Source organism: Helicobacter valdiviensis, from assembly GCF_003245365.1.
Taxonomy (GTDB): Bacteria; Campylobacterota; Campylobacteria; order Campylobacterales; family Helicobacteraceae; genus Helicobacter_D; species Helicobacter_D valdiviensis.
The window spans coordinates 1-115,343 of sequence record NZ_NBIU01000003.1 but is presented as its reverse complement, the minus strand read 5'-3'; the positions used below and the strand labels follow the sequence as shown (position 1 = coordinate 115,343).

Below are 115,343 nucleotides of genomic sequence, written 5' to 3'. Positions count from 1 at the left end.
TCTGTTCCTGCATTTATGGCGACAAGAACACTTAAAAACAAAAAAGATAGACTGCTTACGCTATTTATTGTAAATTTTATGAGTTGTGGTGCAAGACTTCCTGTTTATGTGCTTTTTATTGGTGCTTTTTTTCCAAAAGAGCAAGCAGGAAATTGGCTTTTTGGTATTTATATTCTAGGTGCTTTTATTGGTTTAATTATGGCAAAAATCTTGCGTTTAACAGCTTTTAAGGGAGATGATGAGCCTTTTGTTATGGAAATGCCAAAATATAGAATCCCAAATTGGCGTCTTGTATGGTTTAGTGTTTATAATAAGGCTAAAATGTATTTAAAAAAGGCAGGGAGTTTTATTTTAGCAGCTTCTGTGCTTGTATGGTTTGCAACAACTTTCCCAAAACAAACAGAGCTTGAAGAATCTTATGCGTTAAAAATAGAACAAGTTCAAGAAGAAGAGCAAAAAGAAATTTTAGGATTTGAAATGCAAGAGAGAATGATAGAAAATAGCTATATGGGACAAATTGGTAAAGCCATAGAGCCATTTTTTGCACCTCTTGGATTTGATTGGAAGCTTGGGGTATCTCTTGTAAGCGGACTTGCTGCAAAGGAAGTAAGTATCTCTACTATGGGGGTTCTTTATTCTTTAGGTGGGGAAGTAGATGAGAACAATGAAAATCTTATGGAAAAAATTAGAGCAAGCATTCCTCTTAGTGTAGGAATAAGCTTTATATTGTTTGTAATGATTTATAACCCATGCCTTGCTGCAACGATTGTATTTGGAAAAGAAGCAGGAGGCTATCGCTATATTCTTTATCTATTTTTGCTTACCACCACAACTGCCTATATTGTGGCTTGGATAGGTTATACAATCACAAAGCTATTGATAGCCTAAGAGGAGCTTGATTTTTTCCTCCTCTTTTTTGATAACCTCCCCTCTTTTAGCAATTTCATCAAAAATCTTTTCCTTTTCTAAAAAATCTTCTTCTAGACAAATTTCTAATATATCTTTTTGCTTCATATTCTCTTGTTTGTAAAGCTCTTCTAGCTTGTTTAGTCCAATTTTAGAGTTAAAATACACATAAAGTGCCCTAGCAATTTTTTGGCTTTTTGGTCTAAGAACCAAAATGCCCGCATTAGGAATGATTTTTTTACCACTAGCCTCCTTACCAATAATGGCAATTTTTGGATACACACCCCTAAGGGGAAGTAAAATATCATTGGGCTTTAGGCAAAGTTCATCAATTTTTTTAGAATTGGGCTTTAGTGTGCTCTTTCCAAAAGAATTTGTATAGCCATAGTTTTGAAACTCTCTTATTCCAAAATCATAGCAGTTAATAAGCTCCAAATCCCCACTAATACGATGTCCCCTAAAAGAACTTTCAAGATAATTTTTAAGCAAAATTTTCGCTTTTTGTTTAGAATTTATAAAATTACTTGGGAGAAGGTTATCCAGCTCTATTTGTGTGTAATCTAATAATTTTGAAAAAGAAGAATTTTGCTTAGAAGAATAAATATCTAAAATCTCATCTATCCTCACTAAACGATTATATTTCCCCTCTTTGATATAAAAATCACTCGCATCTATAAAAAATACTTTAGAGTTATTATGCGAGATGATAAGCAAAGAAAAATCCTCTTGCTGGCGAAAAAAAAGATTTTTAGGAATGGTAATAATTGCTTCTAACAAATGATTTTTAAAAAGAAAGTTTTTAAGCTCAAATCCTATAGGTTTATACAAAAGTTTAGAAGAGATAACAAATACACATTTTTGTTTAAAAATCTCCACACAACTAGCAACAAACAAAGCTTCTAATGTGCTTTTTTGACTAATATTGTATTTTTCCAAAAGAGGATTATTTTGGTATTTTTTAACAAGAAGATTTTGCAAACTTGGAGGATAGCAAAAAATTTTATCAAAACTTTGTAGATTTGTCATCTGTAAAAAATCGCTATTGCTTAAATTTGTAGGCTCAACTTTCAAAACAGAGGCAATTATTTTTGCAATTTGTATGAGTTTTGGGTGGATTTCACTGCCATAAAAATTTTTAAAAGCCTTTTTTTGATTAATAAATAAAAAAAAGCTTCCCAAACCACAACAAGGACTATAAATGCTCTCTTCCTTTTTTAATTCCATAAGCCCAAAAACAAGTTCATTGATCTCCAAAGGAGTAGCATAATCATAAAGCTTTAAAATACTTTTTTGCACGCAAAGCGTTTGGATAAACTCTTCTAAAGAAGCAAGTTCTGTGGAAGCTTGCAAAACTTCTCTAGCAATTTTTTTGTGGTTTAGCTTTTGTGTAAATTCTAAAGGTTGTATGCCATTATTTTTCAAAAACTCATAAGCATTTTGTGGAAAATATTTATCTTTCCTCTTAAGAAAATCTACTAAAATTTCGCTTTGTTCTTTTAGCAAAACAAGTTGCAATAAAACTTGCAAACTCTCTAAACTATCTCCATAAAAACGATGGATATAATTAAAAAGACTTAGAAGATTTTTCATAGAAACCTATTGATACATGGGTAGCTTTTCAAAAACAAGCAAGATATGGCACACAGCAACAATCACACCAAAGATTAAAAGCATATAAATAGTAAGCATTCCCCCTTTTACCCTATAAGTATTTGGAGAGCCTTTTTCCCTTGAAGCTTTTAATAAAAGTGCAGGGATAATAACAGACCAAATAGTAGCAGCAAGCCCAGCCCAACCAATAGCATATAAAAATCCATCAGGATAGATACTAGCAAAAATCAAAGGGGGTAAAAAAGTAACAAGTAAGGTTTTGGTTCTTCCTAGTCTGCTATCATCAAAACCACACAAATCTGCCATATAATCAAACAATCCTAATCCAGCACCCAAAAAAGAAGTGGCTACTGCTAAAAAAGAAAAAATCTCTAAAGCTTTTATAAGTAGGCTACTATTTAATCCTGCTCCAGCAGCCCTTAGTAAATCATCTACATTGCCACCCTCGGCAATAACTTGCTTAAAACCCTCTCTAGCAATGTTTCCATCACTTGCAATTATCCAAACAACATATGCAAAAAATGCAATGAATGTTCCATATAAAAGGCATTTATTAATAGATATAGGATCTTTGCCAAAATATTTTACAAGGCTAGGCACAGAAGCATGGAAACAAAAAGAAGTTAGATAGGTAGAGAGTGCTGCAAAGATATAAATAGTATAGTTGTTTTCTGTGCTTGTGCTATTTAAAAGAAAATCAATTTTAATTTCTCCTAGCATTCCACTCATTGCAAAGATAAAGGTAAGCACCATTCCACCAATCATAATTACAGAAATTCTATCTACTGCATAGGTGCTCCACCAAACACAACCGCTTAAAAAAAGAGCAAAAAAGATACCGCTAAGCAACCGAGTATAGTTTGAAGAATCTATACCAAAAAAAGATTTAAAAATAGGCTCAACCACGGAGCCTCCGCCACTAATATAAGCATAAATCAAAATATAAAGCACAAACGCAACGCTTAATCCATTGATAAGATTCCAAAATTTACCCAAATTATCTTGCACAAGTGTATGAAAACTTGCACCAGGCTTGTAGTTTAGATTTACCTCCAAGAGTGCTTGTGAAGAAAAAAGCATCATCATCCAACTTATAAACAATAAAGCAATGGAATACCACAGCCACATACCTGCTGAAATTGTAGGCAAAGCAAGCATACCAGCACCAATAGCTGTCCCTGCTACTATCATTGTCCCACCTAATACACTTGGCTTTTCATTTAATCCTAGCATCTATCAAACCTTTTAAGCTTTTTAATAAGCCAAGATTATAACAAAAATCTATAAAATTTACCTCTATTTACAAAAATTGGCTGGGTATTTTCTTTTAAAAATCTTTTAAAGCATATAAAAAGTCTCTAATATCGCTTACTTGATCTCTTACCCATTCATCTACACTCATTTTTTCATCATCTTCATAAAAGTGAGGATTATCAAAAGCTCTATTTCTAAATCACTTAACTCACATTCTACATCATCAATGAAATTTTTAAGAGTTGCACCTTTAAACTCTTTTTCATTGCATTCTAAATTTGTAAATCTTCATTAAATAATTTTTCATCTTTCATTTACAATTTTCTAATATATAAACCTTTTGAAATTCTTTGATATGAAAATTGACATCAGTAAAGTGAATTTCTATTCCCTCATTCACTTTCTTTAGCCTTTTTTATAGCGTCGTTTAAAAGTTTGGAATATTCATCATGATATTTACCCAATAAGTCAAAATCTTCTTCTCCATCAATTTCACAATGAGAAGAATCATATGCTGGTAAATTAAATTTCTTTCTGATTTGCTCTGAAGTCATTGCTCCTGCATCTTTTAAAAGTTTTTTATTTCTAGATCCTTTTGCAATATCTAAAGGGGTGCTTGGGGTAGCAAAATTTACATTGGCTCCAAGTTCGATTAAAAGCTGTGTAACCCTATAAGTTTCTGCTTCTTTTACAGCTTCAAATAAAAGGGTTTTGTTGTTGCATTTTCTTAATTTACTAAAAGTTTGCATATTTACATTAGCTCCTCCTTTAATGGCTAGTTCTAATAATTCATAATTATTTCGTCTAGCCCAAAAATGCATAGGAGTGTCCCCATGTTCATCATGCACTTCAAATTTAGCCCCACGATTGACTAGATACTTAATGATTTGAGAGTTTGGATTATCAGCGCTTAGTATATAATAATAAATTAAAGCGTTTTGATAAATACAAGGATCATCTTCTACTTTTTTCATTAAAATATATTTATCATTAGCTTCTTTGATATGTTTCATATCAATAAGAACAAAATTATATTTAGGATCTTTTAAACTTAAACCATACTCATCAAATAAATAATCTAAAATAGAAAAATCATTATTGTTTTCTTCGCAAGCAAATGCGGCTCTTGTTATTAAGTTAAAAGGATCAAATAAAGGAAAGTCTCCATCTTTATCTTTGATATTAAGCTCGTAACAAGATATTTTTACAGGATAATTTTTTAAAATCTCTTTTACCTTAGCTAAATCATTATCATCTATAGCTTCAAGAACTAAATCTTCTAACTCATCTTTTTGTTTGTAATTCATAGCTTTGATATCTTCTAGTTTTTTCATTTGTTTTTCCTTTCTTTGTAAATTTGGGTTTTAATTTAAGAAAATTGCTTTTATCTGCTCTTAAACCTTTACTATCTATGATAATTTGCATTTAACCTCTTTTGAAATCTTGCATTCTATTGGAATAAATAAAAAATCGGGCTATCTTTTTTAGCCACCTCCTTTAATTCTTTAAAGCTAAAATCTAGCTCAATAGCTCCGCTTGCATAAGGTGCTATTTCATAAACATTATAAATAAAAGTTATACCTTTTGGGCTTATTTGAAAACCTGATGGAAACTCGCTTAAAGGATTATTAGATTTAAAAATCTTATCTTTATTGACTTCTTTTTTGATTTTGGCTTCTAAAAGCACTAAAAGTTCATTATTAAATACATCTTCAGGATTTAGTTCTAGCTCCTTTTTGTCTTTTATAATATAAATTTTATTGTTGTAAAAAGGCATTCCATGTGCTCCTCCTGTAAATGTATAAGAAAAATAATCAAAAGCAATAATATTTTCATCAACATAGCTTATACTTAAATCTTGATCAAAATTTGAGCTAAAATCCATCTCATAGTGATAAGAATAAATCTCTTCATCGCCTTGCCATTCTTCTATCTGATAGCTTTTGTTCTTTAGTTTATCAAACTCTAGGGCAAAAACTTTATCCAAAGAATGCCACACCTCACTTTTATCATCCATATCTAATAAAAAAGGAAAATACAAAGTGTTAAACTCTCTTGCTTCTTGGCTTTTATCATCTAAATAAGGCAGAGTAAAACTATAAGCAAAAGAGGTAGTATAAAGTTCATCTTTTTGCATTCTTTTGTTTTTTAGCGGAAACTCTTTTTTAACTTTATCCACTTCTTTTTTACTTAAATCTATGATGTCGCTCCCTATAAATTTGCCAAAACGCCTCTCTTCTATGGAAAAATTTGCAAAATTGATATTGCTAAATGCACTATTTCTCTCGCACAAATAAAATCTTTTACCATTTAAAGAAGAAGTCATATTAGAAAACTCCCCATATTTTGTCATCCCATTACTCTGCCAAATCCCCTCTATTTCAAAGCCTTGACAGCTTTTAGAGCCTTCTTGGTTAATTTTTAGCTCCTTTATTTCTTTTAATTTTTTAATTTGTGCTTTTTTATCTAGTGTGCTTCTTGGATTAATTTGGTTATTTGCAAAAGCAAAAGGCAAAGTTAGCTTTAAAACTTTCATTCTTTTTAGGCTTTCATCTCTTAAATTCTCTAGGCTTTCAATGGTGTTAAAATATTCTAAATCTTTAAAGGAATAATACGCCCATACACGCACTTCCCTAGCTTCTCCTTTGTCATCTTCTATAAAGCCATCTAGCTGATAAAAGCGAGAATTGTATAAAAGCCCTCTAGAATCTAAATAGGTTTTAGCTTCTGTGCCATCTTTATTGGTGCGTATGATAAATTCCTCATTGATTTTTGTATCTTCTTTAACAAACAAAATATCCCTATCTTGTAAATCCAAAAATATAGAATAGCTTTGCTCTTGTAAATTTTCTTTTTGAAGATTGCTTTGTGCTAGAATAAAACCGCTAAAAATAAATGCCAAAATTAACTTTTTCATTTTTGCTCCTTTTTCTTAGCTTTATTGATATGTTTTATAAACACAAAGGCGTTAAAATCATCAATTTCTTTGATATTGTCGCTATAATCGTATTTTAGATTAATATAAGTAGGCTTTATGCTAATTAGCATTTCTTTGGTTTTATAAGTCTTTGTCTCCTCTCTCAAAAGATCCTTTAGCGGAATTTTAACTACAAGTGTATTTTCATAGCCCATTAAAAGCGATTTTTCTTGCAATTTAAAAGTATAAGCTCCATAGCTTTGTCTTTGATGAACATCAAGATCTATCATCTCATAATCATCAAATTTCACAATCTCGCTCCTTTTATGCAAAAAATGGCTTTTAAAATAGGTTTTAAATTCTTTGGTTTCACTCTTATTTATACCCACTTTACAATGCACACGATCTCTAATACCCCTATAAGAATTAAGAAAATCTGCAACATCTTCACAACGCCTAAGAGCTGTGTTAAAACTTTCTTTTTCAAGTTTTCCATAGGCTTTTATGAAATTTTCTTCATTGGATAGATTAAAAGAAAGCTCTTTAAAAATCTTGCTTTGCACCCTAAGGCTAAGAGGCAATGAGATATTAGAAGAAAGAAGTGCTAAAATGGAAGCCAAAATAAGACTAAAAAATAACCCACGCTTTGTAAAATACAATAAAGAGGCACAAAAAATATAAAAACTAAGAGTTAGCACAAAGATTCTACTAGGCGTGAAAGAATACTCGCTAAGTCTTAAAAATATCGCCCAAAGTGCGATAATACTTAAAAGCAAAGCCACAATCGCATAAAAACTAAAGATTTTATTTTGCCCTCTAATTCCTCTATTTACAAAGGCTAAATTTAAGACAAAAAATCCAAACCACATCACAATATGCACTATGCTATCAAAACTTCTAATAGGTGCGATAAAATACAAAAGGAGTAAAATAATGTAAGAAAATGCAAAAATATCAAAGATTAAAAGCACAATTTTAAGTGCTTTAGAATAGCTAATACGCTCTTGCATTCCCAAAAATGCAACCCCTGCAATAAAGCCAAAAATGATTGCTAAATAATTAAACCCTCTCCATGAGTCTATGGATAACAAAAAATGTGATCCTGCTAGTAAAATGCCGAGCAAAATAAGACACAGTAAATATAAAGATAAAACAAATAAAAAACGCATTACAAGCGTGCTAAAAATCTCATAAGACTCTTTTATGCTTACTGCTAAAAATGCAAAAATTAAGGTAAAAATCAATCCATTAGCGATAAAAAAATTATCATATAATGCAATTTTGTATTCTCTAAAATTCATACCTTTTTCTGTATAAATTCCATCAAAAAGTAAAAAATAAACAACTATACTTATTAATATTGTTATAAAAATTTCTATTTTTTTATTCTTTTGTGGGTAATATTTTGACACAAAGGTTTCTAAAAAAAGAGTAAAAGCCATCATAAAAGTAAAAAAATGCACCAGAGTGATTGTAGTAAAACGGCTAGAAAGAAAAAATGTTTTCTCATCTACAAAACTCAACAAAAAAAGACAAAAAAGTGCATAGACAAACAAACTTAGCGGATATTTCATAAAAGCATTTTTAAATAGAACTTTCAAAATTCAATCTCCTTGGGTTAAGTTTTTAATTATAACACAAATATGAATTTGATTTATCAAAGTAAATTTTTGCTTCCATAGATTTTAATAGAGTTTGCTTTGTTTAAAGTAAAAAAGTGGGGGGTTCATAAACTTTCCAAAAGTTTTACCTCCCAAAAAATTTTATTGTTCTGCTAAGATTTGCATTTTATGATCTTTTAATTCTACATATAATTCTTTTTCGCCACTAAAACTATAAGTAGGTGCTTTATAATCTTCATAAAAGCTAATTTTAAAAAGGTTGCGATTTGCATCATTAGGATAAGGAGAAATATTTATTTTGCTAAAAAGAATGCTTTTTTGCTCATTTTTTGCAAAAATTCTGCGTTTTGTTTTTGAAAAATCATCAAATTTTGTGCCATCAAATCTAATAAATTCCGCACTGCTATAAAAACCAAGATAGGTTTCTACATCATTTTGCTTCCAAGCTTCTTTCCATTCAAATAAATTTGCTAGAAGTTGTGCTAAATCCTCTGCTTTTGCTTCTGTAACTTTATTTTCAAAAGTAATTAGTAAAGACTTTTTATAATCTATTGTTTTATCCACCATTGTTAAAAGATTGTTTTCAATAGCAATACAGCCTTTTGTGTTTAACTCTTCACGATTTCCATTTAAAGGCATACCATGAATCCATATCCCATAACCTGTGCGTTTATGAAGCTTATCAAAAAGATTTGGATAAGAAGTGCTAAAAGCTAAAGGACCATAATACTGATCTAAATTACTAAGTCTTGCATTAAGTTTATACACACCAATAGGAGTTGCCAAATCCCCCTCTTTTTGCTTGTGTCCCAACTTTGAACCTACAAGTGCATTTGTATTTAATTTCTCTTCCCATTTATTATTTTGCAATTCATAAAGTCTCAAAGTAGGAATGTTCTTAGTTGCCACAAAAAGATATTTCAAATCCTCATAATAACCATAGCGAGTATCTTTCTCTTTTAAAGCTTCTTGCCAAAAAGCTTTAGTTTGCAACACTTTATCAATTTTTTTCTCTATGGCTTGCACTCCACCTTCTCTATAGAGTTTCACCCATTCAAAGTCCGTTGCATTCGCACATACTGCTAATAGTAAAATTAAAAATATTCTCATTTATACTCCTTAAAGATTAATCTTCAAAATTATAACCGATTTTTTTAAGACTTTCTTTCTCTTTGCTCCAACCTGCAACAACTTTAACAAAAAGCTCTAAAAAAACCTTTCTTCCTACTAATTGTTCTATTTTTTCTCTTGCATCTTTTCCAATGCGTTTTAGCGTAGCACCACCCTTGCCAATGACGACAGATTTTTGACTCTCTTTATGCACAATAATAGTCGCTTTAATATAATCTAGCTTTGGTTTTTCTTGGTAGAGATTTAAAACAACATCACTTTCATAGGGTATCTCATCACTTAGATTTTCAAAACAAGATTCCCTTATGAACTCTTTTGCAATCTCTTTGGTGCTATTAGGAGTTAAAAGCTCTAAATCATAATAATAAGGGTGGTTTGGCATTTCTTGTGCAATAATCTTTAAAGCATGTTCTAAACTACCTTTATCTTTGCAAGATACTGGCAAAAGTGCTAAATACTTGTCTTGATATTTTTCATATTCTTTGATTTTTTCAAATAATTTTTGCTTATCTACACTATCTGTTTTTGTGAGAAGCAAAAAATGTTTTCTATCTCCATAAAGCTCTAAAAACTCTTCATAAAAACTTACTTTATCACTAATAGGGGCTAAAAAAATTGCTAAATCACAATCTTGCATTGCTTGCATAGCCTCTTTTAGCATATATTGGTTGAGTAATTTTTCTTGCTTATGTATGCCTGGAGTATCTACAAAAATAACTTGCACTTCCTTATACATGACAATCATATTCATACGCTTTCTTGTCGCATTAGCCTTATGCGAAACTAATGCTAACTTTTCTCCCATTAAAGCATTTAAGAATGTGCTTTTACCTGCATTAGGACGCCCCAAAACTGCCACAAATCCCGATTTTGTCTCCAAAACAATCCCTTATAAAATATAACGCGCTACATCACTATCAGACACTATTGCTTCTAGCCTTTCTTGCACAAGCTCTTTGGTGATTGTAACGGTTTGATTTTTATAATTTTCTGCTTCAAAACTAATTTCTTCAATCACTTGCTCTACAACTGTATGCAAGCGTCTTGCACCTATATCTTCAGTTTTTTCATTTGCCATTTGAGAATAATGTGCTAAAGCTCTAATGGCTTCATCGCTAAATTCTAGCGTTACTTCTTCTACTTTTAAAAGGGCTTCATATTGTCTTAAAATAGAATTTTTAGTCATCGTTAAAATTTTATAAAGCACTTCTTCATCAAGACTATCTAGCTCCACTCTTAATGGAAATCTTCCTTGCAATTCTGCAATCAAATCACTAGGCTTACTAAGAGAAAAAGCACCCGCTGCAATAAATAAAATATGATCAGTTTTAATACTTCCATATTTGGTATTTACCACACTTCCTTCAACAATAGGCAATAAATCTCGTTGCACACCCTCTTTGCTAGGATCTTGACGCCCACTAGAATTAGAACTTACTGCAACTTTATCAATCTCATCAATAAAAATAATTCCGCTACTTTCTGCTCTTTTTAACCCCTCTTGTTTAATAGCTTCTAAATCTAGCAAAGCTTCACTTGCTTCAATCTTTAAAAGCTCTTTAGCTTCTTTAATGGTTACTTCTTTTTTAGCATTGTCTTTTGGAGTGGCAATAAATACTCTAGCAATTGTTTCTTGCACTTTGGCAAATTCTGCTGGCATATTTCCATCATCAATTTCTAAAGTGCGTTTTGGAACTTCAATTTCTATTTTTAGATGATCCATTTGCCCTTCTTCTACTTTTTGACGCATTTTAGAAGCAGTATTTTCATATTCTTCTTGTTTTTGCTCGCTTGCACCTTGTGGAAGCGGTGGGATTAACTTTTGCACGATTTTATCTAGGACATATTTTTCAATATTTTGCGCATTTTTAATTCTATGTTCTTCTTTTACAAGATTGATAGAGGCGATTACTAAATCTCTTACCATAGATTCTACATCACGCCCCACAAATCCAACTTCAGTGTATTTACTTGCTTCTACTTTAACAAAAGGAAGTCCCATCATTTTTGCCATTCTTCGTGCAATTTCTGTTTTTCCAACTCCAGTTGAGCCAATCATTAAAATATTTTTTGGCATCACTTCTTCTTGAATTTCTTTAGGTAACTGCAAGCGTCTATAACGATTTCTAAGTGCGATTGCTACAACTTTTTTAGCCTCTTTTTGTCCTATAATATATTCATCTAAATAAGCTACAATTTCTTTTGGACTCATTGCTGCAAAATTTTCCACGATTATTTTCCTAATTCTAAAATTTTAATATTTTGGTTAGTATAGATACAAAGCTCTCCTGCAATTTTAAGCGATTCTTCTACAAGCCCTCTTGGGCTTAGATTATTAGAAAATCTATCCAAGGCTCTAGCAGCTGAAAGTGCGTAATTTCCTCCACTTCCAATTGCAGCGATTTTTCCATCTTCTGGTTCTACTACATCACCTGTTCCGCTTAAAATAAACAAATGCTCACAAGTTAGCACTATCATCATAGCTTCTAATCTTCTTAAATATTTATCTTTTCTCCATTCTTTTGAAAACTCAATAACAGATTTTAGCAAATCTCCTTTTTTATTCTCCAAAATACCTTCAAACATATCAAAAAGAGTAAAAGCATCTGCAGTGCTTCCTGCAAATCCACTTAAAACTTTGCCATTATAGAGAGTGCGTATTTTTGTTGCATTACCCTTTAAAACACAATTTCCAAAAGTAACCTGCCCATCTCCGCCAATTACTGCCCCTTCTTTGCCCTTATAGGCAAGTATCGTTGTTGCTTCAAACATCAAAGTGCCTCAATATCAATTTTTAATTTTGCATTAATTCCATGCCCTAATTTTACATCTACTTCATAAATTCCTGTAGATTTAATAGGGCTTTTTAATTCTATTGTTTTTTTATCAATTTCCAATCGGTGTTCTTTGGCTAAATGCTGTGCAATCTCTTCTTTTGTAATTGCACCATATAAAGAACCATTTGCACCTACTTTTTGTTGTATTTTCAAAGTAATTTCACCAATTTTTTTAGCAGTAAGCTCCATTAAAGATTTTTCCTCTGCTGCCATCTCTTCTGCTTTCTTTTTTGCTGCTTTATATTTATTAATCACTTCATTAGTGGCAAAATCAGCCATTCCTTTTGCGATTAAGAAATTTTTACCATAACCATCTTTTACTTCGCAAACTTCGCCTTTCTTGCCTAATCCTTTTACATCTTGTAATAACAATACTTTCATTTTTGCTCCTTTAAGACTTTTTAATTTTATCCAATTCACTCTTAAAAGCACGATTGCAAGCTATATTATATCTTTTTATCATAAACAAAAAGTCAATTCCTACAGTTGCAACCAAAGTGCTAAATCCTCACCTACCATTTGTGTGTGTAAAATTTTGCAATTTGCTTCTATTTGCATTATTTTTTGAAACTCCGCACTAAATCTAGGAGAAATCAAAAGTAGCAACAAATCACAATAAGGCTTTAAGGTTTTTAAAAACTCACTCCCCCCCTCACAAAAAACAAATCCTTTCAATTTTGGTATCTTAGAAACAATCTCTATTTTTCGCAAAGGCACATCAAAAAGAGGTGCTGTTTTTGGAAAATTTTGCATTTTAGTTAAAATCACAACATTAGGATTCTTTTTGTCTTTAAAAGTAGCAAAGCGTGTATCTAGCGTTGGATTATCTTCTCTAATAGTTTTTCCTGAAATCAAAAGAGTTTGAGAAATTGCTCTTATATTATGCATAAATTCTTGCATTTTAGGAGAGCTAATCTGCCCTCCCTCTATACTTCCATTTAACCTACTTGCATATTTAAAAAGCACAAAACTCCCTTTATTTTGTAAGCATACAAAAGGAAACAAAAGCTCCTCTGCTTTTTTATGGATTGTTTGTAGCTCTTCTAACTCCCATGCTTTTATCACGCTAATCCCTAAACTTTCTAAAAACTCTGCACCCCCACTTGCTAAAGCATTCACATCTTTAGTTGCTATGCAAACTTCTTTTATTTTAAGCTCTGCTAGAAGCTTTGCACATGAGGGCGTTTTACCCTCATTTAAACAAGGCTCTAAACTCACATATAAGGTGCAATCTTCAAAAATATTTTTAGCATTTTCTTTTAAAAACTGATGGATTTCCCTAGATTCTTCTAACTCAAAAATCCGCTTATCACTTGTAAGCTCACAATAAGCCTCTTGCAAAGCCAAAACTTCTGCATGGGGCTTTCCTGCTTGTTTGTGTGCTTGTAAGCTTAAAATTTTTCCATATTTATCTAAAACCAAAGCCCCTACTGCAGGATTTGGAAGCGTGAGTGCTTGAAACTTCCAAGCCTCCTTTAATATTAAATCAAAGTAAAATTCCATTACCATACAAAATAAGTTTGTGCTTTTTTAATTTCGCTCTTAGGTATAGTAATGCCACCCTCTAAGATTAGTGAGTCTTGTGTAACCTCTTCTAATTTGCCTTTATGTTCTGCTTTTGAAAGAAGCTTGATTTTAACAAGCTCTCCTATGGCACTTTTATAATGCTTGTCGTTTTTTAAAACTCTCTCAATCCCTGGAGAGCTTACCTCTAAAAAATATTCCTCAAACTCTGGCATTTCTACATCTAAAAGTGGCGAGAGCATAAGACTTACCTCTTTGCAATCTTCTAAACTCAAATTAGGTTTTTTTGTAATAGATATGCGTAAGATTTGATGATCATTTTCTTTTAAAAGTGCAATATCATAAAGCTCACACCCAAAACTTTGCACTAAATTTTCAATTTTTTGTTCTAGCTCTTGTGAAATTGCCATATTTATTCCTTATCTTTTTCTTCTCTTTGCTTTTTGATGGTTTCAAAAATTGCTTCAAGTTTATTTTCTTGCTCCAAGCTCTCATCAATAATAAATTCAAAATCTGGACATCTAAACCAACCACTCTCTTCTAAGCAATATTCTTTGATGAGATTTTTTGCCTTTTTTAGCTGTGTCAAAATCTCTTTTTTTTCTTGTGGGGTAGCAAAAGGAGCATCTAAAAATACTTGCGCAAAATACTTCCCTTTAGAACATTTTACACTCACAACTCCAAGGGAGTTAAGGCGTGTATCATTAAGATTTGCTAACACACTAGGGATAAGCTCTCTTAGGAGGGATTGTGTGCGTTCTAGCTTAATATTTTTCATTAAAGCGTCCTTTGTTTTGCCACTTCCTTATAAGTTTCAAAAACATCACCAATTTGTATATCATTATAATCTTCTAGCATAATCCCACATTCAAAACCTTTTGCAACTTCTTTAACATCATCTTTAAAGCGTTTTAAAGAAGCAATATTTCCTGAATGTATTACCACACCATTTCTAATAAGACGCACTTTAATGCCTCTTTGTATTGTCCCATCACTCACAAAACAACCTGCAATCGTTCCTACTTTTGCAATATTAAAGGTTTCTCTAACCTCTGCTTGCCCTGTGTTTTCTTCTTCCATAACTGGAGAGAGCAACCCGCCAAGTAATGCTTTAATATCATCTAATAATGAATAAATAATAGAATAAGTTTTAATTTGGATTCCTAACTCTTTTGCCTTATTCTTCACACTTCCTGTAGGACGCACATTAAAGCCTAAAATTACGCAGTTTGTAGAGGCTGCTGCAAGTGTTACATCACTTTCACTAATGCCCCCTACTCCTTTATGGATAATATTTACTTTCACTTCCTCATTTTGAAGTTTTTCTAAGCTTCCTCTAATGGCTTCTAAACTTCCTTGTGTATCAGTTTTGATAATTACTGGCAATGTTTTTAGTTGTCCTAATGAAACCATTGTGCTAAGCTCATCTAAAGAAACTTTAGTAGAGTGTGAAAGCTCTTTTTGTCTTAGATGTGCAGCTCTTTTTTGTGCATAATCTCTTGCGATATTATCATTCTCAACTGCTAAAAGCACAGAACCTGCTGGTGGAACTTCATTTAAGCCCGTGATAACACCTACACATGATGGAGGAATGCTACTAATACTTTTACCAAGATCATCGCTAATTGCCCTTACTCGTCCATAAGCAGTATCTGCAATAATGCTATCGCCCACTTTTAGCGTTCCATTTTGCACAATTAAAGTAGCAACTGGCCCTTTACCTTTTTCTAAACTACTTTCAATCACAACCGCTCTAGCTGGACGATTTGGATTTGCTCTTAATTCTAAAATTTCCGCTTGTAAAAGAATGGTTTCTAATAAATCATCAATTCCCTCACCTGTTTTTGCTGAAATATGCACAAATTCATATTCCCCACCCCATTCTAATGGAGTAAAGCCAAGCTCTGCAGCCTCTGCTTTTAGCTTATCAGGATTTGCATCGGGTTTATCAATTTTATTGACTGCAATGATAATAGGAGCATTGGCAGCTTTTGCATGGTTTAATGCTTCAATCGTTTGAGGTTTTACGCCATCATCTGCTGCAATTACAATAATCGCCACATCTGTAACTTGTGCTCCTCTAGCTCTCATCTCCGAAAATGCTTCATGCCCTGGTGTATCAATAAAAGTAATATCTCTACCGCCTTTAGTAATCGTATAAGCACCAATATGCTGTGTAATCCCTCCTGCCTCACCTGATGCAATTTTAGTATTTCTAATATAATCCAAAAGGGAAGTTTTACCATGATCTACATGCCCCATAATTGTAACTACAGGTGCTCTAACCACTAAATTTTCCTCTGTATCGTCCTTTTCATGAAGCTGTGTGTAATCTAGCTCATCTGCTGTATTTAAAAGCTCAACTTGCACCCCAAATTCTTCAGCTAAAATCTCAATAGCATCTTTTTCTAAAAAGTCGTTTTTAGTAATCATCATTCCAAGACTAAAGAGAACTTTAATTACCTCTCCTGTGCTTCTTCCAACTTTTTCTGCAAACTCATAAGCTCTAATTTCTTCTGGTATTTTTACAATCCCACTTACTACTTCTTGCACTTTTTGGACTTTTGGAGCTTTTTTGCGTCCTCCTCTTCTTGTGCTACCCTGTTCCATAAATGGATTATGTCTTTGTATTTTTATTCTTTCTGTGGTAGTCTTTTTTTCTTCTTCATCTTCAATATTGCGTTCATCTTGCACACTTAAATCAAATAAAATAACTCCCTCTTCTTCATCCTCATCTTCATGAGAGCTTTGGAATTCCCTATTATCTAAAATATCAATTTTTTGTTGGTTGTGTTTTTTAACTTGCAAAGGGGCTTTGTCTTTTTTCTTTTTTTTATCTTTTTTGACAAGATCTTCATCAAGATTTCCAAGCAAATCTTGTAAAGTTTTTGGTGCTGGAGGTGTAGGAGCAACTTTTGGCTCTTCTTTTACTTCCTTTGCCTCATCACGCTTTTTAATAATTCTTAAACCCGTGCGTTTAATAGTTGCTTTATTTGCTTCAAGCACTGGTTCTTTAGGTTCTTCTTTTTTAATAGGCTCTTTTACTGTCTCTTTTGCCTCTTGAGCAGGTTTAATTTCCTTTGTTTCTATTTTGGTTTCTTCTTTAGGCTCTATAGAAATGCTTGCTACTGGCTTTTTAACTTCTTTTTCTTTGATAGTTTTAGCTTCTTTGCTTTCTTTTTTAGCCTCGCTTTTAACAGATACTTTTTTACTCTTTGTTTCTTGTTTTTCTGACTTTTCTGGAGCTGCTTTAGGATTCACTCCTGAAATAATATAGTTATAAAGCTCTTCTGCCTCTGTTGCACTTACAGTGCTAGATGCCGCCTTTACTTCAAAGCCTAATTCTTGCGCCTTTTGTAAAATTTCTTTACTTGTTTTTCCAATCTCTTTGGCAATCTGACTAATACGGACTTTATCCATATATTAAAATCTCCTTTAAAGCTTCTTTAAAATTTTCTTTTTGTTTCTTATCACTTTTACAAACTCTAAGCAAACAATCTAATGCACGAGCTTCCAACCTACAACTAATACAGAGGTAAAAACTCCTCCCACTTCCGCTAAAACGCTGCAATGTGGAATCTTTGTATTGCAAACGCAAAAGCTCTTTTTGTTCAAATCTCCCTCTACACACTACACACATTCTTATTGGATTTAAAGTTTTCATTATAACAAACTAGAACTTAAATTCATCCTCAAAAAGCACCCCAAAATTATCAAAATCAAGTTTTAATACCTTTAATTTTTGAAATTTATTCTGCAGTGCTTCTTGAATCCTTGTGCTATCATCACTGTAACAAAGACTAAAAAATGTAGAACCCGAACCTGAAAGTGTGCTCATAAGTGCTCCATTTCTTAAAGCTGTTTTTTGCACTTCAAACAAAAGTGGAATTTGCTTCATTCTAAAAAATTGATGAAACCTATCCATACTCGCTTCCCTTAGTAAATCCCAACGCTCTTCAAAAAACGCAGCGGATAAAAATGAAGAATGAGACAGATTAAACACAGCATCTTTTTGGCTATATTTTTTAGGCAGGGTCTTACGGGAAAGATGTGTAGAGATGGATTGGTTAGGAATTACCACTACTGCTTTTAGATGCTTAGGGATTCTTTTATTTAAAAACTTTACTTTATTATCATGCAACATACATACATTAAATCCCCCATTACAAGCTGGTGTAATATTATCTGGATGACTCTCATATTCTAAAGCTAAATCTAAAATTCTTTGTTTATCAATAGGAGTATTACTAGCTTTAAAAGCTGCACTAATTGCACCAATAATCACAGCTGAACTACTTCCTAAACCCCTAGAAATAGGGATAGAATTTTCAAAAGTAAATTTAAAACAACGCTTCTCGCCACTCAATTTAAAAAGCTGTTCGCTAAAAATTCTTACAAACACATTATCTACACGCAATTTTGGATTTCTAGATCCCTCCCCTATCACATGAATAGAATTAATTTTAGAGGGTTTTATTAAAAAATAATTATATAAGCCCAAAGCCAATCCCAAAGTATCAAAACCTGGTCCTAAGTTTGCACTCGTAGCAGGAACACGAAACCGCATAATCTCCCTTTAATTTAAATTTGCAAATTTTAGGGTAAATTCTACTTCACCCTTTCCAATTCTTAATTCCTTGGCAATAGAATCCACACTCCAACCATCTTTAAACATAGAAATTATTCTATTCTCATCTATATTTGTAGGATTGCTTGGCGTATAAACAAATTCTTTCAATCTTTCTTCTAATCCCAACATCTTATTTTCCAAGCCCTCGCTTGTTTTTTGGATTTGTGATTGTAAAGTTTCCATTTTGTTTTTAATGGGGGTAATTTGAGCAAAGAGATTAGTATCAATAGTATTTTTTATCTCCAAATGCATATCTTTATAAATTTGCCCTTTAAAGTCTTGTTTAAAGTTTTCTAGCTCGTTTTGCGTCTCTTTAAAACGCTTTTGGAGACGATAAACTTCTTTGTTTAATTCTTCTATAGACTTTTCAAAACGCTTTAATTTTTTTGTGTTTTCACCATCTCTTAAATAGATATATCCCACCAACAGCAAACAAAATGCAATAACCCCAATTCCTGCATACAATAATAATGACTGCTCTTCCAAACTACCCCTCCTTATTTTCTTCTTTTTGACTTTGTCTAATAGAGCGGATTAATGCTCTCTCTTTAGAAGCCACATAACTATCCCACTCTACCTCATCACGACTATGGATATTACCAACCCATGCCAAATTAGAATGGTATGTAAAATACAATGGAATAATCCGCTTTGGAAATGTTGGCAACTCTATTCTACCATAATATAATGTATTTTCTTCTAGCTTATGCTTATCCAGTGCAAAACAACTATGTCCTAAGGTTTTCACCAAACCTTTATTAGCAAGAGAAATATATTCTTTTTGCACAGATTTTATTGTTTGCTCTAAAGTTTCAATCTTGCGATAAATCTCTACTAATAACTCTAAAATCACTACATTATCGCTTTCTAAATTTCCTTTTTTAGCCTTTGTTAGCCTTAACCACTCACCTATTGGATCTTCATCACTTTGAGTTAAGGCATTAAATTCTCTTGCAAATTCCTCTGAATTTTTGTTTGCTTCTTCATATTCTATATTTAAATAAGTTTCTACTAAACGGCTTTTTACAAAATTTTCCATATCTTCTCTTTAAAATATTACATCTAAAATACAAAATCCAAAAAATACAATTCCCAAATATCCATTAACATTAAAAAATGCTCTAGGAATATTTAAAAAGTTTTTAGACACTAAATACTGCTCATAAGCTAGCGCTACACTAGAAACCACAAGCCCTATCCACATAAATAAGCCTAAATTTGCTTCTTTAATAAAAAGTCCCCAAAATATAATTGTCAAAATATGAAAAATCCTAGAAATCCATAAAGTTTTTTGCACTCCAAAAACACTTGGAATAGAATAAAGCTTTTCAGATCTATCATGCTCTATATCTTGAAGCGAATAAAGCAAATCAAATCCTGCTACCCAAAAAAGCACTCCTATGCACAAATAAACCGCCCATAAAGGCACTTCCCCTAAAACTGCAGCCACTCCTGCAATAGGTGCTAATCCCAAAGATAATCCAAGCACTAAATGAGCTAAATAAGAAAATCTCTTCATTAAAGAATAAAGTGCCAAGATACATAAAATAGGAAAGGATAAATAAAAACACAAAGGGTTAATCAAATATCCCATAAACACAAATATTACTGCATTCACTGCCACAAAAACCAATATTGCAAAGGGGGAAATACGCCCATCTACACTAGGACGATTTTTAGTTCTTGCATTAGTGCTATCTATTTTTCTATCAGCATAGCGGTTAAACGCCATAGCAAAATTTCTCGCACTCATAGTAGCAATTACCCCAAAGGCTAAAAGTTTCCAACCAAACCAGCCCCCTGCCGCACTCACCATTGCTATAAAAATAAAAGGCATAGAAAAAATACTATGACTAAAAACTACTAATTCACTAAAATCTTTAATTTTTTTTAGCATTATTTCACCCCAAGTGAGATAATTTTCTTAAACCCATCTGATACAGATAAATCCGAAAAAACCACATTTTCTTTTCTCATTCTCACAATAAAGCCTGAAGTTGGATTAGGAGTTGTAGGAATAAAAACAGAATAATGCTCTTCTTCTTCTTTTGTAATAAAGCCTATTAACTCCATTTCTCCAACTTTTACATAAGCAACCCCCAAATACCCTTCTTTATTTTTGCCTGAAAAGATTTTTAACACCTCTTTGATACCTGAATAAATGCTTTTTACTACGGGAATTTTTGCAATCACAAATTCAGTAAAACGGATAAGCAAAAATTCTTTATTTTTATCCACTAAATGCCCTATATAATACAATAGCCAAAGTGATAGAGCCAAAATTAAAAGTGTTACAAACAAATTAGAATTTGTAATGCCAAAAATGGAATAAAAAATTGTCTCAAAAAAGCGATAGACAAAAGAAAAAATCCAAAACAACAACAAAAAGGGTAAAATCGCAAAAATGCCTTTGCTAATTTTAGATATAAAATTATTCACAGCGTATCCTCTATTTTTATGCTTTAAATGTGGCATTTTAACGCATTTTCACTAAAAAACAAAATAACAATACATTCCATAACAATAATAGGCAAAATTAAGTCCTATTAGCCCATAAAAACAAATCCTAAAAAAGATTGCCAATAAACTTAAAAGATTACATAAAACAAATAGCCAAAAACTAGGTTCTAAAAGAATAATTTTAGTGGGAAAAGACAGCCAATAAAGCAATAAAGAATCCAAAATATCTCCAAAACCTATAAAATGCAACAATAAACTTAAAGGGTAATACAAACTAAATACTAAAGTAATCCAGACTCCATGTAAAGAAAGCGGAGAGAAATAAGGGAAAAAATAATACACTACAATCCCCATAAGAAAAAAGATACTTAAATTTAAAAAAATGCCATATTTTATTTTACCCATACGATTTTTTGGAACTTTATGGAATTTTATAAAAATATAAATATAAAGAACTCCTAAGCTTGAAAAATAAAATCCAACCGAAAAAATAAGTTGTGGAAAAAATGCTAAAAGCACCAAAACACACCAAAAAAGCATTTCTATTTTTAAAAGTTCCACTCCTCTAAAAAACAAGAAAAAAACTACCATTGCCATAGCAAGTGCCCTAAGATATGAGGGAGAAACCCCAAGCACAAAATAATAACCCAAAAGCACTAAAACCACTAAAAATCCAATATCATAATGGCGATTCCTAAAAGGAAAAAATCTTTTTTGTAAAGGAGTATAGAAAAATCCTAACACAAAAAACAAAACTCCGCTTAAGATACCTATATGAAACCCTGAAATAGCAAAGAGATGTGAAATACCATAACTTTGTGCTAAATCTCTCCATGGTTTTGGCAAAGAATCAGCTAAAAAAAGCGTGGCATAAAACTCCCCCATTATCTTTTCTTTGTGTGCTTTTAAAATAAATTCTCTTAAAAAATTTTTAGAATATGGAAGCAAAATTATGTTAAAACTAGGCGCATAAAAACCTTTTAGATATTCATAAAAACTGACTTTTTTAAAAATTACATTAAGCTTTATCTCTCTATTTTGGAGATTTTTCAAATCTTCTTTAGAAGTGGTATAAAATACCCCAAAATCACTTTTTAATTTTAAAACACTATAACTTTGTCCCTTTGCATTATTCTTATAATAATGCAACAAAACTTGTGCGTTTATTTGTGGGTTATTTTGAGTTTTTAAAAGATTGTATGAATAATATTTAAAGCCTAAAGTGCCACTGCCTATAAAAAGTAGTAGCACTAAAAAATAAAATCTCTGCTTAAGATTAGAAAACAAGAAAAGAGAAGACAAGATTAAGTGTTAAATCTCCATACCAAAACATCTAAAGAAGAATTTTCTACAATATCTAACGCAAAAAAGCTTACTTTTCCTGTGGTTGGCAAAGCAATTAAAGAAGCATTTTGATTGTTTGCTACACTAAGAGTGCGTGTATAAGAAAGTATCCCGCTATCTAAAACCATTTCAGCCTTAGAAGTTTTATTACTAAAAGCATTCAAGAACTTTTTAGATTGTGCTTTAGCCTTTTCTTCTAAAGAACGATTATATTTAGAAATCTCCTCATCATTTGCTCCATAATGCCCTAATCTAATTTCAAAAGGACGCGCTATTAAATGATAAAAAATAAATTTAGCACCCACAAATATTTTTCTACTCATCTTAGCAAGTGCCAAAGAATTATCACTAAAATCTGTTGGAGAAAAGATATTAGCATAATCTGATAAAGATTCATTTTTTACAACAAGCACAGGAATACTAGATTTTCTAATAATCTTTCTAGCCACAGAACCCAAAAGAATATCACTTAAATTTTGATTTTCACCCCTTGCACCTATACAAAGAAGTTTTGCATCACTTTCTTCTATATGCTTTGAGAGTTCTTTTTGAATAGTGCCAACATAGCAAAATTGATTAATTTCTATCTCGGGATTAGGATAATTTTTAGATACAAATCGCATCAATGCTTCTTTGCCTGCTTTTTTGTCTTTTTTACTATCTCTAAAAAGAGAATATTCCACAACATGCACTATATCAAGAGTGCATTTTAATTTTTTACTAAGGTAAATCGCCTTACCCAAAGCCACCATACTTGCTTCAGAAAAATCCGTAGCTACTACAATTTTATCTTTCACATTCTCCTCCTTCTTAATACTGTATATGGTTTAGATTATACAATCAAGAGGCTAATAAAACTTAAAATTTCTAAATACTTAACTCTTTTAAGTTTTATTTTATTAAAAATTACCCATACTTTTGCTTAAATTTTTTAAACCCATCTTATTTGTTATATTTCTTTCAAATTAGCATTATGACAATTATTCTATTTTAACCCCCAAATACCCTTTTCCTAAAGGACTTTAAAAACTTCTAGTAATAAACCCTCCTCCTAAAACCTTATCCCCCTCATACACTACAAGTGCTTGTCCTAGTGCTACCCCATAGGCAGGTTCTTTAAGTTTTGCTTGTAAAATCTCCCCTTCTAATTTAATGGTTGCTTTTGTTTTGTGGCTTTTGTAGCGGATTTTAACCTCGCATTCTATCTCTTTTCCCTCGCAATCTTGTGGCAAAGAAAAATTTTTAGCCCATACATTCCATACCGCTAGATCCTCCTTATCTCCTACAACTATTGTATTTTCTTTAGGATTAATTCTAACAACATAATGCGGACTTAACGCACCACTTACACTAAAACCTTTTCTTTTACCTATGGTGTATTGCATATAGCCTTTATGCTTCCCTACTACTTTGCCTTCAAGATCTAAAACCTCCCCCTCTTTTTCTATGGCATAATGCTTTTTAAGCACATCTAAATAACTATTTTCCACAAAACAAATCTCTTGAGAGTCTTTATAAGTTTCTAAATTTCCAAGCCATGGAAGCTCTTTTAATGCGATAGGTTTGATTTCTTGTTTAATTTTATCTCCTAGTGGAAAAATAATGCGTTTTACCCATTCGCTTTTCACCCCAAATAAAAAATAGCTTTGATCTTTACTGCTATCTGCTCCTTGTGCGATTTTCCCATCTTTTACTTGTGCATAATGCCCTGTTGCTACATATTCTGCACCTATCTTATCTGCCAATCTAAATGCAATACCAAATTTCACATAAGGATTACACATAGCACATGGATTTGGTGTCAAGCCATTTTTATAAGATTCCACAAAATAATCATATACAGCCGTTTTAAAAAGCTCCCTTTCATCTACAATTTCATAAGGGATATTTAAATGTTTGGCACATTGTTCAATATTTTTAATATAATAATTATGTTTTTCTTCTTTATCATGCAGTTTCAAATACACTCCATGCACACTATATCCTTGCTTTTGCAAAAGATAAGCACAATAACTAGAATCCACACCACCACTCATTAATAACAAAACTTTTTTCATTTGATTTTCCTTAAAAATTTATCTGTCTTTTATAAAGATCATTTTATTTTTAGATACAAGCTTGTTGCTCGTATATTTTGCCCATAGAATATGAAGTGCATACACATCTCCCTTGATTGCTTTAGCAAAAGGAAAACTAGAATAATAAGCCTTTTTTTCATCTTCGGAGGCTTTTTGGAATAAAGCTTTGATTTGCAACCCCTCAATCTTTAAGAGATTTTTAGAATCTTGTGCGATAATCACCCCTGCATTTGGATTTTGCCCTAAAAGAGCAATATGCTTTGTGCTACTATCACTTTTAAATACAAGGCTTAAATTCTCTTCATAAAAGGCATAATATGCACTCACGCAATACACTTCCAAGCTAGATTCAACCATACTTAAAGAAAGAAGATGATTTCTTGCAATAAAATCCAACATTACTTTATCCATAAAGCAAATTTTATCCAAAAAATAAAAACCAAACAATAATAAAAGCCAATATTTGCCAATATAGTTGCTTTATGCCAAAAAATTATTCTCTTAGCTTTGGCAAACTCTTTTTAGTGATTAAACCCAATAAGACATATTTAAATTTTAGCAATTTATTAAATTACTTTATGCTACAATTAAATCCACACTTAAATCAAAGTCTTTTTGGTTTTAGTCCCTTGTTAAATTACTTTATGCTACAATAGAACAAAAAGAGATAGATGATAGCATTGCGTTTTAGTCCCTTATTAAATTACTTTATGCTACGATAAATTTTAAACAATTAACAACATTTGAATTGTTTTAGTCCCTTATTAAATTACTTTATGCTACGATTTTCTCGCAACCTAAAATTTATTCCTTAGCGTTTTAGTCCCTTATTAAATTACTTTATGCTACGATTTTTTAGCAGAAGAGGCAAAACGAAGAAACGTTTTAGTCCCTTATTAAATTACTTTATGCTACGATAAAAAGCTTAAAAACAATCTTACAGGTATTGTTTTAGTCCCTTATTAAATTACTTTATGCTACGATTGGGCGTGTATCGTTATTGGCAGAGAGGCGGTTTTAGTCCCTTGTTAAATTACTTTATGCTACAATAATTAAAGAGGCTGAGAATGAGGCTGCTTTGTTTTAGTCCCTTGTTAAATTACTTTATGCTACAATAGATTCTTAAAAAAACAAGTATTTAAGAGGGTTTGTGAGGGTATTTAAGTAAAAAATACCAAAAAATATGCTAATATCTTTTAAAGTAATTCAACAAGGGACTAAAATAAGGAGTTTGCGGGACTCCGCGGGATTACAATTCCCTAAAACCGCAATATAAATCCTTAGAAGACTTTCATTAAAATTCAAATAATTTTGGTTGCTTAAATTTATCTTTTCTATTTTGTGTTTCTTTTGGTTTATCTTTACCATATTTATCTTGTTTGTATTGATAATCCCCTTTATTATCAATACAAAATAAAGCCAAATTTTTATCCTGATTTATATCCTCATTAAAACTTGTATTGCCCAAAAGTAATTGCATATTATCAAATTGCTTTTCTGTAACAATTAATGCTCTAATATTTCCAAAAGGAGGCAATTCTCTTTTTACCGCCTCAATAGAATTTTTAGCAGATTCAATACCTTTTGTAATCCGCATATACACACTAAATTGAAGCATAAAATACCCAAGTTTAATCAGATTCTTTCTAAATTTGTTAGCATATTTTTGTTCTTGTTTTGTTACAGTTGGCATATCAAACATTAAAAGAACGCGCATAAACTTGTCTTCAATCATTAAATTCTACCACTCGTAATTCTTCTTTATTAAATAAAGCATTCTTGAAATTCTGCACATATTGATTAATTGCACGATTAAGTGGATAATCCTTACCATTAATCCTAACTTCCCTTTGCAAATTATTAATAAGGTTTCTTTTGAAATCTTTATTTAATATCACACAAATCTCTTTTGTTTTTTCAAACTCCATTCTTCTTAAAACACTCAAATCAACGATGGGTCTAAAAGGCTCTATTAAATCATCACATAAACTAAAGGCATTATAAACATTATCATGTTTTATACCACTCCAAGGAAGCAAACCACTTATACAAACCGCTCTTATAATGCAAGCTCTAACAATTGCATATCCATAATTAAGAGCAGAATTCTCCAAACACAAACTATCCCTAGAAAAACCTATACCAAATAAGGTTTTAAAATATAAAGCCGCTGCAGTTGCCTCTATATTACTTTTATCATTCAATAAAACTTCTTTAGCAAGCTTTCTTAATTGCTTAGCTTCTCTAATCTTATTAGCATTTTCTAAAACATAAGCTTGATTATTGATTTTGTTTTTAATGATTTTTTGCCATAAAATAGCCTTAGTCTGCTCCCTCACAGCAATTTGCATTTTAGTAATTTTGGCACTTTGAAAATGCCCAAGATAAGGAGAAAATACACCATTTATACAATGGGTTTCATCACAGGTTAAGAGAATGATTTTATTTTTTGCTAAAGCACTCAGCAAATTTGATGTGAGATTTATTTGCATAGATTCTAAGATAATAAAATTAATATCTTTTAAATAAATTTTTGCTTCAAATTCTTCTTGTCTGACTACAAGATGATTGGAATATAGATTAAGCTTTGCTTCATTTACAATCAAAACACTTTTAAAAGCTTCATCAAATCCCATTTTATTTCTTTTTCATCATTTCACGCGGTGCAAATTGTGCTTTAAATTTTTCTCCTAAAGGACTCACAATATATTTTTCAAAAACTTCTAAATTTTGTATGCCAATCCCTTCTGTCTCTACCTTATCTTTTTCAAGTTTTGTAAATAATTGTTTTTGATTATCACTCAAGTTTTCACTTTGATTATCATGTTTTGCTATCCTTATTGATACTGAACTGACATTAAAACTCACATAATAGACAAATTCAACTTCTTGCATTCCCTTCTTTTTTAAAAGTAATAAATCATCTTTATACAAAGAAAAACAAAACTCAAAATTTTCGTCCATTTCCAACCAATCTTTAATAATTCCATCTTTTTTACCACTCACAACTGCCCTATTTGGAAGAACCCCTAAAGCAAAATCCATTGTATAAATAGGCACTCCATAAAATTTATTGCTCTTTTTATGCTTAAAAATATCTACCCTAATCATATCCCCATTGCTTACATATTTATTTTCTCCAATTTTTCTAACTTTGCCATATTCTAATGCCTTTTTAAGCCCCTCTTCTCCCCCATAAAGCTTAAGAAATTTTTCTTTAGCACAAAAAGTTTCTTCATGCAAAGCACCTCTTGTTTTCTTTCTTGGTGGCTTAGAAACAAAAATTGCATTAACTTTAGACAATATTTCATCTCTAAACCCTTTTTCAAAAGGATCAAAAAACTTTTGCTTTATTTTATATTGCTCTTTATCTATTTTGTTTGCCAACATCTTTAATTTTAAAAGTTCTTGCTCTTTTTTAAATTGTGAAAATGCTTGAATCATTGAGTTTGTGCAATAAGCAATAATCACAGCATCAAGCCCATGATGTAAATGCCCCTTTCTATTCTTTGAACCAAATCCCAAAAAATGTCTTAAGGTCGCAGTAAGTGTTCCATTGGTTGCTTGCACATGTATTTTACTGCCTCTATCTCCACTTTGCTTGTTTTCCCCTTCTTGCAGAGGTAAAAACTCCAAATATTCTTTGGTATATTTACTTATAAGAGTGGTTGCATATCTAGTATCATTTAAATTTCTAGCAATAAAATCCTTTTGCACTTTATCTATAAATTTTTCATCTAAAATTTTTTGGCGTTTTTTAAAAGGAAGTATAGAAGAAGCACTTTTGATAGCTTCCCATTTTGCTTTATTACTCCCAAAAGCTTCAAAAGGGGTTTTATTGCCCTTTTCTTGATTTTCTTTAATAAAAACTAAAACTTTATTATTATAAGAATCATCAAAGCTCCTTGAATAAGGATAAATATGATCTATTTCTAAAGCCTTTTCATCTTGCAAATCTTTAAGAGTAATTTTTTTGCCACTATAAGCACAAAATTCTTTTTGCTCTTTCCATAGTTTTAATTTTAATTTATTTTTAGAACTTGATTTTATTTCTAATTTTACGCATTGTTCTTCAGCCCATTTATTAAGTTCAGCATTTTCTTGTTGTTCTTTTTCTATTTTATTTCTTATCTCCTTGCTAACCCCAACTTCCCTAGCAAACTCTATATGAATCTTATGCACCAAACCATATTTTTTTATTAAAGCATTTAATACTTTTCTATATTCCTTAATAACTCGCAAAACTACAGGATTATTAATTTCTTCCGCATAAAGAGTTTCACAAAATGGGGGCAATAATTTATGTTGTATTGTATTTTCTTTTTTCTTTAATCCAAGCTCAAGACATGCTTCATCATATCTTTTTAATTCTTTCATTAGAGGGACAATTAAGTTTAAAGCCTTAAAGCTAAGATTAATATGTTCTTTAAAATCAAGTTGCACCAAAGCTTCAAGTTGAGCTTGAGTTAAAGGATAATTTTGCAATTTTTCTTTCAATTTACTTTCGTCTTTCATTAAAGTAATATCTTTGGAAATTTCATCTAAAATTTCCCTTGTTAAAGAATGTTCTCCCAAAGCCTTATTAAATTCACTTAGCTTTTTAAATTCTACAAATTTCTTGCTTTCTGCATTGTCTTTATCGTATTTTAAAGATTTAAAAGATACGCCATCCTCTAATTTAATAATCTGCCTTAATTTAGCGTAAGTAATATTTCCCTTTTTTAAAATATGATTTAATACTTCTAAAAGCACTTCTTTATTAAAAATTATTCCATAATTATTTTTAATAGAATAAAATTCATTAACAATCTTACTTAAAGCAACAAACTCCCAAGCACTATAAGAATTTTTAGGCGCCCTTTTCTCATTTTCAAAAAATGTGCAAACTCCAACACTTTGTGAAAAATCTTTTAAAGGACGCTGAAAAAAGGCTATATTAATAACATTGTCTATAAATTTCTTAGAGAGTTTCATACCAAACTCATTTTGTTTTTTAAAAATAAGTTTCAACTCTTCTTCCAAATCACTTGCTAAAACACAATTTTCATAGCTACTAGTTGTATTGCGAACCTTTTTGAAATTTCCCTGTGTGTTTTGAAAAAATTCCTTGTAAAAATACTCCCCCACACTTCTATAATTTTTTAATTTTTCTCCATTTTCTTTTAAGGCTTTTAAGATTTTACCTTTTTCATTTATATTTGTATTTTTAGAGTTTTTAGCAATATAACCTCTATGCTTTGTAATGTGTAAAATTACTCTTGCTAATTCCTCTTTACTTAAAGCTTCATTTATTGCCTTATAACGCAATTCGTAGGGACTTATTAATTTTCCTTTAAAGGCTTTGGGCAATACTCCATCTTCTGCAATATAATCTTCATATTTTAATCCAAATTCATTAGATAGAATATGTTTCATAGCTCTCATTCTTGCGCTTCTTCTGTTTAATCTGCGTCTAGTGCTTCTTGCATTGCGTCTTGGTAATGCTAGCGATTCTTTATTTTTAGGATTTTCTGCTTGAGTAAAGATTCTAACCCCACAATCTTGCAACTTATTATCCTCTACAAAAGCCCACCCAATAGAACTAACCCCTATATCAAAACCCAAAATTTTCATTCCATCAATCCTTTTTATATTTAAGCTTAATAATTATACATAACTTTTATTGATTATATAAAACAAGGGGTAATTTTCATTCCAAAATGCCATTTTACCTTATAATTTTACTTTTTTACACAAATTAATCTAAATTACTTTATGCTACAATCGTAAATGTGACAATTACTAATGGGGCAGCGTTTTAGTCCCTTATTAAATTACTTTATACTACAATAAGCAAAGATTTAGTAGGTAGTAAGGAATGGTTTTAGTCCCTTGTTAAATTACTTTATGCTACAATAACTTAGATGTTAAAGAAATAAGAGCAGGGGTTTTAGTCCCTTGTTAAATTACTTTATGCTACAATATTCTTAAGAATAACATCACTATAAATTTAGTTTTAGTCCCTTGTTAAATTACTTTATGCTACAATAGATTCTTAAAAAAACAAGTATTTAAGAGGGTTTGTGAGGGTATTTAAGTAAAAAATACCAAAGAATATGCTAATATCTTTTAAAGTAATTTAACAAGGGACTAAAATAAGGAGTTTGCGGGACTCCGCGGGATTACAATTCCCTAAAACCGCAATTATCAAATGTTAGATTGTTAAAAATCCTTAAAATTTTGTTACACAAAACCCATAAATACAAAAATGTATTTATTTTCTACTTTACGCTTTAATATCCAATCCCTTTTTTTGCAACATTTCCAAAAGCTCTAAAATATCTACCCCTTTTTCTCTTTGTATTTTTATAAATTGTTCCCAAAAGCCGGAGTTTATTTCTTCTTTATAAGTCTCACTTTCACTCTTACCTTCTATGGGCTTAAAAGGCTTTTTCTTCTCACTTTTAGCCTCATATTGCTCTTTTGCCTCTTGCATTTCCTCTTCTAGCATTTCTTTATTTTTATTTGCTAGTTCTTTTGAATAATTATCATATTTTTCTTGAAGTGCTAAATAAGCACTTTTAAACTCTTCTATACCTTTGCTTGTGCGGTAAATCTCTTCCATTGCTCTTATATTATTTTCTCCATCCATTTCTAGCCACACCATAGATGCCCTATTTTCATCCATCCATTGATAAAGAGATTTTAACTCACTCTCTCCCATCTTGCCTTTTAAAATTTGATCCCTAATAGAACCTTCAAGTATAGGAATATCCCCTACTAATTTTTCAAATAACTCTGAAAATATCTTAAAAGCCTCATTAGCATTTATAATATTATTTTCCGTTTCTTCTTTAGACAAAATAGTAGAATTTGTTTTATTTGGAATATCCAAAATATTTGTGGAATTTAGATGGATAGTTTTTATCATATATAATCCTTATAGCTTTTATGCTAGATCGGATATATACACAAATAATTTAGGATTATTTAAGATAGATTAAAAAATGAAAGATTTTCTATAAAGGGAAAGAAACCCTTTATAAGCTTATAATTAGCCGTTTCTCTTTTCCATAATCTCTTTTGAGATATTGCTTGGAACCTCTCCATAATGATCAAATTCCATAGTATAAGTTCCTCTACCTTGAGTAGCAGAACGAAGATCTGTAGAATAACCAAACATTTCAGCCAATGGAACAAAGGCATTAACAATTTTTAATCCCATTCTATCATCCATTGAGTTAATTTGTCCTCTTCTTCTGTTTAAATCACCGATTACATCTCCCATATACTCTTCTGGAACTTCAACTTCCACTTTCATCATAGGCTCTAGCAATACAGCTCCTGCTTTTCTACAAGCATCTTTAAACGCCATAGAACCAGCAATTTTAAACGCCATCTCACTTGAATCCACATCATGGTAGCTACCATCAAAAAGCGTAACTTTGAAATCTACAACCGGATAGCCTGCCAATACACCATTTTGCATTGCTTCTTGGATACCCTTATCAACTGCTGGAATATATTCTTTAGGGATAACACCACCTGAAATATTATTAACAAACTCATATCCCTTGCCTGGCTCTTGAGGTTCAATTTTAATAAATACATGTCCGTATTGTCCCCTACCACCTGATTGCTTAGCATATTTACACTCTTGTTCTACACTTTGGCGGATAGTCTCGCGGAATGCAACTTGTGGTTGTCCTACTTCTGCTTCTACTTTAAATTCTCTTTTTAGTCTATCTACAATAATTTCTAAGTGAAGCTCACCCATACCTGAAATAATTGTTTGACCTGATTCTTCATCTGTATGCACTCTAAAGCTCGGATCTTCTTCAGCTAGTTTTGCTAAAGCTAATGCCATTTTTTCTTGATCTGCTTTTGTCTTTGGCTCAACTGCGATAGAAATAACTGGATCTGGGAATTCCATTCTCTCTAAAATCACTGGATCTTTTTCAGAACATAGAGTATCCCCTGTTAGTGTGTCTTTTAATCCAACAAATGCACAAATTTCACCTGCATAAACTTCTTTAATATCTTCTCTTTTGTTAGAGTGCATTTTAAGAAGTCTTCCAACTCTTTCTTTTTTGCCTTTAGTAGAGTTAAGCACATAGCTTCCAGATTCTAGCATACCACGATAAGCACGCACGAAAGTTAGCTGTCCTACAAATGGATCTGTCATAATTTTAAACGCCAAACCTGCAAACTCACCATCATCTGTAGATTTAACACTAATTTCTTTTTCCTCATCTTTTGGATCTACACCGCGGATATCAGCAACTTCTGTTGGAGCTGGTAAATATTCTACAACCGCATCTAACAATGTTTGAACACCTTTATTCTTAAAGCTTGAACCACAAAGCATAGGAATCATTTCCATAGATAAACATCCCTTCTTAATTCCTGCTTTAATTTCTTCTACGCTCAACTCTTCTCCGCCAAGATATTTTTCCATAGTTGCTTCATCAAGCTCTGCAACAGATTCTAAAAGCTTTTCTCTATATTCGTTCGCTTTTTCTACTAATTCTGCTGGAATCTCTTCAATATCATATTTAGCACCCATAGATTCATCGTTCCACACGATTGCTTTCATGGTGATAAGATCTACTACACCCTTAAAGCTATCTTCAGCACCAATAGGAATAACCAAAGGAACTGGCTTAGCTTTAAGTCTATTTGCAATTTGTGATTCTACATTATAGAAATTTGCACCAATTCTATCCATTTTATTTACAAATACAATTCTTGGAACGCCATATTTATTTGCTTGTCTCCAAACAGTTTCACTTTGAGGTTGCACCCCTCCAACAGAACAAAATACCGCAACAGCACCGTCTAAAACACGCATAGATCTTTCAACTTCAATAGTAAAATCTACGTGTCCGGGAGTGTCAATTAGATTGATTTGATAATCTTTCCAAAAACAAGTTGTCGCAGCAGAAGTAATTGTGATACCTCTTTCTTTTTCTTGCTCCATCCAGTCCATTGTCGCAGCACCATCATGCACCTCGCCGATTTTGTGGCTAACACCTGTGTAAAACAAAATTCTTTCAGAAGTTGTTGTTTTACCAGCATCAATATGAGCTGCAATACCAATATTTCTAATTTTATTTAATGGGGTTTTTCTTGCCATTTCTAATCCTTTGGGATAAATATAATTTGAGATTTAAAAGAAATTGTAGAAAATGCAAAAGGGAGATAAAAAGAATCCCTTTGATACATTGTAAAATTACCAACGATAGTGTGCAAATGCTTTATTAGCTTCTGCCATTTTATGCACATCTTCTTTTTTCTTGTATGCTGCACCTCTCTCATTTGCTGCATCAATAAGCTCATTTGCTAGTCTTTCAACCATTGTGCGTTCATTTCTTTTTCTAGCAGAATCTAAAAGCCATCTAATAGATAAAGACTGTTGTCTTGCAGGACGAACTTCTACAGGAACTTGGTAAGTAGCACCACCAACGCGTCTGCTTCTTACTTCTACTAAAGGCTTCACTTTTTCTAAAGCTTTTTCAAAAGTTTCAATACCTTTTTCTTTTGTTTTTTCCTCAATTTTATCAAATGTAGCATAAATGATTTTTTCAGCTACACTTTTCTTTCCATCATACATCATCTTATTGATGAATTTTGTTACAACAATATTGTTATAAATTGGATCACCTAAAACTTCTCTTTGGGGAGCTTTTCTTCTTCTCATTTGTTACCTCACTTACTTTTTAGAATCGCCCTTGGCTTTTTTAGCACCATACTTACTGCGTGAAACAGTTCTTTTTGCTACACCTGCAGTATCTAGCGCACCACGGATAATATGATATTTAACACCCGGTAAGTCCTTTACCCTACCACCACGAATCAATACAATAGAGTGTTCTTGCAAGTTATGCCCTTCACCTGGGATATAACTAATTACTTCAAAACCACTTGTTAGTCTAACCTTAGCAACTTTTCTTAACGCTGAGTTAGGCTTTTTAGGTGTTGTAGTATAAACACGCGTACAAACCCCTCTTCTTTGTGGGCAAACCACCAAAGCAGGAGATTTTGATTTTTTAATGACTTTCTTTCGTTCTTTTCTAATCAACTGATTAATTGTTGGCACTTTTTGTTCCTTCCTAAATAATTTTAATAGAGAAAATGAAGCGGATTATATGGAAAATCCACTTTGATTCTGCTTAAATTAAGGTTTAACTAACCTTAATTCTCCTTGATCTTAACCTTCTTGCCCTTGTAAATTCCAGTTCCTACTGGTATCATACGACCTAAAACAATATTTTCTTTTAAGTCTTCTAAATGATCTGTTTTAGCTGCGATACTTGCTTCTGTTAGAACTTTAGTGGTTTCTTGGAATGAAGCTGCAGAAATCACAGAATCACTTCCAATAGCAGCACGCGTAATACCCAATAGAACAGGTTCTGCAATCGCTGGGACACCTCCCATTCTAATAATTCTTGCGTTTTCTTCTCTAAAATGACGCTTGCTTATCAAATCTCCCTCGATAAACTTAGTATTACCGCTATCATAAATTCTAACCTGTCTTAGCATTTGAGAAACAATAATCTCAATATGCTTATCTGCAATACTTACACCTTGTCTTCTATACACTTGTTGCACTTCGCTTACAATGTATTTATAAAGCTCTTTTTCGCCACCTATTCTTAAAATATCTTGGCTTGCAATCACTCCATCTGTAATTGCCTCACCTGCATGGACAAATTCCCCTTCATGCACTAAAATTTGCTTAGATTTATCAATAGAGTATTCTGCTACTCTACCATCATTAGCAGTAATCATAATGCGTTCTTTTCCTCTAATAGCCTTTCCAAAGCTTACAATTCCATCTAACTCTGCTAATACCGCAGGATCTTTTGGTTTTCTTGCTTCAAAAAGCTCTGATACTCTTGGAAGACCCCCTGTAATATCTTTAGATTTTACAAGAGCCTTAGGAGTTTTTGCCAAAATATCCGCCATTTCTACTTTAGCACCATCATCTACAAAAATCGCAGTTTTTGGCTCTAAAGCATAGCGAATCAATCCACCTTTTTTGGTAGAGAGCACTAAAGTTGGCTTATAAGAACTTGCAATATATTCATTTACCACGAGTCTTGTTTGCCCTGTTAGTTCATCAGTTTGCTCTGAAACCGTAAGTCCTGGGATAATATCCTCAAACTTGATAGTCCCTTGCTCTTCTGCAATAATTGGATTTGAATAAGGATCCCAATCTGCAATAACAATATGCTCATCGCTCATTGGTCTTGCAATTAAAGTATTTTTCTCAACCTTTTGATTATCTTCTACTTCAATAATTGAATCTCTTGCAATATAATGTCTTGCTGCTTCTTGATCATATTCATCAGCAACCACCGCGAACAATCCTTTTTCAGTAACCTTGATGCCTTTTTTCACATCATGATAACGCTCTAAATGATCACCATTTAGGTAATAGTATTTTACAATACCTTCGCCTTTTGCATAGATTTTTTGTGTAATAGGTGCATTATCTTCTACTTTTAGCTCACTTGCATAAGAGATACGATTTGGGATATTCCAACTATCTTTAATAATATCCACAATACTTCCCTCATCTCTTACATAATGTCCGCTAGGATAAGGAATGTAGTATTTACCTTCAATTTTACCTGTTACACCTGCTAACTCATTAGGTTTAGCTACATCGCTCTTTCTTAGAGTGAATTTTGCAGTTTCTTTTTTACCTACTACTGAAATAATCACTTCATCATGCACCACATCTACTTTTAGCTCGCCTTCAAATGGAGCTTTAATCTTAGGCTCAACAAGCAAAATTGCAGCATTTCTTCTATTAGAAATAATGGTTTTACCCTCTCTATTTTTATAGGTTTTAACATTATAATAGCGGATAAAACCTTCTTTTTCAGCGATAACTTGTCTTTCCTCTTGGCTTCTACTTGCCGTTCCACCAATATGGAATGTTCTAAGTGTTAGCTGCGTTCCAGGCTCACCGATGGATTGTGCTGCTACAACCCCTACTGCTTCACCAATTTTAGAAATTCTAGCTTCTCCTAAGTTCAAGCCATAGCATTTAGCACATACACCTTTTTCTGCTTTACAAGTTACAGGAGTTCTAATAATCACAGCTTTCACACCTGCTTCTTTAACTTTTCTAGCTTTTTCTTCATCTACCATTGTGCCTTCTGCTATCAAAACCTCATTAGTAATAGGATCGATTACATTTTCAGCCACAACGCGTCCAAAAATTCTCTCCTCTAATGGCTCAATAAGCTCACTACCTACGGTAATATCGGTAATTTCAATCCCTTCGTTTGTGCCACAATCATCTGCTACAATCTTCACATTTTGGCTTACATCAATAAGCTTTCTTGTTAGATAACCCGCATTTGCAGTTTTAAGTGCTGTATCTGCCAAACCTTTTCTTGCACCGTGTGTAGAGATGAAATACTCTAATACATTAAGCCCTTCTTTAAAGTTAGAAGTAATAGGTGTTTCAATAATCGTTCCATCTGGACGCGCCATCAAACCTCTCATAGCTGAAAGCTGTCTAATCTGTCCTGCACTACCTCTAGCACCTGAATCTGCCATCATATAAATAGAGTTAAATCCTGCTTTATCATTTTCAATAAGCTTCATCATCTCATTACCAAGAGCATTGTTTGTGTCTGTCCAAACATCAATAATCTTGTTATATCTTTCTTGCTCTGTTAATAAACCTGCTCCAAATTGTGCTTGAATATCTTTTACTTTTTTCTTAGCACCTTCAACAACTTTATTCTTACTATCTGGCACAATAATATCATCTGCTGAAATTGAAATACCTGCTTTTGTAGCATATTTAAATCCTAGATTTTTCAGATTATCTAGGAAGCCTGCTGTAATTCCAACTCCACCTTCTTTATAAACATAATCAATCAAGGTAGCAATATCTTTTTTCTTCAATACCTTATTCCATAAATTCATAGGAACAAAATCTGGCAAGATAGATTTTAAAATCATTCTTCCTACACTTGTATTGATAATTCTTCCCTCAACAAATGCTCTAATTTTTGTGCTAATCTCTACCACACCTTCTTCTAGTGCAATATAAATTTGATTAATATTAGAGAAAAGCTTATGCTCACCCTTGCTATCATCTTTTTCTAATGAAAGATAATAAAGCCCTAAAACCATATCCTGACTAGGAACAGTTACTGCCTTACCACTTGCTGGTAGCAAGATATTCATAGAACTTAGCATTAAAAGCTTACATTCTGTAATAGCCTCTTGTGAAAGTGGCACATGCACAGCCATCTGATCCCCATCAAAGTCCGCGTTAAATGCAGCACAAACAAGAGGATGCAACTGGATAGCTTTTCCATCAATAAGCTTTGGATGGAATGCTTGGATAGATTGCTTATGCAATGTTGGTGCACGGTTTAGCATTACTGGATAACCTGCTACAACTTCTTGCAAACACTCCCAAACTTCATTACTCTTTTGCTCTATCATTTTCTTGGCTTGTTTTAGAGTAGTTGCATAGCCTTTTTCTTCTAATTTTGCCAAAATATGTGGCTTAAAGAGTTCTAATGCCATGTTTTTAGGTAATCCACACTCATCCATTCTTAAATTTGGTCCCACAACGATAACAGAACGCCCTGAGAAATCCACCCTCTTACCGAGTAAGTTTTGACGGAATCTCCCTTGCTTACCTTTAATAATTTCTGAAAGCGATTTAAGTGGGCGTTTGTTTGCACCTTTAACTGCATTTGCATTTCTGCCATTATCAAAGAGTGCATCTACTGCTTCTTGCAACATTCTTTTTTCGTTTCTTACAATAATCTCTGGTGCATCAAGCTCAATAAGACGCTTTAGTCTTTGGTTTCTATTAATTACCCTTCTATAAAGATCATTTACATCACTAACTGCAAATTTTCCACCATCTAATGCTACAAGTGGTCTTAAATCTGGTGGGAGAACTGGTAGAACAGTTAGCATCATCCATTCTGGGCGATTTTGTCCGCCTGAAACCACAAAGCTTTCTATAACTTTTAAGCGTTTAATAATCGTTTTCTTCTTTGCTTCTGAACTTGTTGAACTAATAACTTCTTTTAATTGCGAGATAAGATCAACTAAATCTAATCCTTCCAATAAATCTTTAATAGCTTCTCCACCCATTTGTGCTACAAAACCTGTATGCTCAAACCGTTGTGAAAGACTTTGGTATTGCTCTTCATTTAAAACATCGTATTTTGCAACTGGCTTTGTGCCTTCATTATCATAGAAAGCCTCACCCGCTTCTTTTACAATATATGCTTCATAATAAAGCACTCTTTCTAAGTCTTTCATTTTAACGCCAAGAAGCGTTCCAATTCTACTTGGCAAAGAATTTACATACCAAATATGTGCCACTGGTGTTACAAGCTCAATATGCCCCATTCTTGATCTTCTCACTTTAGAACTTGTTACTTCTACACCACATTTTTCACACACTACACCTTTATAGCGCATTTTTTTGTATTTACCACAAAGACATTCATAATCTCTCACAGGCCCAAAAATTTTGGCACAAAATAGTCCATCTCTTTCTGGTTTTAAAGTTCTATAGTTGATCGTTTCTGGTTTTTTAACCTCACCATTACTCCAGCTTCTAATTTTTTCTGGACTTGCAAGTAAAAGTTGGAAAGCATTAAAATCACTTGGGCGTTCATCTTCTTTGATAACTACCGCTTCTTCAACGCCTTCTTCATTCTTAGCAAACACATTCACATCTAATGCTAAACTTTGCAATTCTTTAGTTAAAACATAAAAAGTTTCTGGTATTTCTGATTCTTTAACTTGTTCTCCTCTTGTAATTGCCTTATAAGCTTTCACACGCCCTTCAACATCATCTGATTTGATAGTTAGCATTTCTTTTAGAGTATGTGCTGCACCATAAGCCTCTAATGCCCATACTTCCATTTCCCCAAATCTTTGTCCTCCAAAGAGTGCTTTACCACCCACTGGTTGCTGTGTTACTAAGCTATAAGGACCTGTGCTTCTTGCATGCACTTTTTCATCTACAAGATGGTGAAGCTTTAACATATACATATAACCCACATTAACGCGCTCCATCATCTTTTCACCAGTTCTTCCATCATAAAGCTCTGTTTTACCATCTGAATCGATTTTTGCAAGTTCAAAGAGTTTCACAAATTCTTCTTCATTTACACCTTCAAACACTGGGGTAGCGAATTTTACACCCTTGCTCCAATCTCTAGCATAAACAAGCAATTCTTCATCACTAAGATTTTCTAAAAATGCTTTAGCACTCTTCATTCCAGAAGTTTCTGCAATTTCTAACATTTTGCTTCTTAGAGAGCTTACCCATTTTTCTTTTTCTTCATCAAACATATTAGAAATTTGCTCTCCTAACTGCTTACCTACTAAACCTAAATGCACTTCTAAAATCTGTCCGATATTCATACGGCTAGGCACACCTAAAGGATTTAAAACAATTTCTACTGGGCGTCCGTCTTTAGTATATGGCATATCCACTTCTGGAACGATATTAGACACAATACCCTTATTTCCATGGCGTCCTGCCATCTTATCCCCTACTTTTAGCTTACGCTTAGTAGCTACATAGATTTTTACAAGCTTCACAACTCCACTTGGTAAAATATCGTCTTTCTCAATAATAGAAAGTTTTTCTTCATGCTCTTGGCTTAAATTTTTCTTTTGCTCTAAGAAATTAGCCTTAAGTGCATCATATTTACTTTGCACCTCTTTTGGATAGCTTTTCATAAGGGTTCCTAGTGCAAAACGATTAACTTTCTCTAACTCTTCTTTTGGAATCACACTTCCTTTCTTATAAGAAACATCGCCTATTTTTGCATCTGCAATCAACTTTTCTTTTGCTAAAATAGAGCTTATTCTTAAATTTTCCTCTCTATCAAGCATTAAAAGCTTATCATGGTGTTCTAAATCTAATCTTGCTTTTTCTTCTTCATAAGCGGCTACTGCTCTTTTATCTTTATCATAGCCTTTTTTGGTAAAGATTTTAACATCTACAACAGTTCCTTCTAAACTTGGCGGACAATAAAGGGATTTATTAACAACATGCCCTGCTTTCTCTCCAAAAATTGCTCTTAAAAGTCTCTCTTCTGGAGTTGGTTTTACCTCGCCTTTTGGAGAAGCTTTGCCCACTAAAATCATTCCACCACTTACATAAGTTCCAATTCTTACAATACCACTCTCATCAAGATGTGCTAATTCCTCTTCGCGGATATTTGGAATATCTCTTGTGATTTCCTCTACTCCATGCTTTAGCTCTCTTGCTTCAATTTCTTTTTCATAAATATGAATAGATGTAAAAGCGTCATTTCTAATAAGTTTTTCACTTACTACAATCGCATCTTCAAAGTTATATCCATTCCAAGGCATGAAAGCTACGCGGATATTTTTCCCTAATGCCAATTCCCCTTGATCCATATTAGGTCCATCAGCAATTACATCTCCTGCTTCTACTTTATCTCCTGCTTTAACAATAGGCTTTTGAGAGAAAGAAGTATTTTGGTTGGTTCTTAGATTTTTTTGCAAAGAATAATGATCTATAAAAGCCCCACTTTCATCTTCGCCCAAAATATAAATATTCTTTGCATCTACTTTTTCTACAATACCACCTCTTTCTGCCTTAACAGCTTCCCAAGAATCCCTTGAAACAACTTTCTCCAAACCTGTTCCAACAACAGGTGCATCTGGACATAAAAGTGGCACTGCTTGGCGTTGCATGTTTGATCCCATCAAAGCTCTGTTTGCATCATCATGCTCTAAGAAAGGAATAAGGCTTGCTGCAACACCCACAACCATTCTTGGACTAAGATCAATCAAATCTACTTTAGAAGATTCCATAAGAATAATTTCACCATCTTTTCTTACTTCAATCACTTCTTCTTTGATTGTATTATCATTTGTAAGAACTGTGCTTGCAGGGGCGATTACTGCACCCTCCTCTTGAGTAGCTGTAAGATATACAATCTCATCAGTCACTTTCTTATTCACCACTTTTCTATAAGGAGCCTCAATAAAGCCTAATTCATTTACTTTTGCATAAGTTGAAAGCGTATTAATCAAACCGATATTTTGCCCCTCTGGAGTCTCAATCGGACAAATTCTTCCATAATGTGTTGGATGCACATCACGCACTTCAAAACCTGCACGCTCTTTTACTAAACCGCCTTCACCTAGTGCAGATAGTCTTCTTTTATGCGTTACTTCTGAAAGTGGATTGGTTTGATCCATAAATTGCGAAAGCTGTCCGCCTGTAAAGAATTCTAAAATCGTTCCTGTAATCATTTTAGAATTTACAAGATCATGCGGCATAAGCTCTTCTAAACCTGTGCTAATTGTAGAAAGTTTATCGCGAATAGCCTTTTGCATTTTTACAAGCCCTGTATGAAGCTCATTAGCCAAAAGCTCTCCAATAGCTCTAATTCTTCTATTTCCCAGATGATCTCTATCATCAATAGTTCCTTGTCCATTTTTTACATGGATTAAATACTGCACAGTTTTAATAATATCTTCATGGGTTAAAACCGTTACATAATGAGGAACATTAATATCTAATTTGTGATTCATCTTCATACGACCCACACGCGTTAAATCATATCTTTCTGGATCAAAGAAGAGCTGTTGCACAAATTGCTTAGCAGCCTCTTTAGTTACTGGCTCACCTGGACGCATTACTTTATAAATACGAATGGTTGCTAAATCATTTTCATTATCAATTTTTTCTGTTTGTTTAAGTAGTTTTAGAGATTCTGCATCTGCAATGAAAGCATTAATAATAGAAGCATCTAAGCCATTTGCCAAATCATTTGCAATAGTAAATTCATTAATTCCAAGCTCTGCTAGTTTTTTAAGCTTGCTCTCATCTAAAAGAGTGAGTGCATCAAAAAGCACTTCTCCACTATTTGTGTCAATGATAGGTTCTGCTAAATAACGGCTTGTTAAAATTTCTTCTGGATATTCAATTAAATTAATCTTTTCTTCTTTGAAAGATTTAGCTTTTTTAGCTGTTAAACGCTTACCTGCTGCTATAAGCAAATTTCCTTTTGCATCTTTTAAATCAAATTCTACACGCCCAACAAATTCTTCTGGCTCAAAAGGAATAAGATATTTTCCGCCCTTAAATTTAATATTTACAAGAGGGTAGAACATTTTTAAAATATCTTGCTTAGAATACCCTAAAGCTCTAAAAAGAATAGTTACTGGAACTTTTCTTCTCTTATTTACTCTAACAAATAGCGTATCTTTAGCATCATACTCAAAATAAAGCCATGAACCACGATCTGGAATAATTTGTCCTGTATAAACAAGCTTATTAGAAGTAGTGGCTGATTCTTCTTCTTTAAAAATTACACCCGGGCTTCTATGAAGCTGATTAACCACAACTCTTTCCACCCCATTGATAATAAAACTTGTCCTATCTGTCATTAAAGGAATTTCACGCACAAAAATACTTTGCTCTTTAATATCCTTAACGCCTAACTTCTCTCCTGTTTTTTCATCTCTCTCCCAAAGCACTAAACGGATTTTAATTTTTAAAGGGATTGAATAAGTTAAACCTCTCTCCATAGCCTCTCTAACTGTATATCGCGGTTTGCCATACTCACAACCTGCATACTCTAGGCTAATTCTATTTTGAACATCATGAATAGGAAAAATAGATTTAAAAACTTTCTCGATTCCTGAATCGCCCTCATTATCAGATCTTAAAAAAGTCTCATAACTACTTCTTTGCAACTGAAGTAAATTTGGAACTGCAATATTTTGAGGAATCTTAGTAAAATCAACTCTTAATCTATTTCCGGATTTTAAACTTACTGGCATATCTTGTTACCTCTATAAATGTAGAATTTTGGAAGAAAAATGAAAAGAGGGCGAACCCTCTTAAAATTATTTAATATCGACTTTAGCACCTGCTTCTTCAAATTTTGCTTTAATCGCATCAGCGTCTTCTTTCTTAACACCTTCTTTAACAGTAAATGGAGTTTGCTCCACTGCATCTTTTGCTTCTTTTAATCCAAGTCCTGTTACTTCTCTTACCACTTTAATAACATTGATTTTCTTATCTCCGCTATCTGTAAGAATAATATCAAACTCAGTTTTTTCTTCAGCAGCAGCTCCACCACCTGCAGCAGCAGCTCCTGCAACTACTGTTGGAGCAGCAGAAACACCAAATTTCTCTTCAAAAGCTTTTACAAGCTCTGAAAGTTCCATAACTGAAAGGTTACCAATATACTCTAAAACCTCTTCTTTTGTGATTGCCATATCAAATCTCCTAAAATAATTTAATTTGTCTTACGCTTCTTCTTTTTGCTTGCGTAAATTATCCAACCCTGTAACAAAGTAACGAGCAGGGGCAGTCCAAACGGACAACAACATTCCAATAAGCTCTTCTTTTGAAGGTAGTTTTGAAACTGCATCAATATGTTTAGCATCCACAACTTCGCCTTCAAAATAACCTGTTTTAATTACAAGTTTTCCGCCAACTGATTGAGAAAATTTACAAATTGTTTTAGCTAAAGAAATTTGATCTTCACCCCAAACAAAAAGATTATTCTCCTTGAATTCTAAGCCTTCAATTCCTGAATTTTTCAATGCAATAGAAGCTAATGTATTTTTAACAACTTGCACTTTAGCAGCACTGCTTCTTGCACTTGCTCTTAAGCTTTCAAGCTCTTTAACTGTCAGACCTTTATAATCACATACAGCAATAGCTTTAGAACTTTTAAATTCAGAACTTAGATTTTCAATCAAAGCTGTCTTTTGTTGTTTTGTCATTTTAACCTCCTTTCAGACATAGACTTGTATAGGGTAATTTTTAAGCTTAAGCCCCCATAGTCATTAGTCTAAGATAAAAACAAGAATAAATTATTTCATATCAATTAACTCTTGAGCATCCAAAGTTAATGATGGACTCATTGTTAATGATAATGTAGCGTTTTTAATATACTTACCTTTTGCACTTGCTGGTTTTTGCTTATTGATATTTTTAACAAGAGCAATAATGTTTTCTTCTAATTTCTTAGCTTCAAAACTTGCTTTACCAACAGGAGCATGGATAATACCCTTTTTATCTACACGATAATTTACTTGACCACTTTTTGCATTGCTTACGGCTTTTGTAATATCCATAGTAACAGTGCCAGTTTTTGGGTTTGGCATTAAACCTTTAGGTCCTAAAATTCTACCTACTTTACCCACTAACGCCATCATATCTGGAGTTGCAATTACCATATCAAAATTTAAATCACCTGCTTTAATTTGATCTGCTAAATCATCATCACCTACTACATCTGCACCTGCTGCTTTTGCTTCATCTGCTTTGATACCTTTAGCAAATACAGCAACACGAACACTTTTACCTGTTCCATTTGGTAATACAACAGCTCCACGAATCATCTGATCGGCATGTCTTGGATCTACTCCTAAACTTAATGCCACCTCAACTGTTTCATCAAACTTAGCAGATGCTAGAGATTTTACAGTTGCAGAAGCGGTTGTAATATCGTATATTTTTGTGCAATCTACCTTATTTAATAGATTTTGCATTCTTTTAGTTAATTTTTTTGCCATATTTATACTCCAACGCGTCTTTTTAATCTACAACTTCAATGCCCATACTGCGAGCACTTCCTTCAACAATTTTAATTGCTGCTTCTTCAGAATTTGCATTCAAATCATCCATTTTAGTTTTAACAATCTCTAAAACTTGAGCTTTTGTAAGCTTGCCTACTTTATTTTTTAGAGGATTATCAGAACCTTTTTGAATTCCTGCTGCTTTTTTAATCAAATCAGTAACAGGAGGTTTTTTGGTGATAAATGTAAAACTTTTATCTTGATAAACAGTAATAATTACAGGAATATTGAAATTTCCCATATCTTTTGTTTTTTCATTAAAAGCTTTACAAAACTCCATAATATTTACACCACGCTGACCTAATGCTGGACCTACGGGCGGAGATGGATTTGCTTTTCCTGCAGGGATTTGGAGCTTAAGTTCGCCAATTATTTTCTTTGCCATAACTTATCCTTGTTTTTAGTTGTTAAACTATTTTTTCCACTTGTGAATAAAGTATTTCAATAGGGGTGCTGCGACCAAAAATAGACACATTTAACTTTAGCTTTCTATGTTCCATATCATATTCTTCAACCGTTCCTGTAAAGTTTGCAAAAGGACCTTCTATAATCCTCACAACTTCTCCTGCTTCAAAAATAATCTTTGGTTTAGGAGCTGCACGATTTTGAACTTTTTCAATAATATGGTTAATATCTGCTTCACTTAAAGGTGTAGGTTTTTTTGCTTCACCAATAAAGCGACTAACTTTTGGTAAAGATTGAATGGTATGCCACAATTGTGTATCAAGATCCACTTTAATAAAAACATAACCGGGATATAAACTTCTTTCGCTAATTTTTTTCTTGTTATTTTTTACTTCAATAATATCTTCAGTAGGCACAACAATATCTGTTAATCTCTCTTGCAAATGATGCTCTCTTACAAGATTTTCAATTGCTCGCTTCACAGCTTGCTCACTACCAAAATATGTTTGAATCGCATACCAATACAAAGCCATAGACAAATCCTATTTTATAAAATGTTTGAAACAAAACTTCCAAGAATAAAACCAACCAATGCTAAAAATAGAGCTACAACCGTTACAACCACAACAACTGAAATAAAAGCATTTCTTACTTGTTCTTTTGTAGGGAAGATTACTTTTGATAGTTCTTCTTTGGATAATCTATAATAAGTGATTAGTTTTTTCATAACTTTATTTGTCTCTCTTTATTCCAAAAATGGCAGGCCAGGAGGGACTCGAACCCCCAACACTCGGTTTTGGAGACCGACGCTCTACCATTGGAGCTACTGACCTATATAAATATTGCCAAAAGAGAAAATCTCTCTTAGCTTTTTAGTTTCACTTCTTTGTGAATTGTATGTTTGTTTAACCTTGGGCAGAACTTCTTTAGCTCCAGTTTTTCTGTTTGGGTTTTGGCATTTTTTACAGTGCTGTAATTAATGTCACCACATTCAGAACATTTGAGTCCAATTTTTACACGATTACCTTTTGCCATAACTTAGCCTATTGAATAATCTTTGTAACAACACCCGCACCAACAGTTCTACCACCTTCACGGATAGCAAAGCGTGTTCCTTCTTCTAGTGCGATTGGGTTAATTAACTCAACTGTGATTTTAATGTTATCACCTGGCATAACCATTTCTACACCATCAGGCAATTGAATAGAACCTGTAATGTCTGTTGTTCTTACATAGAATTGTGGTCTATAACCATTAAAGAATGGAGTATGTCTTCCACCTTCTTCTTTTGATAGAACATAGATTTCACCCTCAAATTTTTGGTGTGGAGTAATTGAGCCTGGCTTACATAATACCATACCTCTTTCTACTTCTTCTTTCTTTGTTCCTCTTAAAAGAACCCCAACATTATCACCTGCTTCACCTTGGTCAAGTTCTTTTCTAAACATCTCAACACCTGTTACAGTTGTTTTTTGAGTGTCTTTGATACCTACGATTTCAATTTCGTCACCTACTTTTACGATACCTCTTTCAATTCTTCCTGTAACAACAGTTCCACGACCTGCAATTGAGAAAACATCTTCAATAGGCATCAAGAAAGTTTTATCTGTTTCACGAACTGGAGTTGGGATATACTCATCTACCGCATCCATAAGTTTCATGATTTTCTCACTCCACTCACCTAGATTACCTGCTTTAGCTTCTTCCAATGCTTTTAAAGCAGAACCTGCAATAATTGGAGTATCATCACCTGGGAAATCATAACTTGATAGAAGCTCTCTAATTTCCATTTCTACTAACTCTAAAAGCTCTGCATCATCTACCATATCTTGCTTATTCATAAATACAACAATATAAGGAACACCTACTTGGCGTGATAATAGAATGTGCTCTCTAGTTTGAGGCATAGGACCATCTGCTGCAGAAACAACCAAGATTGCTCCATCCATTTGAGCTGCACCTGTAATCATATTCTTAACATAGTCAGCGTGTCCAGGACAATCCACATGTGCATAGTGTCTATTTTCTGTTTCATACTCAATGTGTGAAGTTGCAATTGTAATACCGCGCTCTTTCTCTTCAGGAGCATTATCGATATTATCATAATCTTTCAATTCTGCTAAACCCTTTTGTGATAGAACAGCAGAAATTGCAGCACTTAAAGTTGTCTTACCATGGTCAACATGCCCAATTGTACCAACATTTACGTGAGGTTTATTTCCTCTGTTAAATTTTTCCTTAGCCATAAGCTTCTCCTAAAATTTTAAGTTAAATAGCCGTTATACTACACTATTTTTACCAATTTTAAAATTAAGAATCGTAACATTTTCTACAATTCCATCGCAACTTTTGAAAAACTGGAGCCCATAAGCGGGATTGAACCGCCGGCCTCTTCCTTACCAAGGAAGTGCTCTGCCACTGAGCTATATGGGCAAATATTACATTTTTCAACAATAAATTTAATAGTGTTAGGCTGATTGAAATAAATAAACTTTATGTAGAATCAGCTCCCAGTATATGGAGCGGGAAACGGGGCTCGAACCCGCGACCCTCAGCTTGGAAGGCTGATGCTCTAGCCAACTGAGCTACTCCCGCAATGGCTATTAATGGTGGTGAGACGTGGATTCGAACCACGGAAGGTAGAACCAGCAGATTTACAGTCTGCCCTCGTTGGCCACTTGAGTATCTCACCCCAATTATATTAAAACTGGTCAAACACTGAAAAAATGGAGCTGGTAAAGGGACTCGAACCCCCGGCCTGCTGCTTACAAGGCAGCTGCTCTACCAACTGAGCTACACCAGCATTTTTTAAAAATGAAGTGTGATTTTAGCAAAACTTTTAACATAAGTCAATACTTTTTTAAAAATTACTATATAATTTGCACTTTTATTTTAAAGCAAAAGGAAATCATAACAATGAAAAAATACAAGCAACTAAAAACAAAAGGTTTTAAGAGGTATTTTTCTCTTGCAGTTATTTTAGCCTTGCACAGCTCTTTAAGTCTGCAAGCACAAAATACAAGCCTTAAAGAAAAATCCGATCAAACTTATAGCTTAAAATCAAGCTTTAAATTTGACACAGAGGAAAAGGATACAAGTTTTAAAGAGGAATTTACAAGTGAAGAAATCGCTCAAAGCAACTCCCAAACGCTTTATGATTTCCTCTCACACCGCTCTTTATTAAATATCCGCACAAATTATGGCAACCCTTATAATCAATCCATTGATTTAAGGGGCTTTGGCGTTAATGGACACAAAAATCTTGCTATTGTAATTGATGGGGTTTATTATAACAATATAGATTCAACCCCTATTCTTTTAAGCTCCATTCCCCTTGATGCAATTTCTAAAATTGAGATTATAAAAGGCAAAGATACACTAAAATATGGCAATGGCGCAACAAGCGGGGTTTTAAAAATCACTACTTCAAGCAAAGATTTTAAACAACTGCATTTTAGCTATTCAAGCTATAAAAGTGCAAATTCACAAATCTTTATGAGACATGCAACAAATAACCTAAATATAGGTGCTTATGGGCAATACCAAAATACAGAAGGTAGCAGACATATCACACAAGATGAATTAGATGGAAGCTATAATAAAAATGGAGGTTTTTCACTCTATTATGCCCCAAGTGATGATTTACTCTTAAAAACTGCACTCAATTATTCCAAATATGGCATAAAATACGCAAATCCACTTACAAAAGAGCAATTTATCCAAGATCCCACACAACCTCCTAATCCTCCTACTTATGGAGGAGATTCTTTCACACAGCAAAAATATTGGACTTTACAATATAATGCAGCACTTAGCTATTTTTCTAGCAATGGCTTTGTAAGCGATTTTAACTTTGGGACAACAAGAAATTCAAGCGATTTTGTAAATTTCAACAACAAAATGGAGGGCAATTCCATCTATACTATTTTTAATACAAAATACCAAAACAACTCCTATATGGTAGAGTTTGGTAACACATTAAAAAATAATAAAAGAGATAGCCAAAGCAATCAAGCAAATGTAAAAGAAGCACTTTTTTACACAAATGGTGAAAAATACTTTGATAAAATCACGCTAAATGGGGGGCTTTCTTTTAATCACATTAATTCTAAACTAAACAACGAAAAAAGTGTGGATAATAAAATAGGTGCAGAGCTTGGAATCTCCTATAAAATCCACCCACAAATTCATCTTTTTACTTCCTATACTAGAAGTTTTATCGCCCCTAATGTAGATTTTATGTTTGATTTTAATGGAAAGCTCAATCCACTCATTAAAACCGCTACTTTTGATACTTATCAAATCGGACAAACAAGCTTTTTTGGACTACATAAGCTAGAAACTTCACTCTTTTTGATAGAAGGGAAAAATGAAGCTTTTTTTGAGCCTAACACCTACACAAACAAAAGCTTAAGCAAAACCCAAAGAATAGGCTTTGAAACTAAATTCACCACCCATTATGCAAGTAATTTCTACTCTAGCTTAAGCTATGCGTATGTGGAGGCAAAAAATAAAGAAAGTGCTTACTACAACAAAGAAATTCCCGGAGTTTTAAAACACACCTTTGTGGTAAGCGCAAACTATCTACCACTGCCTTCTATTAATCTTGGGCTTTCTTATAAATACGGCTCTAGAGCTTATGATTATAATGATTTTACAAATACACTTGAAAAAATGCCAAATTATCAAAGTCTAAATGCAACACTTAGCTACACTAAAAAAGATTGGGAGATTTATGGCTTTATAAACAATCTAACAGGACATAAAAATGCAGTCATTGCAAGTGGTGGATATTACCCTTATGAGTTTGAACGCACATTTGGTGCAGGAGTGAAATATAGATTCTAATGCAAAATTTTTCATTATTTTTTTATTATTTATACAAATTTAGCAATTCCCTATTTGGTGGGATTGCTTTGGGCACTATTTTTGTAATTTATACCCCTCTACCTGTAAAAACTTACTCCATAGGAGGAATCTTACTGACACTAGGCGCTTTTCTTTTAACCCTTTTTTATACTAAACTTATCCAAGCAAAACCCTATAAAAAAATTTTAGTTTTTGTAGAAATTCTACCTTTTTTATATGTTTTAGCTTTTTTGTTTTTCCCTAACACTTTTAAAGGGGCAATTTTAGTCTATGCCCTATACCAGTTTAGTTTTATTTTTGGAGACTATCTTATGCGGAGTGAAACTTTAATTTTTAATCAAAAAAGGATTCTAGCCCATTTTGACAAACTTAAACAAATTGGCTATTTAGTGGGGCTTTTTTTAGCATTTTGCTTTTATTCTATATTAGAATTTTTAGAGATTAAAGATAAAATCTTACAAGTTTATTACCTGCATTTTGCACTTCTTTTGATACAATGCTTTGTTTTTACAGCACTTATCATCTCGCTAAATCCAAAAGAAAGGAAAAATAGTGCAAAAGACACTTTTTAGACAACTTTGCAAAGATAAATTAATAAAAATCAAAAACTCTAAAAATTCTCTCAAACTAGATTATAAAATCCAAACACAGCTTAAAAAAGAATTAGATACTGTCCTAAGAACCCTAAAAAAACAAGGCAAAAAAAAGGTAAATATACTATTTTATTATCCTTTAGCACTTGAATTTAATTGCAGAAAACTACTTTTTCACTACAGAATGCAACAAAATATTAAAATTTTTCTTCCTTTTATGCACAATTTTGGCTTTAAAATGGTAAAATTTAGATTTCCATTACAGAAAAAAGCATTTGGAGTGTATGAACCTTCAAATTCTTCTTATAAAAACACAAAAATAGATATCGCTATTATACCTGTAATTGGAATGGATCAAAATTTTAAACGCATAGGATTTGGTAAAGGTATGTATGATAGAGCTTTTAGCCATTTAAAATCAAAACCTTATAATATTTTTATCTGTCGTGCCATAAATTATACCCACTATTCTATTACACAACCCCACGACATACAAGCTTCTTCATTCATCACACCTTTTTTATCCTTAAAATCTAAAAGGAAAAACCATGGTAACTTGGGTTATAACAAGCTCCATTCTTTCTGCTTGCATCGCGGGAGGAGGAAGCTACCTCATCTCGCGAAAGCTCTCACGCAGTAGCTCTGAAGTTCTTTTAGCCAACTCAAAAGCAAAAGCAAAAGCTATTGAGCATGAAGCAGAAAGAAAATTGCAAGAAGCAACAATCAAGGCAAAAGAGTTAGAGTTAGCAGAACAAGAAAAACACAAAAATGCAAATTTACAACTTGAAAAAGAGAAATTAAAAGCCACACAAAAACTAGAGCTAGAAAAACTAGAGCTAGAAAAAGAAAAACGCCTCCTTCAAGATGAAAAAAAGTCCATCAAACACCTAAAAAATCAATACAAGCAAACCTTACAAGAACTTATCCATAAAACACAAGATATTTGCTACCTCTCTAAAAATGAAGCAAAAGAAATTTTATTAGAACATTTAAAAGAAGAATACAAACATGAATTTGCAAAACTTGCAAGAGCTTATGAAGAAGAAGCCAAAAAAGAGGCAAAACAAAAAGCCAACTTTATCCTAGCACAAGCTACAACACGCTTTGCAGGAGAATTTGCAGCAGAACGCCTCATCCACACAATCGTGCTTCCAAGCGATGATTTAAAGGCCAGAATTATAGGCAAAGAGGGAAGAAATATTAAATCTTTAGAAATGATTTGTGGTGTGGATATTATCATTGATGATACTCCGGGTGTTATTGTTGTAAGTTCGCATAACCTCTATCGCAGAGCTATCGCTGTAAAAACCATAGAAAAATTAGTAGAAGATGGAAGAATACAACCCTCTAAAATAGAAGAAACCTATCAAAAATGCTATGATGAATTTGAGGAAGAAATTTACAATGAGGGAGATAGAATCACTTTTGATTTGGGATTAAACAACATCCACCCTGAAATCAAAAAGCTTATCGGAAAGCTCCGCTACCGTGCAAGCTATGGACAAAATACACTTGCACACTCACTAGAAGTAGCAAATCTAGCAGGTATCATTGCAGCAGAGCTTGGGGGAGATTGTTTGCTTGCAACTCGTGCGGGATTACTGCACGATATAGGCAAAGCACGCACCCATGAATTTAAAGGCACTCATGTAGAACTTGGTGCTGAGATTTGCAGACGCTATAACGAACATCCCACCGTTTTAAATGCGATTCTCTCTCACCATGGAGATGAGGAGATAAAAAGCATAGAAGCAGCAGCAGTATGTGCTGCTGATGCACTCTCTGCTGCACGCCCAGGTGCAAGGCGTGAAGTGCTAGAAACTTACCTAAAACGCGTTAGCGAGATAGAAAGTATCGCCACTTCTAAGCTTGGCGTGCTTCATGCCTATGCAATTAATGCAGGACGCGAAATACGCGTGATTGTCAAAGCAGATGAGATTAGTGATGATGAATCCTATCTACTTGCTAGAGAAATCGCAAAAGAGATTGAAAGCAAAGTGCAATACCCAGGAGAAATCAAAGTAAGTGTAATTCGCGAAATGCGTGCTTATGCGATAGCGGAGTGAAAATAGCACACCTAAAACTTATTTAAATTAAAGTTATTATTGTTTATAATCTTAGCTTAATTTAGATTGGAGTTCATCTTTTGCAAAAACACAAAAAAATATTCAATGCTTCCAACACTTCTATTGCATCCTCTAAATCTGAAAATTTAGAGCTTCCAAAGTATATTGTCGCTACAAGAAACGATGGATTTGGGGAGCGTATGTGTGCTTTGCTCAATGCTATGTATATCGCACAAAAAACTGGCTTGATTTTTAAGTTTAACTGGGACAACGATATTGGTCCTTTGACAAAAAAAATGACACATGAAAGCAATGTTTTTCTTCCAACTGCTGGCATTCAAGATGTAAGAGAAGTTTTTTCTACACAATTTATTAAAAAATATTTTGACAATAATCTTCCCAGCAATAATCTTACAAGTTTCTACTCGCACTATAGCTCGTTAAACTTCTTTCTTGATACTCCAACCCAAAATGGTATTTTACAGACTGGGCAATTTTATCTCTCACATCTTACAGATATCAACCAAAAAGAATACAGAAGTTCCCTAAGCAATATCTGGAATTCCATAGAATTTTCATCTAACCTTACATTTACAAAAGAAAAAGCCCATACAATAGCAAATAATTTGGAGGAATTTATAGCTATCCATATACGAGGCGGTGATTTAATCTATAAAGAAATAGATACATATATTGCAAAATATAAAGGCTTATCTATATATTTAGCTATTGAAATTATTCAAAATAATAGCACAAAAAACATTGTTTGTTTTAGTGACGACAACCAAAGTCTTTATAAGCTAAAGCAATACTGCAAAAATATAGTAATTGTTGATGATATAGCAGACAAAAAGCTTTCGGCTCTAGAAAGAACTTTTTTTGAGATTAATCTAATGTCTAAAGCCGTCTGCATTTATTCATCTGGTAATTCTGGTTTTGCCAGACTATCCTCTATGATAGGCAACATTCAAGATATTTCCATATATAATTATTTTAGCAAACAACAACAATATGAAATCTTCGATAAATATATTAAAAAATATGAATTTAATCCAAAAGTAAAAGCATTTGGTTATATGCATTTATATGATTTATCTATAATTCTTAATAAATCTCCAAAAATAACTAAAGATTATATTCACAATGCAGTCCTACTCGCACCTGATAATGTTATTTACAAAATTCTTTTCTTGCATGCCTTACTATTAAACAAAGAGTATAATAAAGCTAATGATTTTTTAGGTTGGATTTTGGATTCTACATATTCCATTAATTTCCAAAAAGAATTTTTGTCTTATGAGTGGAATAGAACCGTCAATAAATATCCACATACTTATCTTTTTATCTTTAGTTATTTCATAACACCCTATTCTAATATTGGATTGCTATATCCAAATTTAATGATATTTAGCAATTTAATAACCTTAGGGGCTATAGATTATCTAAAAACTTTAACTTCCATTGATTACACTGATAATTCATTACTTCATTCTGTTTTAACTTATCTTAATATAATCAAAAGCTCTAAAAAATTACTCAAAAATTCAAATAATAATCTTAAAAACACAATCAATATTTCTAGCTTCTCATATTTAAAAGATGAAATCAACTTCATCACAAAAAAATACCGCTTTATAAAAATTAAAAAATTTATCTACAGAAAAATTCATAAAATAATTCACTTAAAAACAAAATTGATACACAATATCTTTAAAATAGTTCAATAAATTAAGGCAACACAATGAAAGATAAAGTTTCTATTATAGTTCCCATTTACAATGTTGAAGAATATCTACCACAATGTCTAGAAAGTATCACTCAACAAACTTATAAAAATTTAGATATTATTCTAGTTGATGATGCAAGCACTGATAATAGCCTACAAATTGCATTAGAATATGCCAACAAAGATAAAAGGATACTTGTCATTGAAAAAGCAAATGGTATGCAAGGCTCTGCAAGAAATTTGGGGCTTGAATTTATCAATGGCACTTCACTAAGAGAATGTATTTTAGGCAATAAATCAACAATAATTTCTTATATTATACCCAATACTCTTTCAAAAGAGACCAAAACCTATACCAAACAAGACTTATCAAAATATTTTCAAGTAATCTCCAAAAATCATATTAAAACAAATCTTGCAGATATCAACTCCATTATCACACAAGAATTACCAGAAACCTATATTCATTTTGTAGATTCTGATGATTATTTAGAATTTGATTGCATTGAAAAATGTATTTATTTTATTAAATCAAAGTCCAATATTGAAATTCTTGCTCATAATTTTAGAGAATATATTCACAATTCAAAAATCTTTAAAAGCGAATCCGTTTTTAATCTTTTTGCAAAAAACAAAAACAACTATTATGATAGCGGTTTTAATATGTTGCAAGAAAATAAAAGGGATATTTTTTATTTTTCATGGCAAGGATTATTTAACGCCAAGATACTTAACCGCTACAATTTAAGACACACTCTTAATATCTTCCATGAAGATGAAGAATTTGGTACTTTGCTATTTGCATTAGCAAATGGAGTTTTTTATGCAGACTTCCAAGGATATGTTTATCGTATCAGGGATAACTCTAGCCAAACAAGCGCACAAAACATTCAAATGCCTTCCAACTTACCCACTATTCTAAAACCCTTAAAAAATTATTTTACCTCTCATAAAAATCTACGAAGATATTTCACAGCCTATTCCATGTGTATAACAGCAATCAATATATGTTCATTTTACAAGAGCATTCACAAAGAAAAACATTTCCTCTACAAAAAACTAATTAAAAACCATATTCTTTCTTATATATTATATTATTATACTTACGATATTTATAAAGCAATTCCAGAAATACACAACAAGATTGGCATTAAGTTTCCAAAGCTTGTTTATCTTTATATGAAATTCAGGCACTACCTAAGACATCCTAAACATATTTTCTTGAAACAACAAAAAAATTTCCCTTAACATAATGTTCATTATAACTTTCGAATTAAATTTCAATATTTATCACTAAGAACACTCATCTTTATTGAAAAAATTTAATTCAAATTCCACTCAAAAATATTCTCATTTTCCTTTGCAAAATAAATTTCTTTTTTCTAAAATACTCTTTAAATTTATCCATAATACTTAGCCTTCCACTAAGCATTTTAACTTCATGACACATCTTAGCATATTCATGCATTAATTGCTGTAAAAATACTTTTGTAATTTTCTTGTTAAAATTAAATTCTATATAAATTCTTTTAATTTCCTCCAGTACAATTTGATAATCTTTTAAATAACTTCTAAGTCTATTTATCTCCTTGGTTTGCCCCGAAGATTCTTCATTATATCTATAATAATATAAAATTTCTTCGGTATGATAAAATGTCTCGCTACAATTCCACAACACATAGCTAACAAGCCCATCTTCTGCCATAGCTACTTGAATATCTTTTTGTATTATTTCTAAAGTCTCAAAATATCTTTCCTTCTTTATTAATCTGCCAGCTAAATTCCACCATGGATATTTAACTCCATAAAACCATTCTGCATAATCTTTTAAGCTTTGAAATTTATTTTCTTCATAAACTTGATACTTTATAACTTCTTGACTGTGCGTAAAAAACCTATACATACCAAATACAACTATATCAAGATTTTCACAATTATCATTTTGTCCATTTTGGATAATTTCATACATTTTCTCACAAGTTCCTATATCCAGAAAATCATCAGCATCTAAAAACAATATATAATCCGCCTGGCTTGTAATTGCCCCTATATTTCTTGATAATAAAGGTTTTAAATTCTTGCTATTGCGAATAATTCTTATGCGCTCATCCTGTTTAGCATACCCCCTAACAATTTCCATACTCCTATCATTTCCACAATCATCCACCACAATAATCTCAATATCTCTCAAAGTTTGATTAATGCAACTCTCCAATGCTTGACTTACAAACTTTTCTACATTATACACAGGAATAATAACTGATATCTTGGGTTTATTCATTTTAACTCTACCATGAATTATATTTTTTTCATAATTATATAGAATTTTTGATACAATACCGCTTTATAATTCACTTTCTCAAGGATATTCATAATGATTAATAGAAAAATATTCTACATTGCATTGATTAACGCCATTTTATTTTCAATATTAAGAAATGCAGGAGATGGCTTTACTTTATCAGCACTTCATAGTGGCTTTAAAATATTTTTATCCACTTTTGCTCTTTTTTATTGCTTCTTTTATATTTTGAATTTTTTACCCAATCTTATCTCTCAATCCATTCAAAGAATATTTGCATTAATCTTTTTCATTATTGGTTTAGTTGAATTATTCTTATTTGCTAATTTCTCCACACTACTTAACCCTGTATTTTTTGATACTTTCTTAAGCACACAAGCCCTAGAAGCAAAAGAATTTTTATCACTTTATTTAAACCAAAAAACCATTATTGTTACTTTAGGCTTTACAATAATTAGCATAATGTATTTTTATATACCTAAAGCAATAAAGACGCCCATTTTTTTACAAAAAAATAAAATTCTTTTTATATTATTTATTATATGTGGTGCAATGATTTTACCAAAAGCGACAAAATACCTAAGCGAAGATAAATTAATGCTAACAAGATGGATTAATTTAGCGACCCACTCTTTATATAAACAAAAAGATTATATTGCTCATTTTAACACATTAAAAAATCAAGTAGATGCACAATCAAAAAATCAAACTCTCATCAAAAATGAAAGCAAGATTCCAAATGTTGTTTTAATTATTGGAGAATCTACACAAAGAAATTATATGGGGATTTATGGTTTCCCTCTCAATACAACACCAAAAATGCAAGAACTTGTAGATAAAGGCAATTTATTTGTGTTTTCAAATATTATCTCACCTACAGCCCATACAAACACCAGCATAGCAAAGCTTCTTACTTTTAGCAACTATGAAAATACTTATATTAATTGGTATGAAACAATGAATTTAATTGATATCGCAAAGCTTGCAGGATATTATACCCAATGGTTTAGCAATCAAAGTGCTATGTCTATTTTAGGAAATGCTCCTGAAGTTCTATCCACTAGAGCTAATGATGTATTTTTTGCAAGTCTTGGAGGCGATGAAAATGCAGGTATCTTTAAAGATGAAGTCTTAATAGAACTTTTTAAGAAAAATCATAAAAGTAAAGATAAAAATCTATACATTTTCCACTTGATGGGTTCTCACTTTACCTACAAAGATAGATATAATAAAGATATTTTAGCCTACTTAAAACCCCAAGATTTAATAAACAAGGGACTTAACAAAGCGTCATGGGGGGGGGCAGCTACGCTCAATAAGAAGGCGTTACAAACAAAAACGGAATACGCCAACACAATTATCTATAATGATTATGTAATTGATGAAATTATCAAACTTTTCAAAGATAAAGAATCTCTTGTAATTTATCTAAGCGATCATGCAGATGAAGTTTATGATTTTAGAGATTTTGTGGGACATGCTGATAATCTCGCTTCTTCTTTTATGGTTGAAATACCTTTTATGGTTTATATAAGTGATAGTCTTAAAGAAAAATATCCCTCCATAGCCCAAAAACTTGAAAATGCTAAGAATTTACCACAAATGACAGATGATTTCATCCATTCTTTTTTTGATCTTTTAGAAATTGCAACAAAAGATACAAAAAATACCCGCAGCATTTTCAATACCGAATATATCTCCAATAGAGCACGCATCTATTCTGGCAGGGATTATGATATTGAATTAAAATCCTCTTATCCTTTTTTAGCTCCTTCTAAAACTTGGTTACACAGAACAGATGAACTCAAAAAACTTGAAGACTTTCAAACCACTTATCAAAACTTTGAAATTGATGTTCATTTTATTAATCAAGATGGTGGTTATTTTGATGTTGGACACAATGGCTTGGAAGAAAGTATAGGTTTAAGGCTAGAAACCATGATAGAAGCTCTAAACAATAGACGCATTAATGGCAAATTCTTCTCTTCTAAAATATGGTTGGACTTTAAAAATCTGACAGATAAAAATTCAGAACAGGCTTTAAAAAGCTTAGAAGAAATTTGTAAAAATTTAAATTTTAATAAAAATAACTTCATCGTTGAAAGCAATAATTATAAAGAATTAAAAATCTTCAAAGATGCTGGATTTTATACAAGCTACTATGTTCCCTACTACAAAAAAGAAGATTTAGAAAATAATGCAAAAGAAATCAAAGAAAATCTACAAAATATTATCAATACTGGAGGTATCAATGCACTTAGCTTTGATTCATATTTATATGATTTTATTAAAAACGCAAAATTCACTACACATAAAAACGGAGAAATTTTAGATATAGACTTACTTACCTGGAATGAAGGCAATAACTACAAAAAAAATATGCAAACTCAATTATTTTTTGATCCACAAGTCAAAGTAATTCTATCGGGAGTAGAAGGCAAATACCGATAGAGGAAGTTTGCCTATTCTATAATTTCTCTCCATTTTTTTATAACACTCTCTTTTAAATAATTGTCTTTTATAATCTCTTTGGATAGCTTACCAAATTGTTCTCTTAATGATTTGTTTTGCATCATTTCTTGCAATTTATTTGCAAACTCCTCCAATTCCCCATCACTTATTAGATAACCACTCTTTCCATTACTTATAATATCACTTGGCCCTGTTTTAACATCAAATGCAATAGGTGCTAAACCATAAGAGCAAGCCTCCAACAAGACCATAGGAAATCCCTCAAAATGACTAGACATTGCATAAATGCTAGCTTCTAAATATTCTCTCTCTATTTTCTTGGTAAATGGTCTTATCATAACTCTTGATTGCAAATTGTATTTCTTTATTTTTTCCTGTATCTGCTCTTTTAAGACACCCTCACCCACCAAATGCAATTTCCATTCGTGTAACTTTTGATTCTTTGCAACAATATTCCATATATCTATCAATCTTAAAAAACCTTTTTGATTATCAGAGCTCATCCTTCCAACTGCCAAAACAATCTTTTTATTATAATCAATATTTTCATCAAAAATTTTTGCACAAAAATTTGGTATAACTTTAACATCACTATGAAATTCTTGCCACTTTGCCAATTCTTTGGAACTTAAAAGCACCAAAGTATCAAAATATTTATTTTTATGCGAATATCTTTTTAATGGTCCATGTATAAATTGCACATATTTTGTATAGGAATTTTTAAAATAAGGAGTATATAAACTAGTATTAATCACTATATCAAATTGTGAATAAGCTTTCTTAATTTGATAACTTAATATTCTAGAGTGAATATGCCTTAAATAAAATCTATAAAATGTATTCTTGCTTTTATAATACTCAATGCAATTTGCAGAAGGTTTTTCCCAAAATAATAACTTTACTCGCTTATCTAAAGGGAAATTTGGCTCTGCATTTTTTTTACACAAGCTCAAAATAGTAACTTCATAACTCTCACAAAATGCATTTGCAAGATTTACAAACACTCTTTCCACTCCACCAAAAGTAGTAATATCAGCAATTACAAGCAAAATTTTTTTCACTCATACTCCTTTAATCTTTTTAAACTTGGTAGTAAAAACTTCAAAAATGTAGAATATTTTTTAATATTTTTTTGTAATAAACTTCTTTTTCTCAACATATCAATATTTTCCTGTGTGCTAGTTTCTTGCATAAATCTTTTATTTACCCATACAAGCGTAGGGAAAATCGCATAAGTATTTACAAATTTTTCATTGCTTGTCATAGCATCTATAGGTAAATAAATCTTTTTTAAATGTTCTAGCATTTTTCTAGCACCTCTTTGAGTAATAAAATACCCATAAGTCCCATTTCCTCTACCTACTAACCTTCTTATTTTTATTTTTCCAATGGATAGAGAAAATCTCCTTGAATAAGGGCTATTAATTTTAAAACCATCATCTGTATAAACTTGTCTTTGATGTCCCAACAATAAAAGCTCTAAATCTTTGGGAAATCTATCAACACTCCCTAAAAATTCAATTAAATCTTGATTAAACTCTGCATCATCTTCTAGCACCACTGCATAGGGCAAATTTTCCTCAACAATCCTTTCATAAAACTTCTTATGAGAAAGTGTGCAACCTATCTCTCCACGCCCAAGCTCCCTCTTATGAATTTTTAACATTTTTGCTTTATCTATAAAACTCTCATACTCTTCTTGACTTAGCTCTCTACCATTTACTGCATTAATAATTTCATACTCTAATCCATATTTTTCACATAAGCTAGAGATATATTCTTTTCTATCTTTTGCAATTTCTAAATTAATTATAAAGAATTTCATTCTACCTGCTTCTATCCATTTATTAACTTTAAAATATAAGAAAATTATATCACACTTCTAACTAGCTATATAAGCTTTTATGCTTATGTTATAGTGTTTTTGGTAAAATATCTATATAACATAATAATATATAAGGATTTTTAAATGTTTGAATTTTATCTGCGGAAATTTCTTGCAGAATTTTTTAGTGCATTTGCTTTAAACAAAAATACAAAACGCAAAATTAGACAAAAATTCTCCGATTGCCACATTTTTATTCCAAGAAATCAGTTAGACTCCTACATTCCAAGTGATATTCTACAAAGAATTACAGAAAATTCAAATGAAGATTTTATCCAAAAGAATCGTATTAGCGATGGTAAGCATTATGGTTTCTTTAGTTTAGATCAAAAAGCTAGCAATCCAAAATCTAAACTTAATCCTTGGGCTTTTATTCGCGTAAAAAATGAAGCAAAAACTCTTAAATTCAGCCTAGAATCTATGCTTCCTGCAATCCAAAGAGGAGTGATAGGTTATAATGATTGCACAGATGGTAGCGAAGAAATTATTTTAGATTTTTGCAAAAAATTTCCAAGCTTCATACCTATAAAATATCCCCATGAAGTCCAAATGATAAATCCACAAAAAGAAGAAAATAAGCTTTACAAATATTATGAATATGTGGCTAATCATATCCCGAAAGGAGAATGGTTCATAAAGCTTGATGTAGATCATATTTATGACGCCAAAAAGCTTTATAAACAATTCTACCTTCCTTTAAAATCCTATGATGCTCTCTTTCTTTCAAGGGCAGACTTCCATGTATATAATAATAGAGTTTATATTGGAAATTATGGCCTACATGAAGCTTCTGACCAACCACTCATGAAAAATCAAGCTATCTCATTTCAGCAAAGAGTAGAAATTAAAGATAATCAATCTTTATATTATGAACATATGAAAGGTAAAAACTCTACTTATTATCGCTCCGAATTATGCCAATACCACTTCCCCTATATCAAACAATCAAGAGGCTCTTTGCTTCCCCCTGAAGATTTTATTTTGCTTGAAGATTTTAAAAAGTTTAATTTTGATACAAATAAAATAGATCCACAAATGCTAGAAGAAGATCACATTTTAAAACTCTACCATCAATTTGATTTATAAAGCTCCTCTAGCACCGCTAGTGGGTATAAAATATGCTCAATCTTGTGGATTTTCTCCTCATAACTTTCTAGGCTCATTCCCTCTTCTTTAGCCATTAGTGCTTGTGCGACTAGCTCACCACCATCTAACTCTTCGCTCACTCTATGCACACTCACTCCCCCCACTTTCATATCTGATTGAAAGCTTTCTTCTATACCATGAGCTCCTTTAAAAAGTGGCAAAAGTGAAGGATGGATATTTAGTGCTTTAATCTCTTGTGTAAATTTAGGCGTAAGAATTCGCATAAATCCAGCCAAAACGCACAAATCAAGCTCCAAAGGCTTTAAAATCTCTACTAGCTTTGTATCAAACTCTTCTCTTGTTTTTCCTTTGCTTTCTACAATTTGCGTTTTAACCCCTAAATTCTTGGCACGCACTAATCCATAAGCATCTATTTTATTACTAAGTGCCAACACAACCTCCACCTTAAAAGCCCCATTTTCCCCCTCTTTTGCTTTGACAAAATTATTTGCAATCCCACCTATAATAAACCCCGCATAGCCATTTTTAAAAACACTACAATCTTTTTTAAACCACTGATTATGCAATGCCTTAATCAATGCTTCTAAATTGCTCCCATTTCCACTAAATAAAATTGCAATGCGTTTTACCATCTATTGCACTCCAAAAAGCTTGGGCTTGGTTGCTTTTAGCTTCTCTAAATTTGCCAGTATCTCTTCTTGTCCATATTCTTCGCTTTCTTCATCTATAAGCTCAATATAGCTATCAAGTGCTTCTTGCAATACTTCTTCCCTCACTCCACTAAGTCTTAATGCTACACATAACATATCACTAAGTTGGATTGATAACTCCTCAATCTCTTCTTTTAATTCTTTAATTTGCTTATCCATTTTCTTCTCCTATAAAAATTTCCTTAATGGCTTCTTTAATATCCTCATAAACAAAGCTTTCTTTAAAGCCCTCTATTTTGCCCCCACTTGCATTTAAATGCCCTCCGCCATTAAAATACTTCTGGGAAATTGCACTCACATCACAGGCATTATTGGCTCTTAAAGACACATTTCCTCTAGCACTCACATCCATAAAAAAGTCAAAATCTGGATTTTTCTTTAAAAACAAATTTGCCAATACCGAAATATTACCAATGCTATAACTCAAAAATCCCCTAAATTTACCACAATAAACACTGCAACGCTCTTTTTGTTGCTCTAAAAGTGCCACTTGATAATTAGAAGCAAGATTATCTAAACTCTCACTATTTAAATCTCCTCCTAAAAATTCCTTTTTTAATGCCAAAATAGCATTATCTAGCATAATATAGCCTCTAGCTTCTTTTAAAAACTTTGCACTTTTTTGAAGCAATTCTATCTTATAGGCTCTATCTGCATCATCAAACATAAATCTATTAAGCTCTTTTGCTTCCACAATTAAACGCATTGCAACTTTACCAAATTCAAAATATTTTTCTTGCTCTTGCCATAAATCAATGCTATTTATCATTTCTACCATAGGCTCTAGCCAAGCTTTTGTAGTATCTTCTAAAGAAAACCTCTCCAAAAATGTTTCATATACAATTTTAGTAGCACATCTTTTAGTGTCTAAATAATACCACTCATATTTAGAAGCACACTCTGCTCCACTTTTATGGTGATCTAAAAGCTCATAGTTTACCTTGCCTCCTGCTAAATTTAGCTCCAAAACCGCTTTTTTAAGCTCTTCACACTCACTAAGCGTTAAATTTAAATCACTAATTAAAATATAGCTCTCAACTTTAATATCTGCCTTAATTGCTCTAAAAATCTGCTCCAATCTTGCCATAACTTCTTTGCCATAATTTGCATTATAAAAAAACAAATTATGCTCTTTAAAAAACTCTCTTGATACAAGTTGGCATCCATAGCCATCTAAATCAATATGAGAAAGATGATAAAAATTCATTCATTTCCTTTAAATAGGGAATTCAATAGCCCCCAAAATTTCATATTTGCTTTGATAATCAATCTCTGCATTGCTTAGTGCAATCACATTTCTACCAAATCCATACTGCTCTAAGAATATTGCAATAGGTTTGCGTAAAACCATAGGTATCCCACCTATTATCATAGGCACCGCACCCAAAGAACTACTTTTTTGTCTTGCTACATTAATCGCATCCAAAAGACTTTGGGATTCTGTAGGGCTTAAACGCAATCTTTGTCCTATTTTTTGACCATCTGGTAGCTTTTCTAGTAAAAACTGCTCTAAACTTGGCGAGAACACAAAATAACGCAATATTCCTTCTTCATTCTGGAAGTTATGCGTAATAAGGCGTTTTAAACAAGCCCTTACATATTCTGTTAAAGTTGGCAAGTCCCCTTTATACGCTGGAAAACCATCTGCAATAGCCTCTGAAATACTTAGCATATCCTTAATAGGAATTTGCTCATGCAATAATTCTTTTAAAATATGCTGGATTGTCCCCACGCCAACGCCCTTAATCTCCTCTGCTAATACTGGATAGTCTTGTGCGAGTTTTCCAAGTAAATTATGCACTTCTTGACGCGTTAGAAGCTCCTCTGCATAGAGTTTGATAAGCTCTTGAATGTGGGTGCTAATCACTGTTGCACCATCTATTGTAGTATAACCCTCAATAATCGCATCTTCTTTTTGTGATTCACTAATCCAATACGCATCAAGCCCAAAAACAGGCTCTTTAGTAGGAATTCCATCAGGCAATTCTCCTGCAAATCCACTAGAAGCAATCGCCAAATACTTATCCACCATAATTTTCCCACGCCCTATCTCAATTTCTTTTAAAAGTATTTTATACTCATCAGGTGCTAAATTTAAATCATCTCTTAAATGCACCATAGGCACTAAAATCCCATAATCTGTTGCCATTACCTTTCTAATAGAACGGATTTTATTGACAAGCTCTCCCCCTTGTGCTGGATCTGCAAATTTAATAAGCTGATAACCAAGCTCCACACGCAAAATTTTAACTTTAAGCGCTTTATCAATCTCTGCTTCTTCTCTTTTTCTTCTATCTTCTTCACTCTCTTTAGGCACTTGTGGCTTTGCTACTTCTTGTGCTCCTTGTGTGCCCTTAGCACCACCGCCTTGCGTTCTTTGTGGGAGATCTGTTTCTTTACTTCCTGCTTCTGCATTTTTAGGCTTCCTAGCCTTTTTAAGAAGATTTTCTACAAATTTCCACGCCTCTCCATCTTTTTGTTTGCTAAGCAATAATGCCAAAGTCAAAAATAAAAGTCCCACAAAGCCTAAAGAAAGCGTAGGAAGCCCTGGGACTAATGCAAACATTAATAAAATACAGCCCACAATCAAAAGTGTCTTAGACTCATTTACAAGCTGATCAATAATCCCTGCTGCAAAATTTTCTCCCTCTTTACTAAAACGCGTAACAATAATACCTGTAGCCGTAGAAACAATAAGAGCTGGAAGCTGTGAAACAAGCCCATCACCAATGGTAAGAATAGTAAAAGTAGAAGCAGAATCTGCAGCCGTCATATCTTTTTGAAATACGCCAATTAAAAATCCGCCAATAATATTAATAAGTGTGATGATAATCCCTGCAATTGCATCACCTTTTACAAATTTATTCGCACCATCCATAGAGCCATAAAAGTCTGCTTCGGCTGCTAGTTCATCGCGTCTTGCTTTTGCCTCTTCTTGTCCTATAAGTCCTGTATTTAAATCCGCATCAATTGCCATTTGTTTTCCTGGCATTGCATCTAGTGTAAATCTTGCTTTTACCTCTGAAACACGCGTAGAACCATTAGTAACAACCATAAAGTTAATAATCACTAAAATAATAAATAAAATCACACCTATTACATAGTTTCCACCTACTACAAACTGCCCAAATGCAGTAATAATATCGCTCACAGCCTCTGGTCCCATATGTCCATTGCTTAAAATCATTCTTGTAGTAGCAATATTTAAAGAAAGCCTAAAAAGCGTAACAATCAAAAGTAAAGTTGGGAATGCAGAAAAATCGGTAGGCTTTTTCACATAAAGTGCTATTAAGATAATAAGGGCAGAAAGTGCAATAGAAATCGCTAAGAAAAAATCCAATAACGCACTAGGCAAAGGAACGATAATAATCGCCAAAATTGCCACGATAAAAAAGACAACTGTTAAATCTTTAGAACCAGTTAAAAACCCAAAAAAAGGTGTAATTTTACTCAAAAATGAAGATTTAGCACCGCTACTTTTTGCCAATTTTACTCCCAAAACTTTTTAATTTTTTAAATTCAATCTGTAATTTTAGCCTTTTTAGCCAAAAAGGGCAAATAATTTTATAAATTTTAGTGTTTTTTTGCAAAATTATGCTAGAATTTCAGCTTTAATTTTAAATTACCAATCAGGAGGTCTTATCATGGCTCAAGATTCGGCGAAAAAAAGAGAAATTACTTCTGCTTTTGCTAGAAATCCAAAAGATACAGGTTCAGTTGAAGTGCAAGTGGCACTTTTAAGTGATAGAATTAAAACTCTAACCGAGCATTTAAAAATCAACCAAAAAGATCATTCAAGCCGTTTGGGTTTGAGAAAAATGGTTTCTCATAGAAAAAGATTGCTTTCTTATTTAAGAAAGAGTGATTTTAAACGCTATGCAAGCTTGATTGAAAAATTAGGCTTAAAAGATAGAGGCTAATCCTCTTATCTTAAAAAAATTATTTTTTATCTTCAAAGCAAGATAGTGGCGATTATAGCCTTCTTCCTATAGTTTTATACTTATTTTACATAAATTAATCATTCTAAATTTATCTCACATTCCAAATAATTTTCTTATCATAAAATATATCTATTCTAAACTTCTTTTCTAGTTTTATATTCTATTTTCACTCCATTTTTTAAGATAAATTCAATAATCCCATCACAAAAACCTCCTTACGCAGAAGTTTGCATGACTATGATACTATCTTCTTTACATCAAGCCAAAACTTGCCTTTTTGCAAAACATATATACCACCAATTTTATCAAACCTATAAAGATTATCTCCATTCACGCCTTTTGCAATACTATAAAGTTTAAAACTTTGCAGAGAAGTTTCAAGACTTATCACACCATAATCATTACCTTTTATTACTGCAAAAGTATAGATTTATTACTGAACCTTTTACTAGCATATTCCAAAACTTCGCTCTTTTACCCATATAACTTGCTTGTAGCAATAGTATATTGCTTAAGATTTATCTATTTTTTAACAAAAAATACGGTATTAAATACACATAAAAGTTCCATTTCCAAATTTCTACAAACAAGAATTAAAATCCCAAAATGTCTGTTTTATCCTAAATAAGCGTTTAAAAGCTGTGTAAAGCTTGGTTAATGCGATATTAAAAGCTAATATTTCCTATCCAAAAACCATAAAAGTTCTTAGTGAAAGTTGCCATTTTATTAAAATAATCTTATAAATTTGACACAACCATCCTCTTTAAATACCTATAAATCATATTTTAACCACCTTTTATTTTAAAAATATATGTAGTGGTTTCAAGATTTAGAAGATAGTTACATGTATTTCTTAAATATTTCTAGTATTTCCACTTTGATTTCTTATACAAATATTCTTCTTTTGTTTTTATTTTTTCTTAGTAATTTTAATAAAAACAATCAAAAAAATTATTAGACATTAAAGTAGCTAAAGAGGAGTTTCTAAACTAGCTTATGCAATAGAAAGCTAAAAGCTATGAGTTTGTGAGTAATAATACAATTTTTTAGAGAATGAAAACTATCTATATTCTCAAAGCTTTAAAGCAAAAAGTAATCTTTTATGAGAATACACTCAAAAATACTCACATTGTTTTAAACAATAAAGGTAATGATAAAGATTAAATGAAACCAAAATAAAGTTTTTATCTAAACTTGCAAAGCAAAATGTTTAAGTTTAAGGCATGAAAAAAGATAAAATGCAACCAAAAAGTATCGTTTTATTTTTCATCTTACATAAGCACAAGAAACTTGTGCTTAGTTTTTATCTTGATCTACAAGTTTATTTGCTCCAATCCAAGGCATCATTGCCCTAAGTCTTGCACCTACATTTTCAATTTTATGATTTGCTAGATTTTTGCGTTCTGCATTCATTCTTGCATATCCAGCTTTACGCTCTAAAATAAAGTCTTTTGCAAAGCGTCCTTCTTGAATGTCTTTTAAAATTTCTTTCATTGCTTTTTTAGATTCTTCATTAATCACTCTAGGACCGCTTACCATATCGCCGTATTCTGCGGTATTTGAGATAGAATAACGCATATTTGCCAATCCTCCCTCATAGATTAAATCTACAATGAGTTTTAGCTCATGCAAGCACTCAAAATACGCCATTTCTTCAGGATAACCAGCTTCTACTAGCGTTTCAAATCCTGCTTTTACAAGACTGCTTACACCACCACAAAGCACAGCTTGTTCGCCAAAAAGATCGGTTTCTGTTTCATCTTTAAAAGTGGTTTCAATAATTCCACTTCTACCACCACCAATCGCACTTGCATAGCTTAGCGCAATAGCCTTTGCATCACCTCTGCTTGTATCTTGCTCTACTGCGATTAAATCAGGTATCCCGCCCCCACGCACAAACTCACTTCTTACAGTATGTCCTGGTGCTTTTGGTGCTACCATTATTACACCCACGCCTTTTGGTGCTTTAATCTGCCCAAAGTGGATATTAAATCCATGTCCAAATGCAATGATTTTATCCTCGCTTAAATGTGGTTTAATATCTCTTTCAAATACATCTGCTTGAAGCTCATCAGGGATTAAAATCATAATCACATCAGCAACCTTTGTAGCTTCACTCACTTCCAACACTTTAAAATTCTTAGCTTCAGCTTTTGCCCAGCTTCTACCACCTTTATATAATCCAATCACAACTTCCACTCCAGAATCTCTAAGATTCTCTGCATGTGCGTGTCCTTGACTTCCAAAGCCAATCACTGCTACTTTTTTCTTTTGGATTAATCCTAAATCACAATCTTTATCATAATACACTTGCAATGCCATATCTTGCCCTCTTTATTTAAAATTTAGCGTTTATTATAAGCCAACGAAGCTTAATTTTTATTGTTCTTTTACTTCCTTTTGTTCTATTGTATTTAAATATTCTTTAATATTCTCCACACTCTTTTTGCCAAAACCTCTAATAAATAGCAAATCCTCCACTCTTTTAATCTCTCTTTGTTCCCTATATTCCAAAATTGCGTCTGCTTTAACCTCACCTATTCCTTTAATGCCCATCAATTCTTCTTTTGTAGCTGTATTAAAATTAAAACCTGCAAATAAAAAACCGCTCATTAAAACCAATATTTTAATCCATTTTATATAAATCCTTAAATATGATTTATATAAATATAGCATAAAATTTTAGAGTTTTATTAGACAATACTGAAAATATTCTGTGAATTTTGGTAACTTTTATTAAAATTACAAAGCAGTATCTTTTATACCATACCAAATAGTTTGATTTCAAGCAACACTTAAGCTATTTGTTAAGCCTAAGCATTTAGTATCTCTCTCACTCCTTTAGAATTTGGAGCACTTAAAAATCCTTTAGCCTGCATTTGCTCTACAATATTTGCAGCTTTATTGTAGCCTATATTCAACCTTCTTTGAAGATAACTAATAGAAGTCTTACCCTCATTTAGCATAATGCGTTTAGCCTCCTCATAAAGTTCATCTACTTCTCCCTCATAACTAAGCCCCAAAGCTTCATCTTCACTTGGCATAAAGGTTTCATCATATTCTGGAGCTCTTTGAGATTTGATAAATTCCACAATCTCTTCAATCTCCTCTTCGCTACTCCATGGAGCATGCAAACGCACAATACCACCACCTGGAGGAGTAAAGAGCATATCCCCTCTTCCTAAAAGCGATTCCGCACCAAAAGTATCTAAAATTACTTTGGAATCTATTTTTTGTCCTACTTTATAGCTAATGCGTGATGGAAGATTTGCTTTAATAAGCCCTGTTACTACATCTACACTTGGGCGTTGGGTTGCTACAATTAAATGGATTCCACTTGCTCTTGCCATTTGTGCTAAACGAGAAATAGAAACTTCTGCTTCTTTTCCTCCTGTCATCATCAAATCTGCCAACTCATCAATAATAACTACAATATAAGGGAAAGGCTCAAATCCTTCATTTAGAGCCTTTTGATTATAACCTTCTATATTTTTAGTGCGCGCTTCGCTCATTAAGCTATAGCGACGCTCCATTTCTTTAACCGTGCTATCTAGTGCAATAATTGCTTTTTTGGCCTGTGTGATTACTGGCGTTAGAAGATGTGGAATATCATTATAAATACTAAATTCTAACATTTTAGGATCAATCATAATAAGTTTTAGCATATCTGGAGAGTTTTTATACAACAAAGAAAGTATCATAGCATTAATCCCAACACTCTTACCACTACCTGTAGTTCCTGCTATTAATAAATGTGGGAGCTTTTTAAGATCGGTTACAAAAGGATTACCTACAATATCTTTTCCTAATGCTAAAGTAAGAGGTGAAGCAGAATTTTTAAACAAATCATTTTCTAAAATTTCTCTTAAATAAATAGTTTCAATATGCTGGTTGGGTATCTCAATTCCAACTACATCTTTTCCTGGAACGGGTGCTTGGATACGGATAGTTTTCGCCCTTAGTGCCATCGCCAAATCATCTTGAAGCGTTAAGATTCTTGAAACCTTTACATTAGGGCTTGGACGGAATTCAAAAGTAGTAACAATAGGGCCTGAATAGGTGCGGACAATATCCCCTTCAATCTTAAACATTCTTAATTTACCCAAAAGATCATTGATTTTTCTATCAATCTCACTTTCATCAACTTCCGCTCTCTCTTCACTAGGAGTTTGTAAAAAGTCAAGAGGAGGCAGGATAAAATCTTTATTGTCTAATTCCACACTCTCATCGTTTAAAGTAAGTTCCTCCAAAAGTGCCTGATTTTCTTCTAGCATTTTTGGCTTTTCTACTCTAAATTCTTGCATAGGATTTTGTAGATTTTCTTGAGTGCTAGCATTTTGCACACTAAAATCTTGTTGCAAATTTGACTTTTGATTTTCTTTATAACCTTGAAAAACTTGTTTTTGTGCGGGCTGCTCTGTATTTAAACTACGGCTTTCTTGAGATTGTTTCTCTTGTGTTGGTTGCTCTTGTAAATAAGTAATTTCTTGAGATACCTCAAAAGTTTTCAATTCCTCTTTACCAAAGTTTTCTTGAGTATTTAAATCATTATTTGGTTGTTCTTTAATTTCTTCTTTTTTAGTTTCTTGTAAAGTATTAGATAGATTTGGAGTTTCTGGCATTACTAAAGGCATATTTGGCATAATTTCCTTAAGATTTTGCGTAGTTTCTTGGAAATTAGCATAGTTATAAAAAGGCATAGTATTTTGTTTAGGAGGTGTATAGCTAACCTCTATAAAAGTGCTTTCATCTTCTTCAAAGGTTTGTTCTCTTTCTTCTAAATCTTGTTGTGCTTTTAGTATTTGAGGTTTAATAGCTTCTTTGATTTGTGAGAGTTCGCTCTCTTGTGAGCGATAGTCTAAAGCTTTTTGAGCCTCTTGCAATTCCTCGCTTAATGCATTTTGGATATCTTTTAAATCATTATCGCTATTTTGAACCTCTATAAAAGTGCTTTCATCTTCTTCAAAGGTTTGTTCTCTTTCTTCTAAATCTTGTTGTGCTTTTAGTATTTGAGGTTTAATAGCTTCTTTGATTTGTGAGAGTTCGCTCTCTTGTGAGCGATAGTCTAAAGCTTTTTGAGCCTCTTGCAATTCCTCGCTTAATGCATTTTGGATATCTTTTAAATCATCTTCTAAAGCTTCTTGCGTCTCCACTTCTTGAATAGAAGCTTTTTGCAAATCCTCTTTTGGAGGTTTATCATAATAAAAAATAGTATTAGGAATTTCTTCTTGCTTATCATTCTCTTTGGCTTCTAATTCTAATGCACTAAAAGGCTTTGCCGCATAAAGATTTTTAGGGTAAGACTTGATAGGTTTAAATTCTTTTTTAGGTAAAATTTCTTCTTGTATTGCTACTTCTTCAAATTCATTTTTAACTATTTCTTCTTTTATGGGTTTTGGGACAATTCTTACTGGATCGCTTTCTTTTTCTTCTTTATGCAAAAGATTATCAATTTTTTGCAATTTTTCTAGCACTTGTTCAGGATTAATTTGAACAAAACCGTTTTGTAAATTTGGTTTTGCATCTCTTGCATGGACAATTTTAATCTCTATTTCTTCTTCTTTTTTTTCATCTTTTTCACTTAAGAAAGTTTCATAAGTTGGTAATTCAACCCCATGCCTCTCTTCATCAATACTAGGGTTAAAACCTTCTTTTAAAATATCTTGCTGTTGCTTGTTATTATCCTCTAAATTTTCTTCTTGTATTTCTTTAATTTCTTGCTTGCTAACATTACTTTCTTTGGGACTTTGTTCAATCAATTCTTCTAAAGTTAATGGGCGTGGCTCTTTAGAAATTTCTTCTTTACTAAGCGGTGTGAAGAAATCTTTTATTTTATTTAAAAAATCTTTATATTCAAAAGACTTATTAGCCTGCTTAGGCACAGATTGCACCGCTTGCTTTTGAGATTTAGAACCAAACATCTCTTTAAATTCTTTTTGCAAATCCCCTATAAAATGAACCAACAAATCTTTTACATTTTGCCCCACTAAAAGACTTACTCCAAATACCAAAAGACAAAGTGTAAGCAAAAAAACGCCTGCGGGTGTAATAATAGGAACTAAAATACTACTAAATGCTCTACTAAAAATCCCAGAATCTTTTATAAAAAGCCCTTGTAAAATCAAAAGAGAAAGACAAATAATTACAATACCTAAGAGTTTTTCAAAAAAGATTTGATTAATTTTGGGCTTAGGCAAACTTAAAGCATAAGCTAATGCAAATAACCACAAATATCCAAAATATCCAAAAAGTTTAAAATGCAAATCTCCATAGGCTTTTAGTGTCGCTCCTAAAATTCCAAAAGATCCAAAAATAGATAAAATTCCAGCAATTGCTAAAACAATAATACCAATATTCTTATAATTTAGTAATTCTTTATTTATTTTTTTAATGGTTAAATCCTAACATAATATATTTGGCGAGAGGGTGAGAGAATCGAACTCCCCAGCAGACAGACACCTGCCCACTCAAAATGGGTTTGAAGCCCACGATGCCCACCAGTGACATTTACCCTCCAAAATTTTGCAATTTTACTAAAAAATGCTTAAAATGGGAATTAAACAAATAAGAGTTTTCAAAATTATTCTATCCCACTTAAAATAGGAACAAAAGAGCAAGTTTCTATCTCATCTTGCAAGATTAAAACCCCATTTTTTTTAACAAAGCGTGTAATAATTTGACAACTTTCCTTTTTAATAGGAGCAATAATAATCCCCCCCTCATCAAGTTGTTTAATGATTTCTTGTGGTATTTGCCCAATGGAGGCTGAAAAAAGTATCCTATCATAAGGCGCATAGGCACTCCATCCTAAAGTTCCATCGTCCAATTTTGTATGGATATTGCTAAAACCACATTGCCTAAAACGCATTCTAGCTTCATTTAAGAGTCTTTCAATTCTTTCAACACTAAATACGCGACGCACCATTGTTGCAAGTATTGCAGCTTGATAGCCACTTCCACAACCAATCTCTAAGACACTATCCACGCCTTCTAAATTAAGGTATTGCGTCATCTTAGCCACAGTAAGAGGGGAGCTAATCCATTGATTTGCTCCCATAGGTAATGCATCAAGACTATAAGCATGAGGAATACATCCATTTGGCACAAAAAGCTCACGATTGACACTTAATAATGCGTTTTGGACTTTAGCCTCCAAAGGAAATTTAGAAGCAATTTCCCTTACCATATTTGCCGCTTTTAACCCTTGCATTTAAAGCCCTATATCTATAAATTTTCTAACTTTTGCAACATCTCCAAAATTTGCTCTAAAAGAAATTATTTCTTTATCATCATCCATATTTACATAACCAAAGGGCGTAATAATTGCACTTCCCTTTGCAATAGCATCATTAGCACCATCACTTGCAAGCACAAAACTTTGTGTGGTAATTGCTAGAGCTTTAGTTAGCGTTTGAAAATGATCTTTTCTCTCTTTTCCCCACTGTGCAGGAACAAAGAGCAAATCACACCCCTTCAATCTTTGCCATATTTCAATAAAACGAAGCTCAAAACAATTAATCGCTCCACATCTTAATCCATCAATACTAAAAGGAGAAATTTCGCTAAACTCCCCCGCTTCAAAATGTAAATGCTCATTCCCTAGAGGAAAAAGCTTATTTTTGCTTTGCTTATGGAGCAACTCTCCTTTATGAAAAACTTTAAGATTATTAAAATAGCTTCCTTTATATTTTTCTATCATTGTTAATACAATTGTCTTAGAACTTGAAAGGTGCAAGAGTGTTTCTGTGGCGACTTTAGCAAACTCACTTGCCTCCTCCATTCTTTGATAACAAAAATTTGTTAGACAAACTTCGGGTGCTAGAATAATAGAATCTTCTTCACAGTTTATAATAAGCTCTCTTAAATGGCTTAAGTTCTCCTCAAAATTTTGTTTAGTTTTAACTTGTAATGTGTAAAGTTGCTTAGAAATCATCAAAATTTATACTCCCTTTTGCATAATTTGTTACATTTCCTTCAAAGAAATTTGTCTTTTGATCATTAAAAGAACTAAAAGATTCCACCCATTTGATTGGATGAGTTGCATTATAAAGAATAGGCAACCCTACGCGTCTTAATCTGTCATCTGCTAAATAGCGGATATATTCTTGAATAATCTCTCCTGTTAATCCCAGAATCTGCCCTTGAGTAATGTATTCCCCCCATGCAGTTTCTACCCGCACTGCCTCCCTAAACATCTCTATAACCTCTTCTTCTAGAGCTTTTGTGAAAAGATGGGGCATTTCTTTTTTTAGAGAATTAATCATATTTTGAAAGAGTAATAAATGCGTAACCTCATCTCTTTGAATAAATCTAATCATCTGAGCTGAACCTAGCATTTTTCCACTCCTTGCAAGTGTATAAAAAAATGCAAAACCTGAATAAAAATAAATCCCCTCTAGTATCTGATTTGCAAACATAGCCTTTAGCAAAGCTTCTTCTGTTGGATTTTTAGCTAATTCTTCATACACATTTGCAATATAATCGTTTTTGCTTCTTAAATGCATATCTGTTCGCCACATTTCATAAATTTCATCGGTATTTGCTGAAATAGATTCTACCATTACTGCATAACTTTGCGAATGCAGTGCTTCTTCAAAGGCTTGACGCACTAAAATAAGATTAATCTCTGGGCTTGTAATATAAGGATTTACATTATCAATCAAATTATTAGTTTGCAACGAATCCATAAAAATAAGCTGTGCTAAGGCTCTATCATAACCTACTTTTTCCTCTGGAGTTAGCCCATCTGCATAGTCCCTTTTATCTTGAGTCATATTCACTTCTTCTGGAAACCATGAATTTGCTAACATTACTTTCCAAAGATTATAAGCCCATTGGTATTTTATTTTATTAAGCTCAAAAATACTTGTAGGATTCCCTCCAAATATTTTGCGTTCATTTACTCCTTCAGTGGAGTTTGGGTTATAAATCTTTTTTCTACCTATCATATTCATTCCTAACCTATATTGGCTAAAACTTTTACAAATTTTAGCTTTAAAAAATTGCGAGATTATAGCTTAAATTTTCTAAGCATAACATAAACATACATTAATATATATTTACACAAACTTTATATATACTATAGCTATTAAAAAGATAAAATTTTATTGCTAGTATAGCTATAATTTAAAGGTATCTTATGGAAGTTATCAAACTTAATATTAGTGGAATGCACTGCTCTGCTTGCTCTGCGACTATCACACATAGCTTAGAAAAAGTTCAAGGGGTAGGTGCGATTAAAATCAATTCTATTAGCGGTAGAGCAAAAATCTCCTATGATAGTGCAAAAATCACTCCCCAAAAAATTATGGAACTCATCACTTCTTATGGATTCCCTGCCTCTTTAGATAATGCAAAAGAGCTAGAAATCGCTTATATAGCAGGACTTAAAAAGCGTTTATTTGTAGCTTTGCCCTTATTTTTAATGATTTTTATTTTACATATGGGGGGCTTTCATGGCACATTTAGTAGTATCTTACAGCTTATCTTAGCAAGTATTGTGCAATTTTATTGTGCCTATCCTTTTTATGTGGGTGCTAAAAGCTTTTTTAAAACAAAAAGTGCAGATATGAATGTCCTAATTGCACTTGGCACAAGCGTAGCTTATTTATATTCTTTATACTTAATGTATCTAGGAGAAAATCATGGAGGATATTATTTTGAAGGATCAAGTGCTGTAATTTGCTTTGTGCTTTTAGGAGAGTTCTTAAAATCTCGTGCCAAAAAACAAGCTGGAGATGAACTAGAACTGCTTGCAAAAATCTTACCCCAAAAAGCACGCAAAATAGTAGATTCACAAACACAATGGTGTGAGATAAAAGATCTTAAAAAAGAAGATATATGTCTAGTTGCTAGTGGAGAGAAAATCCCCCTAGATGGTATTATTATAAAAGGGGAAGCTGAAGTTAGTAGCGCACATATTAATGGAGAAGAATTACCCAAAGTCTTAAAAGTAGGCGATGAAGTGATTGGTGGAAGTGTGCTTTTAAATGGGGAATTACATATTAAAGCCACTAAAGATTCTAGTGAATTTTTTATCTATGAAATGTTAGATCTCTTAGAGCTCTCCCAAACACAAAAACCACCCATTGGAGCCTTAGCAGATAAAATTGCTTCCATTTTTGTTCCGAGTGTAGTAGCTTTAAGTTTCCTTGCTGCAATTATTTGGCTACTTTTAGGTTATGAACTTTCTTTTGTGCTTAGTATAGTTGCTGCAATTTTAGTTGTATCTTGCCCTTGTGCCTTAGGACTTGCTGTGCCACTAGCTATTGTGTGTGCTTCTATGCGTGCTAAAAAAAGTGAGATTTTAATCAAAAATCCTGATGTGTATGAAAAAGCAAAAGAAATAAAATTTATCGCTCTAGATAAAACAGGCACTCTCACAAAAGGAGAAATTAGCATAAAAAATATAGAATTTTTTACACAAGATAAAGAAGCAATTTTACAAATAGCCAAAGCCATGCAAGAGCATAACCCCCACCCTATCGCCAAAGCCATTACCCACTATACACAAAACTTACAACCCCTTCTTTTAGAAGAAAAAGAATACCACATTGCTAAAGGTGTGTATGCCAAATACAAAAATAAAGAATATTTTTTTGGCGCATTAGAATGGATTGAAGAAATTTTAGGAGAAAGCCTAAATATCCCTAGAGAAAATCTTATCGCACTTAGTGATAACAATAAACTTTTAGCACTCTTTTATTTGCAAGATAGCATCAAAGAGGGTGCAAAAGAAATGATAGATTCTCTAAAATCTTTAGGTATTACTCCTGTGATCTTAAGCGGAGATAACACACAAAGCGTAGAAAAAATCGCCAAAACTTTAGGAATAGAAGAATTTTACGCACAAATTAATCCCACACAAAAAGCTGATAAAATCGCACTCCTTAATCAAAAAGGGAAAGTTTGCTTTGTAGGCGATGGAATTAATGATGCACTAGCACTTAAAGAAGCAAGTTTTGGTATTTCTTTTGTTAATGCCACCGAACTTGCAAAAGAAGTGGGCGATGTGCTTTTATTAAAAGATGATTTAAAAGGTATTGTAGAAGTTTTTAAACTTTCTTTTGCTACTTTAAAAAACATTAAACAAAATCTTTTCTTTGCCTATGTTTATAATCTAGTGCTTATTCCTATCTCTGCTGGAATTCTTTATCCTTTTTTAGGGATTATTTTACAACCAGCATTTGCAGGGGCTGCTATGGCTTTTAGCTCTGTTAGTGTGGTGCTAAATGCACTTAGAATCTCTAAAATAAATTTGGATAAATAGATGAAAAAAATAATTTTATTTTTAAGCTTTTTTTGCTTTCAAAGCTTATTTGCACTAGATTTTAAAATTTTAGAAGAAACCTATTATTTTCAAAACAATAAAATCTATGCAAGCGATATTTTTAAAGATGTGGAAAATGATTTTTTAATCTTAGAAATTCCAAAAAACTCCAATGGCTACCAAATCAAAAGCACACAGCTTATTGAAAAATTTGAACAAGAAGGAATGCATGTAGGTGCAAAAGGAGCATTAGTAACCTTTAAAAAAGCCATCAATGCCAATACAGAAGGGATAAAAAACCATATTATAGGGCTTTTTTTACAAGAATATGCTAAAAATGGAATTATTATCAATAATATCACAATTGAACAAATGACACCTATTGATTTTAATGAAGATGATATTAAAGAAATTGATTTTAATAAAAAACTTCTAAAACGCAAAGAAGGAAGCTTTGATGTGGTTGTCTTTAATGAAGGGAGAAATAGAAAAATTTTCTTCCGTTATAGTATAGATGCTACTTTAAATGCCCTAAAAACAAATACTCCTCTAAGTGGGGGCGAACCTCTTAATTACTCTAACACCAAAATAGAAAAAATCCCTTTTGATAAAATAGGGGTAGCCCTTATGGAGCAAAGCGATTTAGGAAAAGTAGCATTGCGTTCTTACACCCCTAGTGATACTTTGCTTACTAAAGATAGATTAATAGCCAAAAGAGTAGTCAAAAAAGGGGATAAAATTGTAATTAGCGTAAAAGAAAATGGGGTTCTTTTAGAATTTGTGCTAGAAGCACAAAAAAATGCTGCTATTGGAGATGTAATCAAGGCAAAGGCGTTGCAAGGCAAAAAAACTTATGAAGTAGAAATCATAGGAGAAGGGAGAGGCAAACTCTTATGAAGCGTTTGATTATTGGGATTAGTGGAGCAAGTGGAGCAAGTTTGGGTTGCAAGTTTATCCAAGCTTTACCAAAAGAGCTAGAAAAATATTGTGTGATTACAAAAGGTGCTAAAAAAGTTTTGCAAAATGAAGAAAAAGAAAGCTACCATTCCCTAAAAGAAATAGAAAATTTAGAAATTTTAGACGATGAAGATTTGAGTGCTTGTATTTCAAGTGGTTCTTTTGTGTGTGAGGCTATGGTGGTTATTCCATGTTCGCAAAACACTTTAGCTAAAATCTCTTGCGGGATTTGTGATAGCCTTCTAACGCGTAGTGCAAGTGTCATGCTAAAAGAGCAAAGAAAACTACTTCTAGCCGTGCGAGAAATGCCCCTAAGTGCAATTGTGCTAGAAAATATGCTAAAACTTGCACGCTTAAATGTTGTCATCGCTCCGCCTATTTTTGGCTATTATGCAGGTAAAAGCCTCCAAGAAATAGAAGAATTTCTCATCGGAAAATGGTGCGATTCTCTAAGCATTCCCTCCACTTATAAAAGATGGCAAAGCTAAAAAAGAGCAATGAGGGCTAAATATCTTGCTCCTTTTCCAAGTGCGATAAAAAAAACACATTTTTTCCAAGAATATTTAAAAATCCCTAGTCCTAATGCAAACACATCGCCTATTAAGGGCAAAAATGTTAAAAACGCACATAAAAAACCATATTTTTTAATAAAATTTTCTAATTTTTGAAGCTTAGCATAGGCTTTGGAATAATATTTATTAATTAAATATTCTTTTCCTAAAAAGCCCAAAAGATAGGTGCTAAGACTTCCAAGCGTGTTCCCCAAAGTCGCCACAATCCATACTTGCAAAGCTTCATAATCTAACTTTAAAGCCAAAACCACAAAAACTTCTGAACCCAGCGGATAAAGAGTGCTTGAAAGAAAGGAGATAAAAAATAATCCAACAAGCCCAAGATTGTCTAAAACTGCTTCCATATTCCTCTTACAAACGCACAGGGATATTTTTGCTATGCAAATATTCTTTTAGCTCTTTGATTTTAATTTCTTGAAAATGAAAAATAGAAGCTGCAAGTGCTGCATCTGCTCCCACCTTGAATGCCTCATAAATATGCTCCATACTCCCAGCCCCTCCACTTGCAATAAGAGGAATTTGCACTAAAGAAGAAATCTCTTTTAATTGCACTAAATCATACCCTGCCTTTGTCCCATCAGCGTCCATACTTGTAAGTAAAATCTCCCCTGCACCTCTATTTGCTGCTTCAATAACCCAAGTTTTCAAATCTATTTTTGTATTATTTCTCCCACCATGTGTATAAACCTCCCATTCATCTTCCCTACCCTCTTTTTTTCTTGCATCAATAGCTACTACAACACATTGAGAGCCAAAACGCTTTGCTGCTTCACTAATCAATGCAGGATTTTTAATTGCTGTAGAATTTAGGCTTATCTTATCACAACCCACATCTAAAAGTTTATAAATATCCTCTAAAGTGCTTATCCCTCCTCCCACACTCAAAGGAATAAAAACTTCTTGTGCCACCTTTTTTACTACTTCTAGCGTTGTTCCTCTCCCCTCATGTGTAGCAGTAATATCTAAAAACACAAGTTCATCAGCACCCTCATTATTATAACGCTTTGCAATCTCTACGGGATCTCCTGCATCTTGCAATCCTACAAAATTTACCCCCTTAACCACACGCCCGTTTTTAATATCCAAACATGGAATAATCCGTTTTGCTAGTTTTAAACTCATTTTGACTACTTTTATTAATTTTTACATTATACTAACAAAATCAAACTTACCACCTCCTAAGCTCCATTTTAAAAATTCCTTTTTTATTGCAATCACTAACCACAACAAAACCAAACTTCTTATGCAAATTCACCACTGCCTTATTTTCTTTAAACACTTCTAAAATCAATCTATCTTTATGCAAAACAAAAAATGTATAAAAAATAGAAATCTGCTCCAAAATCCTACCAATCCCAACAAATTCTAAAAACGGATTTGCATAAAATCCAAATTCCACACCCTCTTTTTTAATTTCAAAATTAATACTTCCTAAATTTACGCCCAAAAACTGGATTAAATAATACTTCTTAGCACTCTTTTTTAAAGATTGTAAAAATCTAAAATGCTCTTCTTGCGTGATTTCTTCTTGATTGTATAGGAATTTACGCACACTTTTTTCATTTCTCATTTGTAAAATTGTAAGAGCTTCATCACTTCTTATATCCAAATAATCAATGAGTGCTAATTCACCCCCCCCCCGCTAAAATCATAAATTTTTATAATAAATTTTCTACCATCTTTATAGAAAAATGCTGGAAATTCTTCATTACTTACTATTCTTAGGAGATTAAATTGTTCTTCAATACTCTTTTTTATATCTAACTCACTTGAATCTTTTGTGCGTTTTTGATAGAAACTCTCATCTCCAACTTGCTTTTTGGATTCTAATTTCGGATATTTTTTTAAAAAATCCAAGCACATTTTTTGACACATTTTAGCTTGAAGTTCTCTTAGCTCTTCATAGAGTTCATAACCGCTTAGCTGTAGCGTATCTTGCAAATAAATATCTCCACTATCCACACTAGAATCTGCTTCAAATAGGCTAAAGACAATCTCATTTTTACCTTCTAAAACCTGCCAAAACATCGGCGACCACCCCTTACCTTTTGGAAGGGGTGAGGCATGTATTACAAGATTATGCTTATTTTTATCCAAAAATTCTTTAGGAATAATAGAATGATAAGAGAGGATAAAAACTATCTCATAAGACTCCATAAGCTCTGTATGAGAAAAATACAAGGGACATTTAAGATTTCGTGCCAATTCTCTAGCATAGGGAATAAACCACTGATTTTTAGAAGTTAAAATGGCTACCTTCATGCAGCCACCCTAAATTCTAAGCCACTAACTAAAGATTGCCCCCCCCCCCGCAGATAGTAGAGTATTTTTCAAAACAAAGCTTGATAAAATACATATCTTCTCCTTTTATTTTGCCCTCTTTTTCTATAATAAAACCAAATTTACTATACAAATTCATAGCTTTTGTATTTTCACATTTCACATGTGCTTTTAGTTCTTTTATCTTTAAAATCCCAAAAGCATAATCTAATAAAGCCTCCATTAATATATTGCCTTGCCCTTTTAAATTAGGATTTTGATAGATACCAAACTCACAAGAATCCAAATTTATATCAACAAAATACACAACTCCAATTGCAACATCGCCACTATAAACCAAAAAATATTCTCTATCTTTGCTATTCTTTAGACTTTCTATAAAGTTATTATGAATCTCCCATGAAAAATTATTTGTCTTCATAAATCGTGATACTTTTGCATGATTTCTCCAAGCAAATACGATAGCTATCTCATCATAATTTAAATCCCTAAAACTCTTAAAGTTAATCACACATGACTTTATAGAACGAACCAGCATAAAAGATTCTACACTTTCTAGTCCTACTTGCATTCCGCGATGTTTTGCGTTTAATTCTATACCTTTTAGGCTTCTTGGGTGAGGATACTCGCACAATTCTGATTTATAAAGCCTCATGGCATTTATTTTTAATTCCAAAGTATTGCTAATATCAACAAATACATTGGGAGAAAAACTATTTGGATACTTCCACTCTGTTGATGAAAGCACCTCAAAACTATATATTTCTTTCACACATTCACCCAACATTGGTCTAGTAGCTGTTAGCACGGCTTGGAATGTAATTTTGTGATCAATATTTAAATCTGATTCATAATGCGTAAAAATAATATCTGGCTTTACTTTTTGCTTTATTTTTTCAATACTCTTTACAATATGAAGTAAAGGAACGCTATCAAAGGAGTTATCAGGAAATCTTTCCCTAAAGACTTCACTTATACCAATGCTTTTGTTTGCCTTATAAAACTCATCATCTAAAATCTCATACGATTCTTGCAAAATATCATTTCTATCAATTGCTCTACTGCTCTTGCCCTCTCCAAGCACCAAAGTATAAGCCTTGTTTCCTTCTTTTATCATTCTAGCGACCGTCCCAAAGCAACCTAGCACTTCATCATCAGGATGTGCTGCCACAATCAATATAGTTTTATTTTTCATAAATTTTAAATCTCCCAGATATTGTTTTTTTATTTTTCTTAGCATTAGAAAATTCTATTTTGAAGTTATCCAGCTCAATAAAAGCTCTCGGATAAGTAGGTGCATCAAGCATTCTAATAAAGTCATATATAGAATTTAGGTTTTTATTTGTTAGTGTGATAATATTACTCTCTTCTCTTTTTCGTCTTTTGAAGATCTCAATTTTTCCAACTTGACTTGTAGGAGTTGGATTATTTTTTACAATATATGAAATCATGTCAAAAAATATAATTTTAGAAGCTTTTTTATAAATTTTTTTAGCACTTCCTTTAGAAATATCCAAATCGCTTTTTAAATAAATATCACCACCATCTAAAACATCATTGACTTCTAATGCAGATATTTTTGTGTGTTTTATGCCTCTAGTTATTAGATTTTGCAATGGGCTACCACCTCTACCATAAGGCAAATCACTCATATGAAAAACAATACAAGAAAAGTTATTATAAATTTCAGGCTGTATCTTATAAGACCAATGAGGGAAGAAAATATATTTAGGATTTATTTTTTGTAAATTTTGTAGCGTTAAATTTTGCTGTTCTGTAATTAAGCATAAATTGTAATTTTTAAAAATATTTTGCAGTTTATAGAAGTTTTTTATATTCCATTTCTTTTGGGTTACAATCACTATAGCTTTCATCTATGCAACTCCCATAAAAGAAAGTGGAGCTAATAGGAAATTATCCCCCCCCCCCACTATAATACAATGTAGAATCTAGCTTGATAAATTTCATTTTTTGATTGTTTATGATTTTTTCTCCAACCTGTTTAAAACCAAACTTGTCATACAAATTCATAGCTTTTATGTTGTCGCATTTCACATGTGCTTTTAGTTCTTTTACCTTTAAAATCCCAAAAGCATAATCTAACAAAGCCTCCATTAATATATTGCCTTGCCCTTTTAAATTAGGATTTTGATAGATACCAAATTCACAAGAATCTCCAACTTTTATATTTATAAAATCTATCACACCTATTGGGATTTCGCCCTCATAAGCTAAAAAATATTCTTTATCTTTGGCACTTTTTAAGCTTTGCAAAAATTCTAAATGCTCTTTTGGGCTAATTGTAGCATTATTCATAAAACTAGCTACATTGGGGTGGTTACGCCAATTTAAAACCATAATCGCTTCTTCTTTACTAAGTTTTGTAAAGTTTTTTAATTCTATCATTGATAAAACTTAGTCAAAAAATCAGAAATCTTGCTAATCCCGCCACTTGCTACTAAGATTCCTATGATAATTAAAAGTCCTCCTGCAACCCATTCAATCCACTTAAAATAGGCTTTGATTTTGTTTAAAATGCTTAAACTAGAGCCAATAAGCAACGCACAAAGCAAAAATGGAATACTAAGCCCTAGAGTATAAAACACCATAAGCATAATCCCTCTCCCTGCTTCTAAACTCGCTAATGAAATAATTCCTGCCAAAATTGGCCCCACACAAGGAGTCCAGCCTAAAGAAAAGCTAATCCCCAATAAAAAAGGAGTGAAAAAATCTCTTAAAAAAGTAAAATTACTGCCTTTAATTGCAAAAGTTTTTTGATAATTTAAAAAAGGAATTTGGATAATTCCCATGGTATGAATCCCAAAAACAATCAGCACACCACCTGCAATATATGCCACATAAGGACTAAGCAAGATTCCACCATTTAAGATTCTAGCACTAATTGCACCCATAAGCACAAAAACTATCCCAAGCCCCAAAACAAAAAACACCGCACTTCTTAAAATGATTAATCTTGTAGCAAAATTAATCTTTACTTCGCCTTTTAATTCACTTAGAGAAATTTCAGAAATATAAGAGAGATAAGCAGGGACAAGTGGTAAAATACAAGGACTAATAAAGGTAAGAATCCCCGCTAGAAAACTTATTAAAAGCGGAGCTTTATCTAAAAAAACTAAAAGAGATTCTTCCATAAATCTACAACTTTTTGCCAAAAATCTACAACTATTTGCCAATCAAAGTTGGGAAGCCATAAAGAAATAGAAGGTATGTAAGTAATAAGTGCAAGTCCCACTAAAAGCACACATAGCCATGGGACAATAGAGAGCGTTACATCTTTTAGGCTAAGTCCTGTAAGAGAACTTGCCACAAAGAGATTAAGCCCAACAGGTGGCGTTAGCATACCAAGCTCCATATTCACAATCATAACAATACCAAAATGGATAGGATCTATCCCAAGCTCTAATGCAATGGGTAAAAGCAGTGGTGTCATAATCATAACAACAGAGCTAGGCTCCATAAATTGCCCCATCACAAACAAGACAACATTTACTAAAATCAAGAATACCCACCAACTCATATTCATACTTACCAAATATTCAGCAATCATATGTGGAATTCTCTCGCTTGTTAAAAAATGTGCAAATACAACTGCAAAACCAATGATAAAGAAAATCATTGCCGTAGTAATTGCAGCATCTAAAAAGACATGATAGAGATCTTTAATCTTTATATCTTTATAAACAAATACCGATATAATAAAAGCATACACTGCACTAATTCCAGCTGCCTCAGTAGCAGTAAAAATCCCTGCATAAATTCCACCAATTACTACAAACACGATTAAAAGTGCCCAAAACGCTGCTTTAAACTTGTGCCACCTTTCTTTAAGGCTTGCAGGTTTGCTAGATTTAAATCCTAGTCTTTTTGCTCCTATATAAGCATAAAGCATCATCATTCCGCCCACTAACAATCCTGGAATAACCCCTGCAATAAAGAGCTTTTCAATAGAAACCTCCGCAGTTACTCCATAAACAATCATAACAACAGAAGGGGGAATTAAGATTCCAAGACTTCCTGCAGAAGTAATTGCACCTACTGAATAACTATTAGGATAACCTGCTTGTTTTAATGCCACAAACATCACAGAACCAATCGCAACTACCGTAGCAGGAGAGCTACCACTGACAGCTGCAAAAATAATACAAGCTAAAATTGCACTCATAGGAAGCCCACCTGGCAAATGCCCTACAATGCTTTTAGCAAAATCTACAATTCTTTGGGCACTGCTTCCTTTACTCATTAAAGAACCTGCTAAGATAAACATCGGGATAGCCATTAATGCAGGTTTTAACCCATTTAACATAATTTCAGGCACACCAAAAATATCATAGGAGCTAAAAAACAACATCGTAGCAACCGCACTAACCCCTAAAGAAATAGCAACCGGCACTCCAAGCAACAACAAACCAAATAAAACAATCAACAAAAAGGCGACACTCATTTTTCCCTCACTACCTTAGTCTTTTATTACTGAATCGTGTATCATTTCATCTTCTGCGCTTTTAACTACCTTATCTGCAGGAAGCTTAGAAACTTCATAGATTTTTTCCAAAGATCGATAAGTAGCACCTAAAAACGCAATAGGCAAACAAAGTAAAAATACCCATAAAGGAACGCTGTGTAACGCCTCGCTCATATAGCCCATTTCATAATTTAAAAGACATACCTCTAAACTTGCATAAAACATAAAGCCCAAAAAGATAGAACTTAATAGATGGCTTCCAATCACACAAACCTTAGCAAGTTTGTGAGGGAATTTCTCAATTAGCATGGTTACTGCTATATGCACACCTTTTCTAAAACCATACGCTGCTCCAAAAAAAGCAGACCATAAAAAGCAATATCTAGCAACCTCTTCTGCCCATGTAAGAGAGCCAATTTCAGGATAAAATCCTGCAATATACCTAACCCCCACATTTAAAGCAGTAATTATAATACCTAAAGCCATACCAATTACAGCGACATTCTTATTCATTCCTGCAATAAGAATGTCTAAAACTTTAAAGAAATTCACCCTAACCTCACTCGCTTAAAATTTATTTTGTATTAATGGTTTTTTCAATCAATTCTTTGCTAACAATATCATAGAACTTAGGATAAATCGCAACCATCACTTCTTGCCAAGCTTTCTTTTGATCTTCTGTTAGCTCATAGATTTTTGTGCCTGTTTTATCATCTGTTTTTAGCTTGTCTAAAAGCATCGCTTCTTCTTTAGCACTTTCTTCACGCTCATAAGCAGTAGCTTCTTTCATCGCCGTTTTTACAACTTCTTGTAAATCTTGTGGCAAACCTTGCCAAAACTTATCACTAACAACTACTAAATATCCTAAATATCCATGATTTGACATAGTAATAGAACTTTGCACCTCATAGAATTTTGAATTATAAAGATTTGAAAGAGGATTTTCAGCTGCATCAACTACACCTGTTTGAAGTGCAGAATAAACCTCTCCAAATGGCAATACTTGTGGAATTGCTTTAATAGCTTTAGTTTGCTCTTCTAAAACTTTAGAGCTCATAATTCTCATTTTTTGCCCTTTTGCATCTTCTGGATTTACAATAGGCTTTTTATTAGTGCTAAATTGCTTAAATCCTGCATCCCAATAATCTAATGCAATAAATCCTTTTTGAGAAATCACATCTTTTAAGATTTGCCCTACTTCTCCATCCATTACTTTATGTAAATGTTCTGTATCTCTAAAGATAAAAGGAATATCCCACAAATTAAATTCCTTAGCAAAAGGTGTAAATTTAGAAAAACTAGGCGCTGCCATTTGCACATTGTTTCTCTTTAACTCTTGGAAAACCTTATCATCATCTACAAGCTGTGCTGATGGATAAACATGCACTTTAATTTTACCACCACTTAACTCTTCCACTCTCTTAGCAAAAAAGTCTGCTGCCTTACCTTTTGGAGTATTTGCACTCACAACATGAGCAAATTTAATCTCATAAGTCTTATTAGGATCTGCTTTAGCTCCTGCTGTATCACCTGCTTTCTCACTTCCACAACCTACTAATGCAAATGCTGCAAAGATGGAAGCTAACAATAACTTTTTCATTAGTCTCTCCTTAATAAAATAAACACTCTCTTGATTTTTAAGAGAAATCCTATTTTACAAATTTTTTCAAAAAGCGAAATTTAAAAAATCTTATCTAGGGAAAATAAATGCAAAAAAATAATGCAAAAAGCCTCCTAAAGATTACTTTTTGAAACTTTTTACATATTTAAATTTTACTTATAATTTGCAATAGCTTTATTTAAGATTTCTGTTGCACTCTCTAAACCTTTGTATTCTTTAACTTTAACCCATTTATTAGGCTCTAGCATTTTATAGGTTTCAAAGAAATTTTTGATTCTATCCAATGTGATTTTTGGTAAATCTTCCAAGCTTTTAATATTCTCATATCTTGGATCTATTTTAGAGATAGGCACAGCAATTAGCTTCTCATCCATTCCGCTTTCATCTTCCATAATTAAAACACCAATAAGTCTAGCTTTAATCACGCTCCCTGCTTGAAGAGGATATTCATTAATTACAAGCACATCAGCAGGATCACCATCATCACTTAAAGTATTAGGCACAAAGCCATAATTTGCAGGATAAAACATTGCACTATACATAACCCTATCCACAACAACTGCACCGCTCTCTTTATCAATCTCATATTTAATATTACTTCCATATGGGATTTCAATCACAACATTTAACTTATTTGGATTTTCTCCTACTTCAATTTTACTTAAATCCATTTTTTCTCCTTAAAATTAAATTTTACTTTTAATAAAGCTTTCCATTTCGCCTACTATCTCTTCAATAGTGCGTTCGCCATTAATTTTATGCAAAATTCCTTTTTTGTTATAAAAATCTTGTATCTCTTTTAAAGGTTCTAAAAATACATTCATTCTATTATTAAACACTTCTACATTATCATCAGCACCTCTAGCACGCCCAAGCACTCTATCACATGCCACTTCCTTGCTTACCTCAACTTCAATCACACAAGTAAGTTCAATATCCCTTTTATCTGCCAATATCTTATCAAGCTCCAACATTTGCTCTACGCTTCTTGGATAACCATCAATTAGCACCACATCTTTTGGAGCATTAGAAATTGCATCTACAATTGTCTTAACCACAATTTCTAAAGGCACTAAATTCCCCTTGCTTGTAAAGCTCTCAATTAGCTTTCCTTGCTCACTACCACTTGCAACTTCTGCTCTTAGAAGCTCTCCTGTGGAATAATGCACCATAGTTTCTGCATTATTTTTGCTGATAATCTCTGCATCTGTTGTCTTTCCGCTTCCTGGTGCTCCTATGACTAAAAATAATTTTTTCATTGTTTCTCCTTAAATTTACTTTTTTGTTTCTCTAACTCTAATATGCAATTCTCTTAATTGCTCCTCTCCTGCAGCACTCGGTGCAGAAGTTAGCGGACAAGTTGCTTTTTGTGTTTTTGGGAACGCAATTACATCTCTAATAGAATTTGCCTTTGTTAAAAGCATGATAATTCTATCTAATCCAAATGCAATCCCTCCATGAGGTGGTGCCCCAAACTGCAATGCTTCTAAGAGGAAGCTAAACTTATCTTCTGCTTCTTCTTTGCTAATCCCAAGAAGACTAAATACTTTACTTTGAATATCTTGCTTATGAATCCTAATACTTCCACCACCAATTTCAAATCCATTTAGCACAATATCATAAGCAACAGAATTAATCTCTTCAATATCCTCTGCGTCTATATTTTTTGGCATTGTAAAAGGATGATGCAGTGCAGAGATGCTTCCATCGTCATTTCTTTCAAACATAGGGAAATCCACAACCCATAAGAATTTATATATGCCATCATCAATCAATCCCATATCACTAGCTATCTTTTGGCGGAGTCTTCCCATATAATCCCATACTATCTTTTTAGCTCCTGCCCCAAAGAAGATAATATCACCAACACTTGCACCAACTCTCTCTATAAGCTTATTTAAGTTCTCTTCGCTTATAAATTTAACTAAAGGTCCTTTAGCACCCTCTTCTTTTAGCTGAATGTATGCAAGCCCTTTAGCACCAAACTTTCTTACAAACTCTTCTGCCTCTCCTAAAGTCTTTCTGCTAAAGAAGTTATCTCCACCTTTCACGCACAATGCTTTAAATCTATTTTTCTTAGAATCTTTTGCAATAGATGAAAAAATTTCATTAGAAGAATCCACAAACAAATCAGAAACTTCTACAAGTGGCAATTCATAGCGTAAATCAGGCTTATCGCTCCCATAGCTTTCCATAACCTCTTTATAAGTATAATGTGGGAATGGAGTATTAACCTCTATACCGCAAGCACCAAAGATAGACTTAATGACTTCTTCAGCCACCTCCATTACATCTTTTTGCTCTACAAAGCTCATTTCAATATCAATTTGAGTAAATTCTGGCTGTCTATCAAGCCTTAAATCTTCATCTCTAAAGCATTTTGCAATCTGGAAATATCTATCAAACCCACTCACCATTAAAAGCTGCTTGAAAAGTTGCGGACTTTGTGGAAGCGCATAAAATTCCCCATGATGCACCCTACTTGGCACTAGATAATCCCTAGCTCCTTCTGGAGTAGCTTTTGTTAAAATAGGAGTTTCTACCTCTAAAAATCTCAAATTGCTTAGGGTATTTCTTGTAGCTTGTGCTACTTTAGAGCGGGTAATAAAAATCTCTTGCAATCTTGGATTTCTTAAATCCAAATATCTATACTTTAGTCTTACATCTTCCCCTACGCTCTCATCTCCCACAGCAATAGGAGGTGTTAAACTTTTATTTTCTATGACTAATTCACTTACTAAAACTTCAATTTTTCCTGTTTTTAGCTTTGGATTTTCTAGCCCCTCGCCTCTTTTTCTCACTTTTCCTTTTGCGATTAGCACATACTCATCTCTAACCTCTGAAGCAACTTTATGGGAATCTTCAAAGTCTTTTGGATCAAATACAAGCTGGATTAATCCACTTCTATCACGCAAATCTATAAAGATAATTCCACCATGATCTCTATAAGTGTTACACCATCCACATAAGCTTACTTCTTGCCCGATATTTTGCTCATTAATCTCTGCACAATAATGGGTTCTCACGATACTTACTCCTAATTTTTTACAAAAAAATAATTTGTGATTGTAGCAAAAAATACTAGAATACAACTTTAATCCTAAGATTTATTAAGTGGAATAATATTTGCTTATCCAATTTCTAAAAATTGATTTTTTCAAGGATAATGCAATGAGAATAGGTTCAGGTTCAACTTACAATTCCATTCAATACCGCCAAAATAGGCTAGAACAACAATTAGACTTAGTAATGCAGCGTATGAGTGGTTTGCAAATCCAATATGGCTACCAAAATACGAGTATTTTTAATAAAACTCTTTCTTTGGACTATAATATCACTATGCTAAACCAAAGCAAAGAAATTGCAAACAACGCTTACACTTTCACAAAGCACACTGATACTGCATTGCAAGAACTTACAAAAACTATGGATAATTTTAAAAGCAAATTGGTTCAAGGTGCAAACGATATTCATAGTGAAACTTCAAGATTAGCAATCGCTAAAGACTTAAAAGCTATGAGAGATCACTTTTTATCCATTGCAAATACTTCTGTAGGTGGGGAATATCTTTTTGGTGGAACCGCCACAACAAACAAACCCTTTAATCCTGATGGTTCTTATAATGGAAACAATGGAACTTTAAATGCACTTTTAGGATCTAACAATTCACTTCCTTATAATATTAGCGGATATGAACTTTTCTTTGGAAGTGATAATGATACTAACCGCGTAATTTCAACCAATGTCCCTAAATTTAATCAAAGCAAGCTCCACCCAGAAATTATGAATCCAGATCATGAAACTGGACAAGGAGAAGAAGTTTATCTCACTGCAGAAGATACAATTCGTGATATGGTAGGCGATAATGATAGTGATCCTAACAACGATCCTAATGAAGTTTTTTATATTAGCGGTAGAAAAGCAGATGGCACACCTTTTAAAGCAAAGTTTGAAATGGGAACAGATTCTAAAGTGCAAGATTTGCTAGATAGAATTGGGCGTGAATTTGGAAATACAGAAACCATAAAAGTTGTAGATGTTACCCTCAATGAATGGGGAGAGATTGAAATTAAAGACTTAAGCGGGGGGAGATCCAATATTGAATTCCATATGGTTTCAAGCAACTACCAAGATCCAAACAATCCAGATGGTGTGGGAGTAGCCGATATGGATGAATTGATAAAAAGCGGAGCTAAAGTAAATACCTATGTGCAAAGCCCATTTTTAGGAAGTTTTGCAAGCGATAGCATTACTTCTGTAGAAGATTATAACGATCATAGAATCCACACAATCCCTACCACTTTTAGAACACACGATAACGAAATTGCAAAAACAAGCACTCTTTTAAGCGATATTTTCCCAGAAGGAGTTACAAGCCTTGTTTTAGGTGGTAATGCTGCAAATACTGCTCCAGACACTCCAGGAGGTGCAGTGGGTCCTACAACTTTTAATATTGGACCTAATACAACCGTGCAAGATTTAATGGATGAGATTAAAAATGTCTATGGGGATGTGGATGTAGAATTTAGCGATGGTAAAATCCAAGTAATTGATAAAAATGTTTCCAAAAAAAGTCCAGCTGATCAAGATGAGGCAAACTTACCTTTTACAGGCGAAAGTTCTCTTGTAATTAGTATCCAAGCACAAGATAATGCAGGAAATCCAGTAAATGGATTTAGAAATGATTATAGTGTAGAATATGATAGAGCAGCTTTTGAAAAAGATGGTTCTACATTAACTTCTAATGTTTCTCAAGTAATTCGCGGTAGCAACGAATATGCCACAAACTCCACAAAACTTTCTGAAGTGGCAGGTGGAAGCCTAGATGGACACACTTATAATTTTGAAGTAAAAGATGTAAATGGCGTCCCTATTAATGGTAGAATAGAATTTAGAGATAGTGGAAGTGTTCTTATTATCGATAGTCCTGCTACTATGAATGGCGTAAATATCGGTGGAGTTGAAATCCCCATCTTAAATCCTAATGGAAATCCACCACAAGTTGCAGGAGAGCCAACAAGAGCAGATGATGTAACCTACCAACAATTATTTGACACTCTAGGAATGGTTATGAATCTCTCTAATACAAACCCAGGAGATTTACAAGCTGTTACAAATAATGGTGCAGGCGGGGCAGATTTTGATAATCCTGCTGTTAAAGCTGCTTATGAAAATATGATTAGCCAATCTAAAAACAATGTATCTTTTTCTTTAAATATGGATGGACAAATGGAAATTAAAGACTTAAACCGCTCTCCTTCAAGAATGGAATTTACCCTTTATGATGATGAGAGTAGTAATTTTGCTCTGGATGCAAATGGTAGAGTAAATACCACAAACCACCCAGCACTTACATTCCAAGCCAATAATGCAGTGATTGCAGATGATCCGCATGTAAATTTCTTTAAACAAATTGATCAAATCATACAAGCCCTAGAAGATGGAACATATAGACCAGGGGGGAACAGTGAATATGATGATAGTATGAGAAATCCAGGAATCCAAAATGCACTTTTAATGTTTGATCATCTAGCCGATCATGTTAATAAGGTGCATACTAAAAATGGTTCTCAAGGAAACTCTTTTGAATATTCTATTGAACGCACTGAAATGCTGATTGTCCAAACTAAAACATTGCGTTCTGAAACTATTGATACAGATTTAGCAGAAAATTGGTTGCAATTTTCAACACTCACTATGAATTACCAATCTATGCTTTCAACTGTAGGCAAAATCTCTCAACTTTCACTTGTAAATTACCTATAATAAGGGATTTTCCTTTATTATAGAAATTGCTTTCAATTTTATTTTTTTATAAATTTATACCATATTCTCTTATTAAGACTTTATGATAAGTATATTTTAGATTGTTTGAAACCCAAAGCACTCAGCAAGGAAATTACTAAGATTATAAAACCTTTAAATCATTAAATTGTTTTTTAATGCTTACCATTACTAAAAATAGAGCAACAAAGCAATCTAAAAGCTACTTTCAAAAAATCCATAGTATCACACAAATATTTCACATTTATCCATAATACTAATTGTTTGCTATATTGATATTCTACTTTGAAATTTAGTTTCCCTTTACCATATTAAACGAAGCAAAATATCTCTCTTGATTCAAATTTGTCACTTGCAAGAATGTTAGCCCATAATAGCCTTAATGAGTTTGCTTGATTTTAATTATTTTTAGATTGCTTTAACATTAAGTAAAATTTCAAATAGCAAAGATAAAATCATAAACTTTTTATCCTTTTTGTTTCAATCATTAAAAATACCTAATGATAAAAACACAATATACAAACAACACACTTTACTTAACTGATGGCACATTTTAAATGCTCCACACAAAATTAAGCAAAATTAAATACTGCAATTTTAAAGCTAAGCCAAAAGAGAAGCAGTATAAATTACAGCACTTTCACTTCTTAAAATATTGCAATTTTTTGCACTAAAAGTTTGCCTTGTTTTTAAAATTTCTCTTTCTTTTTGGCTAAAGCCCCCCTCACTTCCGATAAGAATTGGCAATGAAATACCTTGCCTCAAAGCCTCTCCTCCAAAATCTAGCACCCCAAAATCTTGATATTTTTCACACATTTCTTGCAAATCTTTTAAAATTTCAATCTCAAGCTTTATAAATCGCCCACATTGCATACAAGAGCTTTCTAAGATTCTATAGATGCGTTCAAAATCTAGCTTAAAATTCTTTTGGGAATATTCTGCATAAAAAAAGCTAATCTTTTTAACATTTAATTCATTTAAAGTTGGCAATGCTTTTTCAATATTTTTAGGTTCAATCATAGCCCAAATCAAATGGGTTTTAGGAAGATTGCTTGGAGGAGTTAGGGTGGAGCTTACAAGGTTTAAAGTTGCATATTTTTTATGGATTTCTAAAATCTCATAAGTATAAAGATTAAAATCTTCTAAATTCCGCACCAAAAGCGTTGTGCTTTGTCTGGTGCGTCTTGATTTAAAAAGATGTGTATAAAGCTCTCCTTCAATATTTAAAGTAGAAACTCCTGCATTTTTATGGATAACAAACTGCATTTTAAAGAAATTTCCATAGAAGTAGCACTGCAAATGCACTAAAATCAAAAAGATATTTCGCTTTAGCAAAAAAGAAAAATCTTTCTCTCGTTTTTATATCTGCACCTTGTTTTACAATACGCTTTTGTTTAATATGCCGAAAAATCTCCAAAAAGAAAGAAATAAGCCAACATAAAAGCATCAAAAAAACATAAACACTAAAAACAAAGCCAAGCATTGCCCATACTACAAGCCCACTAAAGATACTCCCAGCAAGTAAAGAATAATAAGCAGGAGCTACAACTGCCAAAATATGGAGCTTCCTAGTATGAGAAGTATAAAAAAACAAAGCAAAAAGATTAATAAGAGGTGGCAAAACAAGAGGCAAACTAAGAAAAAAATGTGACTTTAACACCAAAAAGAATGGTTGCATTGGCTCCCTTTAGAATTTGCTAAAAGCCATAATTCTAGCAAAATTTTTCTTTATTGTCTAATATAGTATAATTTACTCTTTTAAGGAGAATAAAATGAAAAAATGGATTGTATTGCTTTTCTTTTGTGCAGGACTTTTTGCTAAAGATTTACAAATTTACATCGTGCATGGATATGGTAGCACTAGCGATTATGGATGGCTACCTAGCATAGCACAAGAACTTCAAGAAGACAAAAATTCTGTTTGGGTGCCAAATCTCCCAAAACCTTTTGAACCTAAACTTCAAGAGTGGCTTTTAAGTATGCAAGAAAATTTTACTAAGCTTGACAACAAGACTTACTTTATTACGCATTCTTTAGGAGGAGTGGCTTTACTAGATTTTTTAAGCACACAAGATGAAAACACAAGAATTGGGGGCGTGATTATGGTAAGCCCTTTTGATGAGCCCTTAAAAATCTTGCCAGTTTTAGATGATTTTGTAGAAGCAAAAAGAGATTATAAAAAGCTCCAAAAAATGATAAAGCATATCGTCATTATTAGTGCAAAAGATGATAGTGTAGTGCCAACTACTATGAGTGAGAGATTAGCCAAAAAGCTCAATGCAAAATTTATCCAAACTCAAAGTGGAGGACATTTTATGGAGAGTGAAGGTTTTAAGAAAATGCCTTTAGTTGTGCAAGAATTTAAAAAGATAGAAAATGATTAAAACAAGCCCTAAAAGACAAATCAATTTTTCTGCAAAATGTTATAATTATAAAATCTAAAACAAAGGAATCAAAATGACTATTGCTACCACCACAAATCTCCCTGAAGGCGTTAGCAAGAAAGAAGATGGGTATTACTTTGAAGGCAAAAAGCTAGAGCTTATGGATATTGTGCCTATGCAATGTCTTGCCCTAGCAAATAATGATTATGAAAGATATAATCTACTAGATGAAATTGAAGAAGTATGCTTCCCAAGACCAGAAGCAGAAACTTATGAAGATTTGATTGCCGCATTAGATAGATTTGAAGATACAAGAATTTGGCTTTTAAAAAAGGGTGAGAATGCAGTATATTTTGATAAAAATATTTCAACAGAGTATGGATTAGAATTATATCCTAATGGTAAATGCTATTTAATTAAATCAGACAATACGCTAAGAAAAAATATTGTTGTTAGAGAACTTACACAAGAAGAATATGCTAAGCTTGATATTCAAAAAGGCAGAGATTTTTAATGCCTAATTTTACTTTAGTTATTGGAACAAATGAGGTAGGTAAATCTACTTTTGGTGAAAAATTAACTTTACAAACAAAAGGAAAATTTATTGATGTAGATGCAATTTATAAGCTTAAATTTAAAGATAAAACTCAATTTAGCAAAGAAGAATTAATAGAAGCTTCTAAAGATATAGAAAAATATAGAAGAGGATTATTCTCTCTAAGAAAAAATGTCGTGCAAGAACTTATTGTTACCAAAAAATCTCAAGCAGAAAGGTTAATGGCTACTGCTAAAGAGCATGGCTATACTACAAACTTATATTATATTGGAATAGATAGCGATAATGCCTTGGAATATTCTCAAGATAGAATTAATAAAAGATTTGCTAAAGGACTACATTATGTAGAACCTGAAATCGTAAAATCTAACCTAGAAGCAGTCAATAAAAACTTTAAAGAAATTCTAGAGCTTTTTGATAATATTGTTATTTATGATAATACTATGAAGATGAGTTATCCTAGAAGAGTGCTAGATGTAAGAGAAGGGATAGTGCATCACAAAAGCGATGAAATGCCAAATTTTGTAAATAAACTTATAAAAGATACTTTTTTGGAAGATTTATTGCAACATTAAACAATTACATACAGGAGATAATTATGAATGATTTTAGATAGAATGAATAGAAACACTTAAATAAGGAATATAAAAACATATCAAAAACTTAAAGAAATAACCACAGAAATACTCCAATATAGCAAAACAATTCTAACAAAAACAAAATCAAAGATTTAAAAGATAACCTAAAAATATATTGGCTTCTACAATAGAAAATGAAATAGAACAAAGAAAACAATGAAGATTAAAAAGTATTATTATGATTGTCTAAGTTAGCCAAGTATAGTTCCAAAATATTGTTATTTTTGCGATAGACTAGCAATAAATCAGGCTTAATGTGGCATTCTCTAAAACCGATATTTTCCTTTTAAAGCGTGGTCTTTGATTTAGTTTCTAATGTTTCATCATTGGCAAGTTTATTAACTACATATCCAAAAATATCTTGCTCTTTTGTGCTTAATTTTTCAAGTCGTTTTTTAACACGATTTGCTAACTTAATTTGATACTTCTTTTTTAAATCTTTCATCATTTCTTCAACGCTATTATAGGTGTAATATTCGCCATTTTCATACTCTCTTAGGCTTCATCTAGTTCAGGTCTTCTGCGTTCTTCTTTTACTTTTTTGGTGCTAAAAGCATTTTTTAGTTTTTCATTGAAAAATTTAAAAAGTTCATTGTTTTCTTTTGTTTGTAATGCAAGTTTTTCTGCTCTTTTTTCCACTCAAGAAAGAGCATTAATTAATTGTTTTGTGTAGTATTTTCATATTTAGAAAAATCATATATATTAGCTCCTTTTGTTTTTCAAATGATAGCTAAAATTTGTTTTTATTTATATTCAAAATGCAATTCCTTTGTAGTTTCTTTTAGCTTACAAGAGGCATATTTTTGAATTTCTTTATTGATTTGTTGTTTAAGTTCAGAGTTTTCTTTTTGTAATTTAGTAATAATTTCTTTATTTTTAAAAACTTCATCTTTGAGCTTTACAACTTCTTCTATATTTTCTGCTTCTTTTAAAAATTTTTGTCTCTGCCTCTCTTTTGATAATAATGTGCAAAAACCATCAGATACCTGCATAAGCTCTTTAGAAGGATTATTATAGCCAATCCCTAAAACCTCCATATCTTCTTCTTGGACAATTTTGATTGTTTTTGTGAAATCTTTATCATTACTTGCAATAATAACAGAATGGAGTTCTTTAGGTTTTTCTCTAATAAATCCTAGCACTTGTTTATGCAAAAATTCATCGCAATTTTCATCCATAAGAATAAGAATAGCACCAAAGAGTTTGATTTTTTCCTTACTCCAAGAACTTGCTACATTTGCAAAAATGAAAGTTTGAAGAATTTCGCCCTTGGTTTTTGCAAGATTTAGTATATCTTCATACAAATTATAAGGAATATTCTGTCCATCAATAAAAAGAGCAACCATAGCAGGAAACATAAAGAAGCCTAAAAGCTTATAAACTTTTTTTAGCTTCTTCCATTCTTTCTTTTTCAGAAATATTTTGTGCTAGATTATCCCATCTTAGCTTAGCACCGCCAAGAATATGAAAGTGAATATAAGGTATTTCTTGCCCTCCATCAATTCCTACATTGCTAATAAGACGATAACCGCTTTTATCTAGCCCAACTTCTTTAGCAACTTGTTGGATAAAACTTGTAAAACCTACCATTTCATCAGGACTTAAAGTCTGGAAATCCTTATAAAATTTTTTAGGAATTACCAAGATATGAACGGGAGCTTTAGGGGCGATATCATGAAAAGCCAAATAATCATTGTTTTCCAAAACTTTATTGCAAGGAAGTTCCCCTTTTATAATTTTTTCAAATACAGTCATAAGTTTCCTTTTTGTTTATATGGATAAAAATGAATTTTATCCTTAGATTTTACAATTATATTATATAAATTAAGTTTAGTAAATCTTTTTCTTATTATAATCACAAAGTTACTTTACAAAAATTAGGACATTACCAGTGAAAGAAATATTTACAAAAATAGAGGAAGCCTCAAGCCTTGCAAAGTTAGAGGAAATTAGAATCTCCCTTTTGGGCAAAAAGGGAACTCTAACTGCAAGCTTTAGTGCTTTAAGAGATTTAGAAGAAGACCAAAGAAAACAAAAAGCAAAAGAGCTAAATCTACTCAAATTAGAAATAGAAAAAGCTCTAGCTACTAAAAAAGAGGCTTTAAGCTTTTTAGAGCTTCAAGCAAAATTAGAACAAGAAAAGATTGATGTTAGTCTTTTTACACCCTCTAGCTTAAGAGGCTCTATCCACCCAGTAATGCTTATGATGGATAGAATTGTAGAGTATTTTACCTCTATGAATTTTGCATTAGAGATGGGACCTTTAGTAGAAGATGATTTTCACAATTTTGAGGCATTAAATCTACCCAAATACCATCCTGCAAGAGATATGCAAGATACCTTCTATTTCAAAGATGGAAAACTTTTACGCACACATACTTCACCTGTGCAAATTAGAACAATGGAATCTCAAAAACCACCTATCCGTATGATTTGCCCTGGAAGCGTTTTTAGATGCGATTATGACTTAACACACACCCCAATGTTTCACCAAGTAGAAGGTTTGGTTGTAGAAGAAGGAAACGATAGTGTGAGTTTTGCAAACTTAAAATTTATCTTAGAAGATTTTCTAAAATATATTTTTGGAGAGGTTAAAGTGCGTTTCCGCTCTAGCTTCTTCCCTTTCACCGAACCAAGTGCTGAAGTAGATATGAGCTGTATTTTTTGCGGTGGTAGCGGATGTAGAGTATGTTCGCATACAGGTTGGCTAGAAGTTCTAGGTTGTGGCTGTGTGGATAACAATGTCTTTAAAGCAGTAGGTTATGAAAATGTAAGTGGATACGCCTTTGGTATGGGGGTAGAAAGATTTGCAATGTTAGCTTATAGCGTGCCAGATTTACGGGCATTTTTTGAAAGTGATTTAAGAATTTTGGAGCAATTTAAATGAAATTTACACGCAGTATTATAGAAGAAATCATTCCATTACATAATATTACATCACAAGAAATTTGTAGCATTCTAAATAAAATAGGGTTAGAAGTTGAGTCCTTTAATGCTCTTGTAGCCCCTAAAAAAGTGGTTGTTGGAAAAATTCTTGAATGCAAAAAACATCCCGATGCTACAAAACTCAATATTTGTCAAGTAGCTATTGGTGGCAAAGAGGGCGAATATGAAATACGACAAATTGTATGTGGGGCAAAAAATGCAAAAGAAGGCTTGTTTGTTGCAGTAGCATTAGAGGGGGCAGTATTACCACAAGTTACAATTAAAAAAGCTACCTTGCGTGGAGTTGAAAGCTGTGGAATGCTTTGCTCTTCTAGCGAGCTAGGCTTTCCTTCAATTAATGATGGCATTATAGAGCTTGATGAAAGCATAGGGGAACTAATCATAGGTAAAGAACTTAGTGAGTATGCTAGCTTTAATGATGAAGTTTATGAGATTTCTATAACTCCAAATCGCGGTGATTGTATGAGTGTTTATGGAATTGCTAGAGAGCTTAGCGTAGCTTTTGAACTAGAACTTAATAGACCAAAACCTAAAGAAAGTGAAAATACACCAGGCATTGGAAGAGTGCTACAAGTAATTGCTCAAGATAAAAAAGAAAGTTCTCTTGCATATCTTGCATTAGAAAATGCTTCTGCAAATTTACCCTTAAAATTCCTATTATTGCTTGGCTTTAATGAAGTGCTTAGCGAAGGATATTTAAGCAATCTTAGTGCTTTATGTATGCTTTATACAGGTGTAATTTTAAATGCTTATCCACAAAGTTTTTGCCAAATCCGCGATAAAGCCGAGCAAGAACGCGTTGTGCTAACCATTAAAAAAGATGAAAAAGGCTTTGAAAGCGTTTATAATGGCAATACAAAACTATCCACTATCGGACTAGAAAGCAACACACAAGAACTCAATGGAAGCTGTGGCAAAGATTTTATTATCTTAGAAGCTAGCTATATTCCTCCTCATATCCTCGCCCAAAGAGTTTTAGAAACAAAAGCCAAAACGAATCCTAAAATCTTCCAACGCACTTCTCGCGGAAGCAATCCAGATTTAAAACTAGGCTTTGACTTTCTAAGTGAAAAAGTAATAGACAATGCAAATTCTCTTGTTTATGCTGATTGGCATGACTTGATAGAATTACCGCAAACAAATCCTATCACTGTTGATATTCTAAAAGCTTCTAAAGTCATTGGATTAAAACTAGAACGCTCACAAGTTGCCACACTTTTAAAACGCTTAGAATTCAAAATAGAAATCCCAGCAGATGAAACGCTTCTTGTTGCAACGCCACCTTTTTTTAGACACGATATTACAAATTATCAAGATGTAATTGAAGAAATTATCCGCTTTATTGGTATTGATAATGTGCCTAATGCTCCACTTAGTTTTATACAGGGCAATAAACTCAATAAAGCACACAATCTATATTTCAAAAAAAGAGAATATGCCAAAAAAGCTATTGGTGCAGGATTTAACGAAGTTATTCATTTCATCTTTGGTAGCAAAGAAAAATTTCAAAAATATGGCTTTAGCACATTAAAAGAAGAATTAGAACTCTTAAATCCGATCACTAATGATTTAAATACCTTACGCCCTACAATGATTGTTGGACTTATGGAGGCAGCATTGCGTAACCACAATAATGGCTTTAATGCGGTTTCTTTAATGGAAATTGGCTCTGTATATGATGAAAATCGCAATGAAAGTGTAAAAATTGCATTTTTACAAAGTGGTTTCCTCAAAGAAGAAAGATATCCCAATGCAAAAGGAATTAAAGGAGAGTTTTACACTTTTGCCGATAGAGTTTCGCGCGTAATTGGAGATTTTAGGCTAGAAGAAAATACTTCTTGCAATAAAGATTTTTTCCACTTAGGACAATGTGCAAAAGTTCTAAGAGAAGATAAAGAGGTAGGTATTATTTCTAAACTTCACCCAAAAACATCACAAGAATTAGGGTTAGAAGATGTTTTTGTGTGTGAAATTACACTAGATAAATTAAGTTATAAAAATCTAGAAGTTAAAATGCACTCAAAATACCAAAAAACAATTAGAGATTTAAGTATCCTATTAGATAAAAATATCCCATATTATAAACTACAACAGGCTATTTTATCTCTTAAAATTGAAGAAATTGTAGGAAGCTATCCGCTTGATGTATATAAAGAAGAAAGTCTGGGCGATAAAATTAGTTTAACCATTCGTTTAGAGTTACAATCTAGCCACAAAACCCTGGAAGAAAAGGATATTGTAGAAATTACCAATAAAGTGCTAGAGTGCTTAAAACAAGACTTTAAAGCAGAGCTAAGATGACAATTACTATCCAACCTGCTACCCATTTTCGGTTAGATACAAATTCTATTGCGGCAGATAAATCCATTTCTCATAGATGTGCTATTTTTTCTTTGCTCTGCAAAGATTCTTCTTTCGTGGAAAATTATCTTTTAGGTGAAGATACACTAAATTCTTTAAAAATAGCCAAACAACTTGGACTTAGCATTAAAGAACACACAAAAGGCATAGAACTAATCCCGCCAAAAGACGGCATACAAGAGCCTAAAGGCATTTTAGAATGTGGCAATGCAGGAACAGCCATTAGGCTTTATATGGGACTTTTAAGCACACAAAAGGGACTTTTTGTATTGAGTGGAGATGAATATTTAAATGTGCGTCCTATGGGAAGAGTAGCTAAGCCATTAAGCAGTATAGGGGCACAAATTTATGGAAGAGATGAGGGAAAATATGCTCCCATTGTAATTGTAGGCAATCCTTATCTTGAAAATTTCACTTTCAAAAGCGAAATTCCAAGCGCACAAGTAAAATCTGCACTCATCCTAGCAGCTCTCTTTTCCAAAGGAGAATGCTATTATTATGAAAACGAACTTAGCCGTAACCATTCTGAAAAAATGCTTTGTGGTATGGGAGCAGACATTCAAAGCGACATTCAAAAAGAAGCAGTAAAAATCAAAATCACTCCTTTAAAAGAAAAATTAAAAGGCTTGGAAATCAAAATACCAAGCGATCCATCTAGTGCTTTTTTCTTTGCAGTTGCGATTGCTATTATGCCAAATTCTAGCGGGATATTGAGAAATGTTTTATTAAATCCTACAAGAATAGAAGCCTTTAAAATGCTAGAAAAAATGGGTGTGCAGATAGAATATAAAATCACACAAAGTGCTTATGAAGATATTGGCGATATTTATCTAAAAGCCCCTAACACACTCCAAAGTATAGAAGTGAGTGAAAGAATTTCATGGCTTATTGATGAGCTTCCAGCACTTGCTATTGCTATGGCTTGTGCTAAAGGAGAAAGCCTTGTTAAAAACGCAAAAGAACTAAGAGTAAAAGAATGTGATCGCATTTATGCAGTAGTAGAAAATCTAAAAGCTTGCGGGATTGAAGCAAAAGAGTTTGAAGATGGTTTTAGCATTGTAGGTGGAGAATTTAAAAAAGCAGAAATTTCAAGCTTTGGCGATCATAGAATTGCTATGAGCTTTGCTATTGCAGGGTTAAAAAGTGGAATTACCATAAAAGAGGCAGAATATATCAATATTTCATTTCCTAATTTTTTAAATATTTTAAAAGAAATTACCACACTAGAAGAGAAAAATTAAAAAATAATGAGGTAAATATGGAAGTAAAATTAGCAAAAAATTATGGTTTTTGTTTTGGTGTAAGACGCGCAATCAAACTTGCTGAAAGCAAACCAAATAGCATTACTTTAGGGCCACTTATCCACAATGCAAAAGAAATTGAACGCTTAAAAGAGAATTTTAATGTAGTGGTAAATGAAAATATTCAAGAAGTAAAACCTAACCAAGAAGTTATTATAAGAACACATGGGATTACCAAAAACGACTTAGAAGAGCTAAAGAAAAAAACAAACAATATCACAGATGCTACTTGCCCTTTTGTAACCAAACCTCAAGAAATTTGCGAAAGAATGAGTAAAGAGGGTTATCAAATCATCATCTTTGGAGATGTGAAACATCCTGAAGTTAAGGGGGTAATGAGCTATTGCCAAAATGAACCTGTAGTAATTGATAAATTAGAAGCCCTAAAAGACATAAAAATCTCTGATAAAGTTGCACTCATTTCGCAAACCACTAAAAATGTAGAAATATTTTTAAAAATTGCAGATTTTTTAATCCCACAATGCTCAGAATGTCGCGTTTTTAACACCATTTGTAATGCCACATTTGACAATCAAGATTCAGCTAGAAGCTTGGCTAAAGAAGTGGATGTAATGGTAATCGTGGGCGGAAAAAACTCTGCAAACACTAAACAACTTTATAATATCTCTAAAGAATTTTGTCAAGATTGCTATTTGATTGAAGAGGCACAAGAACTACAAGAAACTTGGTTTATAGGAAAACAAATTTGCGGTGTAAGTGCAGGTGCTTCTACTCCTAATTGGATTATTGATAAAGTTGTAGAACGCTTAAAAAGCTTTAAATAAATGGCACAAAAATTCCCATTATTCTTATAAAATAATTATTATTAGTTTATAAAATTTATTATTTTTTAGTAAAGTATGGTAGAATAAAATGTATTTTTAAACAAAGGAAAAAAGATGAACAAATTCTTAAAAATTTCAGCGATTGTTGCGATGCTTAGCCTACCAGCACTAGCCACTCCCTATGCACTAGACAATGCAAATTCAAAGGTAGATTTCAAAGTATCTCACTTAAAACTTACCAATGTAGATGGTAAATTTACTAAATTTAGTGCAGTGATTGATTATGATGAAAGTAAAAAGGTTTTAAATACATTTGAAGGCAATGTAGAAATTGCTTCTGTAGATACTGCAAGCACACAAAGAGATAACCACTTAAGAGCACCTGATATTTTTAATGCAGAGAAATATCCTGCGATGACTTTTAAAATGACAAAGATGGAAGCAGGAAAGATTTATGGAAATCTTACCATTAAAGACAAAACAAAAGAAGTAGTATTTAGTGGAACTCCAAAACTAGAGGGTAAGATTTTAAAAATCAATGCTACCACAAAAATCAAAAGATCTGATTTTGGTGTGGTTTGGGAATCTAGTCTAAAAGATAGCCTTGTAGGAGATGAAGTAGAAATTCTTCTCTCTCTTAGTGCAAACGCACAATAAAGCTCTTTTGGAGCTTTTATCCTTTTTCTTCCTTGAATACTAAAAATTTTATTTTGGTATCCATACAACTTTTCAAAAACCAATAAAACTTTAAAAAGTTTGCTATTCTATTAAAAAATTGATGATATTTTCAAACTTTATAATTTTAATATTTATCCCCCATAAAATCCGAATAAAAGTATTGTTATTTATTGCCCCATACTTTAAATCTCACTTGCATTCCACCCACCAAAAATTCCAAAGACAAAACAAAAACCTCTTAAAGTAAATTTTGTGCTTTATGCCATTTTAATTTTTATCAAGAAAATCAATCTTTTTTTACTAAGGCCTCACTAATCTTAGCAACTCTAGGGATTACAATATATGCCACCACAAAGGCAGCAACCCAAGCTTTTGGGAAGCTATGTATTAGCCATTGCGAGAAGAAATCACTACTAAATCCAAGATTTAAATAAGTGATAATCCCAGACATCATAAAGCTCATTGTTAAACTCATTAGTGTCGTAAAAATAAGACGATAAAACTTCTTAGGAAACATCAAAAAATCCTAAAATCTATAACCCACACCTGCTAAGCCAATATGGTATCGCTCATCAAAAAATCCAATATCATCGCCATAATTTCCATAAAGATAGCTTGCAAAAACATAAAAATTATTAAAACCAAAAATATCCTCTCTAGTGAGTGTAAAATCTAATTTCACAACATCGGTTTCTCTCTTTCTATCAAAGATAATATTTTTATCATCATAGTTTCTTTTGCCATATTCAAACCCTGCTTTAGCAAAAGTTTTTTCATCAAAGATTTTTGAACTAGCTTTTAGCTTGACACCATAGCTATCATAGCTTTCAGCACCACCTTTAGCATTTTTAAAATCATAAAATACCCCAATACTATATCCTTGATAACCATAGCCTATTTCAAATTCATGGATATAACCATCACGCTTCAAACTCTCCGCTAAATCTTCTTTATCATAATCATCTTTTGCAAAAGTATAATTTCCATAAATTTTATTATTCTCATCTAACTTAAAAGTATGTCCAATTCTCCCACCAATTTGATAACGATCTACAATCTCTCTATCCACATTAAGCTGGTAAGGATTTGCATAAGCTTCTTCTCCAAAAGCACTCACAAGTGCAATTTCACTAGTATGCGCTCCATAATTAAACGCATATCCTGCACTAAGTCCGCTAATATCGCGTCCATTATAGTTTTTCAAAAAAACTTTATCTTCCCCTCTAATTCCTTTATAATACAAATCAAGCCCAACAAGCAAAGCCCCATCATTGCTTGAATGCTTATCATTGTAGCTTCCTATTTTTCTTGCATCATTTGCTGGATTAATGTTGCTCTTTAAGCTTCTTATACCACCACCAAGGCTAATGCTACCACCAAATCCATCATGTTCAAACTCACTAGCATTGATGCTTACCAAAAAAGCACTTGCCACAAGGGAACCTATAATCATTTTATTCAACATAAAAACTCCTAAATTTAAATAGTAATTAAAAATTTTAAAAAGCGAATTGTAGTCTTGCAAGCTTTAAAAGAAATTAAACTTTATTTTTAACAATGTTTTTGGTAGAATACGCACAATACAACTAAGAATAAGGCTTACAAATAGCCTTAAAATAAGGTAAATTACTTATGGAAACTTCTATTTTATCTGATATTGAGTCTTTACCGCCCCTTCCAAGAGTTATCGCACAGCTTCAAGAACTCTGCTCTAGAAGCGATGCATCTTTAAAAGAAGTCGTAAAAGTTATAGAGCAAGATCCTTTTTTGGTAGCAAACATTATAAAAAGTGCTAATTCCCCATTATATGGGCATACCAAACAAATTAAAACATTAAGTTTTGCTGTAAGTTTATTTGGAATTAATTCCATTAAAGGCATTGCTATTGCAAGTGCAGTAAAATCAAGCTTTGTGCCAAACTTATCCCCTTATGGATTAGACACCCATCATTTTTACCACACAGCAGAAGCAAGAAGTGCTTTTTTATACCAATGGCTTTGCAACGACAAAAGATTAGAAATCTTAATCCCTTGTGCTCTTTTAATGCATATTGGCAGTGTAGTAATTGCTGATTATCTCATCAAAAACCACAAAGACAAAGAATTTTACAAAAAAATTTCCAAAACAGATTTCAAACAAAATCAAGCAATAGAAAAAGAAATGCTAGGCGTTGATTGTTTTATAGTCTGTGGGGAACTGCTTAAACAATGGAATTTTGAAGATAAAATGATTGAAATTATTAGTGCAATCAATGATAAAGATGTCCCAAAGGACTTAGAAGCCTTTGTCTATCCTTTGCGTGTAGTCAATGCTTTAATCACGCCTTATTATTTTTTTACTCAAGAACAAATAGATGAAGTTAGCAAAATTATTGTGGAGAAAAATTTAGACTTAGAAGCTTTTAAGAATGTTTTAGAACAAAGCAAAGAGCAACTAGAGCAACAAAAACCAAATACCAATGAATGAAATTATTAATCTTCTTTTAGAAGGAATCTCTAAAGATTACAAATTAGCTACCACCATGCAAGAGCAACTAGAACGGCTCTTAAAAGAAGGTATTGCTATTTTAGAAAATGGCTTTTATCATTTAGCACCAAGATTTGGAGTTGCTAAAATCTATCTTAGCAAAAAAGGACGCGGTATTGCAAAGTTCCAAATTCCTTTTGGCAAAAAAGAATTATATTTACCCGATAAGCTAAGTCTTAATCATGCCAAAAATGGTGATATAGCCTTAGTAAAGAGTTTTAGAAAATCTCCCAATATGGGAAGAGTGATCTATATCTTACAAAAAAATAAAAGAAGTGTGCTTTGTGTGCTAGAGCAATATGGACTTGAATTTTTAGGAATAGGCTTACAAAATGAAGTTGCTTACAAACTTAAAGCCTCTAGTAAATCTCTCCGCGCACTCCCTAAAGATGTCGTGCTAAAAATCAATCCTGATAATGGAGAGATTTTAGAAGTTTTAGGCAGATTGCAAGATCCAAATATTGATGAAACAATCTCTTTAGCTCTTTATGGAAAAAATGAAAAATTTTCTTTTAATGCAGAATTAGAAGCAAAAAAATTTGGCGATAAGCTAAGATTAAAAAACTATGAAGAGAGAGTAAATCTCTCTCATCTTCCCTTTTGTGTGATTGATCCAAAAGATGCTAAAGATCATGATGATGCTATCTTCTATGATACATTAAACTCCACACTTTATGTGGCAATAGCAGATGTTAGCCACTATGTTACTCCAAATTCCTATTTAGATCAAGAGGCACAAAAAAGAGGTTTTAGCATTTATTTTCCACACAAATCTATTCCCATGCTCCCAAGAAGCCTTAGTGAAAACCTCTGTTCTTTAAAAGAAAACCATCTCCGTCTTGCAATGGTTTGGAAAATCCGCCTCCATAGACGCACCAAAGCAGTTTTAGAAGCAGAAATATTTGAAGCAATTATTAAAGTAAAGCAGAAGCTTACTTATGATGAAGTGGATGAACTTTTTGAAAAAGGGATAAGCAAAATCATAAAACCTACCTCCCAAAAAATGCTTAAAGATCTAAAGGATGTAATCTTAAAACTAAGAGAAAAGCGTTTAAAAGTTGGATATGACTTTTTAAACCATGAATATAGACTTTTATTAAACACACATCAAAAAATCAGTGGCATTTTACAAGAAAAGCAAACCCTATCACATAATTTAATAGAAGAATGTATGCTTTTAGCAAATATCCAAAGTGCGCTCTTATTGTCTAAAAAAAATACAAAAAATGATAAAGATTTAAAACTTGGCATTTATAGAATTCACCCAAAACCACGCCTAGACAATATTAAAGAGTTATTTTATGAATTGCAACTTTTAGGCTTAGTCAAAAATCACAAAATCCCTAAAAACTTGGAAGAGTTCCACAAAAACATTCAAGAAGTGCAAAAAAAAGCAAAACGCTTAAAAATACAAGAACAAGTAGATAAACTTATTATAAAATCTATGAGTCAAGCTTCTTATGCTGCTCATAATGTAGGACATTTTGGTCTTGGTTTTACAGAATATAGCCACTTTACATCACCTATTCGCAGATATAGCGATTTAATATTACACAGACTAATCAAAGAAAAAATCAAAATTGTAGAAGATTATGGAAGCAAAGGAGCATTGTTGCTCTTATGTGAAAATCTTAACCATTTAGAACAAGAAGCAAGCAAGGTGGAGCTTGATTTTAAAGATAGAAAATTTGCACGCTATTTAAACGAACACATTGGCACAACCTATGAGGGAATTATTACAAATGAAAATACTCCACAGCTAATTACTCTCACAAACTATCCTGTTGTAGGTGCTAGAGTTACTTGTCTAAAAGGCGAAGGCGTCAAATACCAAAAGGCAAGAGTAGAGATTTTAGAAGTAAATATTGCCACAACTAGAGTTTATGGACGCATTGTAGAACTCTTCAATGAAGAAGCAATGGGACTTAAAAACAAACAATATGCTCAAAATTATTTCAAAGAAAAAAAAGAGCGTTTAGCAAAGAAAAAAGAGGCAAGAGCACAAAATGAAGCCAATAGAATAAAAAAATCCAAACAAAAAGCATTACAGGCACAAAAAGCCCCCAAAAGAAAAGCAAAAAGAAAGCGTCAAAAAGCAAACAAAAAAGCAATGGAAACCAAAAAGAGCTAGCACAAAAGGAAAAGGTTAATGTATAAAAAAGAACTAGATACAAAACTTAAAAACAATTCTTTAATAAGAGCCATTTTTCTTTATGGACAAGAAAGTTTTTTACCGGGATTTTATGGACAAAAAATCGCAAACACTCTCTTAGAAAAAGGGGTGCAAAAAAATATTTTTTATTTTGGGGAATATGATTATGAAAATGCACTCTCTTGTTTTACACAAGGCTCACTTTTTGGTGATGAAAATCTAGTATGGATAAAATGCGACAAAAAAATTCCCAAAAAACAGTTAGATAGCTTAATTGAAAGCATTTTAAAAGCACAAAGTGGATATTTGATTGTAGAGTTTTATCAAGCAGAAAATAAAACCCAAGCAGAATATGCACAAGATTGCAGAGCAATGGCAGGTAGCTTTAAAGGAAAAGATGTCTATGAAGCGCGTTTTTTCTTACCAAGCCCCTATGAAGCTTTGGAGATTTTAAGGGAATTTGCCCATAAATTTTCCATTCAAATTACTGATTTTTTATTACGAAAAATTTTAGAAGAACAAAACAACTCTTTAGCACTAACAATCGCAGAACTTCAAAAATACAGCATATTTGAAGGCGAAATAGATTCTAATTTAGTGCAAAATTTAGGCTATGGGCTAGGAAGCATAGATTATGAAGAAATTTTAGATGCTCTTGTTTTTAAAAAACCTTTTTTAAAAACTTTGAAAGGCTTTTTAGAACAAGGCTATGAAGAGATTTCACTACTCAATGATATGCAAAAATATTTTTTCACACATTTTTTATTTTTCTCACACATTAAGCTTTATGGCAATGCAACTTCAGAAGAAGTTCTAGGCTATAAACTTCCACCAGCACTTTTAGAAAAGCGTAAAAAAATAGCCATTATGATAAAACAAGATCAATATGAAAAAATTCTATATACACTAAATGCAAGGCGTGAAGAAGCTATTAAAGGTATCAATAAAGATAATGGGCTTTTAAATACTTTAATAAAATTAGAAGAAATTTTACGCTAAAATACTAGCTTACAATTATTTTGTAAAATTAATTCCTTGCTCTTTACTTAAATAGAAAGGGCAAAATTCCAAAAGGAGATTTTATGCGTTTTTATGAGACTATGTTTGTAATCAAACCTACTCTTACACAAGAAGAAATCGTGCAAAAAATTGATTTTTATAAAAGTGCGATTTTAAACAATGGCGGACAAATTAGTGCCACTTTAGATATGGGTATGAGAAATCTTGCTTATGAAATCAAAAAAAATAAGCGTGGGTATTATTTTGTAATCTATTTCAAAGCAGAACCTAAACTTGTTTTAGAGCTAGAGCGTTTGTATCGCATTAACGAAGATGTTTTACGCTTTATTGTAATCAAATACGACAGCAAAAAAGAGCAAAAAGCTTGGGAAGTTCTAGTAGATAGAGCAATCCACAACAAAAAAGGTGCTCCTTTAAAAGAAGTTGAAACTGAAAGCAAAAAAGAAGAAAAGGCTGAAGAAGCCCAATAATTTAAGGATTTTTAGATGTTTAATAAAGTCATTTTGGCAGGAAATCTAACAAGAGATGTAGAGTTGCGTTATCTTCCTAGTGGTTCTGCACTTGCTAAAATTGGTTTAGCAATCAATCGTCGCTATAAAAAGCAAGATGGCACACCCGCCGAAGAAGTGTGCTACATTGATGTAAATCTATTTGGTAGAACTGCTGAAGTGGCAAACCAATATCTAAAAAAAGGTTCGCAAGTTCTTATTGAGGGAAGATTGGTTTTAGAAAGTTGGGTGGATAACACAGGACAAAAAAGAAGTCGCCACAGCATTACAGCAGAAAGTATGCAAATGCTAGGCGGACGCCAAAGTCAAAGCCAAGAAAACTATGGAGGCACTTACAATGGCGGTGGTTATAACGAATATGAGCAAGAATATAGCACACCTTCTTATAACACACAAGTCCAAACAGCTCCAACAATGGCAAAAAAAGCACCGCCTAAAGAACCGGTGATTCCTGAAATTGATATTAATGATGATGAAATACCATTCTAAAAGGATAAACAATGGCAGAGAAAAAAAGATATTCAAAAAGATATTGCAGATACACAGAAGCAAAAATTGATTTTATTGATTATAAAGATGTAGATATGCTAAAGCATTCTTTATCAGAAAGATACAAGATTATGCCACGCCGCTTGACAGGAAATTCTAAAAAATGGCAAGAGCGTGTAGAAGTAGCGATTAAGCGTGCTAGACATATGGCACTTATTCCTTATATCGTGGATAGAAAAAAAGTGGTTGAAAACCCTTTTAAAATCTAATTTCTTCCCTCTTTATGAGGGAATTAACTTTTTAAAAAGGTTTTATTAGAATTAAATTTTTTTAATTTGTTAAGGAGTTTTATGCCTCGTTTGGTTGTATTATTTTCGGTTACTGTTTTTACAAGCCTTATTGTCGCTTCTAATTATTTGGTGCAATTTACAATTAATGATTTTTTAACTTATGGTGCATTAACCTACCCTTTTACCTTTTTATTAGCCGATATTTTAGCGGAGCGTTATAGCAAAAAAGAAGTTTTAAAAGTTGTCCGTTTAGGAATTTTATGTGCTTTTATCCCTTCTATGTTTTTAGCAGAATTCAGAGTGGCCCTTGCTAGTGTTATGGCTTTTTTTCTCTCACAACAAGTAGATGTCTATGCCTTTTATTATCTAAAGTCAAAATTCCCACGCTTATGGTGGCTAAGAAGTGCAGGAAGCACAGCTACTTCACAGCTTGTGGATACTTTAATCTTCTTCCATGTTGCATTTTTGTTTGTAATGCCATGGCAAAGTATTGTTATGATTATTTTAGGAGATTATTTAATCAAACTCATTTTAGCATTCTTAAATACTCCTTGGTTTTGGCTTTTTGCTATCAGACTTAGAGGGGCTTTTGGCTTCTTACGCTAAAAAGGTTATCCATGAAAAGAAAAGTTGTATTTTTTGATAGAGATGGGGTAGTGAATTTAGAAGATGCACCTTATGGCTTCAAAATAGAAACTTTCTTTTTTGCACCAGGTTTTATGGAGCTCTTTTTAGAGCTTAAAAAACAAGATGCTCTTTGCTTTTTGGTTACCAACCAATCAGGTATCCATAGAGGCTTATTCACCAAAGAAGATCTTTTGAAACTGCATAGTTTTTTACAAAATGCCATTAATTCTATGCTCACTATACCTCTTAGGGAAAGTGGTTTTATACCAAAAAATATAGGATTTGATGGTATTTATTATTGTCCGCACACCAAAGAAGAAAATTGTCTTTGTAGAAAACCACATAGTAAAATGCTAAAAGATGCTTGCCAAGATTTTAACTTAAATTTAAGCGATTATGAAAGCTATATCCTAGGAGATAAAGATACAGATATGCAAGCAGGGAAAGATATAGGCGTGCAAAATAGAATATATATAGGAGAGGGAGAAGCACCCAACTCTACACATAAAATCAAAACCATCCAAGAAGCTTTAAAAATCATTAATTAATCCACAAAATCAACTAGGAAGCTTTATTGGCCTCCTTTATCTATAAAAACATTTTTGCATTATTTTTGCTTACAAAATATTTATTTATTATTATATTTTATATTAATTATATGTAGATATTATTTATTTTTGTAAAGATAATACAAAATAATAAAAAATATTTTATTAAAATTTAAAAGAGTTATTTATAAAATCCCACACACAAAACAAAATAATTTATTTTATTTTTTTATATAATTAATATGTAAAATTAATTTATATCAAAAATAAATATTACATTCATAGTCTAGCTTATTTGTTTCAAAAGGGGTATTTATAAAGGCTTTTTCACATCTATTTAAAAAAATCAGCATTAGCAAAATCACAGCTTTATCACTCTCTAATCAAATGCTAATGGAAAACGCAATGAGACATCATAGAAGCCATTTACCCCCAAACTCCTCTAAAAATCTATCTAAAAAAGTAAATATTCTAAATAATGGGGGGGGGGGGCATTCTAGCTCTTTATTAACTCTTCTTTGTTACTTTAGATGCTTTAGAGAGTATTTTCTTGCCAATGCAAGACTCTTTATCATCACAAAACAATGTAATTATTGTAGCAATCTATTATCTTCTATTATTATTGTAAGAGTTCCTAGAACTCAAAATAATCTTAGATTTATCCTTAAAGGTATTTCTTGTTATTGTAAGTGTAAAGAAGCAATCTATAAAAGAACAACCAATAGCCTTAACTTAAATGATTTCTTTAAACTTTCACAACTTACTAATATAACTCTTATAATAACATTCTTGTATTTCTTTAAACTACCATACAATCTTTTAATATTTATCTCTTTAATAAAAACAAATAACTCTACTCTTAAATCTAAACCTTTTAATCAATCTAGTATTAGTATTCATTCTAAAACTCTCAATGATTTTATATCTTTCAATTATTTTAAATCTATCCCTATAACAATCTATAAACTAACAACTCTTAAATCTAAACTTTTTAATAAACTCTTTAACACATTAATCAATACTAAACATTCTCTTTCTTTTAAATTAAAAACTCTTTTATACATTCTATTTCTTATAAAAGACTCTATTAGAGGATTCTTTTCCCCATTTATGAATCCTCTACTAGATTCTTTTAATCTTTTAAAAAGAATCCAAACAAAAACATTAATGTTTTAAAACAAAAAGGAGAAAGAATAATGAAACAAGAACTTAAAAAGAAACTAGGAAGTATAAAGAGTAAAGAGATAATTTCTCATACTCATACTCTTATTCATTCTAAAAGAAATCATTCTTTTAGAAAAACTCTTAGTATTAGTATAGTTGCTTCTATACTTTTATCTAATCAATTAGTATTAGCTAAAGATATTACTTTACCAAGTGGTGGAAAGTTTACAAATGGAAGTAGTGGAAGTATTAGTAGTTGTGCTGGAAAAAGTAATTGTATGAACATTAGCGGTAATAATAAAAACAATGTAATTGCTTGGGGTGGAGGATTTAATATAGGTAAAGGCTATGAAGTTCATTTTGAAAAAGGAAAGAATGGAGG

General features: G+C 32.4%; 107 protein-coding genes, 6 tRNA genes, 1 pseudogene and 1 CRISPR repeat array (1 of these 115 running past the window's edge). Of the genes and pseudogenes, 31 read left to right on the top strand and 83 right to left on the bottom strand.

All coding sequences use genetic code 11. The features are described from left to right. On the top strand, window positions 1–888 hold the 3' end of the coding sequence (feoB, locus tag B6S12_RS02120; protein ID WP_111229167.1) for a ferrous iron transport protein B. Its footprint begins 1,233 nt before the window's first position; the window shows 888 of its 2,121 coding nt (coding positions 1,234–2,121); its start codon lies off the left edge, out of view; its stop codon occupies window positions 886–888. Here feoB and B6S12_RS02115 read toward each other — a convergent pair. The 45 genes from B6S12_RS02115 to B6S12_RS01895 all read right to left on the bottom strand — a co-directional run bounded on the left by B6S12_RS02115 (window position 874) and on the right by B6S12_RS01895 (window position 48,153). Beyond that, window positions 874–2,496, bottom strand: a complete 1,623-nt coding sequence (locus B6S12_RS02115; RefSeq protein ID WP_111229166.1) for an N-6 DNA methylase — start codon at window positions 2,494–2,496, stop codon at window positions 874–876. The genes feoB and B6S12_RS02115 overlap by 15 nt on opposite strands. A gap of 6 nt (window positions 2,497–2,502) precedes the next feature. Further along, complete coding sequence (locus B6S12_RS02110; protein WP_111229165.1) at window positions 2,503–3,750, bottom strand: aromatic amino acid transporter; 1,248 nt, start codon at window positions 3,748–3,750, stop codon at window positions 2,503–2,505. A 413-nt stretch (window positions 3,751–4,163) separates the two neighbouring features. Continuing rightward, a complete protein-coding gene (locus B6S12_RS02105) occupies window positions 4,164–5,105 on the bottom strand; it encodes an ankyrin repeat domain-containing protein (RefSeq protein WP_111229164.1) in 942 nt (313 codons plus the stop codon). A gap of 116 nt (window positions 5,106–5,221) precedes the next feature. Then, the gene (locus tag B6S12_RS02100; protein ID WP_111229163.1) at window positions 5,222–6,688 is read right to left on the bottom strand and encodes a DUF3298 and DUF4163 domain-containing protein; all 1,467 of its coding nucleotides are present in this window, start codon (window positions 6,686–6,688) and stop codon (window positions 5,222–5,224) included. Next, the gene (locus tag B6S12_RS02095) at window positions 6,685–8,289 is read right to left on the bottom strand and encodes a DUF4153 domain-containing protein (RefSeq protein WP_111229162.1); all 1,605 of its coding nucleotides are present in this window, start codon (window positions 8,287–8,289) and stop codon (window positions 6,685–6,687) included. The genes B6S12_RS02100 and B6S12_RS02095 overlap by 4 nt, the downstream gene beginning before the upstream one ends. A 162-nt stretch (window positions 8,290–8,451) precedes the next feature. Further along, window positions 8,452–9,420, bottom strand: coding sequence for a L,D-transpeptidase family protein (locus tag B6S12_RS02090; protein ID WP_111229161.1), 969 nt, complete (start codon window positions 9,418–9,420; stop codon window positions 8,452–8,454). Between the two features lie 16 nt (window positions 9,421–9,436). After that, window positions 9,437–10,321, bottom strand: a complete 885-nt coding sequence (gene era / locus B6S12_RS02085; RefSeq protein ID WP_111229160.1) for a GTPase Era — start codon at window positions 10,319–10,321, stop codon at window positions 9,437–9,439. 9 nt (window positions 10,322–10,330) lie between these two features. After that, window positions 10,331–11,653, bottom strand: coding sequence for an ATP-dependent protease ATPase subunit HslU (gene hslU, locus B6S12_RS02080; RefSeq protein WP_111229180.1), 1,323 nt, complete (start codon window positions 11,651–11,653; stop codon window positions 10,331–10,333). Between the two features lie 20 nt (window positions 11,654–11,673). Further along, window positions 11,674–12,213, bottom strand: a complete 540-nt coding sequence (gene hslV / locus B6S12_RS02075; RefSeq protein ID WP_111229159.1) for an ATP-dependent protease subunit HslV — start codon at window positions 12,211–12,213, stop codon at window positions 11,674–11,676. Continuing rightward, the gene (rplI, locus tag B6S12_RS02070; protein WP_111229158.1) at window positions 12,213–12,659 is read right to left on the bottom strand and encodes a 50S ribosomal protein L9; all 447 of its coding nucleotides are present in this window, start codon (window positions 12,657–12,659) and stop codon (window positions 12,213–12,215) included. Before rplI ends, hslV begins: the two co-directional genes overlap by 1 nt. A gap of 99 nt (window positions 12,660–12,758) precedes the next feature. Then, window positions 12,759–13,781 (bottom strand): bifunctional diaminohydroxyphosphoribosylaminopyrimidine deaminase/5-amino-6-(5-phosphoribosylamino)uracil reductase RibD, encoded by a 1,023-nt coding sequence (gene ribD, locus B6S12_RS02065; protein WP_245892477.1) that lies wholly within the window; start codon window positions 13,779–13,781, stop codon window positions 12,759–12,761. Next, window positions 13,781–14,212 carry a ribosome maturation factor RimP gene (gene rimP / locus B6S12_RS02060; protein ID WP_111229156.1) on the bottom strand — a complete coding sequence of 144 codons (432 nt, stop codon included), beginning with the start codon at window positions 14,210–14,212 and terminating at the stop codon, window positions 13,781–13,783. The genes ribD and rimP overlap by 1 nt, the downstream gene beginning before the upstream one ends. Before the next feature lie 2 nt (window positions 14,213–14,214). After that, window positions 14,215–14,580 carry a 30S ribosome-binding factor RbfA gene (rbfA, locus tag B6S12_RS02055; RefSeq protein ID WP_111229155.1) on the bottom strand — a complete coding sequence of 122 codons (366 nt, stop codon included), beginning with the start codon at window positions 14,578–14,580 and terminating at the stop codon, window positions 14,215–14,217. Next, window positions 14,580–17,222 (bottom strand): translation initiation factor IF-2, encoded by a 2,643-nt coding sequence (gene infB, locus B6S12_RS02050; protein WP_111229154.1) that lies wholly within the window; start codon window positions 17,220–17,222, stop codon window positions 14,580–14,582. The genes rbfA and infB overlap by 1 nt, the downstream gene beginning before the upstream one ends. Further along, on the bottom strand, window positions 17,215–17,466 hold the full coding sequence (locus B6S12_RS02045; RefSeq protein WP_111229153.1) for a YlxR family protein: 252 nt from the start codon (window positions 17,464–17,466) through the stop codon (window positions 17,215–17,217). The genes infB and B6S12_RS02045 overlap by 8 nt, the downstream gene beginning before the upstream one ends. A gap of 9 nt (window positions 17,467–17,475) precedes the next feature. Next, window positions 17,476–18,369: a homoserine kinase gene (thrB, locus tag B6S12_RS02040; RefSeq protein WP_111229152.1), complete on the bottom strand. Its 894-nt coding sequence runs from the start codon at window positions 18,367–18,369 to the stop codon at window positions 17,476–17,478. A 9-nt stretch (window positions 18,370–18,378) separates the two neighbouring features. After that, the gene (locus B6S12_RS02035; protein WP_245892476.1) at window positions 18,379–18,918 is read right to left on the bottom strand and encodes a DUF6115 domain-containing protein; all 540 of its coding nucleotides are present in this window, start codon (window positions 18,916–18,918) and stop codon (window positions 18,379–18,381) included. A 1-nt stretch (window position 18,919) separates the two neighbouring features. Next, complete coding sequence (locus tag B6S12_RS02030; protein ID WP_111229151.1) at window positions 18,920–19,471, bottom strand: hypothetical protein; 552 nt, start codon at window positions 19,469–19,471, stop codon at window positions 18,920–18,922. 9 nt (window positions 19,472–19,480) lie between these two features. Then, window positions 19,481–20,329, bottom strand: a complete 849-nt coding sequence (gene mqnP, locus B6S12_RS02025) for a menaquinone biosynthesis prenyltransferase MqnP (RefSeq protein WP_111229150.1) — start codon at window positions 20,327–20,329, stop codon at window positions 19,481–19,483. Beyond that, window positions 20,329–20,871 (bottom strand): DUF502 domain-containing protein, encoded by a 543-nt coding sequence (locus B6S12_RS02020; protein WP_111229178.1) that lies wholly within the window; start codon window positions 20,869–20,871, stop codon window positions 20,329–20,331. Before B6S12_RS02020 ends, mqnP begins: the two co-directional genes overlap by 1 nt. A gap of 51 nt (window positions 20,872–20,922) precedes the next feature. Beyond that, a complete protein-coding gene (locus B6S12_RS02015) occupies window positions 20,923–22,143 on the bottom strand; it encodes a ComEC/Rec2 family competence protein (RefSeq protein ID WP_245892474.1) in 1,221 nt (406 codons plus the stop codon). A gap of 53 nt (window positions 22,144–22,196) precedes the next feature. After that, window positions 22,197–23,033, bottom strand: coding sequence for a universal stress protein (locus tag B6S12_RS02010; RefSeq protein WP_111229149.1), 837 nt, complete (start codon window positions 23,031–23,033; stop codon window positions 22,197–22,199). Between the two features lie 225 nt (window positions 23,034–23,258). Next, window positions 23,259–24,293 (bottom strand): tRNA 2-thiouridine(34) synthase MnmA, encoded by a 1,035-nt coding sequence (gene mnmA / locus B6S12_RS02005; protein WP_111229148.1) that lies wholly within the window; start codon window positions 24,291–24,293, stop codon window positions 23,259–23,261. Between the two features lie 18 nt (window positions 24,294–24,311). Continuing rightward, the gene (locus tag B6S12_RS02000; RefSeq protein ID WP_111229176.1) at window positions 24,312–24,725 is read right to left on the bottom strand and encodes a hypothetical protein; all 414 of its coding nucleotides are present in this window, start codon (window positions 24,723–24,725) and stop codon (window positions 24,312–24,314) included. 141 nt (window positions 24,726–24,866) lie between these two features. Continuing rightward, window positions 24,867–25,430: a CRISPR direct-repeat array (repeat unit 36 nt; unit sequence GTTTTAGTCCCTTATTAAATTACTTTATGCTACGAT). A gap of 178 nt (window positions 25,431–25,608) precedes the next feature. Then, the gene (gene cas2, locus B6S12_RS01995) at window positions 25,609–26,049 is read right to left on the bottom strand and encodes a CRISPR-associated endonuclease Cas2 (protein ID WP_111229147.1); all 441 of its coding nucleotides are present in this window, start codon (window positions 26,047–26,049) and stop codon (window positions 25,609–25,611) included. Further along, on the bottom strand, window positions 26,042–26,950 hold the full coding sequence (cas1, locus tag B6S12_RS01990) for a type II CRISPR-associated endonuclease Cas1 (RefSeq protein WP_111229146.1): 909 nt from the start codon (window positions 26,948–26,950) through the stop codon (window positions 26,042–26,044). Before cas1 ends, cas2 begins: the two co-directional genes overlap by 8 nt. 1 nt (window position 26,951) lies before the next feature. Further along, complete coding sequence (gene cas9 / locus B6S12_RS01985) at window positions 26,952–29,927, bottom strand: type II CRISPR RNA-guided endonuclease Cas9 (RefSeq protein WP_111229145.1); 2,976 nt, start codon at window positions 29,925–29,927, stop codon at window positions 26,952–26,954. A gap of 652 nt (window positions 29,928–30,579) precedes the next feature. Then, on the bottom strand, window positions 30,580–31,224 hold the full coding sequence (locus tag B6S12_RS01980; protein ID WP_111229144.1) for a hypothetical protein: 645 nt from the start codon (window positions 31,222–31,224) through the stop codon (window positions 30,580–30,582). 123 nt (window positions 31,225–31,347) lie between these two features. Beyond that, window positions 31,348–33,429, bottom strand: coding sequence for an elongation factor G (fusA, locus tag B6S12_RS01975; protein WP_111229143.1), 2,082 nt, complete (start codon window positions 33,427–33,429; stop codon window positions 31,348–31,350). A 96-nt stretch (window positions 33,430–33,525) separates the two neighbouring features. Then, window positions 33,526–33,993, bottom strand: coding sequence for a 30S ribosomal protein S7 (gene rpsG, locus B6S12_RS01970; protein WP_111229142.1), 468 nt, complete (start codon window positions 33,991–33,993; stop codon window positions 33,526–33,528). Window positions 33,994–34,005: 12 nt separating this feature from the next. After that, the gene (gene rpsL / locus B6S12_RS01965; RefSeq protein ID WP_111229141.1) at window positions 34,006–34,392 is read right to left on the bottom strand and encodes a 30S ribosomal protein S12; all 387 of its coding nucleotides are present in this window, start codon (window positions 34,390–34,392) and stop codon (window positions 34,006–34,008) included. Between the two features lie 95 nt (window positions 34,393–34,487). Continuing rightward, complete coding sequence (locus B6S12_RS01960) at window positions 34,488–43,133, bottom strand: DNA-directed RNA polymerase subunit beta/beta' (RefSeq protein ID WP_111229140.1); 8,646 nt, start codon at window positions 43,131–43,133, stop codon at window positions 34,488–34,490. Window positions 43,134–43,199: 66 nt separating this feature from the next. Continuing rightward, window positions 43,200–43,574, bottom strand: a complete 375-nt coding sequence (gene rplL / locus B6S12_RS01955; protein WP_111229139.1) for a 50S ribosomal protein L7/L12 — start codon at window positions 43,572–43,574, stop codon at window positions 43,200–43,202. Between the two features lie 30 nt (window positions 43,575–43,604). Next, complete coding sequence (gene rplJ / locus B6S12_RS01950) at window positions 43,605–44,087, bottom strand: 50S ribosomal protein L10 (protein ID WP_111229138.1); 483 nt, start codon at window positions 44,085–44,087, stop codon at window positions 43,605–43,607. 90 nt (window positions 44,088–44,177) lie between these two features. Continuing rightward, window positions 44,178–44,882 (bottom strand): 50S ribosomal protein L1, encoded by a 705-nt coding sequence (rplA, locus tag B6S12_RS01945; RefSeq protein WP_111229137.1) that lies wholly within the window; start codon window positions 44,880–44,882, stop codon window positions 44,178–44,180. 22 nt (window positions 44,883–44,904) lie between these two features. Further along, the gene (gene rplK, locus B6S12_RS01940) at window positions 44,905–45,330 is read right to left on the bottom strand and encodes a 50S ribosomal protein L11 (protein ID WP_111229136.1); all 426 of its coding nucleotides are present in this window, start codon (window positions 45,328–45,330) and stop codon (window positions 44,905–44,907) included. Window positions 45,331–45,352: 22 nt separating this feature from the next. Then, complete coding sequence (gene nusG / locus B6S12_RS01935) at window positions 45,353–45,877, bottom strand: transcription termination/antitermination protein NusG (RefSeq protein ID WP_181450925.1); 525 nt, start codon at window positions 45,875–45,877, stop codon at window positions 45,353–45,355. A 20-nt stretch (window positions 45,878–45,897) separates the two neighbouring features. Beyond that, entirely contained in the window at window positions 45,898–46,077 is a 180-nt protein-coding gene (gene secE, locus B6S12_RS01930; RefSeq protein ID WP_111229134.1) for a preprotein translocase subunit SecE, read from the bottom strand. A 30-nt stretch (window positions 46,078–46,107) separates the two neighbouring features. Then, a tRNA-Trp gene (locus B6S12_RS01925) sits at window positions 46,108–46,183 on the bottom strand. A gap of 31 nt (window positions 46,184–46,214) precedes the next feature. Further along, the gene (rpmG, locus tag B6S12_RS01920) at window positions 46,215–46,385 is read right to left on the bottom strand and encodes a 50S ribosomal protein L33 (protein ID WP_005021381.1); all 171 of its coding nucleotides are present in this window, start codon (window positions 46,383–46,385) and stop codon (window positions 46,215–46,217) included. A gap of 8 nt (window positions 46,386–46,393) precedes the next feature. Beyond that, window positions 46,394–47,596: an elongation factor Tu gene (tuf, locus tag B6S12_RS01915; RefSeq protein ID WP_111229133.1), complete on the bottom strand. Its 1,203-nt coding sequence runs from the start codon at window positions 47,594–47,596 to the stop codon at window positions 46,394–46,396. A gap of 112 nt (window positions 47,597–47,708) precedes the next feature. Continuing rightward, window positions 47,709–47,783, bottom strand: a tRNA-Thr gene (locus B6S12_RS01910). A gap of 85 nt (window positions 47,784–47,868) precedes the next feature. After that, window positions 47,869–47,945, bottom strand: a tRNA-Gly gene (locus B6S12_RS01905). A 12-nt stretch (window positions 47,946–47,957) separates the two neighbouring features. Next, a tRNA-Tyr gene (locus tag B6S12_RS01900) sits at window positions 47,958–48,042 on the bottom strand. Between the two features lie 35 nt (window positions 48,043–48,077). Then, window positions 48,078–48,153: transfer RNA gene (locus B6S12_RS01895), tRNA-Thr, on the bottom strand. A 113-nt stretch (window positions 48,154–48,266) separates the two neighbouring features. On the opposite strand from B6S12_RS01895, the gene B6S12_RS01890 reads away from it, so the two are divergent. The 6 genes from B6S12_RS01890 to B6S12_RS01865 all read left to right on the top strand — a co-directional run bounded on the left by B6S12_RS01890 (window position 48,267) and on the right by B6S12_RS01865 (window position 55,852). Then, complete coding sequence (locus B6S12_RS01890; protein ID WP_181450924.1) at window positions 48,267–50,198, top strand: TonB-dependent receptor; 1,932 nt, start codon at window positions 48,267–48,269, stop codon at window positions 50,196–50,198. Between the two features lie 68 nt (window positions 50,199–50,266). Then, window positions 50,267–50,791 carry a hypothetical protein gene (locus tag B6S12_RS01885; RefSeq protein WP_245892472.1) on the top strand — a complete coding sequence of 175 codons (525 nt, stop codon included), beginning with the start codon at window positions 50,267–50,269 and terminating at the stop codon, window positions 50,789–50,791. Further along, window positions 50,772–51,452 (top strand): 5-formyltetrahydrofolate cyclo-ligase, encoded by a 681-nt coding sequence (locus B6S12_RS01880; protein ID WP_245892470.1) that lies wholly within the window; start codon window positions 50,772–50,774, stop codon window positions 51,450–51,452. Before B6S12_RS01885 ends, B6S12_RS01880 begins: the two co-directional genes overlap by 20 nt. Next, a complete protein-coding gene (gene rny / locus B6S12_RS01875) occupies window positions 51,361–52,878 on the top strand; it encodes a ribonuclease Y (protein WP_111229129.1) in 1,518 nt (505 codons plus the stop codon). Before B6S12_RS01880 ends, rny begins: the two co-directional genes overlap by 92 nt. A gap of 80 nt (window positions 52,879–52,958) precedes the next feature. Further along, window positions 52,959–54,605 (top strand): hypothetical protein, encoded by a 1,647-nt coding sequence (locus B6S12_RS01870; RefSeq protein ID WP_111229128.1) that lies wholly within the window; start codon window positions 52,959–52,961, stop codon window positions 54,603–54,605. Window positions 54,606–54,619: 14 nt separating this feature from the next. Further along, entirely contained in the window at window positions 54,620–55,852 is a 1,233-nt protein-coding gene (locus tag B6S12_RS01865; protein ID WP_111229127.1) for a glycosyltransferase family 2 protein, read from the top strand. Window positions 55,853–55,931: 79 nt separating this feature from the next. Here B6S12_RS01865 and B6S12_RS01860 read toward each other — a convergent pair whose 3' ends face one another. After that, window positions 55,932–56,885 carry a glycosyltransferase family 2 protein gene (locus tag B6S12_RS01860; RefSeq protein WP_111229126.1) on the bottom strand — a complete coding sequence of 318 codons (954 nt, stop codon included), beginning with the start codon at window positions 56,883–56,885 and terminating at the stop codon, window positions 55,932–55,934. 93 nt (window positions 56,886–56,978) lie between these two features. Here B6S12_RS01860 and B6S12_RS01855 point away from each other — a divergent pair, with 93 nt between their 5' ends. After that, window positions 56,979–59,357, top strand: a complete 2,379-nt coding sequence (locus B6S12_RS01855) for a phosphoethanolamine transferase (protein WP_111229125.1) — start codon at window positions 56,979–56,981, stop codon at window positions 59,355–59,357. An 11-nt stretch (window positions 59,358–59,368) separates the two neighbouring features. On the opposite strand, the gene B6S12_RS01850 is transcribed toward B6S12_RS01855, so the two are convergent. Together B6S12_RS01850 and B6S12_RS01845 are read right to left on the bottom strand one after the other, a co-directional pair. Beyond that, entirely contained in the window at window positions 59,369–60,439 is a 1,071-nt protein-coding gene (locus B6S12_RS01850) for a glycosyltransferase family 4 protein (RefSeq protein ID WP_111229124.1), read from the bottom strand. Beyond that, window positions 60,436–61,203: a glycosyltransferase family 25 protein gene (locus B6S12_RS01845; RefSeq protein ID WP_111229123.1), complete on the bottom strand. Its 768-nt coding sequence runs from the start codon at window positions 61,201–61,203 to the stop codon at window positions 60,436–60,438. Before B6S12_RS01845 ends, B6S12_RS01850 begins: the two co-directional genes overlap by 4 nt. Before the next feature lie 144 nt (window positions 61,204–61,347). On the opposite strand from B6S12_RS01845, the gene B6S12_RS01840 reads away from it, so the two are divergent. Beyond that, on the top strand, window positions 61,348–62,349 hold the full coding sequence (locus tag B6S12_RS01840) for a hypothetical protein (protein ID WP_111229122.1): 1,002 nt from the start codon (window positions 61,348–61,350) through the stop codon (window positions 62,347–62,349). Here B6S12_RS01840 and purN read toward each other — a convergent pair. From purN to flhA, 4 genes are read right to left on the bottom strand one after another with little or no spacing between them, the layout of a single operon-like run. After that, window positions 62,334–63,002, bottom strand: coding sequence for a phosphoribosylglycinamide formyltransferase (purN, locus tag B6S12_RS01835; protein WP_111229121.1), 669 nt, complete (start codon window positions 63,000–63,002; stop codon window positions 62,334–62,336). The genes B6S12_RS01840 and purN overlap by 16 nt on opposite strands. Beyond that, entirely contained in the window at window positions 63,003–63,239 is a 237-nt protein-coding gene (locus B6S12_RS01830) for a hypothetical protein (RefSeq protein ID WP_111229120.1), read from the bottom strand. After that, the gene (locus tag B6S12_RS01825) at window positions 63,232–64,287 is read right to left on the bottom strand and encodes a DHH family phosphoesterase (protein WP_111229119.1); all 1,056 of its coding nucleotides are present in this window, start codon (window positions 64,285–64,287) and stop codon (window positions 63,232–63,234) included. The genes B6S12_RS01830 and B6S12_RS01825 overlap by 8 nt, the downstream gene beginning before the upstream one ends. A gap of 9 nt (window positions 64,288–64,296) precedes the next feature. Continuing rightward, entirely contained in the window at window positions 64,297–66,567 is a 2,271-nt protein-coding gene (flhA, locus tag B6S12_RS01820) for a flagellar biosynthesis protein FlhA (RefSeq protein ID WP_111229118.1), read from the bottom strand. Between the two features lie 157 nt (window positions 66,568–66,724). Between flhA and rpsO the strand changes: the two genes are divergently transcribed. Further along, on the top strand, window positions 66,725–67,000 hold the full coding sequence (gene rpsO, locus B6S12_RS01815) for a 30S ribosomal protein S15 (RefSeq protein WP_111229175.1): 276 nt from the start codon (window positions 66,725–66,727) through the stop codon (window positions 66,998–67,000). A gap of 256 nt (window positions 67,001–67,256) precedes the next feature. On the opposite strand, the gene B6S12_RS11010 is transcribed toward rpsO, so the two are convergent. The 8 genes from B6S12_RS11010 to B6S12_RS01785 form a co-directional block, all read right to left on the bottom strand. Next, entirely contained in the window at window positions 67,257–67,412 is a 156-nt protein-coding gene (locus B6S12_RS11010) for a hypothetical protein (protein WP_181450923.1), read from the bottom strand. Window positions 67,413–68,317: 905 nt separating this feature from the next. Continuing rightward, a complete protein-coding gene (ilvC, locus tag B6S12_RS01810; RefSeq protein WP_111229117.1) occupies window positions 68,318–69,343 on the bottom strand; it encodes a ketol-acid reductoisomerase in 1,026 nt (341 codons plus the stop codon). A gap of 57 nt (window positions 69,344–69,400) precedes the next feature. After that, entirely contained in the window at window positions 69,401–69,634 is a 234-nt protein-coding gene (locus tag B6S12_RS01805; RefSeq protein WP_181450922.1) for a ComEA family DNA-binding protein, read from the bottom strand. A 200-nt stretch (window positions 69,635–69,834) separates the two neighbouring features. Continuing rightward, complete coding sequence (locus tag B6S12_RS01800; RefSeq protein WP_425454650.1) at window positions 69,835–73,284, bottom strand: DNA translocase FtsK; 3,450 nt, start codon at window positions 73,282–73,284, stop codon at window positions 69,835–69,837. A gap of 153 nt (window positions 73,285–73,437) precedes the next feature. Further along, window positions 73,438–73,537: transfer RNA gene (locus B6S12_RS11005), tRNA-Sec, on the bottom strand. A 64-nt stretch (window positions 73,538–73,601) separates the two neighbouring features. Next, the gene (locus tag B6S12_RS01795; protein ID WP_111229115.1) at window positions 73,602–74,231 is read right to left on the bottom strand and encodes a protein-L-isoaspartate(D-aspartate) O-methyltransferase; all 630 of its coding nucleotides are present in this window, start codon (window positions 74,229–74,231) and stop codon (window positions 73,602–73,604) included. Then, on the bottom strand, window positions 74,232–74,954 hold the full coding sequence (locus B6S12_RS01790) for a carbon-nitrogen hydrolase family protein (protein WP_181450921.1): 723 nt from the start codon (window positions 74,952–74,954) through the stop codon (window positions 74,232–74,234). After that, window positions 74,944–75,969 carry a ribonucleotide-diphosphate reductase subunit beta gene (locus B6S12_RS01785; protein ID WP_111229113.1) on the bottom strand — a complete coding sequence of 342 codons (1,026 nt, stop codon included), beginning with the start codon at window positions 75,967–75,969 and terminating at the stop codon, window positions 74,944–74,946. Before B6S12_RS01785 ends, B6S12_RS01790 begins: the two co-directional genes overlap by 11 nt. Before the next feature lie 191 nt (window positions 75,970–76,160). Between B6S12_RS01785 and B6S12_RS01780 the strand changes: the two genes are divergently transcribed. Genes B6S12_RS01780 through B6S12_RS01770 form a run of 3 tightly spaced genes read left to right on the top strand, consistent with a single transcriptional unit; the run spans window position 76,161 to window position 79,735 of the window. Then, window positions 76,161–78,290 carry a heavy metal translocating P-type ATPase gene (locus tag B6S12_RS01780; protein ID WP_111229112.1) on the top strand — a complete coding sequence of 710 codons (2,130 nt, stop codon included), beginning with the start codon at window positions 76,161–76,163 and terminating at the stop codon, window positions 78,288–78,290. After that, window positions 78,291–79,187 carry a flagellar basal body P-ring formation chaperone FlgA gene (gene flgA, locus B6S12_RS01775; RefSeq protein ID WP_111229111.1) on the top strand — a complete coding sequence of 299 codons (897 nt, stop codon included), beginning with the start codon at window positions 78,291–78,293 and terminating at the stop codon, window positions 79,185–79,187. Continuing rightward, window positions 79,184–79,735, top strand: coding sequence for a UbiX family flavin prenyltransferase (locus tag B6S12_RS01770; protein ID WP_111229110.1), 552 nt, complete (start codon window positions 79,184–79,186; stop codon window positions 79,733–79,735). Before flgA ends, B6S12_RS01770 begins: the two co-directional genes overlap by 4 nt. Here B6S12_RS01770 and B6S12_RS01765 read toward each other — a convergent pair. The 14 genes from B6S12_RS01765 to aspS form a co-directional block, all read right to left on the bottom strand. Next, a complete protein-coding gene (locus B6S12_RS01765; RefSeq protein WP_111229109.1) occupies window positions 79,732–80,163 on the bottom strand; it encodes a YqaA family protein in 432 nt (143 codons plus the stop codon). The genes B6S12_RS01770 and B6S12_RS01765 overlap by 4 nt on opposite strands. A gap of 7 nt (window positions 80,164–80,170) precedes the next feature. After that, window positions 80,171–80,941, bottom strand: coding sequence for an imidazole glycerol phosphate synthase subunit HisF (hisF, locus tag B6S12_RS01760; protein ID WP_111229108.1), 771 nt, complete (start codon window positions 80,939–80,941; stop codon window positions 80,171–80,173). A 46-nt stretch (window positions 80,942–80,987) separates the two neighbouring features. Further along, on the bottom strand, window positions 80,988–81,428 hold the full coding sequence (gene pseH / locus B6S12_RS01755; RefSeq protein ID WP_111229107.1) for a UDP-4-amino-4,6-dideoxy-N-acetyl-beta-L-altrosamine N-acetyltransferase: 441 nt from the start codon (window positions 81,426–81,428) through the stop codon (window positions 80,988–80,990). Window positions 81,429–81,442: 14 nt separating this feature from the next. Further along, the gene (locus B6S12_RS01750; RefSeq protein ID WP_111229106.1) at window positions 81,443–82,081 is read right to left on the bottom strand and encodes a formyltransferase family protein; all 639 of its coding nucleotides are present in this window, start codon (window positions 82,079–82,081) and stop codon (window positions 81,443–81,445) included. A 28-nt stretch (window positions 82,082–82,109) separates the two neighbouring features. Beyond that, window positions 82,110–83,294: a UDP-4-amino-4,6-dideoxy-N-acetyl-beta-L-altrosamine N-acetyltransferase gene (gene pseH, locus B6S12_RS11000; RefSeq protein ID WP_181450920.1), complete on the bottom strand. Its 1,185-nt coding sequence runs from the start codon at window positions 83,292–83,294 to the stop codon at window positions 82,110–82,112. Further along, the gene (locus tag B6S12_RS01740; RefSeq protein WP_111229105.1) at window positions 83,284–83,973 is read right to left on the bottom strand and encodes a formyl transferase; all 690 of its coding nucleotides are present in this window, start codon (window positions 83,971–83,973) and stop codon (window positions 83,284–83,286) included. Before B6S12_RS01740 ends, pseH (B6S12_RS11000) begins: the two co-directional genes overlap by 11 nt. Window positions 83,974–84,013: 40 nt before the next feature. After that, window positions 84,014–84,505 (bottom strand): UDP-4-amino-4,6-dideoxy-N-acetyl-beta-L-altrosamine N-acetyltransferase, encoded by a 492-nt coding sequence (pseH, locus tag B6S12_RS01735; RefSeq protein ID WP_245892469.1) that lies wholly within the window; start codon window positions 84,503–84,505, stop codon window positions 84,014–84,016. Further along, entirely contained in the window at window positions 84,502–85,251 is a 750-nt protein-coding gene (locus B6S12_RS01730) for a cytochrome c biogenesis CcdA family protein (protein ID WP_111229104.1), read from the bottom strand. Before B6S12_RS01730 ends, pseH (B6S12_RS01735) begins: the two co-directional genes overlap by 4 nt. Beyond that, window positions 85,233–86,561 (bottom strand): TRAP transporter large permease, encoded by a 1,329-nt coding sequence (locus B6S12_RS01725; protein WP_111229103.1) that lies wholly within the window; start codon window positions 86,559–86,561, stop codon window positions 85,233–85,235. Before B6S12_RS01725 ends, B6S12_RS01730 begins: the two co-directional genes overlap by 19 nt. Window positions 86,562–86,576: 15 nt before the next feature. After that, on the bottom strand, window positions 86,577–87,095 hold the full coding sequence (locus tag B6S12_RS01720) for a TRAP transporter small permease (protein ID WP_111229172.1): 519 nt from the start codon (window positions 87,093–87,095) through the stop codon (window positions 86,577–86,579). 61 nt (window positions 87,096–87,156) lie between these two features. Beyond that, window positions 87,157–88,182 carry a DctP family TRAP transporter solute-binding subunit gene (locus B6S12_RS01715; RefSeq protein WP_111229102.1) on the bottom strand — a complete coding sequence of 342 codons (1,026 nt, stop codon included), beginning with the start codon at window positions 88,180–88,182 and terminating at the stop codon, window positions 87,157–87,159. Window positions 88,183–88,355: 173 nt separating this feature from the next. Continuing rightward, window positions 88,356–88,874, bottom strand: a complete 519-nt coding sequence (gene ppa / locus B6S12_RS01710) for an inorganic diphosphatase (protein ID WP_111229101.1) — start codon at window positions 88,872–88,874, stop codon at window positions 88,356–88,358. A 15-nt stretch (window positions 88,875–88,889) separates the two neighbouring features. Next, on the bottom strand, window positions 88,890–89,462 hold the full coding sequence (locus B6S12_RS01705; protein ID WP_111229100.1) for an adenylate kinase: 573 nt from the start codon (window positions 89,460–89,462) through the stop codon (window positions 88,890–88,892). A 15-nt stretch (window positions 89,463–89,477) separates the two neighbouring features. Next, window positions 89,478–91,229, bottom strand: a complete 1,752-nt coding sequence (aspS, locus tag B6S12_RS01700; RefSeq protein WP_111229171.1) for an aspartate--tRNA ligase — start codon at window positions 91,227–91,229, stop codon at window positions 89,478–89,480. 145 nt (window positions 91,230–91,374) lie between these two features. On the opposite strand from aspS, the gene flgL reads away from it, so the two are divergent. Further along, window positions 91,375–93,969, top strand: a complete 2,595-nt coding sequence (gene flgL, locus B6S12_RS01695) for a flagellar hook-associated protein FlgL (protein ID WP_111229099.1) — start codon at window positions 91,375–91,377, stop codon at window positions 93,967–93,969. Between the two features lie 621 nt (window positions 93,970–94,590). On the opposite strand, the gene B6S12_RS01690 is transcribed toward flgL, so the two are convergent. Continuing rightward, on the bottom strand, window positions 94,591–95,253 hold the full coding sequence (locus B6S12_RS01690) for a 16S rRNA (uracil(1498)-N(3))-methyltransferase (protein ID WP_111229098.1): 663 nt from the start codon (window positions 95,251–95,253) through the stop codon (window positions 94,591–94,593). Between the two features lies 1 nt (window position 95,254). Then, window positions 95,255–95,665 (bottom strand): hypothetical protein, encoded by a 411-nt coding sequence (locus B6S12_RS01685; protein WP_111229097.1) that lies wholly within the window; start codon window positions 95,663–95,665, stop codon window positions 95,255–95,257. A gap of 94 nt (window positions 95,666–95,759) precedes the next feature. On the opposite strand from B6S12_RS01685, the gene B6S12_RS01680 reads away from it, so the two are divergent. The 3 genes from B6S12_RS01680 to B6S12_RS01670 all read left to right on the top strand — a co-directional run bounded on the left by B6S12_RS01680 (window position 95,760) and on the right by B6S12_RS01670 (window position 97,502). Continuing rightward, window positions 95,760–96,371, top strand: a complete 612-nt coding sequence (locus B6S12_RS01680; protein ID WP_111229096.1) for an RBBP9/YdeN family alpha/beta hydrolase — start codon at window positions 95,760–95,762, stop codon at window positions 96,369–96,371. A 73-nt stretch (window positions 96,372–96,444) separates the two neighbouring features. After that, entirely contained in the window at window positions 96,445–96,885 is a 441-nt protein-coding gene (locus B6S12_RS01675; RefSeq protein ID WP_111229095.1) for a hypothetical protein, read from the top strand. After that, window positions 96,885–97,502: a zeta toxin family protein gene (locus tag B6S12_RS01670; RefSeq protein WP_111229094.1), complete on the top strand. Its 618-nt coding sequence runs from the start codon at window positions 96,885–96,887 to the stop codon at window positions 97,500–97,502. The genes B6S12_RS01675 and B6S12_RS01670 overlap by 1 nt, the downstream gene beginning before the upstream one ends. Before the next feature lie 226 nt (window positions 97,503–97,728). On the opposite strand, the gene B6S12_RS11415 is transcribed toward B6S12_RS01670, so the two are convergent. From B6S12_RS11415 to B6S12_RS01650, 5 genes are all read right to left on the bottom strand, one after another. Continuing rightward, complete coding sequence (locus tag B6S12_RS11415; protein WP_281267876.1) at window positions 97,729–97,842, bottom strand: type II toxin-antitoxin system YafQ family toxin; 114 nt, start codon at window positions 97,840–97,842, stop codon at window positions 97,729–97,731. Between the two features lie 9 nt (window positions 97,843–97,851). Continuing rightward, window positions 97,852–98,013 (bottom strand): hypothetical protein, encoded by a 162-nt coding sequence (locus B6S12_RS11410; protein WP_245892468.1) that lies wholly within the window; start codon window positions 98,011–98,013, stop codon window positions 97,852–97,854. Window positions 98,014–98,060: 47 nt separating this feature from the next. Continuing rightward, window positions 98,061–98,204, bottom strand: coding sequence for a hypothetical protein (locus tag B6S12_RS11405; RefSeq protein ID WP_245892467.1), 144 nt, complete (start codon window positions 98,202–98,204; stop codon window positions 98,061–98,063). Between the two features lie 104 nt (window positions 98,205–98,308). Next, the gene (locus B6S12_RS01655) at window positions 98,309–98,923 is read right to left on the bottom strand and encodes an NYN domain-containing protein (protein WP_111229093.1); all 615 of its coding nucleotides are present in this window, start codon (window positions 98,921–98,923) and stop codon (window positions 98,309–98,311) included. A 16-nt stretch (window positions 98,924–98,939) separates the two neighbouring features. Continuing rightward, on the bottom strand, window positions 98,940–99,320 hold the full coding sequence (locus B6S12_RS01650; RefSeq protein WP_111229092.1) for a histidine triad nucleotide-binding protein: 381 nt from the start codon (window positions 99,318–99,320) through the stop codon (window positions 98,940–98,942). Window positions 99,321–99,456: 136 nt separating this feature from the next. Here B6S12_RS01650 and pheS point away from each other — a divergent pair, with 136 nt between their 5' ends. From pheS to B6S12_RS01625, 5 genes are all read left to right on the top strand, one after another. Further along, complete coding sequence (gene pheS, locus B6S12_RS01645; RefSeq protein ID WP_111229091.1) at window positions 99,457–100,452, top strand: phenylalanine--tRNA ligase subunit alpha; 996 nt, start codon at window positions 99,457–99,459, stop codon at window positions 100,450–100,452. Further along, window positions 100,449–102,812 (top strand): phenylalanine--tRNA ligase subunit beta, encoded by a 2,364-nt coding sequence (pheT, locus tag B6S12_RS01640; RefSeq protein WP_111229090.1) that lies wholly within the window; start codon window positions 100,449–100,451, stop codon window positions 102,810–102,812. Before pheS ends, pheT begins: the two co-directional genes overlap by 4 nt. Further along, complete coding sequence (gene aroA, locus B6S12_RS01635; RefSeq protein WP_111229089.1) at window positions 102,809–104,113, top strand: 3-phosphoshikimate 1-carboxyvinyltransferase; 1,305 nt, start codon at window positions 102,809–102,811, stop codon at window positions 104,111–104,113. The genes pheT and aroA overlap by 4 nt, the downstream gene beginning before the upstream one ends. A gap of 17 nt (window positions 104,114–104,130) precedes the next feature. Beyond that, window positions 104,131–104,958 carry a 4-hydroxy-3-methylbut-2-enyl diphosphate reductase gene (locus B6S12_RS01630; RefSeq protein ID WP_111229088.1) on the top strand — a complete coding sequence of 276 codons (828 nt, stop codon included), beginning with the start codon at window positions 104,131–104,133 and terminating at the stop codon, window positions 104,956–104,958. A gap of 114 nt (window positions 104,959–105,072) precedes the next feature. Continuing rightward, on the top strand, window positions 105,073–105,615 hold the full coding sequence (locus B6S12_RS01625; RefSeq protein ID WP_111229087.1) for a YceI family protein: 543 nt from the start codon (window positions 105,073–105,075) through the stop codon (window positions 105,613–105,615). Between the two features lie 307 nt (window positions 105,616–105,922). Here the strand turns inward: B6S12_RS01625 and B6S12_RS01620 are convergent, their stop codons facing one another. Both B6S12_RS01620 and B6S12_RS01615 read right to left on the bottom strand, forming a co-directional pair. Then, the gene (locus B6S12_RS01620) at window positions 105,923–106,153 is read right to left on the bottom strand and encodes a DUF2798 domain-containing protein (protein ID WP_111229086.1); all 231 of its coding nucleotides are present in this window, start codon (window positions 106,151–106,153) and stop codon (window positions 105,923–105,925) included. Between the two features lie 9 nt (window positions 106,154–106,162). Further along, window positions 106,163–107,101, bottom strand: coding sequence for a DUF2860 family protein (locus tag B6S12_RS01615; protein WP_111229085.1), 939 nt, complete (start codon window positions 107,099–107,101; stop codon window positions 106,163–106,165). Between the two features lie 167 nt (window positions 107,102–107,268). Here B6S12_RS01615 and B6S12_RS01610 point away from each other — a divergent pair, with 167 nt between their 5' ends. From B6S12_RS01610 to B6S12_RS01565, 9 genes and pseudogenes are all read left to right on the top strand, one after another. Beyond that, complete coding sequence (locus tag B6S12_RS01610; protein ID WP_111229084.1) at window positions 107,269–108,102, top strand: HDOD domain-containing protein; 834 nt, start codon at window positions 107,269–107,271, stop codon at window positions 108,100–108,102. Then, the gene (locus B6S12_RS01605) at window positions 108,095–110,293 is read left to right on the top strand and encodes an RNB domain-containing ribonuclease (RefSeq protein WP_111229083.1); all 2,199 of its coding nucleotides are present in this window, start codon (window positions 108,095–108,097) and stop codon (window positions 110,291–110,293) included. The genes B6S12_RS01610 and B6S12_RS01605 overlap by 8 nt, the downstream gene beginning before the upstream one ends. 18 nt (window positions 110,294–110,311) lie before the next feature. After that, the gene (locus tag B6S12_RS01600; RefSeq protein WP_111229082.1) at window positions 110,312–111,313 is read left to right on the top strand and encodes a DNA polymerase III subunit delta; all 1,002 of its coding nucleotides are present in this window, start codon (window positions 110,312–110,314) and stop codon (window positions 111,311–111,313) included. 83 nt (window positions 111,314–111,396) lie between these two features. Continuing rightward, entirely contained in the window at window positions 111,397–111,804 is a 408-nt protein-coding gene (gene rpsF, locus B6S12_RS01595) for a 30S ribosomal protein S6 (RefSeq protein WP_111229081.1), read from the top strand. A 15-nt stretch (window positions 111,805–111,819) separates the two neighbouring features. Further along, window positions 111,820–112,332: a single-stranded DNA-binding protein gene (locus tag B6S12_RS01590; RefSeq protein WP_111229080.1), complete on the top strand. Its 513-nt coding sequence runs from the start codon at window positions 111,820–111,822 to the stop codon at window positions 112,330–112,332. 11 nt (window positions 112,333–112,343) lie between these two features. Further along, the gene (gene rpsR, locus B6S12_RS01585; RefSeq protein WP_111229079.1) at window positions 112,344–112,601 is read left to right on the top strand and encodes a 30S ribosomal protein S18; all 258 of its coding nucleotides are present in this window, start codon (window positions 112,344–112,346) and stop codon (window positions 112,599–112,601) included. 81 nt (window positions 112,602–112,682) lie between these two features. Then, entirely contained in the window at window positions 112,683–113,228 is a 546-nt protein-coding gene (locus B6S12_RS01580; protein ID WP_111229078.1) for a queuosine precursor transporter, read from the top strand. A gap of 11 nt (window positions 113,229–113,239) precedes the next feature. Continuing rightward, window positions 113,240–113,797, top strand: coding sequence for a D-glycero-alpha-D-manno-heptose-1,7-bisphosphate 7-phosphatase (locus tag B6S12_RS01575; RefSeq protein ID WP_111229077.1), 558 nt, complete (start codon window positions 113,240–113,242; stop codon window positions 113,795–113,797). A gap of 1,196 nt (window positions 113,798–114,993) precedes the next feature. Further along, a pseudogene (locus tag B6S12_RS01565) lies at window positions 114,994–115,343 on the top strand (hypothetical protein); the annotation flags it as partial.

What these genes read in the sequence shown, in the direction of transcription:
- B6S12_RS01615 (WP_111229085.1), bottom strand. Translation starts at nt 107,101, where the DNA reads ATGTTGAATAAAATGATTATAGGTTCCCTTGTGGCAAGTGCTTTTTTG.
- B6S12_RS01830 (WP_111229120.1), bottom strand. Translation starts at nt 63,239, where the DNA reads ATGGATAAGCAAATTAAAGAATTAAAAGAAGAGATTGAGGAGTTATCA.
- B6S12_RS02115 (WP_111229166.1), bottom strand. Translation starts at nt 2,496, where the DNA reads ATGAAAAATCTTCTAAGTCTTTTTAATTATATCCATCGTTTTTATGGA.
- rny (WP_111229129.1), top strand. Translation starts at nt 51,361, where the DNA reads ATGGTAACTTGGGTTATAACAAGCTCCATTCTTTCTGCTTGCATCGCG.
- cas1 (WP_111229146.1), bottom strand. Translation starts at nt 26,950, where the DNA reads ATGGGATTTGATGAAGCTTTTAAAAGTGTTTTGATTGTAAATGAAGCA.
- pheT (WP_111229090.1), top strand. Translation starts at nt 100,449, where the DNA reads ATGAAATTTACACGCAGTATTATAGAAGAAATCATTCCATTACATAAT.
- B6S12_RS01685 (WP_111229097.1), bottom strand. Translation starts at nt 95,665, where the DNA reads ATGCAACCATTCTTTTTGGTGTTAAAGTCACATTTTTTTCTTAGTTTG.
- B6S12_RS01680 (WP_111229096.1), top strand. Translation starts at nt 95,760, where the DNA reads ATGAAAAAATGGATTGTATTGCTTTTCTTTTGTGCAGGACTTTTTGCT.
- ilvC (WP_111229117.1), bottom strand. Translation starts at nt 69,343, where the DNA reads ATGGCATTGCAAGTGTATTATGATAAAGATTGTGATTTAGGATTAATC.
- B6S12_RS01655 (WP_111229093.1), bottom strand. Translation starts at nt 98,923, where the DNA reads ATGTTTCCTGCTATGGTTGCTCTTTTTATTGATGGACAGAATATTCCT.
- rpsO (WP_111229175.1), top strand. Translation starts at nt 66,725, where the DNA reads ATGGCTCAAGATTCGGCGAAAAAAAGAGAAATTACTTCTGCTTTTGCT.
- rpmG (WP_005021381.1), bottom strand. Translation starts at nt 46,385, where the DNA reads ATGGCAAAAGGTAATCGTGTAAAAATTGGACTCAAATGTTCTGAATGT.
- B6S12_RS02045 (WP_111229153.1), bottom strand. Translation starts at nt 17,466, where the DNA reads ATGAAAACTTTAAATCCAATAAGAATGTGTGTAGTGTGTAGAGGGAGA.
- B6S12_RS01795 (WP_111229115.1), bottom strand. Translation starts at nt 74,231, where the DNA reads ATGCAAGGGTTAAAAGCGGCAAATATGGTAAGGGAAATTGCTTCTAAA.
- hslV (WP_111229159.1), bottom strand. Translation starts at nt 12,213, where the DNA reads ATGTTTGAAGCAACAACGATACTTGCCTATAAGGGCAAAGAAGGGGCA.
- rpsF (WP_111229081.1), top strand. Translation starts at nt 111,397, where the DNA reads ATGCGTTTTTATGAGACTATGTTTGTAATCAAACCTACTCTTACACAA.
- tuf (WP_111229133.1), bottom strand. Translation starts at nt 47,596, where the DNA reads ATGGCTAAGGAAAAATTTAACAGAGGAAATAAACCTCACGTAAATGTT.
- rplJ (WP_111229138.1), bottom strand. Translation starts at nt 44,087, where the DNA reads ATGACAAAACAACAAAAGACAGCTTTGATTGAAAATCTAAGTTCTGAA.
- B6S12_RS01765 (WP_111229109.1), bottom strand. Translation starts at nt 80,163, where the DNA reads ATGGAAGCAGTTTTAGACAATCTTGGGCTTGTTGGATTATTTTTTATC.
- B6S12_RS01610 (WP_111229084.1), top strand. Translation starts at nt 107,269, where the DNA reads ATGGAAACTTCTATTTTATCTGATATTGAGTCTTTACCGCCCCTTCCA.
- mnmA (WP_111229148.1), bottom strand. Translation starts at nt 24,293, where the DNA reads ATGAAAAAAGTTTTGTTATTAATGAGTGGTGGTGTGGATTCTAGTTAT.
- B6S12_RS02030 (WP_111229151.1), bottom strand. Translation starts at nt 19,471, where the DNA reads ATGGAAAATTTTGTAAAAAGCCGTTTAGTAGAAACTTATTTAAATATA.
- secE (WP_111229134.1), bottom strand. Translation starts at nt 46,077, where the DNA reads ATGAAAAAACTAATCACTTATTATAGATTATCCAAAGAAGAACTATCA.
- B6S12_RS01715 (WP_111229102.1), bottom strand. Translation starts at nt 88,182, where the DNA reads ATGAAAAAGTTATTGTTAGCTTCCATCTTTGCAGCATTTGCATTAGTA.
- B6S12_RS01605 (WP_111229083.1), top strand. Translation starts at nt 108,095, where the DNA reads ATGAATGAAATTATTAATCTTCTTTTAGAAGGAATCTCTAAAGATTAC.
- ppa (WP_111229101.1), bottom strand. Translation starts at nt 88,874, where the DNA reads ATGGATTTAAGTAAAATTGAAGTAGGAGAAAATCCAAATAAGTTAAAT.
- B6S12_RS01865 (WP_111229127.1), top strand. Translation starts at nt 54,620, where the DNA reads ATGAAAGATAAAGTTTCTATTATAGTTCCCATTTACAATGTTGAAGAA.
- ribD (WP_245892477.1), bottom strand. Translation starts at nt 13,781, where the DNA reads ATGGAATTTTACTTTGATTTAATATTAAAGGAGGCTTGGAAGTTTCAA.
- B6S12_RS02000 (WP_111229176.1), bottom strand. Translation starts at nt 24,725, where the DNA reads ATGGATAAAGTAATGTTGGATTTTATTGCAAGAAATCATCTTCTTTCT.
- B6S12_RS02100 (WP_111229163.1), bottom strand. Translation starts at nt 6,688, where the DNA reads ATGAAAAAGTTAATTTTGGCATTTATTTTTAGCGGTTTTATTCTAGCA.
- B6S12_RS01890 (WP_181450924.1), top strand. Translation starts at nt 48,267, where the DNA reads ATGAAAAAATACAAGCAACTAAAAACAAAAGGTTTTAAGAGGTATTTT.
- infB (WP_111229154.1), bottom strand. Translation starts at nt 17,222, where the DNA reads ATGGATAAAGTCCGTATTAGTCAGATTGCCAAAGAGATTGGAAAAACA.
- rbfA (WP_111229155.1), bottom strand. Translation starts at nt 14,580, where the DNA reads ATGAAAAATATTAAGCTAGAACGCACACAATCCCTCCTAAGAGAGCTT.
- thrB (WP_111229152.1), bottom strand. Translation starts at nt 18,369, where the DNA reads ATGCGGTTTCGTGTTCCTGCTACGAGTGCAAACTTAGGACCAGGTTTT.
- hisF (WP_111229108.1), bottom strand. Translation starts at nt 80,941, where the DNA reads ATGAGTTTAAAACTAGCAAAACGGATTATTCCATGTTTGGATATTAAA.
- B6S12_RS01675 (WP_111229095.1), top strand. Translation starts at nt 96,445, where the DNA reads ATGACTATTGCTACCACCACAAATCTCCCTGAAGGCGTTAGCAAGAAA.
- flgA (WP_111229111.1), top strand. Translation starts at nt 78,291, where the DNA reads ATGAAAAAAATAATTTTATTTTTAAGCTTTTTTTGCTTTCAAAGCTTA.
- rplI (WP_111229158.1), bottom strand. Translation starts at nt 12,659, where the DNA reads ATGAAAGTATTGTTATTACAAGATGTAAAAGGATTAGGCAAGAAAGGC.
- B6S12_RS01845 (WP_111229123.1), bottom strand. Translation starts at nt 61,203, where the DNA reads ATGAAATTCTTTATAATTAATTTAGAAATTGCAAAAGATAGAAAAGAA.
- B6S12_RS01625 (WP_111229087.1), top strand. Translation starts at nt 105,073, where the DNA reads ATGAACAAATTCTTAAAAATTTCAGCGATTGTTGCGATGCTTAGCCTA.
- B6S12_RS01980 (WP_111229144.1), bottom strand. Translation starts at nt 31,224, where the DNA reads ATGATAAAAACTATCCATCTAAATTCCACAAATATTTTGGATATTCCA.
- B6S12_RS01840 (WP_111229122.1), top strand. Translation starts at nt 61,348, where the DNA reads ATGTTTGAATTTTATCTGCGGAAATTTCTTGCAGAATTTTTTAGTGCA.
- rplL (WP_111229139.1), bottom strand. Translation starts at nt 43,574, where the DNA reads ATGGCAATCACAAAAGAAGAGGTTTTAGAGTATATTGGTAACCTTTCA.
- flgL (WP_111229099.1), top strand. Translation starts at nt 91,375, where the DNA reads ATGAGAATAGGTTCAGGTTCAACTTACAATTCCATTCAATACCGCCAA.
- B6S12_RS01650 (WP_111229092.1), bottom strand. Translation starts at nt 99,320, where the DNA reads ATGACTGTATTTGAAAAAATTATAAAAGGGGAACTTCCTTGCAATAAA.
- B6S12_RS01620 (WP_111229086.1), bottom strand. Translation starts at nt 106,153, where the DNA reads ATGTTTCCTAAGAAGTTTTATCGTCTTATTTTTACGACACTAATGAGT.
- B6S12_RS01705 (WP_111229100.1), bottom strand. Translation starts at nt 89,462, where the DNA reads ATGAAAAAATTATTTTTAGTCATAGGAGCACCAGGAAGCGGAAAGACA.
- cas2 (WP_111229147.1), bottom strand. Translation starts at nt 26,049, where the DNA reads ATGATTGAAGACAAGTTTATGCGCGTTCTTTTAATGTTTGATATGCCA.
- purN (WP_111229121.1), bottom strand. Translation starts at nt 63,002, where the DNA reads ATGGTAAAACGCATTGCAATTTTATTTAGTGGAAATGGGAGCAATTTA.
- B6S12_RS01670 (WP_111229094.1), top strand. Translation starts at nt 96,885, where the DNA reads ATGCCTAATTTTACTTTAGTTATTGGAACAAATGAGGTAGGTAAATCT.
- B6S12_RS01630 (WP_111229088.1), top strand. Translation starts at nt 104,131, where the DNA reads ATGGAAGTAAAATTAGCAAAAAATTATGGTTTTTGTTTTGGTGTAAGA.
- rimP (WP_111229156.1), bottom strand. Translation starts at nt 14,212, where the DNA reads ATGGCAATTTCACAAGAGCTAGAACAAAAAATTGAAAATTTAGTGCAA.
- B6S12_RS01580 (WP_111229078.1), top strand. Translation starts at nt 112,683, where the DNA reads ATGCCTCGTTTGGTTGTATTATTTTCGGTTACTGTTTTTACAAGCCTT.
- B6S12_RS01790 (WP_181450921.1), bottom strand. Translation starts at nt 74,954, where the DNA reads ATGATTTCTAAGCAACTTTACACATTACAAGTTAAAACTAAACAAAAT.
- B6S12_RS01600 (WP_111229082.1), top strand. Translation starts at nt 110,312, where the DNA reads ATGTATAAAAAAGAACTAGATACAAAACTTAAAAACAATTCTTTAATA.
- hslU (WP_111229180.1), bottom strand. Translation starts at nt 11,653, where the DNA reads ATGAGTCCAAAAGAAATTGTAGCTTATTTAGATGAATATATTATAGGA.
- rpsG (WP_111229142.1), bottom strand. Translation starts at nt 33,993, where the DNA reads ATGAGAAGAAGAAAAGCTCCCCAAAGAGAAGTTTTAGGTGATCCAATT.
- B6S12_RS01855 (WP_111229125.1), top strand. Translation starts at nt 56,979, where the DNA reads ATGATTAATAGAAAAATATTCTACATTGCATTGATTAACGCCATTTTA.
- B6S12_RS02110 (WP_111229165.1), bottom strand. Translation starts at nt 3,750, where the DNA reads ATGCTAGGATTAAATGAAAAGCCAAGTGTATTAGGTGGGACAATGATA.
- B6S12_RS01780 (WP_111229112.1), top strand. Translation starts at nt 76,161, where the DNA reads ATGGAAGTTATCAAACTTAATATTAGTGGAATGCACTGCTCTGCTTGC.
- B6S12_RS01825 (WP_111229119.1), bottom strand. Translation starts at nt 64,287, where the DNA reads ATGAATTTTTATCATCTTTCTCATATTGATTTAGATGGCTATGGATGC.
- B6S12_RS01730 (WP_111229104.1), bottom strand. Translation starts at nt 85,251, where the DNA reads ATGGAAGAATCTCTTTTAGTTTTTTTAGATAAAGCTCCGCTTTTAATA.
- B6S12_RS01785 (WP_111229113.1), bottom strand. Translation starts at nt 75,969, where the DNA reads ATGATAGGTAGAAAAAAGATTTATAACCCAAACTCCACTGAAGGAGTA.
- B6S12_RS01750 (WP_111229106.1), bottom strand. Translation starts at nt 82,081, where the DNA reads ATGAAGGTAGCCATTTTAACTTCTAAAAATCAGTGGTTTATTCCCTAT.
- B6S12_RS01960 (WP_111229140.1), bottom strand. Translation starts at nt 43,133, where the DNA reads ATGCCAGTAAGTTTAAAATCCGGAAATAGATTAAGAGTTGATTTTACT.
- B6S12_RS02105 (WP_111229164.1), bottom strand. Translation starts at nt 5,105, where the DNA reads ATGAAAAAACTAGAAGATATCAAAGCTATGAATTACAAACAAAAAGAT.
- pseH (WP_245892469.1), bottom strand. Translation starts at nt 84,505, where the DNA reads ATGATAGAATTAAAAAACTTTACAAAACTTAGTAAAGAAGAAGCGATT.
- pseH (WP_181450920.1), bottom strand. Translation starts at nt 83,294, where the DNA reads ATGAAAAATAAAACTATATTGATTGTGGCAGCACATCCTGATGATGAA.
- rpsR (WP_111229079.1), top strand. Translation starts at nt 112,344, where the DNA reads ATGGCAGAGAAAAAAAGATATTCAAAAAGATATTGCAGATACACAGAA.
- B6S12_RS01740 (WP_111229105.1), bottom strand. Translation starts at nt 83,973, where the DNA reads ATGAAAGCTATAGTGATTGTAACCCAAAAGAAATGGAATATAAAAAAC.
- B6S12_RS01805 (WP_181450922.1), bottom strand. Translation starts at nt 69,634, where the DNA reads ATGAGCGGTTTTTTATTTGCAGGTTTTAATTTTAATACAGCTACAAAA.
- B6S12_RS01720 (WP_111229172.1), bottom strand. Translation starts at nt 87,095, where the DNA reads ATGAATAAGAATGTCGCTGTAATTGGTATGGCTTTAGGTATTATAATT.
- B6S12_RS02090 (WP_111229161.1), bottom strand. Translation starts at nt 9,420, where the DNA reads ATGAGAATATTTTTAATTTTACTATTAGCAGTATGTGCGAATGCAACG.
- B6S12_RS01590 (WP_111229080.1), top strand. Translation starts at nt 111,820, where the DNA reads ATGTTTAATAAAGTCATTTTGGCAGGAAATCTAACAAGAGATGTAGAG.
- cas9 (WP_111229145.1), bottom strand. Translation starts at nt 29,927, where the DNA reads ATGAAAATTTTGGGTTTTGATATAGGGGTTAGTTCTATTGGGTGGGCT.
- B6S12_RS01770 (WP_111229110.1), top strand. Translation starts at nt 79,184, where the DNA reads ATGAAGCGTTTGATTATTGGGATTAGTGGAGCAAGTGGAGCAAGTTTG.
- B6S12_RS01575 (WP_111229077.1), top strand. Translation starts at nt 113,240, where the DNA reads ATGAAAAGAAAAGTTGTATTTTTTGATAGAGATGGGGTAGTGAATTTA.
- B6S12_RS01860 (WP_111229126.1), bottom strand. Translation starts at nt 56,885, where the DNA reads ATGAATAAACCCAAGATATCAGTTATTATTCCTGTGTATAATGTAGAA.
- mqnP (WP_111229150.1), bottom strand. Translation starts at nt 20,329, where the DNA reads ATGCTAAAAAAAATTAAAGATTTTAGTGAATTAGTAGTTTTTAGTCAT.
- fusA (WP_111229143.1), bottom strand. Translation starts at nt 33,429, where the DNA reads ATGGCAAGAAAAACCCCATTAAATAAAATTAGAAATATTGGTATTGCA.
- aroA (WP_111229089.1), top strand. Translation starts at nt 102,809, where the DNA reads ATGACAATTACTATCCAACCTGCTACCCATTTTCGGTTAGATACAAAT.
- rplA (WP_111229137.1), bottom strand. Translation starts at nt 44,882, where the DNA reads ATGGCAAAAAAATTAACTAAAAGAATGCAAAATCTATTAAATAAGGTA.
- B6S12_RS01690 (WP_111229098.1), bottom strand. Translation starts at nt 95,253, where the DNA reads ATGCAGTTTGTTATCCATAAAAATGCAGGAGTTTCTACTTTAAATATT.
- B6S12_RS01725 (WP_111229103.1), bottom strand. Translation starts at nt 86,561, where the DNA reads ATGAGTGTCGCCTTTTTGTTGATTGTTTTATTTGGTTTGTTGTTGCTT.
- B6S12_RS11410 (WP_245892468.1), bottom strand. Translation starts at nt 98,013, where the DNA reads ATGATGAAAGATTTAAAAAAGAAGTATCAAATTAAGTTAGCAAATCGT.
- rplK (WP_111229136.1), bottom strand. Translation starts at nt 45,330, where the DNA reads ATGGCAAAGAAAATAATTGGCGAACTTAAGCTCCAAATCCCTGCAGGA.